The following is a 115,343-nucleotide window of genomic DNA, read 5'->3' as shown; positions in this document are numbered from 1 at the left end:
ATGTGTAAGCCATTGGAATCGGATCTTTCGTGAAGGTTCCGGTTTTACGTTGGGAAAGCAACACAACATTGTTGATGATACTTTCTATACTTTCCGTGCTAGCGATCAGGTTGCTGTACCATTTTTGCAGTGCTGCAGGATTGAGGGACTGTTTACTGTTCTGTAAAAATTGGATCCCCATTTTGAGAATGGCTAATGGATTTTTTAAATCGTGGGAAAGTGTAAAGGTTAACATCTCCAATTCATTGTTGAGTGCTAACAGCTGTTCACTCCATTGTTGTTTGTCTTTTAATTTTCCAACAATGGATTCCTTTAAAATTTGATTTAGGCGTAGTACAAAACTGATTTCGACATCGTTCCAAGGGGTAGCGATATCGTAATTAACACTTTCAGTGAGGTCTATCTGTTTAATCCCATCGTTGCCATCTGTTTCCGGAGTGACATGCATCTCCATTACATTGCTCACGGTTTCTTTTCGGAACCAAATCAGGACCTGATCACTCAAAAGCCCTATCTTAAGATACATAAGCCCTGCAAAAGGTAATTGTCCTTTAATCTTTTCCCCATGGCTTTCTCTAAAATTGTTATCCTTAAATAAGGCTTTTTCGGAGTGGGTCTGAATAAAGGTTATGATCTCATATAGCTGTCCTTTATTCGGACAGATCCCGTGAAAATAAACATCACCCTGATTAAATATGGCCAGACCGTCTGCATTGACCATGTCCATGATGGTACCCATATGTTGCACAAGGGCACAATTGGCCGTCTTGTATTTTAACAAATCAATTTTCAGATTGACTTCCACGTCTTTTAGAAGTTTGCCTCGCTCCAACAGATCCTGATTGATGTAGTTTTCATATTTACTGGTGGCATTTTGGATCATAAAAGTACAGAGCTTTCGCTGCTGCAGATCGATATTCTTTTCTTTGTGATGATGCCCAATTAAAAGCCCCCAAAACTGTCCACCTACATGTATAGAAAAAAACAGGGCACTTGTAACTTCCTTTTCCGATAGGAAGAGCCTGTGCAGTTCAGGAACTGGAGCCAACTGACTCTCCAGTAGATTGATCTTTGGATCAATGGAATAGAACTGTTGCTGGTTATCCCGTAGATTGGGACTATAGCGGTATGAACACATGCTGTAATAGGGGAAAACCTCTTTCGGCATAAAGCTTTTCGAGAATTCCATATTCCTGTAATATGCTTTCCCGTCTAACGTATCTTCTGCAATGACCTGGCTATAACCTGTTTCCTGCACCTGAACGACAAATACATGGTCATAATGAAGGATCCGGTTAATAGCGTGGCAGACCAGATCCCAGTTGTTGGGTTTTATGGTGTCTAAAAGGAAACTAAACTCATTTATTTTTTTTGCCGAAGTATATTTTTTATACTGCTCCTCCCATTCGATAAACAAATGATCATCGTGTAAACTTAATTTGAGATAGATTCTTTTATTGGGTAATTTGAGGGGCAAGATCTGTCTCGGATATTTTTTATCCCGTATATTTTCCAATACCTGACATATTTTTACAAAATGTTTTCCAAATAAATCAGCAAAATAGAGATCAAATTTAGATCCTAAAATGAGATTATGTTCTGTTTGATTGACCGTATGAAGAACATTTTCGCTTACTCCTGTGATATGAAAATCAAAATCAAGGACAATGAGACTACCAAATTGTTGAATAAAGTTAATGGGTAAAGGCACGTTGTTTTCCATTTTATTAATTGCGTTGGAGCATGCTAAATTTAATAAAAAAAATGAATTACTTCCATCAGTGGAGGCAGTATTGAATTATTAATTCTTAAAAAAAAATTAAATGTTTCCTAAATATAAGGATTAAAATAGGAAAAACTCTTTTTTTTATTTTAATCAATTTTTTATTTGATTTTTTTTGTTTGAACATTCATACACATTTTTAATTGAAAATGAATTCTTTATGTTACATAAATCTTAGAATCAGTTTTCAGCGTATATATACGTATTGTAATTAAGTATTAATTTTTGTAGTAACGGTGCGATCTTTGCTTAAAGCTATCTGCATCTTTAAGTGTTATGCAAATAACCTTATTTCATGACATCAGAGTATGAACAAACGGGAGGAATTTTATAAAATAGTAATCAAGGAATATGAGAAGCGGAATTTGAAGTATGGACAGGTTCTGAGGGAAAATATTGCCCAGGATCTATATGCAATACGCTTGAATTTGCAACGCTATGCGATGGAGCATGGTAACTCGGTTGAGTTGGATAATACCAAAAATATGGTCACCGACACGATCAGTAAAGTACAGCATTTATCAAACATTTTGTTAAATGGTGTTTTACGTGACTTTGGATTGAAAAGAGCCTTGGAAGATCATTTTCTGGTTAGCAATCCAAATAACGATATTGCTGTGGATAAGCAAGTGAACGACTTGGATTTTAGCTGTCAGTTGCTCATCTTTCATATGGTCAGGTATGTTGTCTCGGCAATTGTAACAGATGAACTACCATTTTTAGGGATTCATCTATATGCCGATGATCATGATTTATATCTTGAAGTATATGGACTTAACAATAATTATATAGATAAACTTAAACAAAGCAATAGTAAAAAAATTAAAAAACTGCAAAACCGCGTTAATCTGCTTGAAGGATCACTAACATTTGCAAGTGACAATCAAGAGAATAAGATAGTAGTTATTGTAAAACTAAATTAAATATGGTTAAAATTGTTATAGCTGAAGATCATCTAGTTGTCCTCAATGGAGTGAAACTATTATTGGAATCGCAATCTGATCTGGAAGTTATTGATCAGGGAACGAATGGTAATGAGGTATTGGAAATCATGAGCAAAGGGAATATTCCAGATGTTCTGATAACCGATATTAATATGGCAGATATGGATGGGCTGGAACTCATATTGAAAGTGAAATCGCAGTACCCGTCTGTAAAAATAATTGTTCTCTCCATGTTGAATAGTTTACAGCATGTACTGCAAGCTTTTAAGAATGGTGCGAATGGCTATCTCGTCAAAAATGTAGGATACGAGGAAATGCTGTATGCCATTAGACATGTTGCCAATGGTGGACAGTTTATCTGTGAAGAGATTGGAGGTATCATGCTCGATACTTTACAGAAGTCACCAACTGCTTTCTTAAACATTGAACAGATCATGGAGAAGATGGGGCTTTCGGAAAGAGAGATGGAAGTACTGGAGCTCATTGGTGAGGGATTTACGAATATGCAGATCGCTGATAAACTATTTTTAAGCAAACGTACTGTAGAAGGGCATAGACAAAATTTACTGGAAAAAACCGGTGTGAAAAATACCGCTGCGCTGATTAAATATGCGATTAGAACAGGTTTAATGCAATAATGGAACAAAGAAGGTTAACAATAATAATAAATGAAAGGGAGCACAGGTATTAATACCTGTGCTTCTTTGTTTTAATGCGTATATCGTGATATTGAGCAAACAATCACCCTGATACAGTCGTTATTTATGTATACATCAATTTATAACACTATGAAAAACTTCAAATTAGCGGCATTATCGGGAATTATAGTTTTAGGTATAATGGGTTCATGTCAGAATGACTCAAAAAGTAACAACAGTGAAGGTAATAGTAGTACAATTGCTCCCTCTGCAGGTGATGAAACACGCTACAATTTAAGCGAACAGCAGGAAATGACTTTGCAGGGCGATACGATTAAAATAGATTCTACAAAAAGTGATTCTATTAAATAACTTAAGAAATCATGGAAAACAATTTTGATAACAAGACTAATTTCTCAGAGGAAGAAGTCCCAAAGGAAGCACATGAAGAACAGGGTGATAAACCTGCTGCCAAAACGATCCCATGGGCAATTTGGATTGCAGTAATTGTCATGATCATTGTCTTCCTTTATATGTGGCAACGATAATTTTGACATCAGGCATTCCACATCGGCATTGTTTTAAATCTTTAGGTTGTTAGCGCCAACCTAAAGATCAGGTAAAGCACAGTGCTGATTGTGGAATGCTTGCTTTTTGCACGCGCACAATACGATTCTTATAACCCAATATAAGAAGTTATACCTACCTGCTTTAATCTCTTGTATTGGGAAGATTAACAAGTTCACTAAAAATTATTCTAATGAAAGTTACGACATCAAAACATCCTGCGTATCCGCAACCGCCATTTAAGAAACAGGATCAGCCTGTGCCGGGCGTATCCAAGAAAATGGATCCCGTGCCCGACCATGGAGAGAAATCATATATTGGAAATAATTTGCTAACCGGGCAGGTCTGTTTAATCACCGGCGGAGATTCAGGTATCGGCAAAGCGGTTGCCATAGCCATGGCAAGGGAAGGTGCTGATATCGCAATTATCTATCTGGATGAGGTCGAAAGTGAAGATGCTGCAGATACAGCGAGCTGGATTGAAAAGGCTGGAAGAAAAGCACTACTGATTCAAGGAGATATACGGGAAGAATCTTTTTGTGAGTCCGCTATTAAGCATACGATCAAGGAATTTGGAAGACTGGATATTTTAATTAACAATGCGGCCTATCAGATGAGTTATCAGTCTGTGACCGATATCTCTGCCGAAGAATGGAATAAGACATTTGAAACAAATGTGAGCGGGATGTTTTATTTGACCAAACATGCCAAGCCACATCTTCCCAAAGGTGGGAGTGTGATCAATACGACTTCTGTCAATGCTTATGATCCTAATCCATCTTTGTTGCCCTATGCAGCGACAAAAGCGGCGATCCAAAATTATACTGCAAGCCTTGCCCAGCAATTTTTTGAGGACGGTTCAGATATCCGGGTCAATGCTGTTGCACCCGGACCGGTGTGGACACCACTGATTCCGAGCACCATTCCTGATCATGAAAAATTTGGAGCCAATACACCGATCGGCCGACCTGGTCAGCCTGCAGAGCTGGCACCTATCTATGTATTTTTAGCGTCAGCCGCGGCTTCTTATATTTCGGGAGCGACAATACCGGCTACCGGAGGACGTGTCACCATATAGTATGATGCATTTGGAAACACAGAAAAAAAGCTAGCATTTATAAAATGCTAGCTTTTTTTTATCTGACCGGAAGACTACACTGCTCCGCGTGCGGCAGCTAGACAGTCATCACCATATTTTAAAATATGATCTTTATCCTGAGCAGAGATTTTCTTTTCTAAGAATGCTTTCTCCACATCAGTTCTGTCCTCAATGATATCTTTTTCGGCTTCAACAATATCATCGTTTGTTTTCGCATTGATGCGATCTACAATTGACTTACCTAAGTCTGAAGCCAATTCTTTTGCTTTACTATTTGATAATGCAGGCATCGCAATTTTAGCTACTGCTGCATTTGCCGCTGCCATATTGGAATAGACTGTTTTTTCCATATCAATATTCGCTGCTTTATCAGAAGCTTTTTCAGCATCAGTGGCAGCATCCATTGCTTTCTCTTCTGTCTGCTCCATTGCTTTTTCTGCTTTTTCCTGTGGTGTGTTGTTACATGCGTATAGTGTAGCGGCAGATAACGCCATTGTCAATAATGCTACTTTTCTCATAATATATGTGTTTTTGTGAATTTCTACTTTTTTAATACTACCAGTTATACCAGGATGTCACCTTCTCTTCCTTTATCACCCAGATCGCCACCTATGGCATTAATCAGTGTGACGGCATAGGAAACAAGTTTATGATGTTTGGTATCCCAGTAATGTGCCTTTTCAGGAACGATCTTAAATAAAATGATATTCGGATCTTCACGGCCTTTTTCAAACCAGCCTTCTACAAATTTGTTCCAGTACTTGTCAATTCTTTGCTGATCATCGACGGCTTCCGCACTTCCGTATAAAGCGAGGTACTCCATGGAAGAAGGATCTGAAAAATACAGCTGTACTTGTTTGTCCTGATTAATATTTTTGTATTTATCGCTTTCTTTTGATGCAAGAAACCAGATATTGCCCTGATCATCCACTTCTTGAACACTCATCGGAGTGGATTCGAATGGTGGCTGTTTCAGATCGGTACAGAAAAAACAATAATTGATGCCTTCGGCAAGCTCTTTGATTTTTTGTCGAGCTTCTTCTCTGTTTATAATATTCTCTTGACTCATGTTAATGGCGTTAAATGTTTGTTTAAAATGATATTTGGATACCTTTTGCGATAACTAGCAATAAGGAGATACAGATTGATCTCGAACTTGTTATCTTCTGGATTTTAATAAGTCGGTCGGACAAGAGCTTTTACCGCCATCTAACATGGCTAGCAATCCACTTTTTTTATGATTTGATTCGCAGTATTTCCATATCGCTAGGGCTACAATTGCTCCGCCTAACCAGAAGAGATTCTTATTACATTTTGCTTTTTTCTCTTTTCTAAAAGCTTCTTTACCGTAACGATGTGGGGAAGTGCCACTGCTTTCGTTGACTTGTTCAAATTCTTCTTTTAATTGTGAGTTTTCCATGATTGAATCTTTTTTGTTAACTATTGCGCTTCATTAATAAAACAACCGGTGAGGGGTAAAAGTTTGTTTTAAACTTAAAAACACATTTTTTTGATTGTATATCCAGTTGTTTTAATGAACTTATTTCATCTTCAGTAATCATCCTATTTTGAAGTAGGAGGGACTGTACCACTTGGTATATTGGAAGTTGTATCCCGGTAATTGATCGTGGTGGAGTCCTGATTGACGCTATCTGGATAAATGGGATTTCCCTGGTCATCGATCGTGTCTGAATACTTTTTATCAGCGTCTTTATTATCATTATTGGCATTGCCACATCCTGTGACCATAGCCAGGCTTATAAAAGCTCCTAAAATTAGGGACGTCATGTTCATGATTGAATTGTTATGTTAAAAAATTATGATCTAGTTTGTTCATCTATTTTGATCGATCGCCCACATCAGTGAGGTGATCAATTATTGTGATGATTTTTTAATGAAGCTGTTTCCACTGCAATGCCCTGGAATCAGGATAGCTGATACATCTTGAGTTTCTGTTGCAAAGTCTTTCTCGTCTGGTGAATGCGTGATTTAACTGTTCCTTCCGGTAGGTTAAAAGCTTCGGCAATCTCGTGATATTTATAACCATCGAGATAATGCTTAAATATTTCTGCATTATCGGCCGATACGCTTGCCAGCGCTTTTTGGATATCATCCTGTATCATTTTGTCTTCATTTAAATTTTTTGATACGGTATTGAAATAGTCTGTATGGATATATTCTTCATAGATTAAATGCTTACGTTTTTCTCTTCTATACTGGTTGATATAGATATTTTTCATAATCACATACAACCAGGTCATTAATTTTGGATCATTGATGAAATTATGAACTGATTTTAACGCCCGAATAAACGTTTCCTGTACCAAATCCTCTTTTTCATCGTAATCATTGGTAAATTGGCTAGCGAAATGATTCAGTTGTTGTCTTTTTTCCTGGAATAAGACATTTAAATTTGCATGCTCCATATTATCCTCCATTAATTTAAAAGTGTTACTAATTTAACGGTCATTTGGCATTAAAAGTTTAGCCTTTAATAGGGTATAGCTAATGGTTTTATGGGGCTAGGTATAAGTACCACTGTGGTCCGTACGGTCAAAATCTGCATCATTTCTGCCATAGATCATATTTTTGACAATTAAAGATTTTCCCTGACCGATCGTATCCATAGTGAAAGGGGTGTTTGTTCAAAGCGATTGCGCATTTACCACATACGCGGTATAACACATAAAATCAGTCATTTATAGGTGGAAACACCTGTTGTGTCGGTGTGAAATACCCTTAAAGTAATATGAATTGAACTTTTACCTGTTCGGATTGATTCTTTATTTAAGAGATCATAACGTATTACTTAATTAAAAAAGGAGTAAGATGGAAAATTTAGAAAACAAAAACCTTCAAGAAGGAGAGATGACCAAGGAGATCGAGGAAAAAACCGCTCAATTGCCTTCAAAAGTATTCTTATGTGCAGCCATCACGGCCATGATCGGCGCAGCAGCTTTAAAATGTGTCGGACACAAACATAGTGCACTATTTGTCGGGCAATGGGTAGCACCGTTTCTGCTGTTTGGAATTTACAATAAGATCGTGAAAACTCAGGGACACGATCAGCAGGATAATAAAAATGCATAAGGTATATTCTTACTATAGATGAAGATAAATCACTAACATTCATATTAAAATCATGATCAGAAATTTAAAATTATGGGGTATATTTCTAGGAATTATTTCCCTGTTAGCCTTTAAACAGCAAAATGCTGAACAGGAATTTATAACGAAAGCTTATATGTCCAATCAATATGAAATTGCTATTGCTAAACTGGCCAGTGAGAGATCGAATAATGATGCGGTTAAAAATTATGCCAGCATGTTGATCGATGACCATCAAAAATTAATCGGCGATTTGCAAAAGATGTCAAGTACACTTGGCTTTACATTGACGGATGGCCTGGATGCCGATCATCAAAAGAAGTGGGATATGGTAAAAGGGAGTGACAGTACCAGCTTCGATCAAGCTTTTAAAGATGAGGCGATTGCCTCCCATCAGCAGGCGATCGATTTATTTGAAAAAGCAAGCAGCAATGAGCAGATCAAAGATGTCGGTCTTAAAAACTGGATCATTGGTACCTTACCTTCTCTTAAAGCACACTTGGATCAAGCCCGTGTATTAGTGGCAAATGGAGCAACTGAAACAGCTTCGACTATTCCGCCCTATACTAAGGGGGGATAGTGAAGAAAAGAATTAATTTTATAATAAGCTTAAGTCATGTTTAGATCACGTTAAGAAAGGTATTTATGCTTTCCTTAACGTGATTTTTTGGCAAAAGGGTTTTCCCTCTTTACCCACTCTTATGCATGATCATACATCTTCAACTTTTGCTGCAGCGCTTTACGCGTCATATGAATGCGTGACTTGATGGTGCCTTCCGGAACTTGAAGCAGTTCCGCAATTTCATGATACTTATAACCATCTAAATGCAAACGGAAAATCTCTGCATTTTCGGTGGATAGGCTATCAATTGCTTTTTGGATATCTTCGTTAATCATTTTGTTCTCTGATAAATTAGTACTTATATATGCACTGGAATCAGCGTGTAAAAAGTAATCATAGATCACATTTTTTCGCTTTTCTTTGCGATATTGATTGATGTAAACATTTTTCATGATGACATAGAGCCACGTCACCAATTTAGGATCATTTATAAATTCATTTATGGATTTTAATGCCCTTAAATACGTTTCTTGTATCAGATCTTCTTTTTCGTCATAATCTGATGTAAATTGACTTGCAAAATGACTTAGTAATTGTCTTTTTTCCTGGAAAAAGACATTTAAATTTACATTTCCCATCTGGACCTCCTTCTTAACACCAACTTGATCCTTATATAACGTTAAATTTAAGATAATAGTTTGATAATAAGCAAGGTAAAGGGTGTGAGATGTAATAATACGTATAAAGTGCAAGAAGTGTCTTCTGATAAAAAAGGGGATGGTTAGCATTTTTACCTAGATATCATCCATTTTAAGAACTTTTTAAGAGAGAGGTCAGATTTATAGAAAAGGTATTTAATACTTATAAATGGCAGAGTCTCTCCATGTGGGTCAAGAGCGATCTCTCTTGTGGTATTGACCTTTGGTTCTACCGACTAGCTGGTTAGGCATATATGGTCGTCGGTTGTACATTTATATAGCTTGTGATTCGATTATTTTACCATGTAGATCAGGACATACGGATATGACAACCTACATGGTAAAAAATGTGTACTTAGAGTTTTCATCGATCGGATTGACATTTATCAGGAAAGCACCTTGATCATCGACTGATTTAGCGATTACAAGAAATTGCCTCGATTATCTTCCGTTTCGAGTCCTTCTGCTTCCAGATCCTGATCATTATGATCGAAGTCTTTATTTTCATTATTATTTTGATCAGAGAAATCTCTTTCTTCCAAAAATTCATCTTGGTCTTCTTCCGGAAATTCGCTCGGTGTATCTTGTCCAAGATCATCTTTTTCCTCAACCGGCAACTCATCGTCAGGTTCTATTTCTTCCAGTTCATCTTCATCTTGCTCAGGAAGTTCCAACGGATCTTCATCATCGGGATCAATGTCACTTTCATCAGGACGCTGATTTAATGGATCGATGGGGTCAATTAAATCATCACGATCTCTGCGATCATCACGATCCTCATCCTCTAAAGCATCTTCATTCAGTCCTGAATCTTGATCATCTGCTTCGTCCGGTACAAAATTTGGATCCTCTAACTCCGGATCAGGATTGGAGGATGGATTTTCTGCCTGCTTTTGCTCGCGAAGATCGTTTTCATTGTTAGCAGATCTGTTCGGGTCGGTATTGGTAAGAATTGCTGCAATAATAAGACATAGTCTTTTTGTTGCTGTTGTTTTATTTAAGTCCATAGTTCTAATTTTTTATGATGTGATTTGTAAGAAGAACAGCTTTCAGAATGAAATAGTTGGTTCGTTAAATACCTGAAATATTGGAGAACTACGCAGGTGGTTTGCGAGAAAAAGGTAATGGCATAAAAAAGAATGCAAGATGACCTTGCATTCTTTTTTATGTACATGTGCTCAATACCAGCACAATAATGGCAATTTTTTATAGGAAGTCATCTTCCTGCTCAAGTTCATCCTCATCAGGTATTTCTTCTAAAGGATCGGGTTCCTCGAAGTCGTCATCATAGAGTTCTTCATCTTCCTCCAGTTCGTCGTCATCCTCGGGACCTCTGTTTCGTATTGTTGCTGTGTTTTCGTTTGCGAAAGATTGATTCGCATTTCCCAAAATTGTTGCAATAATAAGACCTAGTCTTTTATTCGTTGCGTTTTCTTGTAGATTCATCATCATGATGCTTTTTTAGCTCTATAATTGATTAACAAATGACATTGCTAAATTGTTGTGTCATTACGACTTTAAAAAGGTAAAAAATAGCTGCAATAAAATGAAGATAGGTGATTTGATATATTTCTGTTTATCTTCGGTACCTAAGGGAAGGCTAGGGCTATGATGGATGATTAGGTTCCAATACTTTGATTATTCATTTCAAGTGCTACAAGCGACAATAAAATGTTTTTTATGACAACTACAAGTCCACAAATTGGAAACGATAATTACGCGGAGCTTTCGGATGAAAGGATCCTATTGAGAAAAGTTGAAGCAACGGATATTCCAGCTCTTGCTGCAATATCTTTTTATGACGGCATCCAGGCTTCGGACATCGCGATGGCATTTGCTATGCAAACAAAGATTGATCAAGATATCCTGAATGGAAATTCATTTCACTGGTGTATAATTGACCGGCTTAGTGGACAAGTGGTTGGCACGTGCGGTTACTACCGGGGGTTGGAAAGTGGGGAGGGGGAACTGGGTTGTGTCTTGTTATCTCCGTTCCGTGGAAAAGGATACATGTCTCATGCGATGCGGCTGGCAATTACATTTGGTCAAAAAAGCCTCAGATTAGGTCGTATATGGGCGGTGACAACGAAGGGAAATTTGCAAGCGATAAAACTATTAGAACGTTTAAACTTTATAAAAACTGCCGATCACGATGATGAGATTGAATATGAATTAACGAATTTATTAAAATAGTACGAGCTAAGCAATGTCTTAAACACGCTTTACTACTATTTATATAAGGGTATTGATCGATTCTTCTTTCAATACCCTAGTTAAAATGAAAAATTGTAATTGTCAATTAGCGATATCCTAAAATTTGCAGGAGCTGATCGCTCGTCTGTTTTTCTGAAAATGTTGTAAATTCAAGTTCATCGTTGTCGCCCTGATCAATAATAATATGTTTTGGAGAAGGAATCAAGCAATGATTGACACCTCCGAATCCACTTAATGCTTCCTGATATGCGCCTGTATGCATAAATGCGACAAACTGTTCCTGATCTGAGTGAGGCAGCATAACTGTTTTATGTTCCTTGAAATTCGGATAGACATCTGCACTATCGCATGTTAAGCCCCCTAGGATAAAAGGTCTATTTTCTTCCTGGAGATTATTCACGGCAAATACCGGATATTCTTGCTGTATGGCCCATGTATCCGGGAGATGGGTAATAAATGAACCGTCAATAATCCCCCAATTTATCTTTTCACCTTGTTTTTTCTCCTGTATTTTGAAAATAGTTGTGGTTGCTTCAGCAACGGTGTATTTACCAAATTCGGTCACGATATCGGGTTCTGGCATACACTCTTGCTGACAGATACCTAAAATCGTTGAAACGATACGTCTCACTAAATATGGAATGTCAAAATTTTCATTTGCAGTATTCTGAAAAGGCATACCTCCGCCGATGTCGAGTGTCGTTAAATGAGGATTTAATCGTTTTAACTGGCAATAGAAGCGAACGATCGCTTCGAGAACGTCCCAATATTGATCATCAGAAGACAGTCCATTTTCATTAAAAAAATGCAAAGTGGTCAAGGTAATCTGCTGGTTATGTTTAATATCGCGCTGATAGCAGGTGATAATATCTTCCGGAGATAACCCAAATCTGGATTCTTTGGGATAAGCGCTTAAAAAACTAAGATTGACTCTAATACCGACATTCAGGCTTATATTGCTGTTTATGTTGTTGCAATAATAGAGCAACTCGCTAGGACTATCGACCATCGGGGTAACTGCACAGTGGTTCTGTTTGATCAGAGACATAATGCCCCGTTGATAATCGGAAGTCTTATAACCATTGCATATAATTTTAGTTCCCTTTTTCACATGCCCATCTTCAATAAGCGACTGTATTAAATCAATATCGTAAGCGGAGGAAATCTCAATACCGATATCCGCTTGCAGGGCTTTTTTGATGATATGCTGGAAATGTGAACTCTTTGTACAGTAATAGTACGTATAAGTTCCCTGGTAAGATGTTTTTCTAATGGCCTTATTAAAATTTGACTTCATTTCATCGATCTTCTCCAGAATGGAAGGAAGATAGGTGAATCGTAAAGGCGTACCCTGTTTCTTGGATAGTCTGAATAGATCTATGTCTCTATAAAATAATTTAAAATCTTTTATATCGAATGCATTAGGCAGATTAACCTCCTGATGGATCAATAGTTTTTCTTTCATTCACAAATACCTGTTTTTAAAAAATAATGCGAATATATCACAAATCTAAGCGTCACTTAAGGTAATAAATGTATAATAAATAGTACTTTCTAGGGTTTGTTTTTTATGTTGCCGCCGAATCTCTTTTTTAACTCAATGTGTCAAAAATATTTCCAAATGTTTATGTTTTTTCCAATTAAGCTCCTTAAGTTTGCCTGCTGTTATATAATTTGAAATGTCAATAAACAAACAGAATAAATGGATTATTCCTGTCATGTCTTTTTCAGCAGGAACTATTGTTGCTAATGTCTATTATAGTCAGCCTATTTTAAGGAATATTGCTGAAAGCTTAGGGAAATCTGAAAATGCCGTGGGTAAAATTGCGGTGCTTGCTCAGCTGGGTTACGGATTAGGGATGTTCTTCTTACTACCCTTAGGTGATAAATTAAATCGTAAAAAACTGATTTTAAGCATTTGTCTCACTCTTATCGTGATGCTTCTTATACTTGCGAATACTACTAATTTTACGTTATTGCTTGTCCTTAGTTTTATTATCGGTGTTTGTTCTACACCTGCACAAATAATTCTTCCTATGTCGGCAGCTTTGGGTAAAGAAAACCGTGGTAAAAATGTCGGTATTGTGTTTAGTGGCATCCTATGTGGAATTTTGGGTTCACGCTTATTGAGCGGGGCTTTGACTGATCTATGGGGTTGGCAAAGTGTATTCCTCTGTTCAGCAATTTTGGTATCCATAAGCAGTTTATTACTTTTTTTCCTTTTACCCGAGATGCCTGCTAAATTTAAGGGAAGTTACTTTGGCTTACTGAAATCAACGATTTCACTGATAGGGCAGTATAAAATACTTCGACAGGCTTCTTTATTGGGATCTTTCACTTTTGGGGTGTTTTGCTCTTTTTGGACTACGTTAACCTTTCATCTGAGTGAAGAGCCATTTCATTATCCTGCATCTACCATTGGCCTATTTGGTCTGATCGCTATAGGAGGTGCGCTAGTTGCACCCTATTTTGGAAAAATGGCGGATAAAGGCCAAGTGTTTAAAAACTTATATCTTACCGTAGGGATGTTGTTCTTGAGCATTTTGGTGATGTGGTTTTTCCCACATTCGATCTGGGTTTTGATCATTGCTATATTTTTCCTGGACATCGGTGTTCAGGCCACTCAGATTACAAATTTTACCCGGATCTATTCGTTGGATGAACAAGCGCATAGTCGCCTGAATACGGTGTATATGACCACTTATTTCATAGGTGCCGGAACAGGTACCTTCTTCGGTCTGCTAAGCTGGTCGTTAGGAGGGTGGGATTTTGCGCTCTCGCAAATGCTGATCTGGAGCGCTATAGCTTTAGGGATTGTTTGGTTATCGAGTAAAAATAAACTTTAAGATACGGTGTATCTGTTACACAAGGCAACCCCTCAGAGATAATTTGAGGGGTTGTTTTATTTAAAAGATCGATTCCACTACAACAGGTCCGAAAAGTTTGCCGATGCATCTGATATGAACCCGTTAAGATTTAAATAATCCGATGTAATATGGCGTGTGTGGGTGTATTTTCTTAAAGATGCGATAATTAATGTAAAATTTTATTTTAAATTTCCTCATGATAAGAAAAATTGTTTATGTTTGCTTTATAATGATTTATGGTGCGCAGGCACAGAATCTATAAAAAAAACGATATTACCAAAACCATTATAGAAAAGAACCCCTCAAATCGCTATAGAATCCAATTCTATAGCGATTCTTTATTTGGTACCCGTTAAGAACAGTATGGATAAGCGCTGACATGCTTTTTGAACATTCATTTAAAATCATATTAAATATTTATGGCGCTAATTTAAAGTAGTTTATGTGTTTTACTTTTACTTATTCTTGATGAATGAGTACCCTTTCTAAAGTAGCAAATCGAGCGTACCAAAAACTGCTATTCCAGTAATTATTGTCCAAGATATCCAATCTTTAAACTCATTTTTTTGATGTCTGAGATAGCGGAGGTGCAATGCAAAATGTAAGATCGCAAAAATATCAAATCCCATGATGAAATTTTCTGAGGGTTGCGTAAGTCCCCATATTAAGAATAAAAAAAGTGGGATATGAGCCAGTATAAATATAGGATATCCCCAACTTTCCTTTAGCAGTGCTAACCCGGGGAAAATACGCCATTCCTTACAACGTACGGCATCCATTTCGTGCATAAAAAAAAGTACAAGTGCGAGATAAAAAAAAGAATGTGCGATCATATTATACATTAAGTTGTGCTTATCCATTTATGAAAAATAAGCTTATCAAATATAAGGGCTTACTTTAATATGAGAGCATTTTAGAGTAGTAAAAGTATAATCCTGTTAGCTGTTGTAAACAGATTGTTTATGTTCTAGTGGTAATTCCATTTATATTCAATTTAATACGACATAGATCGGTAATAAGTTCCCTAAAAAGATTAACGCTAAAGTCTAATTTTTTTAATTCTGTCATCAAAAAAAATGAACATCCGATAGAACAATAATGGGATCATGCTGTTTTTATAATCTGAAATTATAACTTAAATTAAATGACCATGAAAAACAAGATTCTTTTCGTATTATGCTTATTGACAGGCTTAATGTTTATCAATGCCGGCTTGGATAAATTTTTTCATTACATGCCTATGCCGAAGGATATGCCTGAGAAAATGATCAACGCAGGAAAGGCATTTATGGAAATCGGCTGGTTAATGCCACTGGTGGCGTTCGGAGAGATCACAGGCGGTTTATTATTGATCTTTAGTACAACGCGAGCGCTGGGAGCAGTTATTCTAACGCCAATTCTGACCGGTATTTTGTTATCGAACATCACTACCGCACCATCAGGTTTACCTATTGCGCTTGTTCTGGCTGCAATTGTTCTTTGGGTTATCATCGAAAACTGGCATAAGTATCTTCCTATGCTCCGCAAGTAGTAAAATAAGAGTCTATTTGTGTCTTTATATTTTGATATCCCGATCAAAAGGCACAAATAGCTTTTCAGCAAGCTTGATTAACCGATATTTCCAGCAATACGGTTATATATATGTTCAAATTTGACCGCTATCTCTCGACCGATATACATGCGTTTAGCGCTGGCATAAGGTTGATACTGATGCTCCTGTAAAAAGGCTTGTGCGGCTATATTCTCTTTCGGTACGACCACAGTTGTCTTTGCTTGTAAGTGAAATTCTGTAAGTTCCTTACCTGCAGTTGGATGAATAGCTATGATTAAACCTTCCCCGAAGGTCGGTAAGTAATATCCTGCAAGGGAACCATCGATGACATAGAGGTAAGAAGACGCTAAATGATCTTCTAGCTCCCAGGCTCTATTTTCTCCAGATACCAAACTGTCCAATGCCAGCATTTGATCTTTATAGATCGCATTGTAGCTGCTGATATGCGGATTAGCGACTTGGCCTAGAGGAATAGTGACATCCTTAAAAAAGAGATATTCGGTATCTGTGATGAAACCGATACTTTCGTATACAGTTGCTCCCAGATCTGTTGCGATCAATTGAATACTAGTACAATTCTCCGCTTTTGCCGTTGCGATGAGCTGTTGTGTCATCAGCTTTCCATAACCTTGTTTTCGATGATCGGGATGAACAATAATATGTCCAAGCCAAGCAACATCTTGATGGACGATAACCGATCCTATAGCTACGATTTCTTGATTTTCAAGTAGTTTGATGGGGATACCGTATTTTTGATTAACATAATATTCAAATTTGGGTATTATATCATGCCAGCCCTCAGGTTGTAAGTTAACAAGCTGTGCGAAATCACTTGATACGATCGGTTCGAAACTTAAATTGCTCATTTGCGTATACAATTTTTGCGGTTTTAATTAAACGAATGTAATACTTTAAATTTATTTCAAAAAGCAGCGCTTTTTTTTGATGACGGTTTGATTTATAAAAATGGGATGAGCGTGTCAGGTATAACTCGCAATTTCAGATTAGGGCTGGATTTCTTCATATTAAAGAACGATTAGAATAGCGAACAGATTTCGTTCAAGAATAATATATTCTCTACCTTTGGCTCTTTAGGCAAGAAAGTCCAGGTGGCTTTCCTGCATTTAAATTTTGCAAATATGACTGTTTTAACGTTTACACTCATTATGCTCCTTGGAGCCATATGTGCAGGTATTATTGGTTCGCTTTCCGGGCTTGGTGGTGGAATTGTAGTAATACCTTTGTTGACTATTCTGCTTGGAGTAGATATCCATTATGCGATAGGAGCTGCTTTAGTTTCCGTAATTGCGACATCTTCGGGATCTGCCGCCGCATATGTTAAGGAAGGGATCGCAAATATGCGGCTCGGCATGTTTTTAGAGATTGCGACTACTGCAGGTGCTGTTGTCGGTGCACTTATCGCAACATCGGCTCCCAGTTCGCTTATTGCCGTATTATTTGGTCTTGCTTTAATCTTTTCTGCGGCAAACTCGCTCCGGAAAAAAGAAGAACATATCGTAGAGCAGTCCAGTAAGCTGGCGATCAGCCTCAAGCTACCTTCTACCTATCCTGTAGTAAAGGGTACAGAGGTGTCTTATGGCACAAAAAATGTCATCGGTGGATTTAGTATGATGGGACTTGCCGGAGTACTTTCGGGTATGCTTGGAATAGGATCGGGGGCTTTTAAAGTAATCGCCATGGATACCATTATGCGCATACCCTTTAAGGTGTCGACCACCACGAGTAATTTTATGATGGGCGTGACTGCTCTAGCAAGTTGCGTGATTTATCTTCAGAAAGGGTATGTTGTCGCTGATATCTGTCTTCCGGTCATGATTGGTGTCCTAATAGGCTCGATGATCGGTTCCAAGATATTGATGGCGACAGATCCAAAGAAATTAAGAGTATTTTTTGCTTTTATTATTTTCTTCTTGGCTTTTAACATGATTTATAACGGTATTAAAGGAAAATTCTAATGCAGATTACAGATAAAACGATACAAAGAATTATTGGAGATGTCTTAAAATACGGCGTAAGAACAGTATTGGCGATCAGTACCATCGGCGGATTGATCTTTCTTTATAACCATGCGAATGAACAGGCTGATTATGCCCGATTTACAGAAAATGATCGAAGTATTATTGAAGTCGTATCGGATGTTTTCAGTGGAGTCATCAACATGCAAGGACGTTCGATTATATTTTTAGCGATCATCATTCTTTTTTGTACCCCATTGATCCGATTATTACTTTCATTGGTCAGCTTTATCATCGAGGGTGATAAACTATATGTCTTCATCACGACGCTAGTGCTGATCATAATTGCCTTTAGTATGTATTTCGGATTCGGACATTAACAACTTTGAAAAATTCTGAAATGAATTTTTTTAAAATATAAAATGAAAAGTTCTCCAAAAGGGAGAACTCTTCTATATAAAGGGTACTTAATTGTCTATTTTCTAGCCTTTTTTATTTTTTCTTCTATAGGCATATCCAAAATTGCCATAAGTAATAAGTAATATCCTTTTTTTAATCCTAATTTTTTCAAGTTTCCATCTTGCTTTTTCATGATTGATAGTTTTTTAGTGCTTACTAGATATAACTATGGGATTATTTTCAAAGCATATGCCATTTTCTTGTCATGATACGAAGAAGCGTATTTTTTTAGCATCATTTACGTATTTAGATTTCAGCTCGGTTATTTATACCTGACGCATGTACGATTTATCGCTTTATTGTGCGCTATTCATTACAATTTTATAACAAAAAGTTTTCATTAACAGTCGATTATTGCTTAAAATAATGCTAAATTGCTAACAGTATTTTTATAATGTGTATTTACCTATTATTTTGTAACTCCGATGATGCTAAACTATTCTAAATTCTTGACTACCTGCTTGGCCGCTGTCCTTATTTTTTCGATGAGCGCCTGTGATAAAGAAGATATGGGGCAAAAAACAGCATTATTTAGTCCAGACTATAAGAGTATTCAGGTCAATACAGGTTTTGTGGACAATGGTATTGAAATCAACGCTAAAGAGTGGTCTGTAGCCTATGTTAAAGATGCGCTTTCAGGAGAAATACTTCAAGATGTAAATGATAATCCAGTTGTCTTAAATGCTGCAGGTACTGTTGAGGTGGCAGGTGGCTGGTTGAAATTGGAGAAAATAGCAAGTAGTAATCTGCTTAATCTAACATTAAAAGAGAATTTCAACGCAGAACCCAGGAAGTTTGTAATCGGAATAGCGGCTAATGGAACGGAAGATGAACTTTCTTTTACACAGAGCAGAGGTGCTGGTTATGAGATTGTGAAGAAAGAAATCATAGAAGTACCTGGAAGCCGGAAAGAGTTTACAAGTGATGAAGGCTGTTATACCATAACGCTTTCTAACAATACCTCCGCGGCAAAAAATATGGAAACGCTTGCCATCTTTAAAGACGTTAACTACATGTCCGAGTTCAGTAGTACTGATGAAGACGCTTTTAAATGGATAAATGCTCAGGATTCACTTATATTCATGGGTGAAATCTTAAAAGACGGGGCAACATACTGGTCGAAACAAGTACCTTATAAAGAAGGGAAATTTTTTGAACCTTATATAAATTCTGGAAGCAAACAAACGTTATTAGTACAGCCGTATTCAAATATTCAGGTCAAGGGAGAGATCAAATACCTTACACGGGAATGCCAATATACGTTTACGATTAAAAATCAATCTTCTGGGCATTTATTTGATGTATCGGGCACCTGGAAGCAAAAAGTACCGCTATTGCCAATTACAAAGATTTTTTAATGTTCCTCAACAGGGACATTTTCATTTTGTTTTTTAAACATTGCGTTTCTATACGCTTCACCCCATTTTGCAATTTCGTCGATAATAGGTTCTAATGTGCGGCCGTATTCAGTCACTTCATATTCAACGGTAATGGGTTTTGTATTCATAACCGTACGGCTGATAAGGTGATTCATTTCCATGTCCTGTAATTCCTTCGAGAGCATCTTTGCGGCAATACCATCAACTTCACGCAGCAGGTCCATGAATCGCATCTTTCCGCCTTCCATCAACGTTCCCAAAATATGAAATTTCCATTTTCCGGATAAGATTTCCATGGTATCTGTGATCGCAATAATCCGGGCTTTACATCCTGATCTATTGTTAATGGTTGGATTTTTCTTCATGATCTTTTATTACAATACAAAATTACGGTGTAAAATTACGGAAACGATTATTGGTTTCCTATAGGAAAGTAGTTTCAAAAAGGAAACCAATAGCATTTGTATACTAATCCTATGTTATTTTTGCACAAGATTTATATAATTAATAATTTAAAAATGAAAAAAATAGCAATCTTAGCAGTATTCGCTTCTGTCATCTTAGCTTCATGTGGTGGTTCAAATGGTGATAAAGCTCAAACAGGAACAGAGCAACAAGTTGCAGAACAAAAAGGTGCAACTTTTGCTGTCGATACAGCAGTAAGTTCAATCAAATGGAAAGCATATCACAAAGGTGGATTTGATCCAAGATTTGGTACATTGAAAAGTGAAGGTACTGTATCTGTAGAAGCAGGAGCGATCACAGGTGGATCATTTGTTATCGATATGAATTCAGTGACAACAGACAAGAGTGCGGTTGATCCTGCAAAATCAGGTGGTAAAACTGCAGCTGATTTAGATGGTCACTTAAAAACGGGTGATTTCTTTGAAGTTGAAAAATATCCAACAGCTAAATTTGAAATTACAGCAGTAACAGCTTTTGATGCTGCTAAAGACAAAAGTGTCATTGCGGATGCAACAAACATTATCAGCGGTAACTTAACAATCAAAGATAAGACTGTAAATGTTACTTTTCCAGCAAAAGTTAGCGTAACGGATAATGAAATTAATGTACAATCTAAATTCACCATCAACAGACAAGACTGGGGATTAGCGTACGGTACTGAAGGTGATCCTAAAGACTGGATGATCTCTCAAGAAGTAGATATGGAGCTGAATATCGCTGCAAAAAAATAATTTTATAAAAACACGCTTTAATTTTTTAAAGCGTGTTTTTTTTACTGCGAAGTAGCTATACTGCGCAGTCAATAGGTCGAACCTTTTCAGGGCTTAGCGGCATCTTATGCTGTTTCGATATTGCATTAAATTTGACTACATAAACCAAATAAACCGAACATGAAGAACGAGTCTAACCATAATCCCCTTTTGTGCGATCCTGAAACAGGTAGCTGTGAAATGCCAGTTTTAGCGTATGAATCAGCAGCAGTACACCCTCTTGAACAAACAGATAAACCCCTTAAAGTCATTTATTTCACAGATCCCATATGTTCTTCCTGTTGGGGAATTGAACCACAATTGCGGAAACTAAAACTTGAATATGGTGATTGCTTATCCATGCACTATCATATGGGCGGTTTACTGCCCGACTGGAACTATAACAGTGGGGGAATTAGCAAACCTAGTGATGTCGCCGAGCATTGGGACGAGGTGAGTATTTATTATGATATGCCGATTGATGGTGATATCTGGCTCGAAGATCCTTTAGACTCTTCCTATCCGCCTTCTATTGCCTTTAAAGCAGCACAATTGCAGGATAATGATCAGGCTATTCTGTTTTTAAGAACATTGCGAGAAATGGTTTTTTTACAGAAGAAAAACATCGCTAAATGGGAATACATAGCTGCGGCGGCAAAAATGGTCGGGTTAGATGAAGTTCAATTATTGTCAGACTATCAAAAATCAGCGCCTGTTCAATTTGAAGAAGACCTTAAATTGGCGAGAACATACGGTGTAAGAGGTTTTCCAACACTTCATTTTGAGGATATGCATGGAAATCGCGAGATGGTGTATGGCGCGAAACCTTACGCTTTTTATGAAGCCGCAATTTTAAAATTAAATCCGACAGCTATAAAAGGGACTTATCGTCAAGACTGGAAAAGTATTTTTTCTACATACAATTCGCTTACTGCTAAGGAATATGCTGTACTGACAGATACGCCAAGATCAGCAAGTGAGGAGCTGTTGAACGAACTTACCGCAAATAAACTGTTGCAAAAAAGCACAACAAAAAATGGTGCTATCTGGCATCTGAACGTCACGTAGTCATTCTCAGAACAAGGTGCTACGTTGTGTATGGTTTAATATAGCGTTTTGAGCTAATACCTGTGCTGTAGATGTCTAAGAACGGAACTATTTGATCGGATTGGGATCGCACAGTCGCAGGTATAACCTGTTTGCAGACTGCACCAATTAAGATAACGCGCTATGTTTTTATATAGGCAGGATTTTAGTGCATAAAAATCTGTTTATATAAAAAGGGCTTAAATGAGGTTTAGAAAATTATCCCGATACTGCCGTGGCTGCAGGCCTATGACACTCTTAAACTGCTTATTAAAGTTGGTTACTGAAGGATAGCCGCATTCGTAGCTGACTGTTTCTATGGAAATACTATCGTCTTTTAATAGTTTGCAGGCGTAGTTTACTCTTATTTCCTTCAAAAAGTCCGAAAATGATTTGTTGAGGCGTGTCTTAAAGTATCTGCTAAAAGAGGTACTGGTCATATTTGCAATTTCTGCAACTTTCTCCAGACGAATCTGCTGATCAAAGTTTTTAATCACGTAATCATAGACCTTGTGTATCCGTTCGGTTTCGGCCTGTTTATAATTTATGGCTTCATCAAACTCATTGATGTAACGGCAGTCTGTGGACAGCACTAAAGTGTCCAATATTTTCAATAGGAGAATTACGCTTTCCAACCCATCCTTATGTAATAATTCAAACATCATCCCTCCAATAATATCTCTGGTTTCTCCCGTTATTTCGACCCCGAGATTGCTGGTGAGAAAGAACTTTTTGAGCCTAAAAAATTCTTCCTTACCGTAGATTTCTTCAGCAAAGAAATTGTTATGAAAGTAGATCACTATAACCGACGTATCGAGCTGACTGTCCTTTTTAAAATAAGACAAATGATTTTTCCAGACATGGGGTAGATTGGGACCAATAAATACCATATCGTTTGCATGAAACGGTTGCAAACTATTGCCTACAATTCTGTTTCCTTCCCCTTTTATTACGTACGAAAGTTGAAATTCCGGATGTGCATGAAAGGTTGGATCAAAATGAGGTTCATTGATTTGTTTTATCGAAAAAGTTTTATTCTCTGGAATAAGCGATTTTGAAATAACTCTCTTATCTAGCATTATGATTTCAGTTTATTGGGGTAAATATAGTTAAAAATGATACAATATGTCTGAAACTTGATAAAAAAGCTAAGTTCCAAGCTACTTCATATCTCTATATTTGCTTATAACAATTATAGATAAATCCAAATTTCAACTAAATCATGAATAATATTTTAAGAGTTTTACTTTTATTTTTAGTGTTTTTGACCTCTTGTAGAGCTGATGAACCGAGAAGGGCAGAGGTACTATTTATTGGTGCTGGAAATAAGCAATCTTCTAATCAAGCGACCTGGTTATCGGTCGAACTTTTTAAATCGGGCATCAATCTAACCTATACCGACACCTTAGCAAGTTTAGAATTTGATTATTTAAATAAGTTTGATGGGGTTGTCTTATTGGTGAATGAAAAAGAGCTCAGTGAAGAAAAGGAGCAGGCATTAAAGAAATTCCTGAAAGAAGGAAAAGGGGTTGTGGCCTTGAACTCGTCTGCTAATTCATTTCAGAATTCCGAATGGTATACCAACTTGGTACAAGGTGGTTTTACCGACGCGGGTGATGGACAAGCAATTGTTACGATAGAAAACGCCAAACATGTACTGGATTCATCTATTAACATCATTCAGGTTAACAATGAAAAATACATATTTAAGAAAAAAACAGATCAAACTGTTATCGGTAGCGCTGCGATAGATGGTTCAAAACAAAACTACATCTGGTATAGTGAGGAAAACGGCGGTCGTTTTTTATATCACGCGTTAGGGAAGCATGATGATACCTGGAAAAATCATCAGTTTCTAAGAACGGTCAGCAGTGCGGTCTGGTGGTCACTTGGAGAGCAGGTTCAAAGTATGGTGAATAAATTGGCTATTCCGAATGTAAGCATATATCCCGATTCCATATCCGATTTTACAGCACGTTATGATGTTCCTAAAGTGCAGGATCCGCTTAGTCCAGAACAGTCGATGAAACTGATACAGAAACCGGTAGATTTTGAATTAAAACTTTTTGCCGCGGAGCCCAATATTACCAATCCGATTGCGATGAGCTGGGATGAAAAAGGCAGATTATGGGTCATTGAAGCTGTTGATTATCCAAATAGTTTTGAGGAGGTGAAAGGTAAAGGAAATGATCGCATCGTCATCTGTGAAGATACCGACGGCGATGGTGTTGCTGATAAATTTACGGAATTTGCTAAGGGCTTAAATATTGCAACAAGTTTAACTTTTTCCAATGATGGTGTTATTGTCGCCATGGCTCCCAATTTTGTTTTCTTAAAAGATACCGATGGTGATGATGTAGCCGATCATGAAGAAATCATTATGACCGGTTGGAGCAAAGGAGATACGCATGCCGGTCCATCAAATCTGCAATACGGATTTGACAACAAAATCTGGGGTGTTAACGGATATGCAGGTTACAATGGTATTGTTAACGGTGAAAAGCATATTTTCTCTCAAGGTTTATACCGACTTAATCCAGATGGTTCGGATCTGGAGTATTTAGCTACAACCAGCAATAATACTTGGGGTCTTGGTATTTCGGAAGATAATAATGTCTTTGTATCCACGGCAAATAACACCCATTCTGCTTTCTATTCGATGCCGGAGAAGTATCTACAGCGACGTGTTGACAATATTCCTGGCGCTAATCCAATCAATTCAATCCAAAAAATTGACGGGCATTATGAGGTTCATGCTTTAACACCAAACTTAAGACAGGTGGATGTTGTCGGCGGATTTACATCAGCGGCAGGCCATCAGATGTATACCGCACGGGATTTTCCACAGTCTTATTGGAACAGTGTGGCCTTTGTAGCTGAACCTACGGTAAGATTATTACATAACGCAATTATTGAAAAAGATGGTGCAGGTTTTAAAGAAAGAGACGGCTGGAATTTACTGGCAAGTTCTGATGAGTGGTTTGGACCTGTGCATGCTGAGGTAGGACCAGATGGTGCTGTGTGGGTTTTGGATTGGTACAATTTTATCATTCAGCATAATGTTTTTGTCCCGGCGCAAGCGCCATCAGAGAAAGTCCTTCCTTTTAAGGATCAGGTTGGAGGGCCCGGAAATGCATTTGAAAGTAATCTGAGAGACAAAAAGCATGGCCGTGTATATCGCGTTTTATATAAAAATGGCAAGCATAATGAAAGTTTCAAACTTTCAAAAGATAATCCCAAAGGACTTATCGAAGCTTTAAATAGTAAAAACAAATTTTGGAGAACCCATGCACAGCGGCTTTTAGTAGAGCGGAAAAATGCGGATGTTGAACAAGATTTGATTAAAATAATCAACAATAAATCGGTAGATGAAATTGGATTGAATGCACCTGCTATACATGCTATCTGGACTTTAAAAGGTTTGGGTCTTCTAACAAAGAAAGAAGTGAATGATGCATTATTAGCCGCATTATCGCATCCATCTGCCGGTGTGCGAAAAGCTGCTGTTCAGGTACTGGATTTAAATGCTAAATCTTTTGATCAAATAGCACAGTCTAATATTTTTAAAGATGAGAATCTCAATACTAGGCTTGCCGCTTTTGTTAAAATTGCAGATTCCGCTCCTTTTGCCGCAGTTGCTCCTGTATTAAAGGCGGCAATCAATGATCCTGTCAATGCAAAGGACAGGTGGTTATCTCCAGCTTTATTTGCGGCGATCCAGACCAACCATAGTCATATGTCGATGGTTGCTGATCAGTCTTCAACAAATACTTATCAACAAGCTGTAAACCAAGCGCTAGGTGAAGAAATTTATACACTTGGTAGAAAAAACCGTGTTCAGTTTTCACCAAATGTGGCTGATAAGAATATCACGATTGAAACAGCAGTATTACGCCGTGATCAGGATGCTTTCAAAGGATTAATTATTGGGCAAGGTGATGCAAAAAATGGCTTTGCTTTATACATGCAGGGTAATAAAATATATTGGGACGTATATAATAATGGTGAAATACAGCGTATAGCAGCTACAGACGGAATCGGAAATGGATTTAAAGTTAATGCGAGCATAACAGCAAACCAAGGATCTAGTCTTTATATCAACAACAAATTGGTCGGTAACATCAAAGAGGTCAAGCCGTTCAATAAACCACTGCGTGCATATCTGCGGTCGGGAGAAGATCTGGATGAATCTGTTGCGCTGACCAAGTACGAGCATGGATCTGAATTTATCGGAAATATCAGTGAGATCAAAGTAAAGCTTCAATTGAATGGGGAGCATGCGCATCACCATATGCAGCGCGCAAGTCCTGTGGAAGTGAATCAAAACGAGGCACCTGCTGAAGTCATTGTGATCAAAGCGGTAAAAGATATTATGCAGTATGATAAACGGTCCATTACGGTGAAAGCAGGAAGGCAGATTACTTTGATCATGGAAAATCCGGATGCAATGCCCCATAATTTAGTGATCATCAAACCTGGTACAACAGAGATCGTCGGTAAAGCGGCAGATGCCATGTTGCAAGCGTCTTCGGCAGCTGAAAAAGACTATGTTCCTGAAGTCAGTGAAGTGCTGTTTCATACCAAATTGGTAAATCCGGGGCAAAGCTATACGCTTAAATTTCAAGCCCCTAAAGAAAAAGGTGAATATCCGTTTATCTGTACATTCCCGGGACATTGGAGAGGAATGAACGGAATAATGAAAGTTGTGGAATAATATAAACGAAACATATGAAAAATAGAATGGTAATGCTATTACTTACTATAGTAGTAAGTAGTATAGGAACTTTATGTGCCAAAGCAAGTGTACATTCATTGCCTCATGCGCAAAAAAAGAAGAATATACTGGTTGTCGGTGGTGGTGGATCGCATGATTTTAATCGCTGGTACAAAATCGAGGATACACAGCTGATCAATACCATTGAAGGTGTACATGCGACCTATACAGACAATACGGATTCAATACGCTTTTATTTAAAAACGACAGATCTTTTGGTGTTGACCAATAATCAACCGATCCCAAAAGCTTCACAACTGGCGATTGAAAAGTTTATTGCACAGGGTAAACCGCTCGTGCTTCTGCATGCTGCAGTTTGGTACAATTGGCAAGACTGGCCTCAGTACAATTTGGAATATGTAGGTGGAGGAAGTAATAGCCATGAAAACTTCCAAGAATTCAAAAACCTGGTGGTGAATACGGCGCATCCGATCAGTCAAGGCATTTCTCCAGAATTTACATTCAAAGACGAACTGTATCGCCACCAACCGGATGCTGCCGGTAAAGGGATTGATGTACTGGTCATCGGTCAGTCTTTAGAAACGGCTAAAGTATACCCGGCTGTATTCACGGTCAATCATGATAAATCAAGAATAGTAGGAATTACATTGGGGCATGATGAGCACAGTCATCTGAATAAAGACTATCGCAAAATTTTAATCAATGCAATCCATTGGGCATTAAATATTTAAATCAACATAAAATAATCAAAATGAAAAAAATCACTGTCGTTATCGTAGGAATGGGTTTTGGAAAAGAATTTATTCCCATTTATCAAAAGCATCCCCATATTAAATCTGTCGGTGTTTGTACCAGAAATCCTGAAACACTGCGAGAATTAAAAGAAAAGTTCAATCTAGACGATGATTTACTATTTACAGATTTTAACGAGGTCATTAAAAGAGGTGATGTCGACGCCATCCATGTGGTGACACCTGTGCCGGAGCACGCAAAAATGACATTGGCATCATTAAATGCGCATAAACATACCGCATGTACCATACCGATGGCCATGACCGTGGCGGACTGTCAGGCTATCGTTGAAGCGAAGAAAAGAGTCAATAAAGTTTATATGATGATGGAGACAGCCTTATATACCCGTGAGTTTCTGTACGGACTGAAACTTGCTGATACGGGGAAATTAGGAAAAATACAGTTTGTTCGCGGTTCACATATTCAGGATATGAGTATGGAGGGCTGGGCTGAATACTGGAAAGGTTATCCACCGATGCTGAATGGGACACATGCCATTTCGCCATTATTACGTATCAATAATACCATAGCGGAATCTGTGGTTTGCCACGGTTCAGGTCAACTAAGTGCTGATCTTGCTGCCCGGTATAATTCACCGTTTGCAGTGGAAACAGCCACCTTTAAGCTGAAAGATTCTAATGTGGTCGCCGAGGCGACAAGATCATTATTTGATGTTGTGAGACAGTACCGCGAAAGTTACGATGTGTATGGTGATAAAATGTCTTTTGAATGGGAGCAGTTACAGGATGAGCAACATGTTATATTCGACGGTGGTGAAAATGCCGTACGCATGGAGGCGCCGGATACAGACGATTTATTGATTCCGGAGATTGCAGACTTTACTAAAAGGGAAAGAATAGATGATCCAAATCATGTTTCATTTTTACAGGGAGCAGGTCATGGGGGTTCTCATCCACATTTAGTTCAAGAGTTTGTTGCAGCTATTGTGGAGGGAAGAGATTCTGCCGTTGATGCGGCCTTAGCGGCAAATTATACCTGTGCTGGTATCTGTGCCCATGAATCGGCGATGCAGGGTGGAGTCAGAATCGCAATCCCTTCATTTGATTAAATGTAAAGCTATGAAAATAGGAATAAGCTCTTTTGTATGGGTATCACCTTACACAGCAGATCATATTGATATTCTTTATAAAGCAAAGGATTATGGCTATGATGTCATGGAGATTGCTGTCGAAGATGTAGCATCAATTGATGTGAAGCAACTGAAGAAAGTGGCGCAGCGTATTGGTTTAGATTTATCTGTGAGCGGTGCATTTGGTACAGAAAGAGACATTTCAAGTGAACATAGCGCATACCGTAAAATTGGTCTTTCTTACATTAAAGATTGTATACAAATCGCTAATGAATTAGAAAGTCCAATTTTTGGAGGACCGCTTTATGCTGCTGTTGGAAAAACACGATTAGTTTCAAAAGAACAGAAGGAATTAGAACGGAATTTCTGTTTAGAAAATCTGCTTGAAGCAACGCAGTATGCAAAAGAACAAGGTATTGTATTGGCATTAGAGCCACTAAACCGCTTTGAGACAGATATGATCAATACAGTCGAGCAGGCTCTGGAATTGATCAATCAGATTGATGATCCTCACTTAAAGATCTTGCTCGATACATTTCATGCTAATATTGAAGAGAAAAGCATTTTAAAATCAATCCATCTTTTAGGGGATAAACTTGCTCATGTTCAGGGTAATGAAAATGATCGCGGAACACCGGGAACGGGACAGGTAGACTGGTCCGGAATACGCGATGCATTAAATGAAATCGGGTATCAGGGAAGTGTCATTTTAGAAACCTTCGGATCGCCTTCCAAAGAACTGGCCCGTGCGGCAAGTATCTGGCGTCCATTAGCAGAAAGTTCAGATATTTTAGCCCGGGATGGAGCGAACTTTTACACAGAAATTTTCAAAAATAATCCATTACAATTATGACCGCTACACAAGATATAATCCAGCCAGACAATCATGCTAAAAGTACCCTTTTTTGGGGTTGCTTTATTGTACTGGTGGCATCTGCCTTTGGTTTTGTTTTCAGATCCTTTCTTATGCCCACATGGGCAGTTATGTTTGATTTGAGTAAAACACAGCAGGGCGAAATCTTTGGTGTTAGTTTCTGGCCATTTGCACTGAGTATCGTTGCCTTTAGCTTAATTATTGACCGGATCGGCTACAAAAAGTCCATGATCTTTGCTTTTATCTGCCATTTGATTTCGATCGTGCTGACTATTTTTGCTACTGGTTACTGGATGTTGTATGCAGGAACCTTTTTCTTCGCATTAGGAAATGGTGCTGCCGAAGCTGTGATCAACCCCGTTGTCGCATCGCTGTATCCGAAAGAAAAAACCAAGTGGCTGAATATTTTACATGCCGGTTGGCCTATGGGCATTGCGATATCGGGTCTGTTAGGCATTGGCCTTTTAGCACTGGATATCAATTGGCGAATCGTCATAGGTTTTATTTTGATTCCTGCAGTCGCGTACGGCGCATTGATCATCAACCAAAAGTTTCCAGTAAACGAACGGGTCAAAGCCGGAGTTGGCTATTTGGACATGTTAAAAGAAGTTGGTGTTTTAGGAGCGCTGATTATCGTTGTATTATGTGTTTTTCAGCTGGGCAGTTTATTTAGCTGGGATTATAAATTCAATATTGTGCTCAGTATCGCCATTGTATCCATATTTGGTTATTTCGTGCGGTCGTGGGGGAAGAGCCTCTTTGTGCTGTTGCTACTGGCGATGGTTCCTTTGGCTACCATGGAGCTTGGTACCGATAGCTGGATTACCGATCTAATGACGCCAGAAATGAAAAAAATGGGTTTTCAAGGAGGTTGGGTGCTTGTATTTACAGCGGTGATCATGACTGTTTTACGGATGTACAGCGGTACTGTTGTTAAATTTCTGTCACCCCTGGCGCTCTTATCCATAAGTGCGCTCGTCTCTGCTGTCGGTCTGCAGTTATTATCCGTTTCTTCCGGGATTTATATTTTACTGGCGGCTGTTCTATATGCTTTTGGAAAAACCTACCTATGGGGTACGATGCTGGGAGTTGTTTCCGAACAATTTCCTAAAGGTGGCGCCTTAGCTTTAAATATTACGAGCGCAGTAGGGCAGCTCGGGGTAGGAATTATCGGCGCTGTTTTTCTGGGTTTTATACAGGACAGTAATATTGATAAAAAACTAGCTGAGTATGACCATATTCACCAGACACATTACCATGAAAAACTGGTGACAGGCACGAGATCAAGCATATTCGGGGACTATAAAACGATTGATTATTCACACTTGTCAACGTTAGACGAAGCCAGTCAGCAAGTTGTGGAGCAGATGGAAAATAAAGCCAAGAAAGCGGCGCTATCCACTGTTTCCTTACTGCCGAGCGGTTTATTTGTCTTTTTTATATTATTAATTATTTATTTTAACAAGAAAGGAGGGTACAAACCAATAGATATCATTTAATTAAATATGCATCTTATAATTGAAAGACTATTTAAAGTGTTTTTGCATTCACCTATTTGCAAAAACACTTAAACTTTATAACCAAAATAAATTTAAAATTATGATTAAGTTTTTCTTTAAGATTAAATTCCTTTTGAAGGTCTTTAATCTAAAAACAGACTATGCGCCTTATTTTTTTATACTCTCGAGTATATGTTCCATAAACCTAGCATATGCACAAAATAAAGACGTAAAAGGCTCGGTCAAAAGTTCGGATGGCACTCCCTTGCAAGGCGCGACAGTTTTAGTCAAGGGAACTACCGCTGGAACATCGACCAACAATACGGGTGTGTTTTCATTAAACATGAATCCGACTAATGCAACATTAGTGATCAGTCATAAAGGCTATGAAACGAAAGAGGTCCAGCTCAATGCTTCTTCCCAGAACTTGGATATTACTTTAGTATCCAGTGCACCTGAATACATTGACGAAGTTGTCGTAACGGGTTTTGGACTAACGCAAAAAAAGGAATCATTGACATCTGCGATTTCAACATTAGGATCCAATGATATCAAACGATCCACTGCTTCAACAACTTCAGGAGCTTTGGTCGGTAAGATCCCGGGTTTAAACTCACGGCAGTCGGATGGCCGTCCCGGTGCTGGTACAGCTTTACAGATCCGTAACATGGGCGATCCATTATATGTCATTGACGGTGTTCAAAAAGATGCTGGTCAGTTCAATAACCTTGACTTTAATGATATCGAAAGCGTTTCTGTACTAAAAGATGCATCGGCCTCTATTTATGGTGTACGAGCGGCCAATGGGGTTATTGTGGTCACAACAAAAAGAGGAAAAAGAAATTCCGCTAATACAGTCAATCTAATCGCTAATTACGGATTTCAGAATTTATCTACCTTTCCTAAAGCTGCAGATGCAGTCACATACATCGAGAACTATATCCAATCGGAAACTGTGCAGGGAATCAAAGATTATAAATATTCGCGCACAGATCTCGAAAAATGGAAAGCGGGTACAGAAAAAGGCTATGTTCCATTTGACTGGTATGATTATATCTGGAAGACTTCACCACAACAGTATTATTCGGTCAATGCTTCTGGAGGCTCCGATAATATTAATTATTACTTCAGTGCAGGTCATATGAACCAAGAATCCATGATTGTTAATTATGGCGGTTTTAAACGGACCAATGTGCAGATGAATGTGGATGCGCAGATTTCCAAAAAACTTAAAGTGGGTGCTTCCCTTAATGCACGTTACGAAAACCGTACGAATCCTGGAGTTCCCGGTGGTGACGATTATTGGTTGCCAATTTTTGCTACCTATCGTAATTTGCCAACTGCCAGACCATTTGCCAATGACAATCCCAATTATCCGACCTTAACTTCTACCGATCCAGGTACGAATTTCGCCTGGTTAAATTATGATTTATCTGGAAAATATACGGATACCTGGCGTGTTGCCCAACTAAATTTCAATGCAGAATATGATATTATAGACGGATTGAAAGCAAAGGCTTTGGTGGGGTACTATTATGCAAATCAAAAGCTGGATAACCATGAATATACCTACAAATTGTATGGATACGATGAAGCCAATGATACTTATCCGGTGATTTTTGAAAATAACAATCCATGGCGCGAAAGAAGAATGGGTCATGTTGAAGAACTTACGTCTAATTTTCAGCTGGCTTATACCAAATTGATTGATAAGCATAATATCAATGTAGTAGGAGGTTTTGAAACGATTATCCGTCATACGCCAACGACATGGGTACATTCCATTCCGACAGCCAACTCGTTGAACTTGATCGATTATGAAACCATGGACACCTATAACGATGATGGAAATAGGACAGAAGGTCGATTAGGTTATCTGGCCCGTATTAATTACGATTATGACAGTAAGTATCTGATTGAAGTTTCGGGTCGATACGATGGTTCCTGGAAGTTTCCTCCAGGACAGCGCTGGGGATTTTTTCCTTCGGCCTCATTAGGTTGGAGAGCCTCTGCTGAGAGTTTTTGGAAAGATAATTCCATTTTGAGTAAAATCAATGATTTTAAACTGCGTGCATCTTATGGTTTGCTGGGGGATGATGCCGTATCTGGTTATAGTGCATTTGATTACCTGTCCGGTTACAATTATAAATCCGGTGGATCTGTTATCGATGGTAAATATATCATCGGTTCACAGCCTAGGGGTTTACCGGTAAGGACACTTTCTTGGATCAGAGCGAAAATATTGGATATCGGGCTAGATTTTGCGATTGTCAATTCTAAACTGACAGGAAGTTTTGATTATTTCAGACGCATGAGAACTGGATTACCAGCTTCGAGATATGATATTTTACTACCATCGGAAGTAGGTTTTAGTTTACCCAACGAAAACTTAAATTCAGATATGCATAAAGGTGTTGAAGGGATGATCAAGTGGTCAGACCGTATCGGTGAATTGAGTTACAGTGTCGCTGCGAATGCAACTTACTCTAGATTTTACGATTGGAACCAGTATAAACCGAGATTTAGTAACTCCTGGAATGTGTACAGAAATTCAATCAATGAGCGTTTCGGGTACATCAACTGGGGACTGGAATCAGCAGGTCAGTTCCAAAGTTGGGAAGAGATCGCAAACTGGACAGTTGATAATGATAGACAGGGGAATAAAACTTTAAGACCAGGAGATATCAAATATGTAGATCAAAACGGTGACGGCGTTATCAATGGACTGGATGAGCGCCCTATTGGATACCGTGAAGACGCGACACCGATTTTGAATTTTGGTTTTAATTTTTCATTCGGCTATAAAAACTTTGACTTAGCCTTTGACTTAACTGGCGGTGGTCTGAATTCTTGGTACCAGGACAATGAGCAAAGAAATCCATTTCATGATGGGGGTAATAATGCACAATACTACATGGAAGATACCTGGAGACTTTCCGATATATATGATGCAAACAGTGAACTGATACCTGGGAAATACCCCATGTTACTGATCGGCAATACATCGCACAGTAATTATTGGAACAGTGATTTTTGGAAGCATAATGTAAAATACATCAAACTTAGAAATCTTGAGTTTGGATATTCCCTTCCGGAGAGTTTCCTGAAAAAAGCGAGTATCAAAAGAGCAAGGGTCTATTTTTCGGGACAGAATCTATTGACGTTATCTAATGTAAAAGGTGTGGATCCGGAGATCAACGCAACAAGTGGTTTGGTCTATCCGACAACGCGGATCTATAATTTTGGTTTAAACCTGACTTTTTAATTAAGGCTGTTAATTTAAAATGATAAATATGAAAAAGTTATTCAGTAATAAAATTATATGGATCGCGCTGATCGGTTTACTATCTACCGGCTGCAATAATATACTTGACCAGGACCCGGATAAGATCATCAGTGATGAACAGGTTTTTAGTGATGAAATCATGATCAATTCTGTTCTGGCTAATTTTTATGGACGTGTTCACTGGGGACAAAATACAGCAGATTCGTACAGCTATACGATTTTGGATGAAGCGGGTAAATCTGATGGCGGTCCTGATAATATCCAAAACTATGGCGATGATTTATGGCGGGTGTATGACTATACGCTCATCCGGAGTATCAATCAGTTTTTAGCTGGATTGCGGAGTACAAATGCGCTCAATATGACTAAGAAATTGAGTTATGAAGCGGAAGCACGCTTTTTAAGAGCCTGGGTTTATTTTAATATGGCCCGCGGGATGGGCGGTATGCCGATCGTGGGGGATGAGGTCTTTGAATATACCCCGGGAGATGATATTACGGCACTGCAATATGCGCGATCAACAGAGTCGGAGATCTATAGCTATATCATTAAGGAAATCGATGAGATCCATGCCAACTTGGGTGACAGTCCGACGATAAATGCGGGTCGAATAAATAAATGGGGAGCATTAATGTTAAAAGCAAGGGCGGCTGTGTATGCCGGATCATTGGCGAATTATAACAATAAGATGCCCAACCCGATTAAAACAACAAATGGTGAAGTTGGTATCGCAGCGTCTGAGGCTCAGAAGTTTTACGAATTAGCACTTGGTGCGGCAGAGCAGGTGATCAATGGCGGTAAATATCAGCTCAGCCTGAAGAAACCGGATGATCTAAGCCGGAATTTTTACGAAGCGATTAATCTCAAAGAGAACAATGTGGAAGTGATATGGGCCAGAGATTATAAATATCCGGGACAAACGGTAGAATTTACCAAGAATAATATTGCACCATCTCTGGCGGAAGATATTGACCGTGCATATGCAGGCCCGATTTTAAATTTAGTTGAAGATTTTGAATATATCAATGATCGAAATGGGGTTTTAAAAAATAAAGATGCGAACGGTAATTATATCTTCTATGATAATCCTTTAGCTATTTTCCAGGATAAAGATCCAAGACTAAGTGGTTCTATTATTTTGCCTGGATCGGTTTTTAAGGGCGAGGTGGTTACTTTGCAAGCTGGTCAGAAGATATTGCAGGGCGGGTCTTACGTGACTAAAATCGGCCAGCCTGGAACAAGTGATGCCAATGGTCTGATCACTGCGGCAAATGGGCCAATTACCTCAAACTTGCAATATGTCAATAAATCAGGCTTCTTTTTCCGGAAATTTTTAGATGAAAATCCCGGAGCTTCAACAAGAGGCCGTAATAGTGAAATGTGGTTCCCGCGGTTTAGATTTGCTGAGGCCGTCATGATCGCCAGTGAAGCGGCTTTTGAGTTAAACAATATGAGTAAAGCACTAGGCTATCTTAATCAGATCAGATCTAGAGCAGGGTTAAAGGCATTAAATACGATGTCTCTAGCAGATGTCGTGCAGGAAAGAAGAGTCGAATTTGCATTTGAAGATCATCGGTACTGGGATTTAAAACGATGGAGATTGGCCGATAAAATATGGAATGGATCTACGCAAAATCCAGATGCTATACAATATGCTTTGTTTCCCTATAAAGTTGTAGCTCCGGGAAATGTTAATCATGGCAAATGGGTTTTTGATAAACAACCTTTTACAAATTCACCGAATCCGCGATTCTTCCAAATGAAGAATTATTATAATTTCATCAATCAGGACTGGATTAATAATAATCCTAAAATGGTTAGAAATCCGTATCAATAAAACTAAATCAAAGAATATGAAAAATATATTGATTATTATGACTGTACTGTCATTACTGTTTTCTGCTTGTGGTAAAGATAATTATGACCAACCTACTTCGACAATAAGTGGGCAGGTTAGCTATAAAGGAAAGCCGATTGGGGTCAGAGGGACAGGTGAGGTTGTTAAATTACAGCTTTACCAAGAAGGATTTGAACTCAATGCTCCAGTTCAGGTTTACGTAGGCCAAGACGGAAGTTTCAAGTCTAAAATTTTTGATGGCAAGTATAAACTAATCGCCACTAATAATAATGGCCCTTGGTTAAACAGTACCGATACCGTTCGATTTGAATTGAAAGGGAGCACGACTGTCAATTATGAAGTGACTCCTTATTACACCATTGAGAATGTAAAGTTATCCTTAGATGCCAACCAAAAGCTAACAAGCAGTTTTACAATCAACAAGGTTTTTGACAATGCAAGTGTCAATTATTATATGTTGCTGGTTAGCCGTACGGCCTTTGTCGATGATGCTACAAATATTTTCCGAAAGGATTATCAAGATGGTAAAATGGAGATCAGTTTATCAGAAGATCTCAGCCAGTTAAAAGAAGTGAGTGGAAGCGGACCTCTTTTTGCCAGAGTAGGTGTTCGGGCAAATGCTGGAGATCAAGCTGTCTATTCAGAAATAATAAAAATTAAATAGTTGATGCAGTGATATTGTGTTAAAGACCTCATGATTCATGAGGTCTTTTTTTTAAAATTCTTCAGGTTAACTATCCTTATTCACTTTCCATCCATTTGATTTCTGCTGTATTTCCCACATTTTTCTGTAAATACCATCCTGTTCCACTAATGCTTCATGTGTTCCTTTTTCTGCAATACCGCCATTATTCAATACAATGATCTGGTCTGCATTTTTAATGGTAGCCAATTTATGTGCAATTACAATTACGGTTTTAGCTTTTACAAGTTCCTGTATGGCATGCTGGATATAAATTTCATTTTCAGGATCGAGACTTGCTGTGGCTTCATCCAGCAGTATAATCGGTGCATTTTTCAATAATGCACGGGCGATGCTGATGCGCTGTTTTTGACCTCCTGAAAGTTTACTGCCACCTTCACCCACCATGGTATCCATCCCTTTCGGAAATTCCCATACGAAATCCAGTATCTGTGCTTTATCGGCCGCATCAATGATTTCTTCTAGGGTTGCGTCTGGTTTACCAATTTTGATGTTGTTATAAACAGTGTCGTCAAAGAGATATACATCTTGAAATACTTCGCTGATGAGTGTATAATACTGATCTTGATGAATATCGCGAATGTCCATGCCGCCGATTTTAATGCCGCCGGTATTTACATCCCAAAAACGGGCAATGAGCGAGGCAATTGTTGATTTTCCAGAACCAGAATGGCCTACCAAAGCGAGCATTGATTTTTCAGGAACAGTAAAACTCAGATTCTGAACGGTTAACTTATTTTGATAACCAAAACTAACATTGTCGAATATGACATCATATCGATTGGGGACAGCTTCTTTTCCCGTTTCCATGGTAGGTGTTTCCATAATAGTAACAATACGGTTGAGACTTTCATTCATGTATCGAAGCACCAGATAATCGACCATGACCACTTTAAGTGGGTTGTATAAATTATAGCCCATAATGAGGAACGTAATTAATACGGGAATGGTGATGGTATTGTTGGATAAATAGTATAATCCTAAGGCGACCATCAAAATAAAACCGATCTCGAAAACAATGCCTGCTGTGACAACAAACGGACCGGGAATAGCCTCCATACGGATACTTTTTTTTCTCAGATCTTCAAATGAATTTTCCAATCCCTTATGCTTCTCACCGGTTAATCCATAAGACTTTAAATGTCGTATGCCCTGTACATATTCTAAAAATTTTGCTCCAACAGTATTCCGGGCCGCTATTTGTTTTTTCCCTAATTTGCTGACGAAATAATTGGCCAAATATAAAAAGGGATAAATGAGTGGCAATGCTGCTAAAAGACAAAGAGCCAATCTCCAATCATAGATAAATAGGAAAATAGAAAGCACCGTGGTTCCAAAAATAGCAGAAGCCAGATTTCCAACGCTATGCCCAAAAATACCTTCAAAATTTGATACATCCTGCAGTAAAATGGATGCAATTTCCCCTGGATCACGTTGTTTGAAGAAACCAAGGGAAAATTTCTGGATGCGATTTCCTAAGGCAATACGAAGTTTTGTGGACAGGTCATAGACCCATAAGTTGGATCTGACCATAGACTGCGATGCAATAAAAAATTGCACGACCAGCATGACAGCCATAAGACCTACTACCGTCCATATTTTATGTACATCGGGTTGTGGAGAAAACAATTCCCATATGATGACCAGTAAAATTGCTGATGGAGCGGCAATGAACAGGCTATGGAGTATTTCCCAAAGTATGATTTTACGCGTATCTTTTCTGTTAAAAGCGGTAACGTATTTTAGGTTCTTTATCATGTTTACTGATTTCTATTGTATGCTGTAATAAATTGAATGAATGATTTCCCTTATCATGTGAACGATGAGGTGGAATTTTATGAGGCGAAATTCCCCATGTGCACTAGATCACAAATTCCTTTGCTCTGGTATGGGCATTCCACATGCGTCCATATAAGGCACTGTTTTCCAGTAATTCATCATGTTTTCCATTATCGATTAATTCACCATGGTCAAAAACTAATATTTGGTCCGCATCTGTAATTGTACTCAATCTGTGCGCAATGATTAATACTGTCTTATCTTTGATCAACTGACTAAATGCTTGTTGTATTTTGATTTCGTTTTCGGGATCAGCGAATGCTGTTGCTTCATCTAAAATTAAGATAGGCGCATCTTTAAGAATAGCTCTGGCTAATTGAAAGCGCTGTTGTTCACCACCACTTAAATGTACACCGGACTGTCCGAATAAGGTGTCGTATCCGTTGGGTAAGCTCAAAATTAAATCGTGTATCTGCGCCGCTTTGGCCGCATCTTCGACCTCTTCACGGCTTTTTTTCATACCCATACAGATGTTTTCATACATAGTGTCCTGAAACATAAAGCTATCCTGAAATACGAATGAGACCAGACGCATGAGCTTTTCTGTAGGATAATCTCTGACATCAATACCGCCGATGCGTATTTCACCCTTGGTGACATCCCAAAAGCGGGCGAGCAATTGTCCGATGGTACTTTTACCTGCCCCCGAAGGGCCGACCAAAGCTGTTATTGTTTTTTCAGGTACTGTAAAATTAATATTTTGAAGTCCCCAGTTTTTGTCTTGATAAGCAAAACTTACATGTTCAAATGTAATGGAGTAGTCGATAGGGTGCTGTACAGCTGCATTTTCAAGTAAATGTTCTGTATACAGCAGTTCATCGATCTGTTCAACACCACGATTGATGATGGATATCTGTATACCCATATTATTGAGGGCAAACAAAGGCTTAATGTATCCGGTCCCTAAGATCAGGAACAAGAGAAGTGTGGCAAGAGTTACACCATTCTGAAAATAGAGATAGAGTCCGAGAGCCAATACCGGTAACATCGCATTGCTCGTGAAACTCATAAATATAGCGAAACCGGGCGTACTGCTTTTAACCCATTCGCCCACAAATTTATTGAACCGTTTTACGGTGTTGCCATACTTGTCAAATGTTTCTGCAGACTGGCCGAATATTTTCATGACAGGCATAGCTCTGACATATTCTACAATACCGGCATTCATTTCTTCTAAGGATTGATGATAATCCTGAATCAGTTTTTTATTTCTTCCACTGTACATTTTTGGCAACATGACGGCTAAAACTAAAAGTGGGACACAGCTGATTGCAGCCAGACGCCAGTCCTGAAAAAAAAGATAGACAATAGTAATGATGGGTAAGGCGATACCTTTTACAAAATCGGGTATTTGATGGGCGATAAAATTTTCAATGCGTTCAACATCATCAGAAAGTATTTTTTTTAATGTTCCTGAATTACGGTTATTGAGATAACCCATCGGTAGTTTGCCGACCTGAGCGGTGATAAATTTACGCAGTTCAAATAATATATTGTACGCTGCGATATGGGATGATACGCCTGATAGAAAAAATACAAGCATACTGATTATGGCCGCTAAAATAGCATAAATGATATAGGTATTGACTAAGCTGAAATTGATGTTTTCTTTCGTGAGTTCACGGATAATATAAAAAACAAGCACATAGGGCACTAAGCTCAGTAGGGCATGCATGACGGATAGAAATCCTGAGACAAATAATAAACCCTTTTTTCGGCCGGCTATCTCAAGCAGACGGGCGATACCGCTTTTTTTATTTTTTTCTTCTTTCATTTGATTCGTGTTATGGTAACTATTATTAAGAATAGTTCTACATAATATTACTGTTTGGGCAAATATAGTGTGTTAAGCTAATCCGGGAAGTCTGTTAAAGGGAGTAAAAAGTCCTTGAAAGGGAGAAGTTTTTCTTCCGCAATAAATCGATCTGGCTTTATTTTTCTATATTTATGTAAGCCTTTCGTACGGAATATTTATTACCTTCAGCATGTTAACTATTATCTTCCATTAGCACCGATCATGAAAATAGCACTTGCATCACCACCTTTTCCTAGTTCAATAGATCATGGCCTTCAACTGCTCGAAAAATTCGCAGGCGATGCCGCACGTGGAGGTGCGGAAATCATCTGTTTCCCTGAATCATTTATACCGGGCTATCCAGGTATGGGTTATGCTATTGAAAGCCGTACTCCTGAAGCATTAGAGATGGCTTTGGAAAAAGCAAAATTCATTGCAAAATCGCATAACATTGCGCTTGTATTGCCAATGGACGGATATATTGCCGATTGTATTTATAATTTGGCTTATGTCATATCGGGTACGGGTGAGCTTTTAGGTTATCAGACTAAAAATCAGCTTGATCCAAGCGAAGATGAACTGTGGACAGCAGGAGTGGCGCGTAAGGTTTTTGAAATAAACGGATTAAAATTTGGAATAACGATCTGTCATGAAGGTTTTCGTTACCCCGAATCTGTGCGATGGAGTGCATGCAATGGGGCTCATATCGTGTTTCATCCGCATCTAACAGGCAGTAATGAAACAGGTCAACACTATCATACATTCGGAGCGAAGGAGAATCCCTATTATGAAAAGGCCATGATGATGCGTGCCCTGGAAAATATTATTTACTTTGCCAGTGTCAATTATGCCTCCACTTATCAAGAGTCTGCTTCAGCTGTAATTGCACCGGATGGTTCCTGTGTTAAGCATCAGCAGTATGGAGAAGCGGGGGTTTTAATTGTTGATATCGATCCAGCCAAAGGTTCAGGAATGTTAGCTAAAAGATTCAAAAGCAATTTATATTTATAAAAGGTTAAGTACTGTCTTTCAATTTTATCGGTATCTGAAATGCTGATTTAATTCAAAAAAATCAACTTTGTTATAGATAGTGTAATAAATACACAATTATATTAGCAAAATTTAAATTAATTGTATACCTTTATGATAGAGTAATAAGGGAATATATATATTTTTTATCAAAGTAATCTGTTTTTCCAAACATTACCACTAACCTTTTTCATTAAAATAAAGTAAATTAAAAAAGAAAAATGAACTTAGACCTAAAGAGCATTTTTTATTCTGAAGCGGATATTCCGTCAGAATTTAATCTAGCTGAACAATTGGATCAACGTGTTTTCCTTTCAAATGGAGCGTTACTTCCTTGGGCAGGAGAGGTGAACGAAGTGTTTTCGCCTATTTGTATACAGACAAAAGACGGACTTCAGCGAAAGCGCATCGGTAGCTACCCGGTATGTACAGTTAAGGAATCGATGGAAGCATTAGATGCTGCTGTAAATGCTTTTGACAACGGACGTGGCGAATGGCCGACGATGAGTGTTGCCAACAGAATTGCCTGTGTTGAGCGTTTTACACATAAAATGTTAGAGCAAAAGGATACTGTTGTTAAATTGATTATGTGGGAAATCGGTAAGTCGTATGCAGATTCTGTAAAGGAATTTGATCGTACCGTAGAATATATCTATGCCACTATCGACGCTTTAAAGGATATTGACCGCGATTCATCCCGCTTTCAAATCGAGCAAGGAATTATTGCCCAAGTGAGAAGATCGCCACTTGGTGTGGTACTTTGCATGGGACCTTTTAATTACCCGCTGAACGAAACTTTTACAACGTTGATCCCCGCTTTGATCATGGGTAATACGTTATTATTCAAACCACCTAAGCATGGTACTCTTTTACACTATCCGTTGTTAGAGGCTTTCCGTTCTAGTTTTCCTAAAGGAGTTGTCAATACCATTTATGGTAGAGGAAATAAAATCGTACCGCAACTGATGCAATCTGGCAAGATCAATGTGCTGACTTTGATCGGATCAAGCAGAGTTGCTGATGAGTTAAAAAAGCTTCATCCTAAAGTGAACCGTCTACGTGCAATTCTAGGATTAGATGCCAAAAATGCGGCTATAGTGACCCGTGATGCTGACTTAGACCTTGCAGTCAAAGAAACAGTATTGGGTGCATTATCTTTTAACGGTCAACGATGCACTGCGATTAAAATCGTATATGTGCACCGTAGTCTAGCTCAGGAATTTTTGAAAAAACTGACTGAAGAAGTGTCACGACTGAAGTACGGTATGCCTTGGGAGAGTGGAGTAGCACTTACACCACTTCCTGAAGTGAATAAACCAGCTTATTTAACAGAGTGTATTGAAGATGCAAAACAGTTCGGAGCGAAAGTGATCAACCCGAATGGTGGTGAAGTATTGGAGTCATTTGTTTATCCGGCTATTGTTTATCCTGTCAATGAGCAGATGAAATTATACCGTGAAGAACAATTTGGTCCAGTTGTTCCAGTTGTTCCTTTTGATGATCTGGAAGAACCAATTGAATATTTAATCGGATCCTCTCACGGACAGCAGGTGAGTATATTTAGTAATAATGCGGCTGTTATTTCTTCTTTGATCGATCCTTTGGTCAATCAGGTAAGTCGTGTAAATATCAATTGCCAATGTCAACGTGGACCGGATATTTTTCCATTTACAGGAAGAAAAGATAGTGCGGAGGGAACGTTGTCTGTTGTCGATGCGCTAAGATCTTTTTCTATCCGATCATTAGTAGCTACTAAAAATACAGAGCACAACAAAGATTTGTTAAATGATATTGTGAGTGAAAATAGATCTAATTTCTTAAGCACCAAGTATATATTTTAACGATATGACAGCTATGCTCATCTCGATCGGGAGAAGCATAGCGGTGTATTATTGTCATAAATCGGGGCGTTTCCCTTGAAAATTTACGTACAGACTTGTACGAAAATAGCTTGGAATCACAACGGTAACTATCAAAAAGGCGAAAGATTATCTTTCGCCTTTTACTGTTAACTATATTTCTTTTTTACTGCTGCTACACCATCTTCTACGATCTTTCTGAGAACAGCTTCATCAATATCAGAAAGCCGTTTGACGTATATACAGGATTTGCTCATTTTATATTTCCCGAGTTGCTCAAGATCGTATTTTTGTTCATCATCACAGGTATAGAGATACAATGATATCGCAGGTTTTCTTGGAGAAAAACCGACCAAAGGCGCATCACCTTCATGGCCACTGGCATATTTGTAATGGTAGCTGCCAAAACCAATGATACTTGGTCCCCACAAAGTTGCGGGCTGTGCTGTAATCTCTTCCATAATTTCGATCAGCTTATAACTGTCGACCCTTTTCTGTTGATCAGGTATCTGTTCAATAAATTGCGTAACAGATTCATCTGTGGGCACTGTTTTGTTCTTCGCCATATTTTATAAGATAGGAGTGAGCTTATAACCTTTTGCAGTTAAGAGTTTCAATAAACCTTCATTGCCAACCAGATGTCCTGCACCGACCGCAAATAGATGTGAAGATTGCGTCATCTTAGCGGGCATTTTGTTGATCCAATTGTTGTTGCGCTTGGTCAAGAAATCAGCTTGTTCTTCTTTGGACATATAACTGCTGTCATAAATTACTGTTTCCAAATCTTTTAGATTTTCGGCCTTGTAAGCAGTGACCATCTTATTCGATACAGCTGGCATTTCATCAATTTTTTCAAGGTATTTTAGTAAATCTGATGCTTTAAACATGCTGTTTAACATGTCGATCTGAAATTTCAGTGTTTCTAAATCATCTATTTTTTTGTTTGCTGACGCCGCTAATGTCTGGATGTCCGCCTCCATGGTTTTAACATTTCTAGGGTCGGAGCAATTCATTGATTTTAAACTCAAGATAGAAACAAAGACAGCAGGGGACATCATCTCTAACATTTTAACGGATAGGCCCTGTGAAATCAGAATGCTGTCAATTTTTAATAATTCACCCTGACTTAATCCTTTCAGAAAACTCGTGTCAGGTTTCATCATTTCAGGAATAAGTGCTTTATTTTCTTCTGATGCAAGATTTACTTCGAAAGTTACAACATCGACCTGCGGTATTAGGTTTTTAATTTTATCTTTTAATATATAATCGTCCTCACACATAATGTGCATCGTACCCAATAAATAAGAGTCTTTCTTTAATCCATTTCCTGATATTTTCCACAGGACGGTATTATCTTGTGCGTGAACAGTAAAGGTGGCTACGATAAAGGCTATGATAGCCATAAGGCATATTTTTTTCATATAAATAAGTTTTTAATACACTATAAGTATGTGAAAAGCATAAAATGTTACAGCGTGATAGCAAAAAAGCTTTATAAATTAAATTATAAAGCTTTTTGAGGTATTTTTTTACGCTATCACTCTCGTTTCGACGGTTACTTGTGAAAGGAGTATTTTATGAATGGGGCAGGCGTTGGCGATCGCTTCAATGCGCCCCTTCTGCTTATCATCAAGATTGCCTTTGTAGCTAATTTTTCTGATAAATTTCGTTTCTTTTTTATCTTCTGACTGTTCAATATCAACTTCTACATCGATAGGACCAATATCCCATTCCTTTCGGTCAGTATACATTTTTAAGGTAATGGCTGTACAGGATGCCAAAGATGCCGCTAATAACTGCTGCGGATGAAATCCGAGGTCAAGACCACCTTTTTCTTCTGGTTCGTCTACAATAATGCTGTTTTTTCCTGCAGTTACTGTTGTTTTATATTTATCTATACCGATAGTAGCTTTAGCGCTATTCATGATGTTTATTTGTTTAAATAAAATTCTGGAAGTGGAATATTTCCTGTTTCATTCGGAACTTCTGGAAATCTATTGTTGATCCAGTCTTGCTTTGCTTGTTCTAATCTTTCTTTGGAGGAGCTCACAAAATTCCATAAAATATACCGTTCTTCGGGTAAAGGTTCTCCTCCGAAAATATAGATTTTTGAATTTTCACCGATTTCAAATTCACATAATTTAGCATCTTTAGCGACCAATAAATGTTTAGATTCAAATGTTGTTCCGCTATCTGTAATGGTACCATCTAAAATATAAAGACCCGATTCGCCGTATAAATCGTTGCCGATGCTGATTTTTGCCTTGTTTTTAGATTTAATTTCGATGAAGTATAGTTTGCTGTATACGGATACAGGAGATTTTTTTCCAAAGGCTTCACCCGCAATTAAGGTATAGCTGACCCCATTTTCATCTTCCCAATGCGGTAAATCTTCGGCATTAGTATGTTCAAAAGATGGTTCGCACTCTTCAAGCTCTTTTGGTAATGCTACCCAGATCTGAAGGCCATGTAACACTTTATCGGTATGTCTTAAGTATTCGGGAGTACGCTCAGAATGGGTTACGCCTTTACCCGCAGTCATCCAGTTTACAGCTCCGGGTTTTATCTCCATTTCGGTACCAAGACTATCGCGGTGCATAATTGCTCCTTCAAAGAGATAGGTTAGGGTTGATAAGCCAATATGAGGATGTGGACCGACATCGAGGTTTTCATATTCATTTAATGCCGCAGGGCCCATATGATCAATAAAAGTAAAAGGCCCAACCATTCGCTTTTGACGAAAAGGCAATAAACGACCAACCATAAAATTGCCGATATCTGCGGCCCGTTCTTCTATAATAATACCAATGTTAGACATAGCTATGTTATTTTAAAATCTTATTGTATGAAACAGTTGTCATGTATTTTAGTTTTGGTGTCAGCAAAACCATATTCAATAGGTTATCGCTAGGGATACTGATAAACACATGCCAGAGAACGCCTCGTTCTTCTGTTAAAGATAAGTACTTGTTTTATTTATATTATTGATCTAGATTAAGAAAATGACGGCAACCAGCAATTTATTTAAAATTCAGGAAGTTTATCCATGATATGCCGCCTATAAAAGAACAATGCCAGATTTTTGTATGAAGCGTGGTGGTACAGTAATCATACGTTACTTTAGGAAAAAGATAAATTTTCGACTCCACTTACAATAGTTCTGAGGTGGAGTCGAAAAGCCAATTTTTATAATGCCAAATAAACTAGAGCATGATTGTTCGGTCGATATTTATCTCCTGTAAAAAGTACTCATCATGAGATACGACCAGTATGGTACCCTGGTAAGTTTTTAAAGCGGTAGTCAATATTTCAATATTCTGTATATCTAAGTTATTAGTCGGTTCATCCATAATGATGAGATCGGGTGCTAGATTCTGAATTGTTAAGCAACATAGGCATAGCCTCATTTTTTCTCCACCGCTCAGGGTATTGCATCGCTTATCCCAGCTGTCTTTAGCAAATAAAAATCGATTTAATCTGATTTTGATCTCATGTTCCTGTAAGCTAGTATCATTAAATAACTGTACCTGATCATATATGGTCAGATCATTGTTGATCATGGAATAATCTTGATCAATATACACTGATTTATGTGCTGCACGATACACTTCACCTTGGTAATCTTGGATCTTATTGAGCAAAATCTGAATAAGAGTTGTTTTCCCAGATCCATTTTCTCCTTTTAAAGCAATACGTTCTGTACTTGAGATTTCAAAATCTAAATTTGTATTCCAAAGCGGCTTTCCATTAAAATTGCCATTCAGCTTCTTTACGGTAAAGAGTTTTTTGCCTGCGTGTAAATTGGAGTCCGTTAGACCAAACTTTATTTTGTCAATATCTGGAATTCCCTTTCTTAAGCTCTGCAACTCCTGAGATAGACCGGCACTTTTTTCATGATGCGTATCTTTTATTTTAGCGGTGCTTTTTTCAGCATTATTGCGCAAGGTATTCATCATGATTCGGGAAACGCCCTCTTTCTGCTGTTTATTCTTCCCTCTAGCATCTAATTTTTGTTGCCGCTCTATGGTCTCGCGCGCCTTGATCTTTGTTTTTCTGATTTCTTTTTCGACATGTTTGATGTCATGATGCAAGGCCTCTTGTTTCATCTTCTTTTCTTCCAGATAGAAATCATAATTACCGGCATAGTAAATCAATCCAGAAGAGGTCAATTCGTACATGGCATCGAGTTGATTGAGCAAGGAACGATCGTGACTTACGATAATCATCGTGCTGGATGAAGAACGGATGAATTGATACAGCAGCTTACGGCTCATGGTGTCTAACTGATTGCTTGGCTCATCGAGTAAAATCAGTTTGGGCTGGTGAATACTGATCCCTGCTAGAAAAACTTTCGTTTTCTGGCCACCGCTCAGGCTGTCTAGCTTTTGGTCCAAAGCGAGATCCGTTAATTTCCAGTAAGACAATGCCTCCTGGCATCGATCTTCAATGTTCCAATCATCATCGAGTACAGTTAGATTTTCTTCTGTTACAATTCCTGAAAGTATGGCATGAAGTGCACTTAACTTATGATCGATTTTTAATGCCTGCGCTACCGTTAAATGATTGTACTGACCGAATAGCTGCGGCACGTAATATAAGGTGCCATCAATACTTTTTTGGCCATGAGCGGCGGTTAATTCACCCGCAATGATCTTTAATAGTGTGGATTTTCCGACACCATTGTTTCCGATCAAAGCAACTTTTTTATTGTCCTGCAAACTTAGACTGATGTCCTGAAACAGCACATCTTTATTTTGATGTATATATGAAATGTTTTGTAAAATAAGCATAATTTCTTTTTTTAGCATGAACGATCGTGCGCATGGAGTATGCGTCACATTAATTTTTTGCAAAAAGAAATTATTTATTACATGGATATGTTGCTTTTTAGTTACTGATGCAAATCTAGATAATTTTGTGCGGATATGAAAACAAATTTTTGTGACTGTTTATTTTTTGCACGACAAAATTGACAGATTTGTAATCTCCAGTCGGATGATTTCACTTCGGGTCATCGGCTTTTCTATTTTATACTAGTGCTTACTTTACAGCTAATTAAGTATTCTTATTACTGTTTTACGGCAGGTCATATTCTTTATAAAAGGAAAAGTTTAGATATCTTATTAAATGGTACATTTCTAGGGTATAATCACGTAAGGGCACTTTATTAGGGTGAAGCTCGGTGCAAATTTCATAAAGTTTTACAAGATTTACCCATAATGTTATAAAAATCTAAGTTGCCTATTGCGCTAGCTTTGCACCAAGTATTATGAAAAAACTATTCGTCATATTCCTCTCATTCGTTTACCTGATCTTGTCCTCGGGCTTTGCTCAGTATGCGCATTTTTGTATGGGAACCGCAACGAAAGAAGTAACCTTAACGAATATCAATCATAATACCAATACGCCTTGTGCCATCTGTGCTTCTAAGGAAAAAGGACTGGAGAAGAAAAAGAAGAACTGTTGCAAAGTAGAAACGCAGATCTTTAAGACCGATAAAGCTTCAAGTAAACAAGCTGGCTTTGATTTTTCGCTAAAAATTTGGGGAGATGTTATTCCCAACCGAACATTAGGTGCTGTTTTCGATAAACTATCGATCACTAATGTCTCTAATAATCCTAATTACCTGTCCGACAGAATACTTCCCCGGACAAATCCCCTCTATATCTTCCATTGCATCTATAGAATATAGAAAGTCATGTATTGAATTTGACATTTACCATTCCCAATGAAGAGGAATCGGTACTCATTCTTTATATAACTTTTTAAACTTTCGTCTATGAATCTTAAATTCATGGCGTCAGTAGGCTTTATGCTTGCTCTTAACTCATCGGGTTTTGGACAAGTACTAAACTTATCTGATGCATTGCAACGTGCAGTTGACCAGCATGATAAAATAAAATCAAAAAGAACTCTTGTTCAGTCTGCTGAACAGAATACTATTTTTCAAAACAAACAATTTCTTCCCGATGTGACCTTGGGTGCACAGCAAAGTTATGGAACGATTAATGCACAAAACGGGCCCATGTATGCTCATGGAGGTTTAGCTTCTGCCGCAACTTCAATGCCTTTGGCTGAACAAAATTGGAATGCTGCTTTTGGGTCTCTGTATTTTGCTAACGTCAATTGGAATGTATTCACCTTTGGCAAAAAAACAAATCAAGTGGCACTTGCCCGTACAAAGGAGCAGACTGCAACTGCTGATGTCGATCAGATCATATTTGAACATCAGGTCAAAGTTGCGGCGTCCTATCTTAATCTATTGGCGAGCCAACGTATTAAATTTGTTCAGGGTAAAAATACAGAACGTGCCCAGGTGTTTTTTGATATGACCTACAGTCGGGCAACAAGTGGTTTAATTCCAGAAGTTGATGTTTCGCTTGCGAAAGCAGAGGTCTCTCATGCGAGATCGTTAGAAATCAAATCTTACGATAAAGAGCTGGCCTATTCAAAACAGCTTGCCGTTTTGTTGGACGATGATTTTCAAACGTATGAACTGGACAGTGTATTCAATACCAGTGTACCTATTATGCTATGGGATCAAATTCAAAGTAAAGTAGCGAGGCATCCTTTATTGGAATTGCAGCAACGCAAGATTGATGAAAGTGCGCAATCTGAAAAATTTATCCACAGCCATAAAATGCCCAACATCAATATTTTTGGTGTGGTGCAGGGACGTGGTTCAGGTTTTGATTGGAACTATGTCCAGGATAACACCGCATATTCATCTTCCTATTTTAAAGGTGCAGGAATTCAGCGTAGCAATTACCTTTTTGGAGGTACATTGAGTTGGAATTTGACAAATATCTTTCGGTTTGACAGTAAAATAAAGGAGCAACAGTTTCAATCCCAATCCTTAAAGCAAGATTATACTTTATTGGAGAAAGAACTGAATGCGCAAACCAATTTAGCGAAAGTACAGTTTCAAAATGCGGTCGATAATCTTGAAGAAACAAAAGTACAGCTCACCGCTTCACAGTTAGCCCATCGTCAACATACGGCATTGTATGAGAATGGTCTTACAACATTGGTTGATTTCACACAGGCATTGTACAGCCTCAATAGGGCTGAGGTCGATTATGAAATTGCCCAAAACAATGTTTGGCAGGCGATGCTGCTATTAGCATCTGCACAAGGAGATATTTCGATTTTACTTAAAGCGACTCAACACTAATTTTTCTTCGAAAATGAATTTAATCAGATTTGCACTTCGCAAACCAATTTCCATCATGGTTATGGTATTGGGCCTTTTATTCTTCGGAATAAGGGCAGCAAAAGATATACAGGTAGATATTTTACCTGAGATGAACTTACCGGTGGTTTATGTAGCTCACTCGTTTAACGGCTATACGCCACAACAGATGGAGGGTTACTTTACCAAGATGTATGTCAATATGATGCTTTTTACGAATGGAATAAAAAGTATTGAGACGAAAAATACACAGGGATTGACATTGATGAAAGTCAATTTTTATGAGGGTACTGAGATGGGAGAGGCTATTGCGCAGCTGACAGCCCTGTCCAATCGCTCGCAGGTATTCTTACCGCATGGTGCTCCGCCACCTTTTATCATTCGGTTTGATGCTTCATCACAACCGGTAGGTCAATTGGTGTTCCGCAGTGAAACCAAAACGAATAATCAGCTGCAGGATATTGCCAATTTTACAGCACGGCCTTTCTTGATTGCCATTCCGGGGTTAACAACAGCGCCACCATTTGGCGGAAGTCCACGGACAATTGAAATTAATATTGATCCCAGTAAACTCCGTGTACACCAGCTTTCGCCAGAGCAGATTGTGGAAATCATCAGTCGTCAGAACATCACATCACCTTCAGGAAACGTGTATATAGACGATATCAACTACTTGACACCGACCAACAATACCTTAAAGACGGTCGAAGAGTTTGGCGATATTCCATTATTCAAAGGACAGGTTGATAATGTATATTTAAGAGATGTTGCAACTGTTAAAGATGGTGCAGATATTACAGCTGGCTATGCCTTGATTGATGGCAAGCGTTCGGTATATATCAATGTAGCCAAATCAGGAAAAGCGTCAACTTATGATGTCGTACAGAACCTTAAAAAGGTCATTCCTAATATTCAAAAAAACCTCCCTGATGATGTGAAGATTTCTTATGAGTTTGATCAGTCAGTCTATGTGATCAATGCGGTAAAAAGTCTGATTGTAGAAGGGGTCCTGGGAGCATTGCTTACGGGTTTAATGGTGATCCTATTTTTAAGAGATATGCGTGCCGCAATTATCGTGATTTTAACAATTCCGATTTCCATTATTTCAGGTGTGCTTTTTCTTAAGTTATTTGGACAAACCATCAACATCATGAGTTTGTCGGGATTAGCGCTAGCCATCGGTATTCTGGTGGATGAAAGTACGGTCACGATCGAAAATATCCATCAGCACTTTGCAATGGGAAAAACAAAAGCAAGGGCCATCTGGGATGCCTGTATGGAGATCGCTTTCCCTAAATTATTGATCTTACTTTGTATTCTCGCCGTATTTGCACCTGCATTGGTGATGACGGGGATACCGGGATCACTGTTTATGCCACTGGCTCTTTCAATTGGATTTTCTATGATCACTTCTTACCTGATGTCTCAGACTTTTGTGCCGATCATGGCCAATTGGATGATGAAAAACAATCATGTAGCGGGTGAAGTGCATAAAGAAACAGCTTTCGATAGATTTAAAGTTCGCTACTCGAATCTGTTGGAACGATTAATGGCGAGTAAGAAGATCATTGTCTCGATCAGTTTGGTGCTGATCCTAGCCCTAGTTGCTGTTATGTATCAGTTTACAGGAAAAGATGTTCTTCCGAACGTCAATTCGAGCCAATTCCAGGTGCGGATAACTGCGCCTGAAGGAACGCGAATTGAAAAAACGGAAGAAAAGGTAAAGGCCGTATTGCATCAATTGGGTACTTTGATCGGGAAAGATAAAATTGCGATTTCCTCTGCCTACGTCGGCTTACATCCATCCTCATTTGCGGTAAGTCCCATTTATCTCTATAATGCGGGTCCACATGAAGCATTACTTCAGGTAGCGCTAAAAGATTTTAAAGGGAATTCGGATGTCCTAAAAGATGAAATAAGAGCGCATCTCAAAAAAACGATGCCAGAACTTAAGCTTTCTTTCGAACCGATCGAATTAACCGAAAAAATATTAAGTCAAGGTGCGAATACCGCTATTGAGATCCGTATTTCGGGTATGATGAAGAAGATGAATGCGATGTCTGCCAATAAATTGATGGCGAAGCTTAAAGAATTGGATTACTTACGTGATGTCAAAATACCACAATCCATGAATTACCCAGCTCTGGAAATTAATATTGACAGAAATAGAGCCGCACAGTTAGGCTTAGATGCGCAGGATATTTCGAAGTCTTTGGTCGCCAGTACTGCTTCTTCACGTTATACAAGTAAAAATATGTGGGTAGGCGGTATGATGGGGATTGCTTATGACGTGCAGGTACAAATGCCTCAAAATATTTTAAACAGCCAAGATGAACTGGCGAACATTCCATTATCTAAAAATGCGGACAGACCTGTATTAGGCGATGTCGCAACCATAACACCTGTCAAAACATTGGGCGAAAGTTATAATTTGGGAACAATGGGTTACACAACTGTAACAGCCAATGTACATCAGACTGATCTTGGCCGAGCTAAAAAAGATGTACAGGCTGCAATTGATTCTTTAGGAGAACTACCAAAAGGTGTGAATATACAAGTAGCGGGTATGGCTCCAGTTTTGGATGATACCATGAATAGCTTAGCAAGCGGATTATTGATCGCAATCGTGGTTATCTTTTTGATGCTGACAGCTAATTTTCAATCCTTCAAGGTTTCAATGACCATTTTAACCACAGTCCCTTTCGTGGTATTTGGTTCTTTGGTTTTACTGAAATTGACCGGATCAACTATCAATATGCAATCTTATATGGGGATTATTATGGCAGTAGGTGTTTCAATTGCCAACGCTGTACTATTGATCAGTAATGCGGAGACATTGCGGTTAGAAAATAAAAATGCCATGCTATCTGCTATTACAGCAACGGGACTGCGTATCCGTCCGATCATTATGACCACTTTGGCGATGACAGCCGGTATGTTGCCGATGGCAATTGGATTTGGCGAAGGTGGAGATCAAGTGTCACCCTTAGGTAGAGCGATTATCGGTGGACTGGTAGCTTCTACTTTTTCCGTACTCATCATTTTACCCTTGGTATTTGCTTGGGTATTGGGTAAAACTAAAGTTCAATCACCTTCTCTAGATCCTGAAGATGAAAACAGTGTACATTTTAACAATTAGAAAACAGAAAAAAATGAAAAACTTAATTTATATAACACTTGTATCGGCATTTATTTTCACGGGCTGCGCTGAATCTAAAAAAGAAAATAAAGAAGAGCAGAAAAAGGAAATGGGGGGTATGATGATGATGAATCCTTTCGAAACCGTTCCTGTGAAGAAAATTAATCCTTTGGTTATCCTGAAACTAGCGGGTGAATTGCAACCTGATCAGAGCACAGAATTGTTTGCTAAAGTAAACAGTTACGTTAAAAATATCCGTGTGGACATCGGTGATCGCGTTTCTGAAGGACAGATCTTGATGACGTTAGAGGCTCGTGAGATCCAGTCGCAGGTAGCAACTGCTAAAGCGAAATTTAAGGCCCAGCAAGCTGTTTATGTATCAACGCTGGCCACTTATGATCGCATGGTTAAAGCCAATCAGACTGCGGGCGCTATCGCGCGCGACGCAATGGATCAGATCACTGCCCGGAAATTATCGGATCAGGCACAATTGGTCGCCGCAGAATCAGCGTATCATGAAATCAGGAATATTGACGATTATTTAGTGATCCGCGCACCTTTCAATGGTATCATCACGGATAGAAGTGTTGATTTGGGTGCTTATGTGGGACCAATGGGTAAATCACCGTTGTTAGTGGTTCAGAATAATCAGAAATTGCGTTTGAATCTTTCCATACCAGAAGCAAATACTCCTTTTATAAAACTGGGGGATACCATTCAGTTTTATGTGAGATCGCAACCGCAACATAAATATTTTGCGAAGATAAGCCGTAAATCGGGTAGTCTTGATTTAAAATTGCGATCGGAGAAAGTTGAGGCAGATTTTATCAATACCAATAATGCTTTGAAACCTTTTATGATAGCCGAAACACAAATTCCTTTACAAAATAGTGAAGCAACTTTCTTTGTCCCAAAATCTGCCGTTGTAGACAGTAATATGGGGATGTATGTCATTGCCGTTGAAGGTGGGAAAGCAAGAAAGATTGCGGTAAGCAAAGGACGTGTGATGCCTGAGATGGTCGAAGTATTGGGCGAATTGGCAGAAGATACGGTGATCCTTAAAATGGGCAATGAAGAGATTCAAGATGGTTCAGCAATTCCAAATAAATAAAATATTTAAAATCATGATAAAACAATTCAACACAATAGCGATGGTGGCAATAGCCGCCATCGTACTGGTATCCTGCACGAATGAAGCACCGAAAGAAGCGGGGGCGATTAGTGGTACACCGGCTCAAAAGCATGTTCAGGTTCCAGCTCCTGCAGGAACTTCAACTCCTAAAAAGGGAGATCAGGTACCCAATAATCTGGTCTGTATGGTGAATGATGCCTATATGGGCAAACAGCAACTGGAAGTTCCGTTCGAGGGTAAGCTATATTACGGTTGTTGCGAGATGTGTAAAGAGCGTATTCCAAATGATGCCAAGATCAGAATGGCGGTCGATCCTCACACTTTAAAGAAGGTAGATAAAGCAACGGCCTACATCGTGTTGATCGGAGATCAGGATGAAGTCGCATATTTCGAAAGCAAAGATAACTACGATGCGTTTCTAAAAGCTTCGCAATAGGAAGTAGAAAGAAGGATAAAAGGTGCTTTTCATTGACTTGAAGAGCACCTTTTTTAGATCTGTATTTTGGACGATTCTATGTAAATAGCTGTGTTACTTATGGGCAAAGTGAGATTTTACCATTCAAAATTTGTATTTTCATATTGGTATTTCAGAATACGGGCATTCATATAAAATAAAAGCGGTAATGAAGAAAGTAATTGCAGCGATCAATATGACACTTGATGGTGTTTTTGATCATACGGCCATACAACCGGACGAAGAAGTTCATCAGCATTATACGGATTTATTAAAGGATTCAGAGGTCATTCTATATGGTAGAATTACATTTGAGCTTATGAAATATTGGCAGACGTTTTTAAAAGATCCTTCAGAAGAAAAATCGATGAATGACTTTGCCATAGCAATAGATCAGATTCCAAAAATAGTCTTTTCGAATAAACTTAAAGATACGGATTGGGATACCGCAAGATTAGCAACTCAGGATATTGAAAAGGAAGTTTTAGCACTGAAAGAAAGTTCTGAGAAAGATATTTTACTGGGCAGCAGGAGTATGATTAATCAACTCATGAAATTGGATCTGATTGATGAATACCAGTTTTGCGTGCATCCGATTATCGCAGGTAAGGGCTTGTCACTGTTTGAGGAAATGCATGATCGAACTTTATTGAAGCTCATCAAAACGAAGATTTTTAGTAGCGGTGCGATCATCCTTTTCTATGAACCGTTAAGGGGGTAATTGTATTTTATTAATTCGTATTATTCAATATTTCTCTATTTGAATCGATCAGAAATTTATAGTTTTCCTCAATTTATCATTCATTATTTTTACAATTTTTCCCGTACCAATTATCCTGCTTCCTTCACGAAATTCAAAAAACATTCCTTCTTCCAACCTGCCACTGAAATATTCTTGTCCAATAATTCTAAGGGTAGCTTTAACTTCCTCCCCAGGATATACAACTGTCTTATTAATAAAAGTCTGTTCTCCGGATGTTTGCATGTCGTCAAAATCAAATTTTACTTGTGGTCTATATTTTGAAAAAGCTGGAGTTGATCGACCTCCTTCTTCCAGAGTTCTATAAGTTAATTCAGCAACAAAATCAATCATTTTAATTTTATTTTGGTAATAAATGATTATTTGTTCGATGATATAAGAAAAATCAGATCGATTATAAAGTACTTCTGCATATTCAATCATTTCTATTAATGAACTTCCAGCTTCACATCTCCAAGCATCGAGAGATGTGGAACCGATAGCATTCTTTCGGATTTTATCTATTGTAATAGGCTTACCAAAATAACTTTCAAACTCTTGTATAAATTCCGAGATTTTTAATGAGTGAGCATTAGGCCAATCATTTAATGCATTGATCAATAAGGATGCTGTTTTATTAAAGCTATCATCATTTTGATATAATTCGGTTAAAAAGACCAATTGATCAAAAGTTTCAAACTTGGTTTTATTTTCCATCAATGCTGTTGTAAATTTATTTATCTTTTTTATTTTAAAACTTTTTAACTTGTATAATAGCATTTAGTATTCTCTAAACTTCTTTACATTATCCAAATAGAATAACTCGAAATAAGAAGAATGTTACCCTAATGAATAGAAAACATCATTAACTATGATAATTTACTGAGGTAAAGCCATACTGCTCATCATAATAAATAGGGGTCTCATCATTAATGCTAATATTCGATTCGTAAAGGGTGTTTGCATTATTACATGATGTTTTTATTTATAAGCGTAATAACAACTTTGACTGTAAAGGCGTTTTAAATTTTTTGCAGATACCCAATGATACTTATTTAACATAAACTTTTCAAAAGTTTCAAAAACAATAAATGTAATCTCTGTCCCCGTATGAACTGGGTTTTCTTGTACATAGCGATTTCCCATTTTATTCACAGTCTTACAAATTAAATGACACTCTTCCAGTTTTTGTGCACTTAAATTCGGAAATACAGTTGACAATCTTTCATTGATCGGTTGCAACCAGTTTTCACCAAAGTCCATTGAAAGTTCTAGACCGTAGTTTAGTATATCAATTGTTAGTGGCATCTGCTTCATTGATGATGATTGTTTTCCTTATAAAGCTACCAATAAGCGCTCATGAAAGCAATATGTAGTTAAGTACAATCACAAATTAATGCATATTCTCTTCTTTATCGTGTTTGCAGATACTATCTTAATCTGTATTTTCGTTTGAGAAGAGAAATGACTTCCATGCTTAGATCATTATCAAACTATGTTTACTATTATAATTGACAATATAAAATGACAGAAGAACAAAAACATCAGATAAAATTAGAAAACGATAAAATAATTAAAGATAAAGGTTATCGTGTTAATGATTGGCTTCCCATTTTAGAGACATCTTCTTTTCGAACATTGGATGAAATAAAAGGCAGAATGTCGGTTATGAATGCGCTCATAAATATTGCTTTTGAGGCTCCTGTTTATGTTATTAAGGAATGGCTTGAAAACCAAAATCTTCTCGTATTTCTTTCAGATGCTGAAAAAGAAATCTTAGAAAAAGACAATGATGAGCTAACGGATATCGAAATTAATAGCCTGAATTGGTATTTAGAGAGTTTATGGGCTTTAATGTGGGCAACTGGTATGATTGAGCGTCTAGAAGCAGAGGACTATGTCGGTGATCATATGGTCTCCCTGTTACCTAATTTACAACATGGTGAAACGAATATTAAGCTTGAGCGTTTGTCAAAAGTACGGACAGAGATCGAGCTATATACGATGCTGGATTACTATTATAGATTGCATTGGTACTGTGTAGATGAAAGACTAAATGGCCGTCAAGCTAAGTTAAATGAAGGAGTGATTTATGAGCGACGGAAATCTTTGGAATGGGCATTCAACCGCGAAAATGACTGGGATAATGTTGAAATGGGAACGTAAAAACCAATATTTAGTTCCGGCTTTTTCCTAATCACTTTAAAAATAAGATTGAAATAAATGACACAGAGAGCAGCTATACCATGTCCTGAATGTGACAGAGAAAAATATTTTGAGGGACTGTGCTATTCTTGCAAAAACAGAAAGTTGCGAGAATATTATGAATCGATGAGCAGAGGCCAGATTCTTGAAACGGTTGAAAATATTATTGCAAAAATTGAAACCATTGACAAATGGGAAGAAGTCTATAAAGATTTCTCTGGATTACTGGCTTATCAGGATATTGATACAAGTAAAATTGCTGACGCAGCATTTCAAAAAAAGATCTTTTATCCACCAACCTTATATAGAAATGCATCAGATGAAATCCAAGATCAATTAATCGCATTAATCTGTACACCTGATTGTGCATATGCAGGCCATATATTAAGTTGTCTTGCCGTGGTAGGTGGTCAAAAAGTAAGAAAGACTTTCTATGAACTGGAGAAAAATCCACTCCCTTGGCGTAAAAATCTGTATGTAGATCCTTCATTTTATGCCGCATTGGGCGGATGGACTTTTGATCAAGCAGGAAACAAGGTTCAACTTAATTATGAAACGTGTTATTCCCTTTTAGAAGAACAACATGAAGATGATACAGTCAAAGTAGCTGTGCCAAAAAATGAGAATTGTCAGATCTGTAATTGTCAAACGGTCGATATATTAACCCTAAATGGAAACGACGAACGGCTATCATTTCTTGGATTACCAGGGCTTGTAAAAATTCCAATATGTCCGAATTGTGCAAGTATGTGTGAAAAGACAATAGTTCGTTACCAAATTGATGGAGCGAGCACTTTTGAGATCGTAGAACCGTATACAGAAGAAAACTATTTGTCGTTAGGAGATTTTAAAGAATTGACAACAAACAAACTGGCATTATCAGTTTCAAAAAAACCTGTTTATTTCGCATGCGGAAATGATGATGTATCAATAATAGGAGGGAACGCAGAATGGGTGCAGGATTGGCAATATGAAAATTGTCCTGACTGTCAAAAGAAAATGAAATTACTAGCGGCTCTTTCTTGGGATCAAATCATGAACGGTTCAGAAGGAACACTTTATGTTGAAATTTGTACAGATTGTTCTCTTGTGGTAACTTTTCACCAACAAACGTAATGAAAGATTAGTTTTTGTTCCAACCGCGAAATATAATCCCATAAGTGGGCTTCCTGTTGAATTGTGCTACTGATCTTCATTTCAGCAGGAAGTCCGCTTTTTATTATTGCTTTTTACCAACATAAATGGTAGCTGCACCAAAAAGTTGTGGATAGGCCTTTACTTTAACAAAGCCGGATTCTTCCAGTATGTTCAAGAATTTATCTCCAGAAGGGAAGTTTATAGCCGATTTGGATAGGTAAGCATATGCATTTTTATCTTTGGAAAAGATTCGGGCTATCCTTGGCATGAGGTGTTCCGTATACAGGAGATATCCAAATTTTATTAATTTATTTGAGGGAACCGAAGTTTCTAAAATAACAATCGTTCCGTCAGACTGCATTACTCTATACATTTCTCCAAGTCCTTTTTCAAGATTTTCAAAATTCCTTACACCGTAGCTGATATTGACTATATCAAAAGAACAATCAGCAAAAGATAGAGATTCAGCATGCTGCACTTCAGTGTGAATGCGTCCGTCTAATTTATTGGCACTAATTTTTTCATTTGCGATCTTAAGCATTCCTTTAGAGATATCAACGCCGATTATATTTTCAGCTTGCGTTTTTCCTAAAAGAATTGCCATATCGCCAGTCCCGGTTGCGACGTCAAGTATGTGACGGGGATGACATTCTGAAACTATTTTTAAAACTTTACGTCGCCAACTTTTATCCATCCTAAAGGTGATAATATTGTTTAGGAGATCATACTTTTCGGAGATGGTATCAAACATGTGTTCAATCTGTTTACTTTTTCCTTCTGTCGAGTCTAAATAAGGTGTAATTTTCGCGTTCATATTTTTTAAATGATGCCGATCCAATTTAAGTTGAATTATTATTAGTTACTGTGGGTGTGTGAAATAGGGATACATTAAAGCCTTGATGGAACTGACATAGGATTCATACGCCCGGAGACCTTCAAGTTTTTCATTAATCAAGTTATGTGAGGGCCAAAAGTCAACCACAATAAAAATATTGTTGATCAGATAATCCCACACTTCTTCAGGGATATCATTTCTTAACACTTTCTTTTGAACCATCAGGTTAAAGAAACGTTTGGTTTCCTTTTTTCGTTTAATCACTATTGCGGCATATGATTCGCGGATTGAAGGGATCCATAAGGAGATTTCAACAAAGTTTATGAATATAAACTGATAACGAGTGAGGAGATTGTAAAAATCTTTGAAAATAGTAAATACTAATTCCATGTCAACACCTTCTACATAGTTTTCAAGAGATGCCATTAGCACATCTGATTCTTTAATCAGACGGTCAAATAAGGCTTGTATGATATCCTCCGTATGTTTGAAGTGGTAATGTAAATTCCCTGCACTGATACCCATTTCTGTGGCGATGTGTCGGGTACTGGTATTACGAAGACCTCTGGTATTAAAGACCTGCAATGAAATTTCAAGAATGCGTTCTTTTGTATTCATATTCAAAATTAGAACTTTTGTTCTAATTTTGAATATATTTTTTACTTTTGTGTATGAAAACGCAAAAAGAGAACTGGTTCATAAGAAATCTTAAAGATATTCGAGAAACTATTTTTGGTTTTAATACCACAGATAGTACTTTGAAAAGAGCCAGTAAAGTTATGGGATGGTATATGTTTTTAACCTTGATGACATGTGGAATAGTCGCTACCTTGATCGCAATTTCTTTTGCACATTAAAGCAATACTTATCTGACCCATTCTTGCTGTTTTATGGTCTATCGTGGATTCTTATTCGATATTGCAGGCAAACAGGACAGCCAATCCCAGTTTTAAATAACTGGTTGACAGATTTTGTCTTTGTTCCATTAATCGCATATATCGCATTTTGCATTGGCAATCTCCTTTTAACTTTATACAGCGCACCCCAATATTATCCATTATATCAGATACTTGTATTAGCGTTTTTCGTTTCCATTGTTTTTGAATATATCATGCCTCAATACACCAATTACAATGTCAGTGATCCAATAGATACCCTGTGTTACTTCGCAGGTGGATGCTTTTATTATTTCTGTCATCAAAATTATTTGAAAAGTAAATTTAGCTAACGATTATCCATAAGATTCTTGATTAACACGAAAGGACATAATCTAATTTGGAATATTTCACCCTTTCTTGAAACAGAAAAAATAAATGTTTTTTGGGAATTAATGTTAGATATTATCTAAATTGAACACACTCTAAGATACGGTATGATAAAATTTAAAAATCTCAATATCAATTGGATAGACTAGATAGCATCAAAATGAAGATAAAATACGATATAGATTGGTTAATTGAAAGATTTGAAAGTGGTGAGACCTTGAAATATATTTTCTTTTGGGGACATGAAAATAGACATAAAGATGTGGTAAGTAAATCTTGTTTTAGCCAATGGTTTGATTGCCCTTTTACGGTTGACAGTGTTAATTATAAAACTTCTGAACACTGGATGATGGCTCACAAAGCTCTACTGTTCGGTGATGATAATCTTTTTGATAAGATCATAAATTGTGAAAAACCTGGAGAAGCAAAAGAACTAGGCAGACAAATCCTAGGCTATGATCAACAAATCTGGAATGAGCATAAATTTGAAATTGTAAAAGTAGGAAATATACATAAATTCAATCAACATCCAAGATTAGCAAATTATCTTTTGCAAACAGAAAATAGAATTTTGGTAGAAGCAAGTCCGGTTGATGTAATTTGGGGAATTGGTATTGCTGTAGATAACGATGATATTGAAAATATTTATAATTGGCGTGGAGAAAATCTCTTAGGTTTTGCATTAATGTATGTGCGTGATTTTTTTAAACAATTTGGACATTTCAAGCCACTTGAGAATTCCATTCAACCGCCGTGGAAGAAATTCCCTAATATGGATAGTAATAATATGTTTTGGAGGATGGGAAAAGGAGAGGACTATCTAACCCAATTTTCAGAATATTATAATGGACTTGATGACAGAGAGAAAATGATTTTTAAAATGACGAACACATGCCCATATGAATGGCAAAGCTTTTATGATTAAGTAATTATGATGCAAATTCCACTTTAAGGAAAATAGATAATTAAGTTAATAAAGGAACTAGGATTCAAGGAGAAGATAGCTGCGGTAATTAAAAATCAATTTAGAAATGAGTAAATATAAAATCTGGATTACTATCTTCATTAATTTAATGATAAGTGCTTTGTATTTTAAACAGATTTTATATAGCGGAAATCTGCTTCCGCTACTTAAAACGAAAGAAATATTACTGACACCATTTTTATTATTTTACACAGTATTAGGAATCGTAACCTGTCTTTTTCTAGATAAAAAAATAGTTAAAAATCAGCATATTACTGCAGTTATTTTATTGATTGTTATACTTGGTTTTTTGATTTTCCCAGTTTCGTTCCTACATCATAGAAGGGGATACGAACTTGCACTACCGTTCCTATCAACCCTTGTAGAGCCCATTAAAGTCAAGTACTTATTTGGCCAATCTATCAAAGTTTTATTGCAGAAAAACATTGTTCTGATGGTGATCAGCTTTTGCTTGCTCTTTTTTGTATCCTTCTTTTTTAATATGGATTCGACCAATTATCTTTATGCTTACGGAGGAATGTATTTTCTGATGTTGGCAATTCTAGACTATTACTTTCATCAAATAAAGTTCAGCTCTCAACCACATTGATTGTTTAAGACTACAATAGTTAACTATGGTTTTAGCGACATGAAACTACATTCAATTGAAGCAGTAATAGATCCCGAAAATGTGGCCTGCCAAAGTATTAGAGAAATGTAATTTTATTAAAGAAGGATATTTTAAGGAAAATGAGTTCTACAACGGACAATTTTTGGCTACTGTTATTTATTCGAAAATAAATGGATAAGTAACATACTACGTATGAAGAAAAAAAATCCATGTACATTACATGGATTTTTTCGCTTTAAAAGCATATTTCATTGTCCTTTCTTTGAATGAACAGGTCACATTAAATATGCTTCCTGATATCGTGAGCAAACTATAGGCAGTCAAGCATAACTGTTAGTCTATAAATTATTTCAATTCAATGATTTTATTATTATCCGCTTCTTTAACCTCTTGTTCAATCGAAATCGTAAGTTTCGAAAATATCGTAAATGCTAATAGTACGATAAGTGCAACCGGAAATATAATTCCGATAATTATTGCAAAGAGCAATGAAATGCTCAAGTACACTTTTCCAGTACTAGAAGAAACTTTTAATTTAGAATTTTTTAGCGAATCAAATGCTTTTTGAAAACCATTTGTGATTGTTTTGCTATTGATGTCGAAGATTGTTTTAGTTTTCATGATAAATCTGTTTATGTATTTGTTTATGATTCAAAAGTAGCGCTATTGCGTTTCAAAGCTTAGTGGAAATAGGTGGATGAAGGAAGAAAATCGGTAAACCATTATTTTTTAGCGGTCAGTAAGAATAACTATATAGCTCTTTAGTATTTAAACATAATAGATGTTATGATCTATTTTAATAGGTTTAAAAACTCATTTCTCTTTGTCTCTGAAGAGAAAATGCCACCATATTCAATGGAAGTTGTACTACTTGTACTGTCCTTAATACCTCGGGCAGATACACAAAGATGCTCGGCATGGATCACCACAATGATATCATCGGTCTGTAAAGCAGATTTCAATTCATTATATATCTGCAAGGTTAATCTTTCCTGCACCTGAGGTCTGTGTGCATAATAATCGACCACACGATTAATTTTAGAGAGACCGATTACCTTATTCTTTGCAAGGTAACCGATGTGTGCAAGTCCTACAATGGGCAAAAAATGGTGTTCACAGGTTGAATTTACTCGGATATTCTTTTCAATCAATATTTTATTATAATCATATTTATTGACGAATGTAGAAAGCTTTGGCTTATTTAAAGGATTGAGACCATAGAACAATTCCTTTATGTACATTTTGGCGAACCTGTAGGGCGTGCCACTTAAACTGTCATCATGTAGATCTAATCCAAGTTCCCATAATATTTGTTGAAAAAGCTCGGAAATGCGATTCATTTTCTCTTCATCAGTTCTGAGAAATGCATCCGGTCGTAAAGGCGTTTCGATAGAAGTCATGGCATGTTGATCTCCGATATCCTCTGTATTGGAGATTGTTTCTGTTTGTGATAATGAATTCATCATGATTTATACTGTTGTTATAATAATTCGAAGTGCTATTAAATATTTAACAAATATAAATCTAAATTCTTCAAATGCAACTAAATTGCTTTTGTGAATTATCTTATCTATATTTGAACATTGATAATCCAATTGACATTTTTAATTATTATAATAAATGAATGCTATACTTATTGTTTCTATACTTTTTTTATCTCCATTTATAAGTGGAATTTCTGTTTTATCAGTCAAACGGGATCGTTCAACATTTTTAAAATTGATTCTTTCCTTCAGTGGTGCCTATCTTTTTGGACTGACGATACTTCATCTTATTCCGCACGTGTATGCAGATGCGTCGGAGCATATGGAAACCATTGGACTGTATATACTTGGCGGTTTCCTGTTCCAGCTTTTGTTAGAACATTTCTCCCAAGGAGTGGAGCATGGACATATACATATGAAGAAGGAAAATATCAATTCTTTTCCAATAGCTATTATGTTGAGTTTATGTGTCCATGCTTTTTTAGAAGGTATGCCTTTGGTTAGTGCACAGCGTCAACATCTTGTTTTTGGTATCGCGATCCATCATATTCCAGCAGCATTTGCATTGGGATCTTTACTTCTGGCCTCTCAAGTTTCAAAAAGAACATTACTGATTGCTATTTTCGTATTTGCTATGATGACTCCAGCAGGTTTTTTGACCAGTCAGTTTATCAGTCAGCATGCTGTGGGTGATCTTGCACAATATTTTGATAAAATTATGGCTGTAGTGATCGGTATATTCCTTCATGTTTCCACTACAATTCTTTTTGAGTCCGGATCTGCAGACCACCATGTTTTCAATAAAAAGAAGATGATTGCAGTATTGTTGGGAATAGTATTATCACTGAGCAGTTTAATCATTGGCGGACATGATCATAGCCATTCTGAACATGATCACCATAATCACGAATCACATCACGAACATTAAAAAAAACTAAAGAATGAATACAATGAATTACAAATTATCGATTCTCTTGATGATCCTCATCTTCCTAATTGGATGCAATAATTCTCAAACTGGCATAAGTACGATTAAAGTTGGGAAAACAGGTAATGAGGTTAACGCGTTTATTGGTCAAGATCTCCATTTTAAAACAAATATTTACTTTCCTGAAGGAATTAAATTGCTGACAGTGAAATTTGAACCAATAAAAAAGACAGATTGGTCCTATGTGAAGGATTATACTACCGATGTCAAACAACATAATCAATATCATTTAAGCGGGGTTATACCTATTCCAGTGTATTTAGCAGTCGGAATTTATAAATTATGTATCAAAGCAGTTTCGGAAGTAGGAGAAACTGCAGAGGAGGAAACTGAGATCAATCTAAAAGTAGATAGTTCGATGCCATTTGCGTCGAAAATTGATGTAGGTCTTAATGCGAAGAAAGATAATCTGCATCTGGAGTCAGAAATTACTGCCTCCAAAAAGATTAAAAGTGTAAAGGTTCAGCTTAAATTGGGTTCATTTTCCAAAACCTATACTTATAATACAGGCGCGATGATCGGCGCTCTACAACATACCTTTCATGAGCATCTGGACCTAAAAGACTTTAAAAATGGAAAATATGATGTTATCTTCATCGTAGAAGATCAGGAGGGGAGACTATTTGAAACAAAAGGAGATTTTATAAAATAACAACGCTCATAATTTTTCATACTCATTTTTAGGAGGTTACTTGATTTAGTAATATCTACCAATGCCTAAGATAGTTTGTAATGGCTAAAGTCTTAGGCTGTGAAATTTGTAGTCAATAGAAAAGTTTGTTTAAATCTTTATATTGACTGCAATATATTATCGATCAGTCACGACAATGGCACAGCAATTATCCATATTTAGACTTATTTTTTCAAATTTTCCAAGTAAAAGCATTTTGTCTATTATTCTTGAACCATCAGCGAAATTTTCAAAAATATCAATAGGCAGTGGTCTGTACTTTACTGTTGTTTTAATAAATTGTGAAAAGAAGTAGGGGTCTAAGCCACCAAATTCATTCGGGACGTTAAGAGAAACTTCTATAATTTGACCTGTTTTGCTGTTTTCAAATCCACAATGAATCCCATGAATGTCGTATCTCCAATCGTCAAGTTTTCCTATTTGCCTTTCATCCCATTTATATTCATCAAAAGTACCCAATGGAAAATCTCGATTTAACTTCACCTTGAGTTTACCCACTAGTTTGAGTATCAACTCTTCACCCAACGTCCTGTAATCCTTTGCACATTGCTCAAAGAAATCTTGATGGTCTTCAATATCCTTATCAGCGATAAGTTTCGCAATATTTATCTTCGGTTCAGAAATGTGTATTCCAACCTGAAAACCTTGAAGTTCTTTTTTTAGTCGTGCCCTATGGTTTCTCTTTCATTTTGAACGCTTTCCCCGAAGATAAGCATTAGTTTTCTTTCTCTGGGAATGGCACGAATTGTTTCAAGATCAGGAATTTCCGCAAGCGAATTTATCGTAATTATATCGATTAATCTATTCAATGGTAACGATTTTAAATTGGTATGTAATAGAAGTTTATCTAACATATTTGTTAAATATAAAAGTAGTAAAGTTATGGCAGAAATACCTTAAGCTGGAAGAAAGATAGGAGGGTGTCTATTTTAAAATTTTACATCAGCAATGACAGTTTAAAGAAGAACCAGCAAAATACCTTTTTTAGAAACTGTTATAATTTGATTAGAATTGTACAGGGAAACTTTATCGCTTACGCTGGTGTCAGAATCATTGATCATACTTGAATGGAAAAGATAAGACAACTTTTTCTACGAACAGTTTTAAAGCATTAAAACAGGTGAAAATCTAAACAGACAATTTATGAAAACGATATTCTTTCTTTTAGTTATGGGTATGGGGGTTAGCGGATGTAACGGGTGGCACAAGTATTCGGGCTCTGATAATAAAATCATCAACAAAATACCCCGCAGAAGCGGTTTGCAGGAAATTGATACACTTTGGGTTTCGCAAAATGACACAGCAGTTTTTAGTTCGGAAGAATTAATACAGCAATATCCTGATCGAAACGCTCGATTAGGGCTACGTTATGAATTGCGTAATCCTCAAGATGGAATGTATTATTTCATTTATAACGATAAACAACAGCTTGTGCAGGAGGGAAAATATACAGCACAGTATATTTATGAAGGAATAACTTACGAAGGGAATTTCTATAACACAAAAAGATATTTTTATAAAAAGAATGGACGTCTGAATAGTGTACATTATCAGGAAGACGGCAGAAATTTCAAATTAGAACAATTTGCTAAGGACGGGCAACTTGCTAAAATAACCTATTTCAATAAGAAAACAAGCGAAAAAGAAAAGATTGAAATTTATAAAAACAAGAAATTAAAGGAAACCCGGATTTATACAGCCTTTAAGACTTATCGCACGGTAAAATCTTTTTAATATTTACCTGTACATCAGTAGCTTAGCATATGTGAGATAACATATGCTAAGCTTATGAATCAAAAACGTTATGATTGATCATGTTGTTACGGCATTGGAATTATGGTCAAATATCTAACTTTTCATATTCAATCTTTCTTCTTGAAGATCGAGCAATCGAAGATGTTTCCTGATAATTTCTTCATCTAACAGAAGCTCCTCGCGGTTTTTATTGATAAGCCATGTTCTTTGCGTTTCGATTATGTCAATATAAATACTTCGATATTCAGCGAAATTAATGATGATTTCAGAACTGCTCAATTGATTTTCATATTTTTGCAATTGATCTTTCAATGTTGGAAAACTATCTATTTTGTGAGCATAATCTTTACGGATTTTATCCACTGCCACTTGAGCGAGGTTGTTCTGAATTTCATAATCGATTTCCTTTTCACTTCGAGTAAAATCCTGATCTATTTGAGGGAATTTCCTTAATAAGAAAGGAAGCGTAAGTCCCTGGACAAGTAATGTTAAAAGGATGACGACAAAGGTGATGAAAAGTATGAGATTTCTTTGAGGGAAAGGAGTTCCGTCCGCTAAAGTCAGGGGAATTGAAAGTGCCGCGGCCAATGAAACAACACCTCTCATTCCGGTCCAGCCAATGATTAAAGGAGTTTTCCAGCCAGGAGATTTGGCATCAGCAACGGTAATGTAATTTCTCATAATTAAAGTCGTTATCACCGCCGCATAACCGGAGAAAATTCTAACAAGAACCAGCACTACAGTAACAGCTATTCCATAACCGATTGCTGTATAAATATCAGTATCTCCCAAACCAGAAACAATTTCAGGTAAATCTAAACCAATGAGCATGAAAACAATTCCATTTAACAAAAAGCAAAAACTTTCCCAAACTGTTACAGTACGTATTCTAGATGCACTGCTCAAAAAATCATGACTACGATAAGATAGGAATAATCCGCCACTTACCACCGCCAAAACTCCCGAGGCATGCAGTTCCTCCGCCGCCAAATACATCGAGAAAGGGGCGATAAAAGTGAGCAAAATATCAGTATTAGAATCTGTCGGAAGTATTTTATGCATTTTCAGAAAGATGTATGCAAGTGCAAGCCCGATGCCTACGCCACCAATGCACATCCATACAAAACTTCCCGCCGCTTCGTACCATACAAATTGCCCGGTTGCCGCAGCAATCATCGCAAACCTGAAAATGATTAAAGAAGAAGCATCATTCAGCAAACTTTCGCCTTCGAGGATTGACGCCAATCTTTTAGGCACCTTCACAAATTTTAAAATTGCTCCAGCACTTACTGCATCGGGAGGCGAAACAATTCCCCCCAATAAAAACCCTAAAGCTAAAGAAAATCCGGGGATGAAATAATTAGCGAAGACGGCTACCGATAATGCCGTAAAAAAAACGACTACGAAAGCGAAACTGAAAATAATTCTGCGCCATCGCCATAGCTCTTTCCATGAGGTTGACCAAGCGGCTTCATACAGCAGCGGTGGTAAAAAAATGATAAATATTAACTCCGGTTCTATTTTTATTGGGGGTACTCCCGGAATAAAACTTATGGAAAGACCAGCTAATACAAGCAAAACAGGATACGCAACCTGAATCTTTTTCGCCAACATGATCAGCATGGTGATAAGCAAAACCAAAAAAAGATAAAATTCGAAATTTTCTAGCATGTGTAAATTTTAGTTACATAAATATATATTAAATTTTTAGCAACATTTACAACCTATTTAAAATTTAAATGAGTTGTAAATGTTGTCATAGAAATAATGTGTGATGCATTTTTCCAATTTCCATATGTATCCAGCATCTAATAGTTTGCGGTGTAAAAGATTGTTGCTATAATTTTTATTCCGTACAGATTAAGCAGATCCAGCCTTCATTACCAACTATGGTATTTTTAAACAATTAAAACAAACAGTAAGGTCGAGCTGTATTACTTATTCACGACAAAAAAATATCATTATGAAAGTTGCCATCATCGGAGCATCCGGATTTATCGGATCAGCTATTTTAAATGAAGCGCTGAGTAGAGGTCATGACATAACCGCTATTGTCCGAAATCCAGAAAAAGTAACGGTTTCCAACCCACGTCTTAACGTCAATAAAGGAGATGTTATAAAAGAAGAGGAGTTGGTCAGCCTTTTGAAAGGAAACGAAGCTGTTATCAGTGCTTACAGCGCAAATGACTCATCGACCTATGTAAAGGCTATCACAGCTATTATCAATGCTACGAAAAAAGCAGGTATTACGCGATTATTAGCAGTTAGCGGGGCCGGAAGCCTCGAAGTAAAACCCGGAGTACAATTGTTAGATACTCCAGAATTTCCCGCTGAATGGAAGGACGGTGCTACTGCTACACGTGACGCATTTGATGTTATCAAGCAGGTGACCGACCTGGATTGGTCTGTCTTGAGCCCAGCCATGGTGATCGAGCCCGGCCCGCGTACAGGTGTTTTTCGCTTAGGAAAAGATCAAGTGTTATTTAATGATAAAGGAGAAAGTAAGATTTCTACAGCCGATTTCGCAGTAGCTTTGCTCGATGAGCTGGAACGAACCGCACATATCAAACAACGTTTTACGCTTGCTTATTAAGCTTGGAATAATTGCAGGAAGATATATCAGATAGGAAACAATGCTGTAATGATACATTACAGCATTGTTTCCTATCTAATATACATTATGCGATTGAAATGGTTTCATCCAGGTAAATATCTTGTATCGCTCTAAGAATTTCTATGCCATCTTTGAGCGGACGTTGAAAAGCTTTTCTACCCAATATTAGCCCTGTGCCTCCGGCTCGTTTGTTTATGATCGCTGTTCTAATAGCCTCAGGAAGATCGCGTTCACCTTTTGACTCACCTCCTGAATTAATAAGACCAATTCTGCCCATGTAGCAATTTGCTACTTGATAACGGCAAAGGTCAATAGGATGCATGGATGATAAATCCGTGTACATTTTAGGATTGCTTTTTGCAAAATTAATGGTAGTGAATCCGCCATTGTTTTCCGGAAGTTTTTGCTTAATGATATCAGCCTGTATGGTTACACCTAAATGATTGGCTTGACCTGTAATATCTGCTGAAACTTCATAATTAACGTTATCCTTAGTAAAACTATTATTACGGGTATAGCACCATAAAATGCAGGGCATTCCTAACTCATGAGCTCTTTCAAAGGCTTCGGCAACTTCTACAATTTGCCTGTTTGAATTTTCTGAACCAAAGTAAATCGTAGCACCTATTGCAGTTGCCCCTAAATTCCAAGCATCTTTTATACTCCCAAACATAATTTGATCATACTTTGTAGGATAAGTAAGCAATTCATTATGATTTATTTTAACGATAAATGGAATTTTATGTGCATATTTTCTAGCCATTATAGCAAGATTCCCAAAAGTTGTTGCAACAGCATTACAACCTCCTTCGATAGCAAGCTTGATGATATTTTCTGGATCAAAATACAAAGGGTTCGGAGAAAAAGAAGCACCAGCAGTATGTTCTATCCCTTGATCAATTGGCAATATTGATAAATATCCGGTATTAGCCAGATGCCCATGTTTGTAGAGTGCCGCAAGATTTCTAAGTACCTGAGGATTGCGGTTGCTTTGCAGGAAAATCTCATCGATAAATTTTGGGGAGGGAAGGTGAAGTTGTTCCTTCAAAATTTTTGGTGTATTAAAGCCTAGCAGATTTTCGCCTTCGGCACCTAATTCTAATAAAATATTTTTATAATTCATAACGTGATGATATTATTATAAATAAAGTACATTGTGATAATATGCAGTGATTTAAACTGTTATTACAATTAAAGTTAACTAATGATTTCGATAGTCCCTAGTTTTTAACATATTATTTGAAGGTTAATTTACAATCTTAATTAAATAGACATCTTGTGCAGGATTGCATTCGGAATAAGAATTCTTATAAAAAAATTTAGTGCAGAAGTTTTTGATTCAAAGGGTATAGAGGATGATTGGGGAAATCGAACATCATCATGCTTTCCAATACCTTACATAGGTCATGATGAATATATATAAGATAGTTGCTTGAAATCTCAGGTTAAAGAAAGTAGAGGTATAGCTCATAATAAGCACTTCTAGCTATTTAAAACCGGCTGATTGGTTTTCTATTTCAAATCCGCGTTTTTGAAATCAAATGGTATCCGCTCAATCGAATTTTCATTTTCGATCATCAGTTCAATTTTGATTTCCTCTTTTTCGGTTGCTGCCATATCTTTTTTCAATTTAATCAGCTTATATTTCATATTTGTCCGCTTATCTGTCAAAGTGAGGTTATTGTAACCGTGGTCTAAGTCTTCATTAACAGCTATTATTAAATCTTGATTTTTAGTAGATCGATACGCATACATTAAGTCATAAGACTTGAAATCAATGCTTTTATAATCCTCCCCATTATTGGTTTTATACCTAAAATCTGGAAATGTTTTTTGTATGTTGGCAGAATCTACAATTGAAAAATAAACAGTTGGATTTGCTTTTACTATACTTTTATCTATTAAATTGATGTTTTTTTCTAAACCTTTCAGTTTACCCAAATTGAAATACGATTTTTTATTTTCTGATGGCTTGAAGTATATGATCGTGCCTTTAATATCAATTTTATGATATTTTTTATTTTCCTCAAGTTCGTACCTTGCTACAACATTAGCTCGTCTGAAAGAATTTTCAAATATATTATTGTGCAATATTTGTCCCTTACTATAGGTCGCAGTAAGCGTATCTATTTTAATCAGGTGAAATCTGTCGTTGGGCTTATTTTCAAGTTCTAAACTTATCTCAATTTCATTGTACATCTTAATGGTGTGAGAAAGTATTACTTTTTCTTGTGAATAAAGACAAATAGGAATCATTAAAATCAAAAGAGTTGTGAGATTTTTCATTTATACTTTGGAAATCATTAAAATACTGTCATTGCTTCATTTAGTTATGCTTAGAGATCGATCGTGAGTAAACGATAATTATTTAGCCGTTATTTAATCCCTCTTGATACTATAAATCTTACCAAATTCACTATTTGTATCATGTTGCATTGACTTTATTTGATCTTTAGTAAATTTTATCGTTGCGTCTGCATAATCATTTTTATATTTCTTTAACAAGTCGGAAAGTCCAGAATACTTTTTCGTTGACATACTATGCGTTTTAAAAATCAAAGTATCGCCTTTTACTTCATAAACCTTATACAGCGTATAAGTATCATTTTTTTCTATTTTGTATAGATCATCAACTTTTGGATTTGCCAAATATTCAGTTTCATTAACCGAATTTTGATAAACAGTAAAGATGATCATGCAACATAACAATCCTATAACAAATAATCCAAAATAATGTGTAATTGGTCTTTTTGCTTTGGCAGATGCCATGAAATAGTCTTGCTTCATTTTTGGACTCATTTCATTTGCATATAGAACTTGTTTGCAATGACTGCATTGGCTCATTCCTTTTTTTGAAGTTGGAAAAAAAGGAATCCAAAAAATATGAAAATAGCGGGCTAAAAATAAAAAAGTAACAGTCCCTTTGCTATTGCAATTCTCACAGTCGTAAGACAGCATTTCTTTTGAATTTAAGATCTTTGCTCTTGTTCCAAATATTATCATAGCCTGATTTTATTAGGTTTTATTTTTCCGGATTCTATTCTTTAGTTCTTTTAACAGTTTCGTACGACTTTTAGTTTTTATTGTATAGTCCGCTAGTGCATTATTGTTGATATTTTCTGCATTTGGGCATAGTTATACTAGTAATAAGTTTTAAAGCAGTTATCTAAAGTGCATCGTTGCTGTTAGCAGTAATAAAAATACATTTAATAATCAAAACCAAATAGTAGATTTACAATTCGCGAAACATGTTTTACAATTCGTGCAATAAGTCAGTTTATTCCCTTAAACTGATTTAATAACAGTATTTTAGTAAATAGAAGCTACTTCGAAAATTGCGTTTTACGAACCAAAGTCTACTTGTATATACGGATCAGGTCGTATATGTTGGCAAAATATATGCGCTGTAAGAATATGGATGCGAAAGAAAAAAATGGAAAGTGCAATTTTACAGTAAATTACATCAATACTTATTGTATATAGACATCGTTATCAATGATTTATTTAGGCTTATGAAAAGTATAAACGTATTACTGGTTGTAGTTGTTTTGTTGTTCCAGACCTTGTGTTTGGGACAAACTCAAGAACATACGAAAATAGACTTCATTGTTACTAATGATTATATGTCCGAAAGAAATCTTTCTTTGATGGGAGGGCCGATCCCAGTAAATTATAAGAAAGAGATTAAAGAAAGTTTACGAAATAGTTTTGTTGAGTTTTATGATGACAATAACAATATTATAGCGGAAAAATACTACAATAAAATAGGTGCATTATATCATACGAATCAAAACTTCTATGACAGCAAGAACCGATTAGAAAAAACACTTGAAATTGACGAATTTAAAAACGACACCTGCGTTATTCAGTATCAATATACGGACAGTTTAAATCTAGTGGTCCATAAACAAGTTAGTCGTTCATGTTCAAGTAATTTTCTCGATTTTTATTACAGCTATAATGAAAAAGGTCAGAAAATTAAAGAAGTACTGAATGAGAACAACACTTTCCTCCGTAAAAAAGTCATTCTGGAAATTTCTAAAAATGAAAGACAAATAAGCTCGTATGATCAAGCAAACCGTTTATCAAATTATCAATATAAGTATAATAACAAAGATCTGCTTATATACGAAAAACGTAAAGAATGGGATTATGTGCAAAAAGGAGAATATTTTGAAATCGGTGGCGAATATGAGTATTTGTATCAGTATGATCAAAATGGCAATTGGATAGAACGCATTAAACAAACCTATTGTCCAGCAAAGAAGAAAGTCGCAACAAGTAAAAAAGTGGATAACAAAAAAAGTCTAGTTAAAACAGAGGAACCAAAACTCCTCGAAAATATTGATTACAATTGCGAACCTGAAATCAAAGAGAAGCTGATCAGAAAAATATATTATAAGTAGAAATTTCCTTAAAAACAGAATGGTTATTTTCAGCGAGAGTTTCAATATTTACTCTTAAACGATCGAATCCAACGTATGTCAATCGAAATCTTGTTAAATTACATTGGCAAATATCTGGTTTTGAAAATATGGATCGCTCATGTGACTATAAAACAGACTTTCTGTGGTATTCTTATCGCAATCAACAGATTTGTGGGACTCTTAAATAAATTAAAGAACCTCCAGCTTAAAAAATATCAGAAGTTCTTTAATTTAAGTAGTAAGAATAACCTCAGCTTCGAATTGTTATTGTTGAGCAGCCCAGATTTCAATTTCAATTTTAAGTTCCTCGAGTCCTAGTCCCTTTACATAAGCAATAGTCATCGAGGGATAGACTTTCCCGAATAATTCTTCCCATTTTGCATTTAGAAAGTTCCAGTCAATCTCTTCCGTAGCCCAGATGTTGACTTTTATAACGTCATCAGAAGATAAATTTTGACTATCTAGAAGCTGGCCTATATTTAGAAATGTATATGCCACCTGTTCATTCATAGATGATGGAATGGATCCATTATTATCAATACCTATCTGACCAGAAAAAGTATATAGATTGGAATTTTTAGGAATGATCGTAACATGTGAATAGTTCCCGACAGGTGCCGGAACATTTTTAGGGTTTAACCTCGTGACTTTTTGCGTGTTGTTCATACTCATTTTTTTAAAATAAAAACTATAAATTTTGTGAAATAGTGATGCAAATCTATGTTATGGAAGATCTTAGCTATTTCGAGTACAAAAGTATAGGTGATATTTATTGTAGAATTGGATAAAACCGACAGTTCTACATAAAAATGATTCAGATTGGTAAAGAAAGCATTTAGAGGATGGATTTGATCATTTGGAAGCATCCCATAGAGGGAAATTCAGCAACTTTTCGTTTGCATTAAGCATGAATCTTTCAGGGTTGGTCCCAGTAAATCCTTTGAACTCTCTAATATAATGAGATTGATCAAAATAGTCGTTTTGATATGCGATTTCTGTAAGATTGTTAAAATCAGCTTGTCGTAAGTTGTTTAAACCAGATTGAAAACGCATAATTCTTGAAAACATTTTTGGAGGCATACCCACATATTGTTTTATTAATCGCTCGAGCGAGCGTTCCGACAAATTCATTTCTATTTGAGTTTCTTTAAGCGTTTTTCCGTTTTGAAGAAATAAGGATGCGATTGTAGCTTTCTCAGTATTGCGCTCTACTTTGCTTATGTGTTTTAATAAAAAGTTGGAGATAATTTTAATCTTTTGCTTTAAAGAGACTGCATTAATAAGTTGTTGAAGAATTGGTTCTGTTATAATATCTTCTAGGGGAACTTTTTGATCATTAAATTCGAAAGCATCTATATTAAAAATAGTTTTTAAAGCTGTTGGCTGTAAATAAACTCCAATAATCCTAAAATTACCCATAACGCGATGCTCTGTAAACTTAGTTGACTGCCCCTGTATATACAACTGCGGTGCTGCCTGAGCATCCATATCAAAAAAGAGGTTTGGCTTTTCTTGAAAGATCAATGTAGGTATGCCATCTGGGATGATCTTAAATGACTTAACGCTAAAATTATCTGTGTCGTCTTCCAATACCCAAAAATATCGGATGTAGTCTTGTAAAGACGTTTCAGGAAGGAACTCTTGATAATGCATTTGTTTTTCTTTTAAAATTTAAAAATACAAAAAATGATGAAGAATACGGAGATCCTTTTCTTATGATCCAGCATCTTTTCAAAGCTTCTATAGAGTCTTATGTTCCAGTTTATTTAGGAGTTTTCGTTTATAATTATCATTTTTAATCAAATAAATTGAATTATACTTTTTGCAATAAAAATTTATGGAATTATCTACACCTATTAGAAGAATCGAAAGCACAGATTTTGACTTTGTTTACGATTGCTTGTGTGCACTTGAAAATGAAATCTTAGATAAAGAAATTATTGAAGAGATATTCAATAACAATATTAAAAACCCAAATTATTATTATTTGATTGCTGAAAATTTAGATGGGAAAATGGGATTTATAACTTTCCATACGCAGTATCTGTTACATCATAGTGGACTGGTCGGCGAAATTCAAGAATTCTACGTAACACAGAATTTCAGAAACAAAGGAATAGGGCGAAAATTGATTAATGAAATTATGGAGATTGCTGATCAAAATAACCTGAAAAGTATTGAAGTAACCACAAACAAAAAGCGAATTGAGAATATTGCCATATATGAAAATCTTGGATTTAACCTGTCTCATAATAAATTTACGATATACAAATAAGCTAACTTGAACACAATTCCTAGAGAAATGCAATAATAACCACTCATTAAAAATTAAAATGAAATTTAGAGTAGCAAGAGTCGGAGATATCCCGCAGATACAAGTTGTGAGAAATGCCGTCAAGGAAAATATGCTTTCAGATCCTAATCTGGTAAGTGATGAGGACTGTGAAGATTTTTTAATAAGAAGAGGGAGAGGCTGGATATGTGAAATTGATCAGAGGATCGTTGGCTTTTCAATTGTTGATCTAGTTGACTATAATATTTGGGCATTGTTTGTACATCCAGACTATGAAAAACAGGGCATTGGAAAACAACTGCACGATGTTACGCTGAATTGGTATTTCGATAAAACAAAGCAAACTGTTTGGCTGGGAACTGCACCCGGTACAAGAGCTTCAATATTTTACAAAACTGCGGGTTGGAAGGAGGTGGGTATGCATGGAAAAGGTGAGATCAAATTCGAAATGACATTTGAAGCTTGGAAAACCTTAAATTCTGATTAGTAATATGGTCTATATTTAATTAGCTGATTTGTAATTTTTGACATAATAGGGTGACTTCTTAAAAAAAAAGTTGAAGTGTTGGTAAATAGAAATTTAAAATAGAATGTGGTAGATAATATGGAGAATTATTTTAATATTGTGCATTTTGTTTTGTACAGAATGATTTATAAACTACATTTAGTTACGGAAAGATTTAATCCTATAAATCTTATTCATAAACTTCCTTTTCAAAAGAGGCGTTATCAAGAATTGGGAATAGATATTTATGATCAAATTAATCGCATATGGGGAGATAAGCAATCTGGACTAAGTATTCAAGCTGCTGGCGGTTTTTTATGCGGTGTCTTAGGGCTATTTTTCTTTTCTTTATTAATGTTATTTAGAGTTCAAGTATCAATATTTGTGATGTTCGGACCTGTAATTGCATCAATTACAGCTTGTTATCTGTTAGTTTTTAGGGGCAATAAATATTTAGCACATTTTGCTAAATTAGAAAAGTGTACAAAGAACGATAGACGTAAGTATAACTGCTTGACGGTAGGATCTATATTTTTAGTTTTTATTTTTTTTTATGCTTGTCTCGTTATTTAATGTCTGTAACTGATCAAGTAATTTTATTTCAATTGATACTTAATTAATACTGGATTGAATAGGGCTAATTTGACATAGTCTTAATGATAAATCAGTAAAATTGGTAAGAGATTCCGTGATTTATATACCATATATTTTCTATTAAATTAGGATTTTTGTCCTGGATGTAAATAAATAGATTGTCGAAGACCTGAGTTAAAAACAATAACTATTCAAGAAGGTTATACATGTAGTCATGACGACCGAATGCAATTTTCATGTAACACCAATAAATAGAAGGATATGGAACAAATAAAAAATGAAATATTTGAAAAGGGAAATCAAATAACCAATGGATATTTTACAGGAAATGCATTTCTAAATCTGTTGCAAGAAAAAGTTGAAAATAATGATTTTGCCCTCGGCAATGTTACTTTTGAATCAGGAGCAAGGACAAACTGGCATACACATCCAAGAGGTCAGGTATTGATTATCACCGATGGTACAGGCATTTATCAAGAAAAAGGTCAAGTCGCCCAGTTGATTAAAAAAGGGGATATCATCAATATTCCTGAAGATGTGGAGCATTGGCATGGCGCATCTGCAGTAAGTGGCATGATCCACATTGCGATCACCAATTATAAAGATGAAGAAAATGTGACCTGGTTACAGGCTGTTTCAGAGGAAGAATATGCTATTGCCAACAAACAAATACAAAGATGAAAAATATATTCAAATTACCATTTTTGACAATCCTTGTGATGCTAATAAGTAGTCAAATCATATTTGCACAAAGCTCAGTTCAGGATACTACGATTAATAGCAATAAACAATTGGTGCGAATTTCAGAAATTGAAGTGTATCCGAAAGATTTTGATGCATACTGTGCTATTTTAAAAGAAGAAGCAGCTGCCTCTGTAAAATTAGAACCAGGTGTAATAGCCATTTTTCCGATGTACATTAAAGCTGATCGATCACAGATCCGTATTTTGGAAATTTACGCCAACGACGAGGCTTACCAGCAACATCTGAAAACGCCACATTTTCAAAAGTATAAAACGACTACGCTTACCATGGTAAAATCATTGAAACTACTTGACATGTCTGTATTAGACAAGGAAACAATGTCTGATATATTCAAAAAATAGAGAGTAGCAAACTGTGGAATGACATCAACTTTGTATTTTTATGATCAAACTTTAAGATAGCTGAAGATTTGAATTGACAGCTTAATACTTAATGAATTTAGTTCTGCGTGATTAGTGTAAAACACTATAATCGGAACATGACAGCGGTGAGCATGATACTTTTAGATCGATGTCGGCGCCGCAGTCAGGTTCTGTCATCCTACTTTCTAAAGGTTTAAACGGAAATTCTTATATTTAACGTTATGCTAGCCTTTAACAAGATCTTTCTTTTTCTAATCATTTGGTTTTTATACCCATCAAACGGCTATAGCCAAAAATCTGTCATGATAACACAGCTCCAAAAACAATATGGTGGAACTTGGATTGACAGAAAAACGACTAGATGCCTGCAGATAACTTTTGATAATGACCAATTTGTAACGATCATCGACTGGACCCGTAAATACCAAAGCCGAGAGCATGGCGATGTCTATAAGGCATATATCAAGAAAGACACATTGGTCATGCCCGAGGATAAGGATCACCATGCACCTTACAGTGAAATTACGATAGAAAACAATAAACTGATATACCGGACCAAGTCTACCGGTATACAGAAAATATCAATCTGGGATAAACAGGTATTTTCCCGGAAGTGATACCTTTGTGCATTTAGCCCATTCGCAAAAATTTACAAGATGGATGAGTAATTTCTATTTTTGGGAACTTAAAAAAGCTTGTCAAATTTAAATCTAAGCTATTCACCATCTTGTTTTCACTTCATGAGTAATAGGTATTATTGAAGTAGATATTCCTAATGCGATGACTCCCTATCATAGGCATGACTATAAAAGATTTTAAACCTAGAACGGAAATTTTATCGCCTGCTCAAAAATCGTTGTACTAAATCGTGACTCGATAACCCGTGCTGTACATAGTGGTCCTACGCTGATCAGTGAAATTTCACATTTATCTTCTCTCCAAATTCTAATAAATTTCTAATAAATTTCTGTTGATCCTCTAATGGCGTGTTAGCGGTATGCATTTTATATTTGCAACACATTTAAACAAAAACAATATGGACTCAGGCCCCCATTCAAAGAGACAAGAGATAATTATTTAATTGCCCGCGAATCATCATAACCTTGTTTTATGCCGATTGCAGGCCAAAAACAACGTTATGTTTCATTTTTCAAAACTATTTAAAAAATATACACACGATCTTGTCGTGTATGACTGCTCAATCGCTTCAGTTATAAGACCAATGATGGTGGTCGCTATAGTGGATCGCATCTGTGACAAGCAAAATTACCCTTTCAGGTACCTCTTTTTAAGATTATCATCCTCACTGTTATATACGGTCAGGTATAGCCTCACACACACTAAAAATAGGAGGGCCAATGACACTATTTGAATTTATTTTAAGATTATCTATCGCATTTGCACTTGGTGCAGCGATCGGCACTGAACGTCAATGGAGACAGCGGATGGCCGGACTAAGAACCAATATGTTGGTATGTCTTGGCGCCTGCATGTTCGTTTCACTTGGGGTGAAAGTTGGCGGAGATGCTTCTGGTAGAGTAATATCTTACGTCGTAAGTGGCATCGGATTTCTTGGTGCAGGAGTAATAATGAAAGACGGTGTGAACGTAAGGGGACTAAATACAGCAGCTACCCTGTGGTGCTCAGCTTCCATAGGAGCATCCTGCGGATTGGGATTTCTTTCTGAAGCCACCATCTTTACCGTCTTTCTGATCATTACGCACGTGCTGATGCGTCCTTTAGGTACAAAGTTAAGCCGTATACCTGTAAATAGTGCTGATAATCCAGTCGCGTATCTCTTAATTATAAAATGCAGACAAGATGTGGAGAATCATTTGAGGGTATTGTTACTTCAGTTCACTGGAAGTGATGAAAAACTGTTGTTAAGATCGCTAAAAAGTACTGATGATGGAGACGCAAGCAGAGCAATAATAATGGCTGAAATACTGGCAAATAGCAATGAAGATGCGATTATGGAGCGGATTGCGGGACGATTAACGATTGAACATGAAGTTTCTGAAGTTAGCTGGAATAAAGCTGGTATGGAGAATGATCTTTAGCCCCATCGTAGATAGATTAATAACCCAAGGACCAATATCCAAAAACTAATAATTATTTAAAATATCTGATAATGATTGGGGTGATATCGCTTCATTTCCAATTGTATAACTAACAATATCTATTTAATATCATGATTAACGTAAAAGAGCGCTTAAAAGATAAAACGATTACTGACAGAAGAAAAATTATGTCAAAAGGTAGTGATGAGGCTGCTGCGACCAAGCTGCAAAATGTTTCAAGATCGGATCAGGATTTTTATTTCGCCATGCTGGAAAGCCATATCGGCGGTTTATCTTCTATACAAGCCAAAGAGAGGTTAAGTAGATTTGGCTTTAACGAGTTGCACCATGAACAAGCGCCTACATGGATAAAGCAACTATTTCAGGCATTTATCAACCCCTTTATTGGCATACTTCTTATTATTGCCACGATCTCCTTTATATTGGATGTATGGTTGGCCAGTCCCGGGGAGACCGATTATAAAACGGTTGTAATGGTCGGTATTATGGTGATGGTAAGCTCTCTACTCAGGTTCTTTCAAGAATACAGGAGTAATCGGGCCGCTGAGCAACTTAAAAGTATGGTAAAAACTACCGCGACAGTTTTAAGGAATATGACTGAAAAGGAAGAGCTTGATATTAAGAAATTAGTGCCTGGCGATGTTATTTTGCTCTCTGCGGGAGATATGATTCCAGCAGACTGCCGTATCGTAAAATCTAAAGATCTCTTTGTAAGTCAATCTATGCTGACAGGAGAGTCTCTGCCCGTAGAAAAGAGTAGTTTGGTTGTTCGGGACGCTGAAGAGAAACCACTGGTAGAGCTGGATAACATCTGCTTTATGGGAACCAATGTGGTAAGTGGTTACGCGACAGCAGTTGTCGTCAATACAGGAAATCAAACTTATTTTGGCACACTCAGTAAAGTTATTGTGGGTAAACGTGCCGAAACAAATTTTGATATCGGGGTTAATAAAGTGAGCTACCTTTTGATCAGTTTTATGGTTGTCATGGTGCCCTTAATCTTCATGATCAATGGATTCGTTAAAGGAAACTGGTGGGATGCACTGCTTTTTGCAATTGCCGTTGCCGTAGGTCTGACCCCGGAAATGCTACCCATGATCGTAACTGCAAACCTGGCAAAAGGAGCAGTGAATATGAGTAAGCACAAAGTGATTATCAAAAGGCTCAATGCCATCCAGAATATAGGAGCGATGGATGTGCTGTGTACAGATAAAACGGGTACGCTGACTATGGACAAAATCGTTTTGGAAAGACACTTGAATATTTTCGGACAGGAAGATGAAGAGGTACTCAAATGGGCTTATCTGAATAGTTTTCATCAAACAGGCCTTAAAAACCTGCTCGATGTTGCTGTCCTCGAACATGTCGAATTACATGACTACCTGAAAGTGGAAGAGCATTTTTTAAAAGTCGATGAAATTCCTTTTGATTTCCAAAGACGTAGAATGTCTGTTGTGTTAAAACAACGAAATGGTAAACATCTGCTCATCTGTAAAGGGGCGGTAGAAGAAATGCTTAATTTGTGCAGTCACGCCTTTGATCCGGGAGATGATAAACAGCTACATATTCAATCAGATCAGGTAATGCCTATGGATGAAGCGATGCGGAAGATGATTTTAAGAACTTCAAATAAACTAAATGAAGCAGGGCTGCGGGTTTTACTGGTTGCTATACGTGAATTTGATGACAGAGCACTGAATTATTCTTTAGAAGATGAACAAAATATGACGCTAACTGGATTTATCGGTTTTCTTGATCCTGCTAAACCATCCGCTAAAGCAGCAATTGAAGCATTACAGAAGTTAGGTGTGAATATTAAAGTATTGACAGGTGATAACGAGATTGTCACCAAGAAGATATGCCAAGATGTAGGTATTCCTTTTGATCAGGTACTTTTGGGGGCTGAAGTTGAAAAAATGACTGATATGGAATTAAAGGAACAGATTGGAGAGGTTTCTATTCTGGCAAAATTAAGCCCGGTTCAAAAATCTCGGGTTGTTAAAATACTTAAAGAAAAAGGTCATACAGTTGGTTTTATGGGTGATGGTATTAATGACGCAGCCGCACTTAGAGATGCCGATGTAGGAATCAGTGTCGATACAGCGGTGGATATTGCTAAAGAAAGTGCTGATATAATTTTGCTCGAAAAAGACTTGATGGTTTTGAGAAAAGGAGTAATTTATGGGAGGAGAACTTTTGGAAACATCATCAAATATATCAAAATGACTGCGAGTAGCAATTTCGGAAATATGTTCAGCATGTTGGGCGCCAGTGCTTTTCTGCCATTTCTACCGATGCTACCGGTGCAAATATTAGTGCAAAATTTACTATATGATGTATCACAGGTATCTATTCCATGGGATAGAATGGATGAAGATTTCATTGAGAAACCTAAAAAATGGGATGCTTCTGGCATTAAAAGATTTATGCTTTATATTGGCCCAATTAGCTCCATCTTCGATTATGCGCTATTTGCGGTTATGTTCTTTGTTTTTAAAGCGAATAGTCCAGAACACCAAAGTCTATTTCAGAGCGGCTGGTTTATTGAAGGACTACTTTCACAGACATTGATTGTTCACATGATTCGCACGCGAAAAATTCCATTTATCCAAAGTTGGGCTACTGCGCCTGTAGTGGCGTTAACTTCACTGATTATGGTTATCGGGGTATTAATTCCGTTTTCACCTTTTGCAGGTGCATTATATATGCAACAATTGCCACTGAGTTATTTTCCTTGGCTTATAGCCATACTAGCTTCTTACTGCACACTGACACAGTTTGTTAAAACATGGTATATCAAAAAATTCAATCAATGGCTATAATAACGAAATAGCCAAATGGCTTAATCCGTTTAAGAATTTATTTATCAATGTTGTATTGCTTCCTATCTATAGGGCTTAATCGGAATCAGGGATCATTTGAAATGCTAGTCGCTAAGACGTTGTATACATACGTCTTAGCGTTTTAAAGAAGCGATATTATTCCTCATTTCCACTTCAATTGTTTCGCTTTAGCATTATCGTAAAAAATAAATAGAAGATCTTTTTAAAATGATCACATTTTTACAACTAAAACAAGTGGTACTATACTTCCATTCTGCTTATATATATCCCAACCATAATTTAAAATTTTAAGTCCTGTTATAGGATAAGAAAAAAGGCGACAGGAATCTTTACTTTTTTCCTTTAAAATGGTGTATGAGAGGATGATCGTTTCTTTTCCTTGAATCTGGATCTTAAAACTATGGTCTCCAGGGGTATCGTTGAAGAATATAATCTCCATAAATCCATTCATTGGGGAATTTTCTGAACCTTTAATGATACGCCAGTCATAGAATGGTATGCCAGTTTCTCCAACACTGACACTTATATTCTTTTCGCCAAAAGCATCTGTCAAGATAAGGTTGGAACCACTTTCCTTATCTGTGAAGGTAAGGCCAATGCGTCGAGGAGGTGCTTGGTTTAAGATATTATCACAATTACGGTTTTTTTTACAGCTTGCTATTAAGCAAAAAATTGCAACTAGGATTAAAATTGGTGTAATTAACTTCATATTCAAGATTATAATAGATAAAGATGATGAATTATCCCGCTTATGGGTAATTTATTGAATAAATTTATTCGTTGATTAATGATCACGATAGGGACGGATCAATCTCTTGATTGCAGCTGATAGGATTTCTGACATTTCACCGTTTTTTAACTTACTGTGATTGATAGAATTGACAATACCTACAATTTCTTAATTATTTGGCATAGCTTTGGCGATGATTTGATCAGTAAAAAGCAAATAAACTATTTATTATACGATCGTCTTTTGTAAATACACAAATATTCGACTAAGGTTTATTTAAGAAGTTTGTTTTTACATCATGACTTAAATAATAGAAAGTAGTATTGTACATTTAATGCATTAAGCATGCATAATCAGAATTTTCAGTTGATATACCTAAATAATTATTTAAAAGGATAGCATGAAACCAATAATGCTTTTGATGACAGTATATGTCCTTTTCTCTTGTAGTCATGGTGCTAAAATAGAGGCTACTCATAATGCAAAGGACCACAATTGCGACTGTGAAAAGACAGTCGGAATAGACCGTGTTTTATTTGCCACGAACATTCGGTTGAAAAATGAGAAAAATAGGAGGGTATTGCTGTTTAATTGTGCTACTGTTCATACTGGCATTGCATCTATTAGTGATGCCGATGGTAAGAATGAACGTGAAAAATTCATCTATGACTTGGATTGTATCTCTGCAATAGAACAAAGTCAGGAACTGTCTGATGATTTTAAATATTATACGGAATCGATGCAATCTTCCGAAGATTTTTTTCAAAGCCTGAATGAGGAGAAGAAGTTCTTTTATGAGCTTACTTTTGAGAAGCAAAAGATCAAATCGATCTTAAAAGTGGAATTAGATTGAAAAAACTGTACCCCTGGATAGATCGAGTAAAACGGGATCAGGCCAAATGAATATAAAGTTCACGACGTGAACACTACAATAAACTAAGAATACTAACTTATTAATTATAAATTATTCGTCATGGGAACACTATTGTTAAACGGAACGTTTTTCTTCTTATTATCTTGGACAGGCCAAAATAACCTTGCTAAGTATCCATATGCAGATTCAGTCGTTACCGTTCAAGTGGAACAAAAACAAGAAAATAAACCGGTCATGATTTTAGAGGCATTTCAGATTCTGGATAGCGATGGCGGTTCTGCTGAAGCTGTATTAAGTATGGATAAGGATGGAAAGTGTTATGTGGGTAAAGAGTTTATCGGTACTATTACGGCAGCAGGAGAATTGAAGTCCGACACAGGAGAGCTATTGGTCCATTTAAAAGGTAATGAGTTACTGTCCAGTGACGGAAAAGTTTCACTCGTCATTAAAGAAGACGGTACAATTTCAAATGGCTCTGGTAAAGATATCACTTGGGGAACGGATGGTATATTAAAAAATATGGAATTGAGTCTAAAAATTGTTCCTGTAGACAGTAAAGCAAAAAGAGCGGCTTCCCTTCTCGTATATTCCTTTTTTGGTTCCACAGAGACGGAAGTTCAGAAATAGGGTTTCAATTTGCGATCGCATGACAGATCAAAAAAGTAGGAGCGACATTTATAATTATGTAATGCTGTTAACAGTAAAATACGCGAATTTGACGGCAAATCAAAGTAATGGGAGTAACACAATTAAAATTTTGTGTTAAATTTGGATTAGAGAAATTGTAATACCAAATTTTGTAAGGGTCCAAAACATTGGCAATAATTTTTATTGAATCCGAAACCGATAAATAATGGCAAAAAAGAAAAAAACACTTCCGAAAAATTTCAGTGAATTAATTACTGAAAATAATATAGACAATCTTAAAAAAGTATTTGATACGTGTGAATTCGATGCAAGAGGTGGTTATGGAAAAGCAACAGCTCTTAGTTTTTTCAATGTTCCGGATGAACTTGTTCGCTGGTTGGTGCAAAGCGGAGCGGACATCGAAGCTGTCGATAGTTATGGACGTACGGCACTGCATCAACATGCGATGATGCGAAGTGGCAAGTTAGCCGTCTTCTTAGAATTGGGCGCGAATGTCAAGGCAGTGGATAGCTATGGGGACACACCGCTACATTTTGCGGCTGGAAGTAGTTTTAATGCTTCATCTGTCAAACAACTTGTAGCCTACGGTGCAGATACCAAAGCGCTAAATTCATATAAACAAACGCCCCTCGAGCGAGCTTTAAGTAGTGCAAACAATATTGACATTGTACATTTGGTGGAAATATCGCGAATATTACTGCAAAGTGAATCAGAAATCACTCAAAAAATGAAGGATGAAATTACTCGAATAGGAGAAGGTTTTGAATTTCATCGGAAGAATTTTAATAAAGACTATTTACAAGAGACAGACCAGGCGTTAAGCAAACTCTATGAGATATATCAAGTTGCACCTGTCAAGAAACGTATTATGCATGATGGTGTATCACCAATAATTGCAAATGGAACAACCTGGGAGAAACAATTTGAAGAATTGTGGGAGTTTTTAGTGCCATCAAAGGGAAGCGCTGACACAGTGCAAGGGGAGGTTGTGCGAATTGCAGGGAAAGTACGTGATGAAATATACCGTAATGGGGGTGGAAACTGGAACATTGATTTCAAAAAAATGTTGGATGCATTTTACCTTCACTTAACTTCTGAGCATGCTTTACCTGCTACTGAACTTGAAGAGGCAAAGACTTATATCAAAGATATTCGTAATACTGGATTTGCTGATGATCTTAATTTCCTATGTGAACTTGCAACGAACTGGGTACGTCTAAATCCGACACCAATTTTGCTTAATAAGCCAAATTACAAGAGATAAATTAATTCACTACAGTCGACGTTTCTCACGACATTTCATTCTATTAAAATAAGAGAGGCCAATCGAAAGATTAGCTTTTCTTATTTACTACCTAATGGAAGATTTGCTGCGATAGAATCAAATTGAAATGGGGAATAAATTGCTAAATAATTAACAACCTGAATATTGTAGTTATAGCGATTTATGGTGAAATATTAAAAATTTAACGTTGAATAATACTTATTTTTAAAGATAAAAATTTTAAATTCTGTATAGAATACTACATTTACTATTTCAAACACTGCCATTGCTGTTTTATGGTTTTAGTTTTGCTATTATTGCCGCAAGTTTGATGCAAATTAAACTCAACATTATGAAAAAGCTAATTTTAACAGTTCTCAGTTTCTTTACTGCTTTATTTACAGTAAATGCGCAAAAAGTTATCAACTATTCCCACACGTACGCCGCTGGAGGGAAGCTTCTTATGTGTGTTGATAGTGCTGCGGAAAATATCTATTATGACAATATGTTTCCCAACCAACCTAGCACTTACTTTAATTATTTACCTGAAATAAGCAATGTAAGTATCCAAATCTATTTCAGAAAAACAGACAATGTACAGCTCTATCGGTATAGCATTTTAGTTGATGATAAACCGATAGCTGTAAACAAGCCAATAGACCAAGCGCAACTAAGAAATGTCGATAGACCAGACGAAACCTTCAGATCTGCAACACTTGGTGCTTTTCCTATTACCGGAAAAACCATTACAACCTTAGTCTACAGCATCGAAAAGCCCCTAGATATTGACAAATCTGTATTTTACGGGAAGCCTATTCCCAAGGCTAAAATAAAGGTTATTTCAAAACGGTACGCAATTGATAAAGGAGTTGATTACAGTTATATCGTTGATCCAAAACAAAACACAGCTATTGTTTTTACTGAGAAAGACGATGAACTTACCATTGTAAAAGACAGATCTGATATTGATTATGTTTATGTTATCTCCATAAAAGATAAGCAAACAAATAAAACAGTCTTTGAGTCAGCCTCATGGCAATATGGGGGCTATGTCGATGAACATAAACTTTCACCTTATGTTAAGATGAACAAAAACATTTTCAAAAAATCTGGAGATTACGAAATTAGTATTCAACCATTGATCAAGTGGAATACTTCAGCAACAAAAGATATCGATAAATATACAAGCAGATATACTCTTTCCATAACATTAGACCAAGAAAACTATAGCAAAAAAGAACTTTTAACATATACGCTAATTGTATTTTTTTCTATTGGATTAGCATCTTTTATTATTCTTTACTTTAGCAAAAAAAGAAATAAGAAAAAGCTAGTTGAAAATGAACAGCAAAAAAATACAGCAAAGCTACAACTTAGTTTAATTCGATCTCAATTAAATCCTCATTTTCTGTTTAATGCACTTTCTGGTATTCAAAATTTAATGAACAAAAACGATATCGACAACGCTAATAAATATCTATCTAAATTTGCTCGGTTGACCCGTAACGTACTTGATGATACAGAACTGATTAGTTTATCACAAGAAAAAAATTTACTAGACGATTACTTACAAATGGAGCAATTACGATTCGGCTTTAAGTATGAAATTAATCAGTCTGGAGACTTAGATTTGGATAACACTGATATACCAAGCATGTTGCTACAACCTTTTGTCGAAAATGCGGTGAAGCATGGCATATCGCAAAAAGCTAGCGAAGGAAAAATTGTGATTGAATTTATCAAACAAGCGAGCAATTTGTTGTTAAATATTATTGATAATGGAAATGGATTTGACACGAAAAACAAGAACGATGGATTGGGGCTGCTGTTAACTGAGCGTCGAATAACACTATTGAATAGTGTTTATAAAGAAAATCACTTTACCTTAGCTATACAATCAAATTCTAACGGTACTAAAATAAGCTTAACATTAACCGATTGGCTATAATATGATGAGAGCAGTTTTAATAGATGACGAAATTTCTAACTTAGAAAACCTGCGGATTTTGCTAGAAAAGCATTGTCCGCAGATAACTATAATCGCAACAGCGCAAAGTGTAGGTGATGCAGTTGATGTTATTGAAAAATATGTGCCAGACTTAGTGTTTTTGGATATTCAAATGGGCGATAAGACAGGCTTTGATGTGCTAAAACTACTTCCAACGCGTAATTTCGATGTTGTTTTTGTTACTGCTTACGACCAATACGGGATAAAAGCTGTAAAATTCGCTGCCTTGGATTATCTTTTAAAACCGATTGATATTGAAGAGTTAATGAATGCGGTAAAAAAGGCCGAGCACAAATTTACAAGGCAAATACAAACCTCACAACTCGATTTTTTATTGCAACAGCTTAAAAAGCCAGAACCGACCATAAGTAAAATTGCCTTACCCATGCAAAGCGAAATAAGGTACATTGCTTTATCAGAAATTATACGTTGCGAAGCCGATAATACATACACCCATTTCTTCCTTTCTAGTGAAGAAAAAATAATGATTTCAAAATCACTGAAGGAATATGCAGATTTATTGTGCCCTAAAGGTTTCTTAAGAACTCACCAAAGCCATTTAGTAAACCCGAAATATGTAAAAAGTTGGCTAAAAGAAGATGGTGGTATTTTACTCTTAATATCTGGAGAAAAAATACCCATTTCTAAACCTAACAAGGACATTGTGAAACAAGCCTTGCAGCAGCTTTAAGTGTTAAATAGCTATCCCCGGACCCATCTCAATGCTGATGTTTGAATCCTAATATTTTTAAACAAGAAAAGCCAATCTTGCGATTGGCTTTTCTCTGTGATCCCGCTGGGATTCGAACCCAGGACCCATACATTAAAAGTGTATTGCTCTACCAGCTGAGCTACGGAATCTTACTCTTTTTTTGAAGTTTCCTTCGTTGTTTGGAGTGATGCAAAGGTAGAAAAAACTAGCATACAGTGCAAATAAAACGACTATTTAATTACAAAGTCCTTTCTTGTCCTTTCATTTATAGGGAATTAATTTTTAAAATTAAGAAATATAATCCCGATCTTCATTACTTAAAGTTGAATTTGGAACTGAAGATTGTTCAATTTCTGATGGATTAGCTGGATTTACTTGAATCACTTCTGTCTTTCTTTTCTTAGGTCTCAACAAAATACCCCCAATGATGATTCCGATAAAAAGAGTGATTGCTATAATTGATGATAATGCGAAGATATGCTTACCAAAAAACCAAAATTCTACCGGAGCAGTGTTCTGCATAAAAAAAATCGTAATTATGACGACTAAAATTAAAAGTATGATCGTTTTGAAATTCATTTTTCGCGTTTTTATTTACCAAAAATAATCATTGTCATTGATACTTTATATTCTTAAAGGTGCAGGATCTATTATTCGCTTTGATAACGATCTGAAGACTAGAATGAATATTGCACACGGTTACTAAATTAATTAACTTGTATTAATATATAAATAAACTTCTATAAGCATGTATGACCGTCTAAAAAAGTTATTGTCACCGCTTTTTATCTTCTGCCTCATACTATTGATCGCCAATGATTTTTATATGAAAGCAACTTTCCACAATGCGTTTACCGGAAAACTTTCTGATTTCTGTGGGTTATTTATTTTTCCTATTTTTTGGTCAACGATCTTTCCCCGTCATAAATTATGGATCTTTATCTTTACCGGAATATTGTTTGTCTTTTGGAAAAGTGAACTTGCCTCAGGACTTATAGAACTGCTAAATAGCTTATTTAACATCCAACGAACGGTCGACCTAAGCGATCTTATTGCGTTGCCGATGCTGTTTGTAGGTTGGTTTCACATAAAAAACGATTCTATCGTGTTGATTGCTGATTCCTTAATAGCAAGATTAAGTACTTTGATTGTCGCAGGTATTACAATTTTCGCTTTCTGCGCAACCAGTCAGCAAAGGTATATCCAATCTTTTGATCAGCCACAATATGTTCTCTTAAAATCAGCTACAGTTCCCGATTTAAATTTATATGATGAATTTGAATTTTATCCGAAGGATTCTCTACTTGTCGTTAAGGTCAATCATTGGTATATTAATCGGCCCATTAGAAACGATGATTATAACAAGAATCATTCACTTGAAGATCTAGATAAAAATGTTGTGGCTAGGCTAGCAGATAGCACCACTGTAATTCCTTACGGAAAAATAACTATTCTGATTATTAATACAGCGGAGGGTGAGGATTTTTTAAGATTTAATGGGGGTCGCCTCGATGGTAAATTTAGTAGAAAAGTAAATGATAAATTAATCATTGAAGGATTTTACAAAATGGGGGTAGAAGACTCAACTTGGACATTTACTTCCGGCGATAGCGATAACGTCGTCGTACAAACATTTGTAAATGGAGAACGGACAAGTGTCAAGCAGTTTGATCATGGTAAATTGGTTGCTAAGACTCATATTAATACCAGAGCAGATACTATCCGAAATACATATGTTCAGATCAGTATTATGATTTTGATTATCATTTTCATGATCCGATTTTTAATCAAGAATTACCGTAATACATTTCCTCAAGAACTTAAACTAAAATTAGTTTGGAAATGGTTAATATGTCTTATATCGCCAATATTTGTCTGGCTATCCTACATTGGAATAAGAATTTTGCTCATGGATTTCAATGAAGATATTTTTGTGATATTAGCATCATTTTTATTTATTTCTATAGTTGTGTGCCCGCTTATGTTTGTTGTTGTATTTTGGATCAAATTACGGAAGGAAATGGATATCCTGTTATACTGCCTAATATTTGGACTTTTATGTAGCATATGGACTTCATGTGGTACACTAATAGCTCTGTATAATTAGTTTTTGTCAAAATTTGACGATGATAATGCTCTTAGCGGATTAAAAAAATGGAAATTCTGAATGGGGATTAAAGCAGAGACTATAGTATCAACAGAAATTTATCCGGAAATTTTGAACCTCTTCATAATGTACCAAAAAAGATCCGATAGAACTTAAATGCTACTATTTATAATCTTTTTTTTAATTTCTTAAATAGGAAGCGAACTGCTGCGTAAGTGAGCAAGGAGAAAGCCAGATCTATGGCAAACGCCATTAAGGAATAGTTACTGAAATGCTGCATTTGACCTGTAAGCAGACTTTGTCCTGCACCTTCACTGTAGTACGTTAACGGAAATCCTATTGTAGTTAAACCATCATAGGCCATACCATTGTGATAAGAAAGCCAACTCAGTAAAGCGAAGATCAGTAGCGTAGCTAACAGATAGGCCAATACTTTTTTATAGTTACTATGAGGTTCTTCGTACATGATCATTTAATTTAGAAAAATAGCCTCTTAAAAAAGAGGCTATTTTTTTCAGCTGTGATGGACAGCTATATGTTTTTATTAAAATTTATTTCGCATCGATATTGACCGCATTCAATCGTAATGAATTGAGGATAACGGATACTGAGCTGAGGCTCATTGCTGCGGCAGCAAGCATTGGCGATAACAAGATACCAAAAGTAGGGTATAAAATACCTGCTGCAATCGGAATGCCTAAAACATTATAAAGGAAGGCAAAGAGTAGGTTCTGTTTAATATTGCGCACTAATTTATGACTCAGTATTTTAGCTTTGGCAACACCCATTAAGTCGCCTTTCAATAAGGTTACTTCAGCACTCTCGATAGCCACATCAGTACCTGTACCCATTGCAATACCTATATCTGCCTGTGCTAATGCTGGAGCATCATTGATACCGTCACCAGTCATTGCGACTACTTTATTTTCCTGTTGCAGCTTTTTAATCTCCATCAACTTATCTTCTGGTAGCGCTTGTGCTTTAAAGTGTTTAATACCCAGTTCATCCGCTACAGCTTTAGCTGTTTTGGCATTGTCACCTGTTAACATAATCACATCAACACCATGATCCATCAGGTAATGGATAGCCTGTTTTGCCGTATCTTTTATTTTATCGGCAATAACGAGATAACCTAACAGTGTTGTTCCTTTAGCTAAGTAAGATACTGTACGGCCTTTTTCCTGTTCTACAGCAACTTGTTCTTTAACGCTTTCGCTGATCGCAATACCATCGTCCAATAACAACGATTCATTTCCAAGAAGCACTTTATCATTGGCAATATAACCAATAACACCTTTACCGTTTATGGTATCAAAGCGATCTGTCTCTTTTAATGTTAGTTTTGACTCCTTTGCTTTCTTCACTACCGCTTCGGATAAAGGGTGGGAGCTATTGGCATTCACTGAAGCTGCCAAGATCAACAATTCATCAACCGTACTGTCTGAGGTACTGAATACCTCTTCCAAACTCGGCCTTCCTTCGGTTATGGTTCCGGTTTTATCTGTCACCAGTACATTCACTTTATCTAGCTTTTCGAGCGCTTCCGCATTCTTTATCAAGATACCATTTTTTGCACCTTTACCGATTCCGACCATGACCGACATCGGTGTTGCAAGCCCCAGAGCACATGGACAGGCTACGATAAGAACCGCCAAAGCATTGGCTAAGGCAAAGGCCAGTTTAGATTCTACTCCATAGATCATCCAGACGACAAATGTTAAAATAGCGATGGCAATTACTATAGGAACGAATATGCGGGATACACGATCGGTTAACTTCTGTATTGGTGCTTTACTTCGACTTGCACTATTGACCATTTCAATAATTTGTGCCAATAGTGTATCATCACCGACACGGTTGGCTTTCATTAAGAATGACTGATTACCGTTAATCGTTCCAGCACTCACTTTATCACCTTCATTTTTATCGACAGGAACCGGTTCCCCCGTTAGCATGGATTCGTCAATCGAGCTATGTCCAGAAGTTATTTCTCCGTCTACAGGAATCTTTTCTCCTGGTTTAACGCGTAAAATTTGTTCTAACTGGATGTCTGCGACCGAAATTTTCTTTTCCACTCCATTTTCAACTAGATTAGCTTCTGCAGGAGAAAGTTTTATAAGTTCTTTAATAGCTGAATTCGTTCTTGAATGTGCTTTCGCTTCCATTAGTTGTCCCAATAGTACTAGCGTTAAGATAACGGCAACAGACTCAAAATATAGTGCAACCTGACCATGATGACCTAATAATGCATCCGGAAATAGGGATGGAAAGAATAAAGCCACTACGCTGTATAAAAATCCTGCTCCGGCACCTAGACCTATCAAGCTGAACATATTTAAGTTCCAAGTTTTGAAAGAAGTCCAAGCACGCTCAAAAAACATCCAAGTGGCATAAAAAACAACTGGAATGGTTAAAAATAACTGGATCCAGCCTGACATCTTTGGTGTGATGACTTGCCCGATTGGGTTGCCAGGAATCATTTCACCCATTGATAATATAAATAAGGGAACGGTGAATAACAGCGCTACCCAAAATTTCTTTTTCAGTGTTTGATATGTGTGATCATCTTCCTCTGTGTCGGCATTTGCTACTAAATCCATACCACAGATGGGACAAGAACCCGGTTTGTCACTTTGAACTTCTGGATGCATCGGACAGCTGTAAGTTAAAGCTGCTTTCTTTTCTGGCATTTTCTCTAAGTTCATACCACAGACTGGACAGGATCCTGGTTTATCATACAGTTTCTCGCCCTCACACATCATAGGACAATAATATTTACCCGCTGAACTGGCCGTGACCTTTGGAGTGCCCACTTTTTCATGCGAAGAAAAGTCTGTGGATTTAGTATCATGGTGATGCTTATCTGCTTTATCAGCTAAAGATTCAACTGGAACGAGAAACATACCACAAACAGGGCAGGAACCTTTTTGGTCGTAAGTTTTATCATGACCTTCACAAAACATAGGACAGATATATTTACCTGATGGTGCGCCTGCATTTTGGACTATCTGTTCATCTTTATTTTTTGATGAACAGCAAGAGGCGTTCGCACTTTCATCCTGTGTGTGTTTATTTTCCGATAATGACTCAACAGGTACTAAATGCATCCCACATATGGGGCAGGAGCCTTTTTGATCGTACGTTTTATCATGACCTTCACAAAACATAGGACAGATGTATTTACCTGATGACTTGTCCACCGTTTGGTTTATCTGTTCTCCGTTATTTTTTGATGAACAGCAAGAGGCGTTTGCACTTTCATCCTGTGTATGTTTATTTTCCGATAATGATTCTGCGGGGACTAAATGCATACCACAGACAGGACAGGAGCCCGGTAAATCGTACGTTTTATCCTGACCCTCACAGAACATGGGGCAAATGTATTTGCCTGAAACAGCTACTGCACTTTTTTTCGATTGATCATCCGCTTTATGATAGACGGAGTTCTTTCCGTTGTGATGACTATTGTTTTGCACAATGTGGTAATCACCAATTTCTGAAAGTGCTTTATTGCATTCATTTACATCAACACGATTTTCACTATCAATAATGACTTCAGGTGGAGCTAATGTAACAGTAGCTTTTACACCTGGTATCTCATTTAGCTTATCTTCGACATTTGTGCGACATCCATTGCAAGTCATGCCGGATATTTGATATTTTTGATTCATAATCTGCTTTAAATTAACCTATACAAATATCCCTCTTTAGACAAAAATTAATGCTGTAACATTTGAGGTTTAAATTATAAGATTTTAATTAAGCAAGAAATATCCTTTAAATGGATATTTAGCTATCAGTAAAAGAACAAAGAAATTATTACTTTGTTTGTAAATGAAAATAGACCATGGATTCAAATCATAACAGAGATAAAAGAGACAGCTCGGGGCGGACTTCTCATATTTTAAATACTTCAGCCAATTTACTGGGAATTTGTTTTCTGGTCTTAACGACAATAAAAACGATGAAACTCACAGAGGGAAGTTTAATTGATGAATGTGCCGCTATTGCTATTTTCATATTTATGTCCAGCTGTATTATTTCCTTTATTGCGATGAAAAGAGGTGATCTAAGGGAAGTTAAAAGACTGGAAAATATTGCCGATATCATCTTCTTAACAGGCTTATTTGTTCTGTTTGCTGCTTCTATATTACTTGTGTTTAATCTGATATAGCGGTATGACATGACAGTCAATGCTAATTCGGTTTTTAACCGTAAATTATTGCACTGCAGCCACCATTTATAAGGGTAATAGAATGCGAAATTTCTTCCGGTATCGTTAGGTAATGGTTCGTAACTTATTCGCCCTTTCTTCGGAAAGGCTTCGGGAATTGTCTATTGTGCCTCTACTGTTTGTATACTGTTTGTCTACCTTTCCTCTACATAAACAGTAGAGGCGGAGTATAGGCATAGTAGAGGATTAGTATAAACTACCCGAGGAAGGGGCGAAGCAGACCCGAAGGGCAGTCAAATAAAACTCGAATTTGCGGAGAAAAGTTCTTGCCGTAGATAACTTGATCTTTTTTTTAGTGATGTATAAATTTTATGCTTTATTACGAAGAATGTATAAGCTAAAAGTCCAAAGAAGTCCGTGAAAGTCCATGGAAGTCCGTAAAAGTCCTTAGTCTTCTCGAGAATGCTTGCACAACGGCTCGATAATGATAGGGAACAACTTCGGGATTGATTCGGGTGCGCTTCGACTGTTCTTCGACTCGGCTTCGACCATAAGACGAAAACGAGTCGAATAAATGGCGAACAAAATACGAACCAGTCTGCTCGCAATCTCAAAGAAATCCCGAACATCTCTCAAAAAAAAGTCGATCATTCCTAATCTATTATTAATAACATACAACAGATCGCCATCACTATGTCTTTACAATAGATCAGATTAGTTGAAAACAAGAGATTTAAGCAATTTAATCCATCAGGACAAGTCTTTGCTAGATTGGTCTAACAGAACTCTTTAAATCGCTTAAAATTAGCTTCAATATAAAGTGGTTAATTTTCAGAATGTGCTGTTCTATAGATATATTGATCAATAGATTGCAACAGTAATTTCAAGGATATATGCCTCAGAATCTTATTGCAGAAAAAAGTAATGTTTAAATGCCTTTGAAAATAATAGGATTGTTAGAAAATTACATAAATAGCATAACCTCAGGATGTTTGAGGATCGTTTTGATCAAAGGTTTTGTTTCTCCCTCAATAATGGTTTTGTAGTGCGGTTCTGGAATGAAAAGTTTAAAGGTTTTCTTTTCAATTTTTATAACAAAAATTGCACCGTGTACCACCTGCTTATCATCGATAACCATTGAAAATTCATCAACCGGTTGATTAGCAAGCTTATTCTTTTCAACTAATTTTATAAGTTTTTCCATAGCCAAAACTACATATTCTCGTCAATATAATGCGATATATTGACGAGAATATCATTAATTTTTAGCGATTAAATCTCTTAATGCAACGGAAGCGATTGCTCCTCCGAATGCAGCTGGCAGATAAGACATCGTTCCGTATGCAGATTTCTTATAGTTACTGCCATCGGTATACAACAGGGATGCTTTATCTGGCAATTCTGTAGAAAATACTGCTTTAAAACCACTTCTTATCCCATGTTTATATAACTTTTTACGGATATGATGAGCAAGTTTACAATTATAGGTTTCTCCGATATCTGCAATTTCTATTTTTGTAGGATCCATTTTTCCTCCAGCTCCCATAGAACTCACAAAACGAACTTTACGCTCTAGAGCCTGACGGATAAAAAATAATTTTGGCGTGATACTATCAATTGCTTCCACTGCATAGTCAGGATTAAGATCCAATAGATCGGAAATCTTTTCAGGAAGAACGAAATCTTCAACAATAGTCAAATCCAGTTCAGGATTTATAGATAACAACCGATCGCGCATAATCTGTGCTTTAGATTGACCATGGTTGGTTGCCAATGCTGGTAGCTGTCTGTTTCTATTAGAAGGATCTACAGTGTCGCCATCAATGATGGTCATTTTGCCAACACCGCCACGACAGATAAATTCCGCTGCAAACGATCCTACGCCTCCCAATCCCAAAACCATGACATGAGAATTTGCCAATTTTTCTAAAGCTTCACGCCCCACTAATGCCTCTGTACGCGATAGCCAAGTTAAGTCTTTCATATTTTACTCAAATACAAGTTGATAGTTTCTTATTATGTTTTCTTTTAATTCATTTATCGATATCTTTTTCAATTGTGCTGCATAAGCGTACAATTCTCTGATATCGGCATGCGCATCATCCGTTTCCAAAAAAAGCTGTTCAAGAGGAGTCGCTACAAGCGTTTCATCTAACTTTCCCGTGAGAATTGATGAACCAAACGAAAGGTAATATCCTTTTTTAAGCAATTGCTCAGCAAGTTTTTGATTCTTATTAAATCCATGAAAAATGATGTGACCTGTGAAATTTTCACTTTTTAAAACTTGCTGTACTTCGTCAAAAGCACGGACGCAATGAATGATCAATGGCTTACCGTATTCTTTTGCTAAGCTAACTTGTTTTTGAAAAACGTCTTGCTGCACATTTAGGGGCACAGATATTACTTTATCCATACCACATTCCCCGACAGCTAGAATTTCATGATCACGAAGCAATTCTTGCAGGATCGATATGCCTTTAAAAGGGTCACTTTCACTGATGTGCCATGGGTGTAACCCCGCGGTTACTGGCGATAAATAATGATCATCTGGATCAGCATTCAGTATAAGATTAAATACGTCAAAGCGTTCAGTCTCTGACGAGTGATGCTGATGGGTATGGATATCAATGTATATCTGTGTCATAATCAGGCGCAAATTTCAGAAAAAAAATGATGTTTGAGAATTTTATCTACTAAAGATATAGATATTTATTGAATATGTGTATCAAGAACTTGCAACATACCATTTGCTTTTAACAAGCATTCTTGATATTCGTCTTCAGCATTTGCCTGAACGGTAATAGCACCGCCTGTCTGAAAAGACAGATATTTACTTTGTGCATTGTATAAAATGGTCCGGATCACAACATTGAAATCAAAATCACCTTCAGGACCGAAATAACCGATGGATCCTGCATATAACGAGCGTCTTGTTGCTTCAACTTGATCACAGATCTGCATGGCAGCAATTTTAGGAGCACCGGTCATTGAACCAGCAGGGAAGGTATTTTTAATAACTTCAACATCCGCTACTTTTTCATCGATTTCACAGGTAATGGTCGAAATCATCTGATGAACGAGTTTAAATGTCTGAATTTCGAATAGACGATCTGCTTTGACAGATTTTGGTACTGCGCTTTTCGTGAGATCATTGCGAACTAAATCTACAATCATCACATTTTCAGCAATTTCTTTTGTAGAGTTTAACATGCCTTGGACGATCTTTTGATCTTCTTCAGCAGTTTTTCCTCGTTTTGCAGTTCCTTTTATAGGTTGGGAAATGAGCTGTTGATTCCTTTTCGCCAGAAATCTTTCTGGAGATGCGGAAAGGATGTAATTCTTGTTGAATTTAAAAAATGCCGCAAACGGCGTAGGGGAGATGCTGTTCAATTTTTCAAATGCCGCTACGGGATTTAAGTTGACCTGGTCAGCATAAAACTCCTGGCAGAGGTTGACTTCGTAAATATCGCCTCTTTGGATATGATCTTGCATTTTATTAAATGCAAGCATGTATTCAGCCTTAGACCATCTGGTCTGTATCTGGCCATCAAAACCCACAGAACCGGTCTGCCATGTAAAATCTGAAATGGTTTGATAGATTTGAGCAGGATTTTCAGCTGTTATCCAAACGGTATTTCCAATTGTTTTGATCGTAACCGCAGGAACAAAGAAATAGGCTAATGGAAATCCTAAAGGATCATCATGATGTGTTTCCAGTTCTTCGATTTCATTTTTCAGATCGTACGAAAAAAAACCAGGAATATAAGTATCTGGATATGTGTCTATAAATTTTTGAACATCCTGAAGTGTATTACCGGAAGTCGAGGTATAAGAGGAAGTTGCTTTTACTGCAATTAAGCAGTCAAATGCACTCCACTGATCGCTATGTCCATTGGAATGGAGATAAGCTACTTCATCAAATTGCGCTGCCCATTGCAGCGCTTTTTGATGAAAATTATTCGTTGAATCTATAACAAAATTGTCTTCGACCCGCATTAACTATTTAGTCAATTTTAATGTTTGTTTACGATCTGGACCAACAGATAGGAACGTGATAGGCACTTCTAATGCTTTTTCTAGATACGTAATGTAATTTTGTAATGCTGCAGGGATTTCACTTTGTTGCGTGATACCAGTCAGATCTTGATTCCAGCCGTCGATTTCTTCAAGAATAGGCTCAGCCTCGTTCGTGATAATCTCATATGGCATGTAATCGATTACTTTTCCTTCATGTTTGTAGTGTGTACAAACTTTGATTTTTTCGAAAGTATCCAACACATCAGCTTTCATCATGATCAATTCAGTAACACCGTTTAACATGATGGCATATTTTAAAGCAGGAATATCAATCCAACCTGTACGACGTGCGCGACCTGTTGTTGCTCCAAATTCATGACCTAATTTACGTAAGTTTTCACCTACTTCATCATGTAATTCAGTCGGGAATGGACCTCCACCTACGCGAGTAGCATAAGCTTTGAAGATACCATATACTGCACCAATTTTATTTGGAGCAATACCTAAACCTGTACATGCGCCCGCTGTAGTTGTGTTTGAAGATGTAACGAATGGATAAGAACCAAAGTCAACATCTAACAAAGTACCTTGAGCACCTTCTGCTAATACTTTTTTACCATCCTTTAAATATTGATTCACTAAATGTTCTGAATCAACATGTGGAATAGTTTTAATGAATTCGATAGCAGCTAAGAAAGCTTCTTCTTTTTCAGAGAAATCAGGGATTTCACCGTAGTGTGATAAAATAGAAAGGTGTTTTTCTCTCAATTTTTCGTAACGCTCTTTGAAATCTGGCAATGTAGTATCACCCACACGTAGGCCATTACGACCTGTTTTATCCATATAGGTAGGACCAATACCTTTTAAGGTAGAACCAATTTTACCGTCACCCATTTTAGATTCTGAAGCAGCATCTAGTAACTGGTGAGTAGGAAGGATTAAATGCGCTTTACGAGCTAACACTAAATTTCCTTTACCTACTGGATCAAATCCAGCAGTTTTTAAATTGTCTAGTTCTCTCTTTAAGATAATCGGGTCGATAACAACACCATTTCCGATTAGGTTAAGAGTTCCTTCATTGAAGATACCCGAAGGGATCGTGTTTAAAACGAATTTTTTGTTATCAAACTCCAATGTGTGTCCGGCGTTAGGGCCGCCTTGGAAACGAGCAATTAAATCGTATTGTGGACAAAATACATCAACGATTTTACCTTTACCTTCGTCTCCCCATTGTAAGCCCAAAAGCACATCAACTTGCATAGCTTTTAAAGTATTGTGATTAAGAATTTATGTTAATTTTTTGAATTATCTAAAAACAAAATGTTCAGAAAAATGAGCAAATCATTTTCTGAACAAATGTACTATTATATTTCGCCAATCCTGAGATTAATTTGAAATAACCTCTTCTTTTGCTTTTGAGGCAGCGATTTTTTGTTGGCAATCATTACAAACACCATACAGATTTAACGAGTGATGTTTGATATCGAATTTTAATAAATCACCCATTAAGCTTTGAATCTGGTTGATACGTGGGTCACAAAATTCCACCACGATATTACATTCAATACAAATGACGTGATCGTGTTGTTTAAAGCCATAGGATTTTTCAAATTGAGCCATATTGCGCCCAAATTGATGTTTAGTAACTAAGTCACAGGATACCAACAATTCTAACGTGTTGTATACAGTGGCACGGCTAACTCGGTATTTTTTATTCTTCATATGGATGTACAATGATTCTACATCAAAGTGATCTGTACGGGAATAAATTTCTTCTAAAATAGCATAACGCTCTGGAGTTTTTCTTAGATTTTTATTTTCTAAGTAAGCTTCAAAGATCTTTTTTACTGTTGCGTAATTTTCAGCTGCGTTCATATTAATCAATAAGATTCTTTACAAATTTACCAATTTTGATTCAATTATTGTAGTATTAAAAAAATGTGATATTCAGCTGATGTTTAACTCTCAGATTCATATCGTGAAACAGTGGTAATGCCGCGCACTTGTTTAAGCGTTTTCATGAGATTTTCCAATTGTTCTGTATCATTTACAAAGACCATAATATGCCCTTCAAAGATTCCTTCGTTACTGGTAATACTTAAGGAGCGGATATTAACTTTAAACTCCTGAGATATGACGGTGGTGATCTTATTGACCAAACCAACATCATCGATACCGACAATACGTAATCCAGTCAAAAAAGATACATCTGTTTGGGATGTCCATTTAGCCTTCATAATGCGGTAACCGTAGTTCGCCATTAATTTGGATGCATTTGGACAGCTGGTACGGTGTATTTTTATACCGTCGTTTACAGTTAAAAATCCAAATACATCATCTCCAGGTATTGGGTTACAACAAGGAGCAAGGGTGTAATCGATTTTCTGCAAATCATCGCCTAACAAGAGGGTATCCTGATCTTTTTTACTGAACTTCTCTACTAAACCACCAATATGTGTATTAAATTGGGTGTTTTGCGTACTCAGTGTCGCATCGTTGTTTTTTTCGTGCGCCACAAATTCGCGCAATTGTTTAATATCAACGAGTCCTTTGGCTACATTATAAAACAGATCCTGCGAACTTGGAAATTTAAGGAAATTCGCAATTTTATTAATATTATCAGTGTTATAGGTAATCTTTAACGTTTTCAGCTTACGCTCCAGAATTTCTTTACCATCTTCCGCCACACGACGTCTTTCTTCTTTCAGTGAAGAACGGATTTTGGATTTTGCTTTTGCTGTCACGACAAAATTCAACCAGTCTTCTTTTGGTGTCTGTTTGCTCGATGTTATGATCTCTACTTGATCACCATTTTGCAAAACATGACTTAAAGGCACCAATTTATGGTTAACTTTTGCACCGATACAGGTTGCTCCGATATCCGAGTGGATTTCAAAGGCAAAATCTAATGCAGTGGCTTCATGTGGCAGTTGAATAAGGGCTCCTTTTGGCGTGAAAATAAAGATCTCATCGGAGAACAAATTCATTTTAAAGTCGTCCACAAAGTCCAGTGCATTCTGTTCCGGATTGCTCAGTACATCTCTAATTTTTTTGATCCACTGGTCTAATCCACTGTCCGAATTGGATTCTTTATATTTCCAGTGTGCCGCAAAACCTTTCTCCGCAATTTCATTCATGCGGCTGGTTCTGATCTGAACTTCAACCCATTGACCACGAGGTCCCATAACCGTGGTATGCAGGGATTCATACCCATTACCTTTAGGTGATGATACCCAGTCTCTTAGACGGTCGGGGTTTGGTCGGTACAGGTCGGTTACAATAGAATACACTTTCCAACACTCTGTTTTTTCACGCTCATCATCGGTATCGATGACAATACGGATCGCAAATAAATCGTAAACCTCTTCGAAAGGAATCGATTTTTTACGCATCTTGGTCCAGATAGAATGAATGGATTTGGGTCTGCCGAAAATTTGCGCCGTTATACCTTGTTCCTGTAATATTTCTTGCACAGGCTGAATAAAGTCGGAGATAAATTTCTCTCTTTCCGCCTTTTTTTCGTTAAGTTTTCGAGCGATGAACTTGTAGGTGTCGGGATCTGTGAACTTCATGGATAAGTCTTCCAATTCAGACTTGATCGCATATAAACCCAGTCTATGGGCCAATGGCGCATATAAATAACTGGTTTCTGAAGCAATTTTCAATTGCTTATCACGTGCCATAAATTCCATGGTACGCATGTTATGCAGGCGATCCGCTAGTTTGATCAAAATAACACGGACATCATCTGCCAATGTTAATAACATCTTACGGAAATTTTCTGCCTGCATGGAACTGTTCGGATCAAAAATTCCTGAAATTTTTGTCAGTCCATCAATAATACGACGCACTTTTTTACCAAACATCTGCTCGATCTCATCGAGTGTAATATTGGTATCTTCAACCACATCGTGTAAGAGGGCACAAACTATTGAAGTTGTACCTAAACCAATTTCTTCTGCAGCAATCTGAGCTACGGCAATCGGGTGGAAAATATAAGGTTCGCCAGATTTTCGACGCATTTCTTTGTGACTTTCTAATGCGAGATCAAATGCTTTTCTGATCATCTGCTTGTCACCTCGTTGCATCGTTGGTTTACATGCGCGTAGTAATGCTCGGTATCTTTTACGTATTTCTTTATTTTCTGCTTCTATATCAATCACATAATCTTTCATAAACTTGCAGTTGCATTATGATTTTAAAAATACATTTCTTAAATTAGTTATTGTTAATTTAAAGGAATAAATAGTAAACCCGATTTATTTTTATTAAATGTAATAATTTTTTAATACTATTGACAAAAAAAGACAATTTTTAAATTGTAATGATCAGAATAAACTTACGCTGGATACTATCTTTACTTGCTTTTATCCCTTTTTTTGGGATGTCTCAAGCACTGACAGTACCGCTCTACGGGGAGGGGCAGCAACAAGTAATTGAAGAGTATAATATGACCACATTAGAGAGTGGCGAGAGGCTTCCTTGGTTCTTAATTCCAGAGGTCAAAATATCAAAACCAAGAATATGGACTTCGGAAGATGCTAAAAAACAGTACCTAAGGCTAAGACGAAATGTGTTAAGGGTATTGCCTTATGCTATTTTTGCTCAAAAAAGATATGATCAGTTAGACCGGGAACTTGCATTGGTTTCTGATAAAAAAGAACAGAAAAAGCTGATCGAAACATGTGAGAATGAAGTGAAGTCGATGTTTAATCGGGAAATTAAAAATATGAGTATTACACAGGGGAAAATTCTCATTAAACTTATAGACCGACAGACAGGACATTCGAGCTATGAAATGGTGAAACAGATGAAAGGTGGGTTATCTGCTTTTTTATACCAAGGGGTAGCTAAAATATTTGGACATAACCTAAAAAGTACTTACGATCCGAGAGAAGATTTTGAAATAGAAAATATCATTAGAGAATTTCAAAAAACGAGGAGAGATCCACAGTATTTTTAAAAATTATTAATTTATGAAGACAGTTTATGATTTTAAAGCCCTACAGTTCAATGGTCAAGAAAAATCATTAGCTGACTATAAGGGAAAAGTATTGCTCATTGTAAATACGGCCAGCCAGTGCCTGTTTACGAGCCAATTTAAATCCTTAGAAAAACTTTACCAGACCTATAAAAATGATGGTTTTGAAATTCTTGCTTTCCCATCTAATAATTTTGGAAAACAGGAACCACTAACTGGTTATACGTTAGAGACTTTTTGTAAAATTAACCAACAAGTTCATTTTTCTGTTTTTAAACGTACGCATGTGATTGGCGAATATGCCTCGCCCTTGTATCGTTATCTTGCTCAAAAGGAGGAAAATGGACATGTTTCGAGTAAACCACTATGGAATTTTCACAAATATTTGATCAATAAAAATGGAGAGGTAGTAGACTATTTTTACTCAACAACCTCACCAACGGCGTCTAGAATCAAAAAACGTGTTGAGCAATTATTATCTGAAGGGTAGAAAGAACGAAATGTTTACTACTTTTGTCTATATTTAGTTGGTTAAACATTGAAAATAGACTCGCATGATAAAACTTGATTTATTAGTAATTACTGTGCATCCGGATGATGCAGAATTAGGGGCCGGAGGTACAATAGCAAAATATGTTGCTGCGGGTAAAAAAGTAGGTATTGTAGATCTTACGAGAGGGGAACTTGGTACTCGCGGTACTGCTGAAACCAGAGATCGTGAAGCAAACGATGCAGCAGCAATATTGGGCTTAACGGTAAGAGATAACTTAGCGCTACGTGATGGTTTTTTCAATAATAGTGAAGAAGATAAGCTTGCTGTCATTCAGGCGATCCGTAAATATCAACCAGAAATTATAATCACAAATGCCATTACTGACCGCCATCCTGATCATGGCAGAGCAGGTCACATGGTGAATGAAGCATGCTTTTTGGCAGGTCTAAGGAAAATAGAAACGATAGCAGACGGAATTTTACAAGAAGCTCACCGTCCTAGATTGGTGCTGCAGATGATTCAGGATTATTATATTAAACCTGATATTGTACTGGATATCACGGATTATTATACGATTAAGGAAAAATCAATATTAGCGTATAAAACACAGTTTTATACAGGCGAAGAAACGAATCTCGACGAACCCCAGACCTATATTTCTAATCCCGATTTTATGGAATCTACAGCTGCAAGGGCGCGAGAATTTGGTAGATCGATACAGGTAAAATATGCTGAAGGGTTTACGGCAAAGAAAATATTAGGTGTTGATGATATATTTCATCTGATTTAATTTAAAATAATCAAATAAAAGCCGTTTCTTTATTATATTAAGAAACGGCTTTTGCTTTTACAGCATATATTACATGAAAAATCAACAATTCTCGCTACTGGATCGAATAAAAAGTTTTGCATATGCATTCAATGGTTTCAAAATACTGTTGATAGAAGAACATAATGCGCGTATTCATGTAGCGGCAACTATTGTGACCATTGTTGCTGGAATTTACTTTGATATCGCTGCGATTGAATGGATGATCATCTTACTCTGTATTGGTGCTGTTTTTGCGCTTGAAATAATTAATTCCGCTATTGAAAATCTTGCGGATCTGGTTTGTCAGGAAAAGAATGATTTTGTAAAAAAAGCGAAAGATCTAGCAGCTGCCGCAGTATTAACAGCAGCGATCGTTTCTGTGGTTATAGCAATGTTCATTTTTGTTCCAAAAATAATGGCGATATGGTTTTAATTAGGGCTTACGAGCTACGGGATCGGGATGTCGTACTCAATATTATGCAAGAAAATATTCCAGCTTACTTTGCTCAGGATGAAAAAGAGGATTTGAAGTATTATCTGGATTTTGAGATGCAGCAGTTTTTTGTTCTTGAAGTAGACAATAGAGTGGTGGCATGCAGTGGCATTACCGTTGAGCCGGAAGAGCATAGGGCTGTAATCTGTTGGGATATGGTCCTTCCTGCAGAACAGGGTAAGGGATATGGCAAAAAGTTGCTGGAACACCGTATAGCAATTTTAAAAGAGCTGAAAACGATCGACCGCATCATTGTCCGTACTTCGCAACGTACTTATCTATTTTATCAGAAAAATGGCTTTGTTTTAAACCAGATTGTAAAAGATTATTGGGCGAAAGATTTTGACTTATACAGTATGGAATTGCTCTCTTAATCAAGTAAATTAAATAAAAAAGAGATCAATATAAAAAGAGGGATAATTAGAGCGGCAATGATATTGAATCTGAATTTTGGAATTTGGTTTTTACGGTATAAGAAAACAGATTCTACTATTAAATAGATAATCCATAGCAGCAAAAAGATTCCCATATAAAAAATTATAGCTAAGCTATCGGCTGTACCGCAACGTCTATTTGGATCTAACTGGGACAAACCGATGGGAATGGCCATAAATAAAAGAATGATCAATGCGACTATTCTGATTAGAACGTGTTTTGTCATACAATCTTTTTTTATTAATACACATACATAAAAAAAGGTAACCTTTCTGGTTACCTTTAGCTGTTTTTTACAATCGAAATTGTTATTTCTTTTTGTCAATTTTGTAAAGACGTCCTAAATCTGTAATGGCATAAAGCGCTCCATCTTTACCTTGTGTGATATCTCTGAAGCGTTGTCCTTCTTTTGCTAATAACCTTTCTTCGCCTACGACTTTATTATCTTTAATAACTAGACGGGCAATATGCGTACTGCTTAGTCCACTGATGAATAGATTGTTTTTCCATTCAGGAATGGCATCTCCTTTATAGAATGTAATACCGCTAGGTGATAATACGGGATCCCAGTAATAAACCGGTTGCTCTAATCCTTCTTTTTGTTGGATAGGTTCTCCAATTTTTTCACCACTGTATTCTAAACCGTAAGTAATGATTGGCCAGCCGTAGTTTTTGCCAGGCTCGATACGGTTTAGTTCATCTCCACCGCGAGGACCAAATTCTGTCTCCCATAAATCACCCGTTTCAGGATGAAGTGCCAATCCTTGAACATTTCTATGTCCATAACTGTAAATTTCTGGTCTTACATCTGCTTTCCCTGCAAACGGATTACCCGCTGCTGGAGCGCCATCTGTTGTTATTCTAACAATCTTGCCTAATCCTGATTTTAGATCTTGTGCCTGAGGTCTGGTGGCTAAATCTGAACGTTCACCCGTACTTACAATTAAATTGCCTGATTTATCAAATAGGATACGCCCACCATAATGTAGTTTACCTTTGTACTTTGGTGTAGCGCGGTAAATAACTGCGACATTTTCAACTGTCTTCTCATCTGCGGCTAATTTTCCTTTACCGACAGCTGTTAGGTTTCCTTCAGCACTTGGCTCAGAAAAAACAAAATAGATCATTCGGTTTGTTTCAAAATTAGGATCTATCGTTAGTCCCAATAAACCACCTTGACCATCTGTATCCACTTTAGGTAGACCTGTTATCGGTTCAGAAACTTTACCGTCAGCAGTTGCTATTCTAAAGGTTCCTTCTTTTTCGGTAATGAGTAAACGTCCATCCGGCAAAGAAGCAATTCCCCAAGGAGACTTCAATGTTGTATTGAGTACAACTCCTTCAAATGGTGTAGTCGTTTTTACAGCAGCGATACGGGTCTGGCCTTCAAAGGCAGGTTTATATTTTGTATTTGCCTCATTCGTTTCTACAGGAGGATATATACTATCTACTGTATTATTGTTCGTTTCAGCACCTGTAGTACCGTTAGAACAAGAATATAATGCGAAAGAACTAATCAGGATTGTGGATAATTTACTTTTCATAGACAAATTGAATTGTTTCATATCATATAAAAATATAAATAATTTATTTAAAAATTACATGCAAAGCGTTTTATCATGAAATAAAGCCTTTTACATACTGACGTGTAATTTCATGTTTGGGATTTAACAGTACTTCTTCTGTTTTTCCAAATTCAAGAATTTCGCCGCCATAAACAAAAATGATATAATCAGAAACACGGCGTGCCTGTCTCAGAATATGCGTAACCAACACAATGGTATAATCTTTCTTGAGTTCAATAAGTAGATTTTCGATCGTCTGCGTCGATATTGGATCTAATGCAGAGGTTGATTCATCGCCTAATATAATCTCAGGCTTGACGGCAAGCCCACGTGCCAGGCATAGACGCTGCTGCTGCCCAATGGAAAGTCGCGTAGCGGATTGATCCAGCCGATCTTTCACCTCTTCCCAAAGTCCGACATTCTTCAACTGTGTTTCTACGATCTCATTTAATTCCTTTTTTCCTCTTGTCCCATGGATGCGAGGGCCATAAGCGACATTGTCATATATCGACATCGGCAATGGAAATGGTTTTTGAGAAAGTAAGCCCATTTTTTTTCGAATATGTGTTACTTCGGCATTTGGGGCATATATATCTTCACCATTGACAAATACAGAGCCTGACACCTGAACTCCTTTCGTATCATCAATAAGCCGGTTTAAGGTTTTCAGTAATGTCGTTTTCCCACAACCAGAGGGACCAATGATCGAGGTAATGCTGTTATTAGGCAACGACAGATTGATGTTTTTCAAAATATGATGACCGTCAATATGAATATTCAAATCCTGTATCTGAATATGCGGTTGAATAGCCGGTCTTACAATTTGTGTTTGTTCTGTTTCGATGATAGGATGTGCGTGCATATGACAATAATTAGAATAATAAAAGTTAAGATAAGTGCTGATGCGTAAGCACGGCCTTGAACTTCTGGAATAGGACTGCTCAACTGGAAGAAGATCGCTAATGGCAATGTTGCGGCGGGTTCGTCAATATAACGGGGTAAATTGTCGCTAAATCCTGTTGTTAACAAAACTCCGGCAACATCTCCGATAGATCTTCCAAATGCAAGTAAGATTGCGGTAAATATTCCTTGTTTAATGTGTAAAATAAAAACTTTTGCGACTTCCCATTTGGTCGCACCTAAAGATAAAGTAACATGTTTTAAGTCTGTGGGAACTGTTTTGATGATTTCATCGACAGTTCGCACCACAATTGGTATTGTTAGCAGTGTAATGGTGATAATTCCACCTAAAAGGGATGCGCGGATGCCAAAATAAACCATGATGGTAAATCCTACAGCTCCATATACGATAGAAGGAATTCCGTACAGGATATCAAACATTAATTTCGAGTATTGCGCTAGTCTCGATGATGTTTTGATGTATATATTTAAGTATAAGGCGATCGGCACACCGATTAAGGTTGCCAATGTAGTTGCTACACCTGCAAGGTATAGGGATCCTAATATTGCATTTAAAATACCACCTTCTTTACCCATGTAAAAGCCACCCTTTGGTAATTGACTCACCATTTCCCAAGATAGATAAGGCAACCCTTTATATAGGATGGTGCCGATTATAAAAAAAAGTGAACCGGTGACCAACATTCCGGAAAGATGCATAAAACCTTTTGCAACTTTCTCTTTAAAAAGTCTTGTTTTAAGATTATCCATTATGCTTGCCCTCCAATCTGTTTAATATGATGCGTGAAATGAGATTGAATCCGAAAATAATAACAAAAAGGAGTAAGGCTGAAAACATCAGTGCCGAATCGTATAATGGTATTGACATCATTTCCCCAAAATTGTTTGCAATGAGTGCGGGAATAGGATAACCAGCATCAAATATGGATGTCGGTATTTTAGGAACATTACCGCAGACCATCAAAACTGCAATTGTTTCGCCGAATGCTCTGGAGATCGCCAATACAATTGCGGCTATTATACCAGGTTTTGCTCTTCTAAGTATGACTTTTTGGGCAGTTTCCCATTTGGTAGCGCCCAAAGACAGTGATGCTGCTTTAAGTTCTGCCGGTACCGTTTTTAAAACCTCGACCATAATACTGATCATGATCGGGAAAATCATCACTGCGAGTACGATTCCTCCAGCTAAAACAGTGTAGCCCGAAGTAGAAACCGCAAAAATGGGCGCAATATAAGATTGTATTGCAGGTACGATAAATAATACACCCCAAACCCCGTATAACACAGGAGGAATGGCTGCCAGAACATTGATAAGCGGTAATATGACATTTTTCAAGGTCTCTGACGCATACTCTGTTAAGTAAATAGAGGTTAAGATACAAAGTGGGCATGAAATCAATAGCGCAACCAATGTGACACTTAGTGTGCCCATAATAAAAGGTAGGAAACCAAAACTTCCTTTCATAGGTGCCCACACATGATTTGTCAATAGTTCAAGAATGTTAAACGATTCAAATAAGGGTACTGATTTAAAAGTCAGTCCGATACCGATTATAATGACCACTGAAAGTGAAATGAGCAACAAAACAAAACTGACCTGTTTTGCGATTGCATTTTTTAATAACCTTGTTTTTAGCATATTACAGTTTAATCAGTTCTTTATTAATTAACGACTCTGTTAATGGCACATATCCATTTTCCAATAAATAACTCTGCGATTTTTTCTTTAGCACAAATGAAATGAATTCTTTGACGAGCAAATTATCAGGCTTCCCTTTTGTGATAAACGAAAGATCTCTGGCTGGTGGGCTAGGGTAATGGTTGTTACTGACAGCATCCGTTAAATCATCTATGGTACTATAAAAATCTTCGTTTTCACTGATCTGCCCATCTGCATTTAGATCGATTGGCAAGACATCAATTTTATCCATTACTTTTTTTGTTTTTAAGTCATAGACGTAATTGATGTTGTTAAATCCTATGGCATTTTTATCGTCTTTAATTGCCTGTGCAATTCCTGGATCACCAAAGATTCCCACGCCTTTTAAATCCTCCTGCTTACTTTTAAAGAAATTGGCCCAAGTTTCGGCGGCACCGGCGGCATCAGCACGTGTGTACACGATCACCGGATCTTTTGAAAATCGCGCGTCGATCTCGTTCCAGGTTTTATATTTTTTATTGATAAATATATTTTTGAGTTCCGCATGGGTCAAACCACGTTCTTTAAGTAAGGTATAATTTGGATTTTCAGCATTAATGGTACAGATCACAGCATCTTTAGCAACATGGATAGGAAAGGCGCCTTTTGCTATTTCCTGTGGATGAAGATCGCGGGAAATAAGTCCGATGTCGACCATACCGGTCAATGCATCTGCAATTCCTTTGCCTGCTCCGCCAGCTGAAATATTAAAACGCACATGTGGATGTTCCTTTTTAAACTCTTCACTCCATAAGACTACTAAAGGATAGAGTGCAAACGCTCCAGATAAGGAAATATTACCTTCAAATCCTCTTTCTTTTGTATAGCCATTCTCTATTTTAGGAGCACACGCGTTATTCGTAAGTAACAACAATAAGCTTAATATAAGTATATTACGGTTGTTTTTTTTCATTTTATCTATCTCTATAGGATTGGTCTACAATAATATTTTTGACAAATATATATTAATTTAATAGATTTTATAGATTATATAGTTTTTTTTTCTACTTTTGAACCAAATAGAAGAGAATACAGACCAATAAATAGAATTTCAGCATATGCAAAGTTTCCGTACAGAGCTTGAAAACCCTGTGGTTGAGCAAGAGATTATTGATTTAGAAAAGAAAATTAGACTTTTTCAGGAAGGGAAAATTACGGATGAAAAATTTCGTTCATTGCGCCTTGCAAGAGGGGTTTACGGTCAACGTCAACCTGGAGTGCAAATGGTGCGTATTAAATTACCTTTTGGAAAAGCAACTTTCAAACAAGTGATTAAAATATCTGATGTATCGGATGAATATGCGATTCGTAATCTGCATATCACGACCCGTCAGGATATTCAGATACACTTTGTTAGTCTAGATCGCACACCAGAGTTATGGGCCAAATTGGCAGAGGATGATATTACTTTACGTGAAGCCTGTGGTAATACTGTGCGTAACGTAACGGCATCACCTACAGCCGGAATAGATCCAAAAGAACCTTTTGATGTTTCTCCGTATGCGCAGGCCGTTTTCGAATTTTGTTTAAGAAACCCGATCTGTGCGGAAATGGGTCGTAAATTTAAGATGTCATTTTCTTCATCAGATGATGATACTGCTTTTTCATATATCCATGATCTTGGCTTTATTCCTAAAATACAGCTTATTGATGGTAAAGAAGAACGTGGTTTTAAAGTTCTGTTAGGTGGTGGATTGGGTTCTCAACCTTTTCTAGCGCACTTGGTACATGAATTTTTACATGAAGATCAGTTGATTCCGTTTGTTGAGTCTTCTTTACGTGTATTTGACCGCTATGGCGAGCGTAATAATAGAAATAAAGCACGCTTTAAATACCTGATCCAAAAATTGGGTATTGATGAAGTGTTAAGATTAATTGCTGAGGAACGCGTTGCTAATAATGTAAAATCTTTTCAGATCAACCGCGATACGATCACGCAACCGACTCCACCGGATACGGATGCCGTGGAAAGTTTATCTTTGGATTTAGATCCGGATTACCTGATCTGGAAGTCAACAAATACTTTTGAGCAAAAGCAGCAAGGTTTTTATGGTGTATTTGCTAAAATATCTACGGGTGATCTTCCAACTGAAAAAGCACGAGTTTTGGTTGCTGGACTGGAAGGTCTGGTTGCCGACGAAGTTCGTTTCACTCAGAATCAGGGATTGTTGCTTAAGTATGCTACCGAGAAAACGCTTCCTCATATTTTTAAATTATTGACGAAGCTTGAGTTGGCTTCTCCTGGATTTGAAAGCACGTCTGATGTGACGACCTGCCCAGGAACGGATACATGTAATCTGGGTATTTCAAACAGTACAGAGATGGCACGGGTTATTGAGTCATACATTCGTGATTTTTACGCAGATTTTGTTTACAACCGTGAACTGAAGATCAAAATTTCAGGCTGTATGAACTCTTGTGGACAGCATGGATTGGCGCATCTGGGTTTTCATGGAAGTTCTGTAAAAGCAAACGGTAAAGTCGTTCCTGCTGCACAGGTCATGATCGGTGGTGGTACTGTTGGTGATGGTGTAGGTCGTGTGGCCGAAAGAATTATCAAAGTACCTACCAAAAGAGTGCTGCACGTGGTTGACCTGGTTTTAACGGATTATAAAAAGAATGTTCAGGAAGGTGAAAACTTTCATGCTTACTATGACCGTCAGACTAAAAACTATTTCTACACCTTATTGAAACCTCTTGCTGATCTAACAACATTATCTGATGATGAATATATTGATTGGGGTCATCAGGAGACTTTTGAAACAGCGATCGGTGTGGGTGAATGTGCGGGTGTCATGATTGACCTTGTTG

At 36.9% G+C, this 115,343-nt stretch carries 113 protein-coding genes and 1 tRNA gene (2 of these 114 running past the window's edge); 62 read left to right on the top strand and 52 right to left on the bottom strand.

Features of this window, described 5'->3' with window-relative positions; translation table 11 throughout:
- A protein-coding gene (locus FHR29_RS06345; RefSeq protein ID WP_183913148.1) for an ATP-binding protein crosses the window boundary here: on the bottom strand, positions 1 to 1,723 show its 5' portion. 458 nt of this gene lie to the left of the window's left edge; the window shows 1,723 of its 2,181 coding nt (coding positions 1–1,723); its start codon is at positions 1,721 to 1,723; the stop codon falls past the left edge of the window.
- Between the two features lie 368 nt (positions 1,724 to 2,091).
- Between FHR29_RS06345 and FHR29_RS06340 the strand changes: the two genes are divergently transcribed.
- The 5 genes from FHR29_RS06340 (at position 2,092) to FHR29_RS06320 (ending at position 5,010) form a co-directional block, all read left to right on the top strand.
- Positions 2,092 to 2,706 carry a hypothetical protein gene (locus FHR29_RS06340; protein ID WP_021190108.1) on the top strand — a complete coding sequence of 205 codons (615 nt, stop codon included), beginning with the start codon at positions 2,092 to 2,094 and terminating at the stop codon, positions 2,704 to 2,706.
- A 2-nt stretch (positions 2,707 to 2,708) separates the two neighbouring features.
- Entirely contained in the window at positions 2,709 to 3,365 is a 657-nt protein-coding gene (locus FHR29_RS06335; RefSeq protein WP_021190107.1) for a response regulator transcription factor, read from the top strand.
- Positions 3,366 to 3,515: 150 nt separating this feature from the next.
- Positions 3,516 to 3,737, top strand: a complete 222-nt coding sequence (locus FHR29_RS06330; protein WP_132768062.1) for a hypothetical protein — start codon at positions 3,516 to 3,518, stop codon at positions 3,735 to 3,737.
- A gap of 11 nt (positions 3,738 to 3,748) precedes the next feature.
- Complete coding sequence (locus FHR29_RS06325) at positions 3,749 to 3,913, top strand: hypothetical protein (RefSeq protein ID WP_165905828.1); 165 nt, start codon at positions 3,749 to 3,751, stop codon at positions 3,911 to 3,913.
- A 212-nt stretch (positions 3,914 to 4,125) separates the two neighbouring features.
- Positions 4,126 to 5,010: an SDR family oxidoreductase gene (locus FHR29_RS06320; RefSeq protein WP_168126530.1), complete on the top strand. Its 885-nt coding sequence runs from the start codon at positions 4,126 to 4,128 to the stop codon at positions 5,008 to 5,010.
- A gap of 74 nt (positions 5,011 to 5,084) precedes the next feature.
- Here the strand turns inward: FHR29_RS06320 and FHR29_RS06315 are convergent, their stop codons facing one another.
- The 5 genes from FHR29_RS06315 to FHR29_RS06295 all read right to left on the bottom strand — a co-directional run bounded on the left by FHR29_RS06315 (position 5,085) and on the right by FHR29_RS06295 (position 7,469).
- Positions 5,085 to 5,549, bottom strand: coding sequence for a hypothetical protein (locus tag FHR29_RS06315; protein ID WP_021190310.1), 465 nt, complete (start codon positions 5,547 to 5,549; stop codon positions 5,085 to 5,087).
- 44 nt (positions 5,550 to 5,593) lie between these two features.
- Positions 5,594 to 6,100 (bottom strand): pyridoxamine 5'-phosphate oxidase family protein, encoded by a 507-nt coding sequence (locus FHR29_RS06310; protein WP_183913146.1) that lies wholly within the window; start codon positions 6,098 to 6,100, stop codon positions 5,594 to 5,596.
- Positions 6,101 to 6,190: 90 nt separating this feature from the next.
- Positions 6,191 to 6,451 (bottom strand): hypothetical protein, encoded by a 261-nt coding sequence (locus FHR29_RS06305; RefSeq protein WP_132768068.1) that lies wholly within the window; start codon positions 6,449 to 6,451, stop codon positions 6,191 to 6,193.
- A gap of 143 nt (positions 6,452 to 6,594) precedes the next feature.
- Positions 6,595 to 6,825: a hypothetical protein gene (locus tag FHR29_RS06300; protein WP_183913144.1), complete on the bottom strand. Its 231-nt coding sequence runs from the start codon at positions 6,823 to 6,825 to the stop codon at positions 6,595 to 6,597.
- A 131-nt stretch (positions 6,826 to 6,956) separates the two neighbouring features.
- Complete coding sequence (locus FHR29_RS06295) at positions 6,957 to 7,469, bottom strand: RNA polymerase sigma factor (RefSeq protein ID WP_183913142.1); 513 nt, start codon at positions 7,467 to 7,469, stop codon at positions 6,957 to 6,959.
- Between the two features lie 391 nt (positions 7,470 to 7,860).
- Between FHR29_RS06295 and FHR29_RS06290 the strand changes: the two genes are divergently transcribed.
- Together FHR29_RS06290 and FHR29_RS06285 are read left to right on the top strand one after the other, a co-directional pair.
- Positions 7,861 to 8,121 (top strand): hypothetical protein, encoded by a 261-nt coding sequence (locus FHR29_RS06290; protein ID WP_021190315.1) that lies wholly within the window; start codon positions 7,861 to 7,863, stop codon positions 8,119 to 8,121.
- Between the two features lie 52 nt (positions 8,122 to 8,173).
- Positions 8,174 to 8,719, top strand: coding sequence for a DUF4142 domain-containing protein (locus FHR29_RS06285; RefSeq protein ID WP_132768076.1), 546 nt, complete (start codon positions 8,174 to 8,176; stop codon positions 8,717 to 8,719).
- A 119-nt stretch (positions 8,720 to 8,838) separates the two neighbouring features.
- Here FHR29_RS06285 and FHR29_RS06280 read toward each other — a convergent pair whose 3' ends face one another.
- From FHR29_RS06280 to FHR29_RS06270, 3 genes are all read right to left on the bottom strand, one after another.
- Positions 8,839 to 9,339, bottom strand: coding sequence for an RNA polymerase sigma factor (locus tag FHR29_RS06280; RefSeq protein WP_183913140.1), 501 nt, complete (start codon positions 9,337 to 9,339; stop codon positions 8,839 to 8,841).
- A 482-nt stretch (positions 9,340 to 9,821) separates the two neighbouring features.
- Positions 9,822 to 10,406 carry a hypothetical protein gene (locus FHR29_RS06275; RefSeq protein WP_183913138.1) on the bottom strand — a complete coding sequence of 195 codons (585 nt, stop codon included), beginning with the start codon at positions 10,404 to 10,406 and terminating at the stop codon, positions 9,822 to 9,824.
- Positions 10,407 to 10,605: 199 nt separating this feature from the next.
- Entirely contained in the window at positions 10,606 to 10,851 is a 246-nt protein-coding gene (locus FHR29_RS06270) for a hypothetical protein (RefSeq protein WP_183913136.1), read from the bottom strand.
- Positions 10,852 to 11,079: 228 nt separating this feature from the next.
- Between FHR29_RS06270 and FHR29_RS06265 the strand changes: the two genes are divergently transcribed.
- Complete coding sequence (locus FHR29_RS06265; protein ID WP_132768082.1) at positions 11,080 to 11,592, top strand: GNAT family N-acetyltransferase; 513 nt, start codon at positions 11,080 to 11,082, stop codon at positions 11,590 to 11,592.
- Between the two features lie 106 nt (positions 11,593 to 11,698).
- On the opposite strand, the gene FHR29_RS06260 is transcribed toward FHR29_RS06265, so the two are convergent.
- Positions 11,699 to 13,078 carry an arginine decarboxylase gene (locus FHR29_RS06260; protein WP_183913134.1) on the bottom strand — a complete coding sequence of 460 codons (1,380 nt, stop codon included), beginning with the start codon at positions 13,076 to 13,078 and terminating at the stop codon, positions 11,699 to 11,701.
- Positions 13,079 to 13,292: 214 nt separating this feature from the next.
- Here FHR29_RS06260 and FHR29_RS06255 point away from each other — a divergent pair, with 214 nt between their 5' ends.
- Entirely contained in the window at positions 13,293 to 14,459 is a 1,167-nt protein-coding gene (locus tag FHR29_RS06255; RefSeq protein WP_021190323.1) for an MFS transporter, read from the top strand.
- A 506-nt stretch (positions 14,460 to 14,965) separates the two neighbouring features.
- On the opposite strand, the gene FHR29_RS06250 is transcribed toward FHR29_RS06255, so the two are convergent.
- Positions 14,966 to 15,340, bottom strand: coding sequence for a DUF6713 family protein (locus FHR29_RS06250; protein WP_183913132.1), 375 nt, complete (start codon positions 15,338 to 15,340; stop codon positions 14,966 to 14,968).
- A 290-nt stretch (positions 15,341 to 15,630) separates the two neighbouring features.
- On the opposite strand from FHR29_RS06250, the gene FHR29_RS06245 reads away from it, so the two are divergent.
- Positions 15,631 to 16,011 (top strand): DoxX family membrane protein, encoded by a 381-nt coding sequence (locus FHR29_RS06245; RefSeq protein ID WP_132768087.1) that lies wholly within the window; start codon positions 15,631 to 15,633, stop codon positions 16,009 to 16,011.
- Between the two features lie 77 nt (positions 16,012 to 16,088).
- Here FHR29_RS06245 and FHR29_RS06240 read toward each other — a convergent pair whose 3' ends face one another.
- Positions 16,089 to 16,898 carry a GNAT family N-acetyltransferase gene (locus FHR29_RS06240; protein WP_183913130.1) on the bottom strand — a complete coding sequence of 270 codons (810 nt, stop codon included), beginning with the start codon at positions 16,896 to 16,898 and terminating at the stop codon, positions 16,089 to 16,091.
- Positions 16,899 to 17,171: 273 nt separating this feature from the next.
- Here FHR29_RS06240 and FHR29_RS06235 point away from each other — a divergent pair, with 273 nt between their 5' ends.
- From FHR29_RS06235 to FHR29_RS06225, 3 genes are all read left to right on the top strand, one after another.
- Positions 17,172 to 18,008 (top strand): sulfite exporter TauE/SafE family protein, encoded by an 837-nt coding sequence (locus FHR29_RS06235; protein ID WP_183913128.1) that lies wholly within the window; start codon positions 17,172 to 17,174, stop codon positions 18,006 to 18,008.
- Positions 18,008 to 18,388, top strand: a complete 381-nt coding sequence (locus FHR29_RS06230; protein ID WP_021190329.1) for a DUF1634 domain-containing protein — start codon at positions 18,008 to 18,010, stop codon at positions 18,386 to 18,388. Before FHR29_RS06235 ends, FHR29_RS06230 begins: the two co-directional genes overlap by 1 nt.
- A gap of 504 nt (positions 18,389 to 18,892) precedes the next feature.
- Entirely contained in the window at positions 18,893 to 19,825 is a 933-nt protein-coding gene (locus tag FHR29_RS06225; protein WP_183913126.1) for a hypothetical protein, read from the top strand.
- Here FHR29_RS06225 and FHR29_RS06220 read toward each other — a convergent pair.
- On the bottom strand, positions 19,822 to 20,211 hold the full coding sequence (locus FHR29_RS06220) for a helix-turn-helix domain-containing protein (protein WP_021190331.1): 390 nt from the start codon (positions 20,209 to 20,211) through the stop codon (positions 19,822 to 19,824). The genes FHR29_RS06225 and FHR29_RS06220 overlap by 4 nt on opposite strands.
- 153 nt (positions 20,212 to 20,364) lie before the next feature.
- Between FHR29_RS06220 and FHR29_RS06215 the strand changes: the two genes are divergently transcribed.
- Both FHR29_RS06215 and FHR29_RS06210 read left to right on the top strand, forming a co-directional pair.
- Positions 20,365 to 21,042 (top strand): YceI family protein, encoded by a 678-nt coding sequence (locus tag FHR29_RS06215; RefSeq protein WP_021190332.1) that lies wholly within the window; start codon positions 20,365 to 20,367, stop codon positions 21,040 to 21,042.
- Positions 21,043 to 21,201: 159 nt separating this feature from the next.
- Positions 21,202 to 22,128, top strand: coding sequence for a DsbA family protein (locus FHR29_RS06210; RefSeq protein ID WP_183913124.1), 927 nt, complete (start codon positions 21,202 to 21,204; stop codon positions 22,126 to 22,128).
- A gap of 218 nt (positions 22,129 to 22,346) precedes the next feature.
- On the opposite strand, the gene FHR29_RS06205 is transcribed toward FHR29_RS06210, so the two are convergent.
- Complete coding sequence (locus FHR29_RS06205) at positions 22,347 to 23,225, bottom strand: AraC family transcriptional regulator (protein ID WP_132768095.1); 879 nt, start codon at positions 23,223 to 23,225, stop codon at positions 22,347 to 22,349.
- A 143-nt stretch (positions 23,226 to 23,368) separates the two neighbouring features.
- On the opposite strand from FHR29_RS06205, the gene FHR29_RS06200 reads away from it, so the two are divergent.
- The 8 genes from FHR29_RS06200 (at position 23,369) to FHR29_RS06165 (ending at position 36,944) form a co-directional block, all read left to right on the top strand.
- Positions 23,369 to 26,860 (top strand): PVC-type heme-binding CxxCH protein, encoded by a 3,492-nt coding sequence (locus FHR29_RS06200; RefSeq protein WP_183913122.1) that lies wholly within the window; start codon positions 23,369 to 23,371, stop codon positions 26,858 to 26,860.
- A 14-nt stretch (positions 26,861 to 26,874) separates the two neighbouring features.
- Positions 26,875 to 27,612 (top strand): ThuA domain-containing protein, encoded by a 738-nt coding sequence (locus FHR29_RS06195; RefSeq protein ID WP_168126543.1) that lies wholly within the window; start codon positions 26,875 to 26,877, stop codon positions 27,610 to 27,612.
- A gap of 20 nt (positions 27,613 to 27,632) precedes the next feature.
- Positions 27,633 to 28,742, top strand: coding sequence for a Gfo/Idh/MocA family protein (locus FHR29_RS06190; RefSeq protein ID WP_206368270.1), 1,110 nt, complete (start codon positions 27,633 to 27,635; stop codon positions 28,740 to 28,742).
- Positions 28,743 to 28,752: 10 nt separating this feature from the next.
- Positions 28,753 to 29,616, top strand: a complete 864-nt coding sequence (locus FHR29_RS06185) for a sugar phosphate isomerase/epimerase (RefSeq protein WP_021190339.1) — start codon at positions 28,753 to 28,755, stop codon at positions 29,614 to 29,616.
- Positions 29,613 to 31,136: a sugar MFS transporter gene (locus tag FHR29_RS06180; RefSeq protein ID WP_183913120.1), complete on the top strand. Its 1,524-nt coding sequence runs from the start codon at positions 29,613 to 29,615 to the stop codon at positions 31,134 to 31,136. Before FHR29_RS06185 ends, FHR29_RS06180 begins: the two co-directional genes overlap by 4 nt.
- Before the next feature lie 100 nt (positions 31,137 to 31,236).
- Positions 31,237 to 34,401, top strand: coding sequence for a TonB-dependent receptor (locus FHR29_RS06175; protein WP_183913118.1), 3,165 nt, complete (start codon positions 31,237 to 31,239; stop codon positions 34,399 to 34,401).
- Between the two features lie 28 nt (positions 34,402 to 34,429).
- Positions 34,430 to 36,259, top strand: coding sequence for a RagB/SusD family nutrient uptake outer membrane protein (locus tag FHR29_RS06170; protein WP_183913116.1), 1,830 nt, complete (start codon positions 34,430 to 34,432; stop codon positions 36,257 to 36,259).
- 16 nt (positions 36,260 to 36,275) lie between these two features.
- Positions 36,276 to 36,944, top strand: a complete 669-nt coding sequence (locus FHR29_RS06165; RefSeq protein ID WP_183913114.1) for a DUF3823 domain-containing protein — start codon at positions 36,276 to 36,278, stop codon at positions 36,942 to 36,944.
- 66 nt (positions 36,945 to 37,010) lie between these two features.
- On the opposite strand, the gene FHR29_RS06160 is transcribed toward FHR29_RS06165, so the two are convergent.
- Together FHR29_RS06160 and FHR29_RS06155 are read right to left on the bottom strand one after the other, a co-directional pair.
- Positions 37,011 to 38,741, bottom strand: a complete 1,731-nt coding sequence (locus tag FHR29_RS06160) for an ABC transporter ATP-binding protein (protein WP_183913112.1) — start codon at positions 38,739 to 38,741, stop codon at positions 37,011 to 37,013.
- A gap of 103 nt (positions 38,742 to 38,844) precedes the next feature.
- On the bottom strand, positions 38,845 to 40,596 hold the full coding sequence (locus FHR29_RS06155) for an ABC transporter ATP-binding protein (RefSeq protein WP_221197807.1): 1,752 nt from the start codon (positions 40,594 to 40,596) through the stop codon (positions 38,845 to 38,847).
- Between the two features lie 243 nt (positions 40,597 to 40,839).
- Here FHR29_RS06155 and FHR29_RS06150 point away from each other — a divergent pair, with 243 nt between their 5' ends.
- Together FHR29_RS06150 and FHR29_RS06145 are read left to right on the top strand one after the other, a co-directional pair.
- Entirely contained in the window at positions 40,840 to 41,628 is a 789-nt protein-coding gene (locus FHR29_RS06150) for a carbon-nitrogen hydrolase family protein (protein ID WP_183913110.1), read from the top strand.
- Between the two features lie 239 nt (positions 41,629 to 41,867).
- Positions 41,868 to 43,487, top strand: a complete 1,620-nt coding sequence (locus FHR29_RS06145; RefSeq protein ID WP_021188556.1) for an NADP-dependent glyceraldehyde-3-phosphate dehydrogenase — start codon at positions 41,868 to 41,870, stop codon at positions 43,485 to 43,487.
- A gap of 167 nt (positions 43,488 to 43,654) precedes the next feature.
- On the opposite strand, the gene FHR29_RS06140 is transcribed toward FHR29_RS06145, so the two are convergent.
- The 5 genes from FHR29_RS06140 to FHR29_RS06120 form a co-directional block, all read right to left on the bottom strand.
- On the bottom strand, positions 43,655 to 44,071 hold the full coding sequence (locus tag FHR29_RS06140; protein ID WP_132768111.1) for a DUF1801 domain-containing protein: 417 nt from the start codon (positions 44,069 to 44,071) through the stop codon (positions 43,655 to 43,657).
- Positions 44,072 to 44,074: 3 nt separating this feature from the next.
- On the bottom strand, positions 44,075 to 44,926 hold the full coding sequence (locus FHR29_RS06135; RefSeq protein ID WP_132839907.1) for a TraB/GumN family protein: 852 nt from the start codon (positions 44,924 to 44,926) through the stop codon (positions 44,075 to 44,077).
- Between the two features lie 108 nt (positions 44,927 to 45,034).
- A complete protein-coding gene (locus tag FHR29_RS06130) occupies positions 45,035 to 45,430 on the bottom strand; it encodes an OsmC family protein (RefSeq protein ID WP_021188554.1) in 396 nt (131 codons plus the stop codon).
- A gap of 5 nt (positions 45,431 to 45,435) precedes the next feature.
- Positions 45,436 to 46,323, bottom strand: coding sequence for a pirin family protein (locus tag FHR29_RS06125; RefSeq protein ID WP_021188553.1), 888 nt, complete (start codon positions 46,321 to 46,323; stop codon positions 45,436 to 45,438).
- A gap of 385 nt (positions 46,324 to 46,708) precedes the next feature.
- Entirely contained in the window at positions 46,709 to 48,295 is a 1,587-nt protein-coding gene (locus tag FHR29_RS06120; protein WP_183913108.1) for an ABC-F family ATP-binding cassette domain-containing protein, read from the bottom strand.
- Between the two features lie 479 nt (positions 48,296 to 48,774).
- On the opposite strand from FHR29_RS06120, the gene FHR29_RS06115 reads away from it, so the two are divergent.
- From FHR29_RS06115 to FHR29_RS06090, 6 genes are all read left to right on the top strand, one after another.
- Positions 48,775 to 49,197, top strand: coding sequence for an HYC_CC_PP family protein (locus FHR29_RS06115; RefSeq protein WP_132839901.1), 423 nt, complete (start codon positions 48,775 to 48,777; stop codon positions 49,195 to 49,197).
- Between the two features lie 87 nt (positions 49,198 to 49,284).
- Positions 49,285 to 50,679, top strand: coding sequence for a TolC family protein (locus tag FHR29_RS06110; RefSeq protein WP_183913106.1), 1,395 nt, complete (start codon positions 49,285 to 49,287; stop codon positions 50,677 to 50,679).
- Between the two features lie 13 nt (positions 50,680 to 50,692).
- On the top strand, positions 50,693 to 53,836 hold the full coding sequence (locus FHR29_RS06105; RefSeq protein WP_183913104.1) for an efflux RND transporter permease subunit: 3,144 nt from the start codon (positions 50,693 to 50,695) through the stop codon (positions 53,834 to 53,836).
- A gap of 13 nt (positions 53,837 to 53,849) precedes the next feature.
- Positions 53,850 to 54,947 (top strand): efflux RND transporter periplasmic adaptor subunit, encoded by a 1,098-nt coding sequence (locus FHR29_RS06100; RefSeq protein ID WP_183913102.1) that lies wholly within the window; start codon positions 53,850 to 53,852, stop codon positions 54,945 to 54,947.
- 13 nt (positions 54,948 to 54,960) lie between these two features.
- A complete protein-coding gene (locus FHR29_RS06095; RefSeq protein ID WP_221197806.1) occupies positions 54,961 to 55,404 on the top strand; it encodes a hypothetical protein in 444 nt (147 codons plus the stop codon).
- A 187-nt stretch (positions 55,405 to 55,591) separates the two neighbouring features.
- Positions 55,592 to 56,143, top strand: a complete 552-nt coding sequence (locus FHR29_RS06090; RefSeq protein WP_183913100.1) for a dihydrofolate reductase family protein — start codon at positions 55,592 to 55,594, stop codon at positions 56,141 to 56,143.
- A gap of 48 nt (positions 56,144 to 56,191) precedes the next feature.
- Here the strand turns inward: FHR29_RS06090 and FHR29_RS06085 are convergent, their stop codons facing one another.
- Both FHR29_RS06085 and FHR29_RS06080 read right to left on the bottom strand, forming a co-directional pair.
- On the bottom strand, positions 56,192 to 56,878 hold the full coding sequence (locus FHR29_RS06085; protein WP_132768132.1) for a hypothetical protein: 687 nt from the start codon (positions 56,876 to 56,878) through the stop codon (positions 56,192 to 56,194).
- Positions 56,879 to 57,142: 264 nt separating this feature from the next.
- Complete coding sequence (locus FHR29_RS06080) at positions 57,143 to 57,478, bottom strand: hypothetical protein (RefSeq protein WP_183913098.1); 336 nt, start codon at positions 57,476 to 57,478, stop codon at positions 57,143 to 57,145.
- 207 nt (positions 57,479 to 57,685) lie between these two features.
- On the opposite strand from FHR29_RS06080, the gene FHR29_RS06075 reads away from it, so the two are divergent.
- Together FHR29_RS06075 and FHR29_RS06070 are read left to right on the top strand one after the other, a co-directional pair.
- A complete protein-coding gene (locus tag FHR29_RS06075) occupies positions 57,686 to 58,327 on the top strand; it encodes a DUF4272 domain-containing protein (RefSeq protein ID WP_183913096.1) in 642 nt (213 codons plus the stop codon).
- 57 nt (positions 58,328 to 58,384) lie between these two features.
- Positions 58,385 to 59,482, top strand: a complete 1,098-nt coding sequence (locus FHR29_RS06070; RefSeq protein ID WP_183913094.1) for a hypothetical protein — start codon at positions 58,385 to 58,387, stop codon at positions 59,480 to 59,482.
- A gap of 103 nt (positions 59,483 to 59,585) precedes the next feature.
- Here the strand turns inward: FHR29_RS06070 and ubiE are convergent, their stop codons facing one another.
- Together ubiE and FHR29_RS06060 are read right to left on the bottom strand one after the other, a co-directional pair.
- Positions 59,586 to 60,317 (bottom strand): bifunctional demethylmenaquinone methyltransferase/2-methoxy-6-polyprenyl-1,4-benzoquinol methylase UbiE, encoded by a 732-nt coding sequence (ubiE, locus tag FHR29_RS06065; RefSeq protein WP_183913092.1) that lies wholly within the window; start codon positions 60,315 to 60,317, stop codon positions 59,586 to 59,588.
- Between the two features lie 45 nt (positions 60,318 to 60,362).
- Positions 60,363 to 60,956, bottom strand: coding sequence for a TetR/AcrR family transcriptional regulator (locus FHR29_RS06060; protein WP_183913090.1), 594 nt, complete (start codon positions 60,954 to 60,956; stop codon positions 60,363 to 60,365).
- Between the two features lie 53 nt (positions 60,957 to 61,009).
- On the opposite strand from FHR29_RS06060, the gene FHR29_RS06055 reads away from it, so the two are divergent.
- From FHR29_RS06055 to FHR29_RS06045, 3 genes are all read left to right on the top strand, one after another.
- Positions 61,010 to 61,195: a hypothetical protein gene (locus tag FHR29_RS06055; RefSeq protein ID WP_021188542.1), complete on the top strand. Its 186-nt coding sequence runs from the start codon at positions 61,010 to 61,012 to the stop codon at positions 61,193 to 61,195.
- Between the two features lie 568 nt (positions 61,196 to 61,763).
- Complete coding sequence (locus FHR29_RS06050) at positions 61,764 to 62,528, top strand: NADAR family protein (RefSeq protein ID WP_221197805.1); 765 nt, start codon at positions 61,764 to 61,766, stop codon at positions 62,526 to 62,528.
- A gap of 106 nt (positions 62,529 to 62,634) precedes the next feature.
- Positions 62,635 to 63,177, top strand: a complete 543-nt coding sequence (locus FHR29_RS06045; RefSeq protein WP_021188540.1) for a hypothetical protein — start codon at positions 62,635 to 62,637, stop codon at positions 63,175 to 63,177.
- A gap of 366 nt (positions 63,178 to 63,543) precedes the next feature.
- Here the strand turns inward: FHR29_RS06045 and FHR29_RS06040 are convergent, their stop codons facing one another.
- Positions 63,544 to 63,819 carry a hypothetical protein gene (locus FHR29_RS06040; protein ID WP_132768144.1) on the bottom strand — a complete coding sequence of 92 codons (276 nt, stop codon included), beginning with the start codon at positions 63,817 to 63,819 and terminating at the stop codon, positions 63,544 to 63,546.
- A 170-nt stretch (positions 63,820 to 63,989) separates the two neighbouring features.
- A complete protein-coding gene (gene folE, locus FHR29_RS06035) occupies positions 63,990 to 64,664 on the bottom strand; it encodes a GTP cyclohydrolase I FolE (RefSeq protein ID WP_206368275.1) in 675 nt (224 codons plus the stop codon).
- 154 nt (positions 64,665 to 64,818) lie between these two features.
- Between folE and FHR29_RS06030 the strand changes: the two genes are divergently transcribed.
- Together FHR29_RS06030 and FHR29_RS06025 are read left to right on the top strand one after the other, a co-directional pair.
- Complete coding sequence (locus FHR29_RS06030) at positions 64,819 to 65,610, top strand: ZIP family metal transporter (RefSeq protein ID WP_132768145.1); 792 nt, start codon at positions 64,819 to 64,821, stop codon at positions 65,608 to 65,610.
- Positions 65,611 to 65,623: 13 nt separating this feature from the next.
- The gene (locus FHR29_RS06025; protein WP_183913088.1) at positions 65,624 to 66,322 is read left to right on the top strand and encodes a hypothetical protein; all 699 of its coding nucleotides are present in this window, start codon (positions 65,624 to 65,626) and stop codon (positions 66,320 to 66,322) included.
- A 156-nt stretch (positions 66,323 to 66,478) separates the two neighbouring features.
- On the opposite strand, the gene FHR29_RS06020 is transcribed toward FHR29_RS06025, so the two are convergent.
- Entirely contained in the window at positions 66,479 to 66,937 is a 459-nt protein-coding gene (locus FHR29_RS06020; RefSeq protein WP_409322009.1) for a DUF6896 domain-containing protein, read from the bottom strand.
- A 567-nt stretch (positions 66,938 to 67,504) separates the two neighbouring features.
- On the opposite strand from FHR29_RS06020, the gene FHR29_RS06015 reads away from it, so the two are divergent.
- Positions 67,505 to 68,095 carry a hypothetical protein gene (locus FHR29_RS06015; protein WP_221197804.1) on the top strand — a complete coding sequence of 197 codons (591 nt, stop codon included), beginning with the start codon at positions 67,505 to 67,507 and terminating at the stop codon, positions 68,093 to 68,095.
- Between the two features lie 114 nt (positions 68,096 to 68,209).
- Here FHR29_RS06015 and FHR29_RS06010 read toward each other — a convergent pair whose 3' ends face one another.
- Entirely contained in the window at positions 68,210 to 69,787 is a 1,578-nt protein-coding gene (locus FHR29_RS06010; protein WP_132768148.1) for a Na+/H+ antiporter, read from the bottom strand.
- Positions 69,788 to 70,079: 292 nt separating this feature from the next.
- On the opposite strand from FHR29_RS06010, the gene FHR29_RS06005 reads away from it, so the two are divergent.
- On the top strand, positions 70,080 to 70,709 hold the full coding sequence (locus FHR29_RS06005) for an NAD(P)-dependent oxidoreductase (RefSeq protein ID WP_183913084.1): 630 nt from the start codon (positions 70,080 to 70,082) through the stop codon (positions 70,707 to 70,709).
- Between the two features lie 85 nt (positions 70,710 to 70,794).
- Here the strand turns inward: FHR29_RS06005 and FHR29_RS06000 are convergent, their stop codons facing one another.
- The 3 genes from FHR29_RS06000 to FHR29_RS05990 all read right to left on the bottom strand — a co-directional run bounded on the left by FHR29_RS06000 (position 70,795) and on the right by FHR29_RS05990 (position 73,733).
- Positions 70,795 to 71,853 carry a class I fructose-bisphosphate aldolase gene (locus FHR29_RS06000; protein ID WP_183913082.1) on the bottom strand — a complete coding sequence of 353 codons (1,059 nt, stop codon included), beginning with the start codon at positions 71,851 to 71,853 and terminating at the stop codon, positions 70,795 to 70,797.
- 389 nt (positions 71,854 to 72,242) lie between these two features.
- Positions 72,243 to 73,016, bottom strand: coding sequence for a hypothetical protein (locus FHR29_RS05995; RefSeq protein WP_183913080.1), 774 nt, complete (start codon positions 73,014 to 73,016; stop codon positions 72,243 to 72,245).
- Between the two features lie 93 nt (positions 73,017 to 73,109).
- Entirely contained in the window at positions 73,110 to 73,733 is a 624-nt protein-coding gene (locus FHR29_RS05990; protein ID WP_183913078.1) for a zinc-ribbon domain-containing protein, read from the bottom strand.
- A gap of 509 nt (positions 73,734 to 74,242) precedes the next feature.
- Here FHR29_RS05990 and FHR29_RS05985 point away from each other — a divergent pair.
- Positions 74,243 to 75,136 carry a hypothetical protein gene (locus FHR29_RS05985; protein ID WP_183913076.1) on the top strand — a complete coding sequence of 298 codons (894 nt, stop codon included), beginning with the start codon at positions 74,243 to 74,245 and terminating at the stop codon, positions 75,134 to 75,136.
- 285 nt (positions 75,137 to 75,421) lie between these two features.
- On the opposite strand, the gene FHR29_RS05980 is transcribed toward FHR29_RS05985, so the two are convergent.
- Both FHR29_RS05980 and FHR29_RS05975 read right to left on the bottom strand, forming a co-directional pair.
- On the bottom strand, positions 75,422 to 75,823 hold the full coding sequence (locus tag FHR29_RS05980) for a RidA family protein (RefSeq protein ID WP_183913074.1): 402 nt from the start codon (positions 75,821 to 75,823) through the stop codon (positions 75,422 to 75,424).
- Between the two features lie 186 nt (positions 75,824 to 76,009).
- Positions 76,010 to 76,810 carry a helix-turn-helix domain-containing protein gene (locus FHR29_RS05975; RefSeq protein ID WP_183913071.1) on the bottom strand — a complete coding sequence of 267 codons (801 nt, stop codon included), beginning with the start codon at positions 76,808 to 76,810 and terminating at the stop codon, positions 76,010 to 76,012.
- Positions 76,811 to 76,994: 184 nt separating this feature from the next.
- On the opposite strand from FHR29_RS05975, the gene FHR29_RS05970 reads away from it, so the two are divergent.
- The 8 genes from FHR29_RS05970 (at position 76,995) to mgtA (ending at position 84,579) form a co-directional block, all read left to right on the top strand.
- Positions 76,995 to 77,432, top strand: coding sequence for a GNAT family N-acetyltransferase (locus tag FHR29_RS05970; protein ID WP_183913069.1), 438 nt, complete (start codon positions 76,995 to 76,997; stop codon positions 77,430 to 77,432).
- A 58-nt stretch (positions 77,433 to 77,490) separates the two neighbouring features.
- Complete coding sequence (locus FHR29_RS05965) at positions 77,491 to 77,937, top strand: GNAT family N-acetyltransferase (RefSeq protein ID WP_183913067.1); 447 nt, start codon at positions 77,491 to 77,493, stop codon at positions 77,935 to 77,937.
- A 117-nt stretch (positions 77,938 to 78,054) separates the two neighbouring features.
- Entirely contained in the window at positions 78,055 to 78,528 is a 474-nt protein-coding gene (locus tag FHR29_RS05960) for a hypothetical protein (protein WP_168126570.1), read from the top strand.
- Positions 78,529 to 78,810: 282 nt separating this feature from the next.
- Positions 78,811 to 79,230: a cupin domain-containing protein gene (locus tag FHR29_RS05955; RefSeq protein ID WP_183913065.1), complete on the top strand. Its 420-nt coding sequence runs from the start codon at positions 78,811 to 78,813 to the stop codon at positions 79,228 to 79,230.
- Complete coding sequence (locus tag FHR29_RS05950) at positions 79,227 to 79,655, top strand: putative quinol monooxygenase (protein ID WP_168126572.1); 429 nt, start codon at positions 79,227 to 79,229, stop codon at positions 79,653 to 79,655. Before FHR29_RS05955 ends, FHR29_RS05950 begins: the two co-directional genes overlap by 4 nt.
- Before the next feature lie 323 nt (positions 79,656 to 79,978).
- Positions 79,979 to 80,293 carry a hypothetical protein gene (locus FHR29_RS05945; RefSeq protein WP_168126573.1) on the top strand — a complete coding sequence of 105 codons (315 nt, stop codon included), beginning with the start codon at positions 79,979 to 79,981 and terminating at the stop codon, positions 80,291 to 80,293.
- 741 nt (positions 80,294 to 81,034) lie between these two features.
- Complete coding sequence (locus FHR29_RS05940) at positions 81,035 to 81,736, top strand: MgtC/SapB family protein (RefSeq protein ID WP_132839825.1); 702 nt, start codon at positions 81,035 to 81,037, stop codon at positions 81,734 to 81,736.
- Positions 81,737 to 81,867: 131 nt separating this feature from the next.
- On the top strand, positions 81,868 to 84,579 hold the full coding sequence (gene mgtA / locus FHR29_RS05935) for a magnesium-translocating P-type ATPase (protein ID WP_183913063.1): 2,712 nt from the start codon (positions 81,868 to 81,870) through the stop codon (positions 84,577 to 84,579).
- 232 nt (positions 84,580 to 84,811) lie between these two features.
- On the opposite strand, the gene FHR29_RS05930 is transcribed toward mgtA, so the two are convergent.
- Entirely contained in the window at positions 84,812 to 85,309 is a 498-nt protein-coding gene (locus FHR29_RS05930) for a hypothetical protein (RefSeq protein ID WP_183913061.1), read from the bottom strand.
- 421 nt (positions 85,310 to 85,730) lie between these two features.
- On the opposite strand from FHR29_RS05930, the gene FHR29_RS05925 reads away from it, so the two are divergent.
- From FHR29_RS05925 to FHR29_RS05905, 5 genes are all read left to right on the top strand, one after another.
- Positions 85,731 to 86,183, top strand: a complete 453-nt coding sequence (locus tag FHR29_RS05925; RefSeq protein ID WP_183913059.1) for a hypothetical protein — start codon at positions 85,731 to 85,733, stop codon at positions 86,181 to 86,183.
- Between the two features lie 120 nt (positions 86,184 to 86,303).
- On the top strand, positions 86,304 to 86,831 hold the full coding sequence (locus FHR29_RS05920; RefSeq protein ID WP_183913057.1) for a hypothetical protein: 528 nt from the start codon (positions 86,304 to 86,306) through the stop codon (positions 86,829 to 86,831).
- Between the two features lie 226 nt (positions 86,832 to 87,057).
- Positions 87,058 to 88,116, top strand: coding sequence for an ankyrin repeat domain-containing protein (locus FHR29_RS05915; protein ID WP_183913055.1), 1,059 nt, complete (start codon positions 87,058 to 87,060; stop codon positions 88,114 to 88,116).
- A gap of 352 nt (positions 88,117 to 88,468) precedes the next feature.
- Complete coding sequence (locus tag FHR29_RS05910; RefSeq protein WP_183913053.1) at positions 88,469 to 90,064, top strand: sensor histidine kinase; 1,596 nt, start codon at positions 88,469 to 88,471, stop codon at positions 90,062 to 90,064.
- Position 90,065: 1 nt separating this feature from the next.
- On the top strand, positions 90,066 to 90,815 hold the full coding sequence (locus tag FHR29_RS05905) for a LytTR family DNA-binding domain-containing protein (RefSeq protein WP_260291915.1): 750 nt from the start codon (positions 90,066 to 90,068) through the stop codon (positions 90,813 to 90,815).
- 97 nt (positions 90,816 to 90,912) lie between these two features.
- Here the strand turns inward: FHR29_RS05905 and FHR29_RS05900 are convergent.
- Positions 90,913 to 90,985 (bottom strand) — tRNA-Lys (locus FHR29_RS05900).
- A 139-nt stretch (positions 90,986 to 91,124) separates the two neighbouring features.
- Positions 91,125 to 91,415, bottom strand: coding sequence for a DUF1049 domain-containing protein (locus tag FHR29_RS05895; RefSeq protein ID WP_021192051.1), 291 nt, complete (start codon positions 91,413 to 91,415; stop codon positions 91,125 to 91,127).
- A gap of 169 nt (positions 91,416 to 91,584) precedes the next feature.
- Between FHR29_RS05895 and FHR29_RS05890 the strand changes: the two genes are divergently transcribed.
- A complete protein-coding gene (locus FHR29_RS05890; protein ID WP_183913051.1) occupies positions 91,585 to 92,943 on the top strand; it encodes a hypothetical protein in 1,359 nt (452 codons plus the stop codon).
- Between the two features lie 166 nt (positions 92,944 to 93,109).
- Here FHR29_RS05890 and FHR29_RS05885 read toward each other — a convergent pair whose 3' ends face one another.
- Positions 93,110 to 93,409, bottom strand: coding sequence for a hypothetical protein (locus FHR29_RS05885; RefSeq protein ID WP_168126584.1), 300 nt, complete (start codon positions 93,407 to 93,409; stop codon positions 93,110 to 93,112).
- 85 nt (positions 93,410 to 93,494) lie between these two features.
- A complete protein-coding gene (locus FHR29_RS05880; RefSeq protein WP_183913049.1) occupies positions 93,495 to 96,614 on the bottom strand; it encodes a heavy metal translocating P-type ATPase in 3,120 nt (1,039 codons plus the stop codon).
- A gap of 176 nt (positions 96,615 to 96,790) precedes the next feature.
- Here FHR29_RS05880 and FHR29_RS05875 point away from each other — a divergent pair, with 176 nt between their 5' ends.
- Positions 96,791 to 97,117, top strand: coding sequence for a hypothetical protein (locus FHR29_RS05875; protein WP_021191415.1), 327 nt, complete (start codon positions 96,791 to 96,793; stop codon positions 97,115 to 97,117).
- Positions 97,118 to 98,081: 964 nt separating this feature from the next.
- Here FHR29_RS05875 and FHR29_RS05870 read toward each other — a convergent pair.
- From FHR29_RS05870 to FHR29_RS05840, 7 genes are all read right to left on the bottom strand, one after another.
- Positions 98,082 to 98,321: a hypothetical protein gene (locus FHR29_RS05870; protein WP_132768188.1), complete on the bottom strand. Its 240-nt coding sequence runs from the start codon at positions 98,319 to 98,321 to the stop codon at positions 98,082 to 98,084.
- 54 nt (positions 98,322 to 98,375) lie between these two features.
- A complete protein-coding gene (locus tag FHR29_RS05865) occupies positions 98,376 to 99,101 on the bottom strand; it encodes a ThiF family adenylyltransferase (protein WP_132768190.1) in 726 nt (241 codons plus the stop codon).
- 3 nt (positions 99,102 to 99,104) lie between these two features.
- Entirely contained in the window at positions 99,105 to 99,761 is a 657-nt protein-coding gene (locus FHR29_RS05860; protein ID WP_183913047.1) for a TatD family hydrolase, read from the bottom strand.
- 65 nt (positions 99,762 to 99,826) lie between these two features.
- A complete protein-coding gene (locus tag FHR29_RS05855) occupies positions 99,827 to 101,113 on the bottom strand; it encodes an anthranilate synthase component I family protein (RefSeq protein ID WP_183913045.1) in 1,287 nt (428 codons plus the stop codon).
- Between the two features lie 3 nt (positions 101,114 to 101,116).
- Positions 101,117 to 102,394, bottom strand: coding sequence for an adenylosuccinate synthase (locus FHR29_RS05850; RefSeq protein ID WP_132768196.1), 1,278 nt, complete (start codon positions 102,392 to 102,394; stop codon positions 101,117 to 101,119).
- A gap of 126 nt (positions 102,395 to 102,520) precedes the next feature.
- Positions 102,521 to 103,009, bottom strand: a complete 489-nt coding sequence (locus tag FHR29_RS05845) for a Fur family transcriptional regulator (protein WP_021190674.1) — start codon at positions 103,007 to 103,009, stop codon at positions 102,521 to 102,523.
- Between the two features lie 83 nt (positions 103,010 to 103,092).
- Positions 103,093 to 105,309, bottom strand: a complete 2,217-nt coding sequence (locus FHR29_RS05840) for a bifunctional (p)ppGpp synthetase/guanosine-3',5'-bis(diphosphate) 3'-pyrophosphohydrolase (protein WP_132768198.1) — start codon at positions 105,307 to 105,309, stop codon at positions 103,093 to 103,095.
- 149 nt (positions 105,310 to 105,458) lie between these two features.
- Between FHR29_RS05840 and FHR29_RS05835 the strand changes: the two genes are divergently transcribed.
- The 5 genes from FHR29_RS05835 (at position 105,459) to FHR29_RS05815 (ending at position 108,286) form a co-directional block, all read left to right on the top strand.
- A complete protein-coding gene (locus FHR29_RS05835) occupies positions 105,459 to 106,097 on the top strand; it encodes a DUF4294 domain-containing protein (protein ID WP_183913043.1) in 639 nt (212 codons plus the stop codon).
- Positions 106,098 to 106,110: 13 nt separating this feature from the next.
- On the top strand, positions 106,111 to 106,605 hold the full coding sequence (locus FHR29_RS05830) for a glutathione peroxidase (protein WP_021188193.1): 495 nt from the start codon (positions 106,111 to 106,113) through the stop codon (positions 106,603 to 106,605).
- A gap of 67 nt (positions 106,606 to 106,672) precedes the next feature.
- Positions 106,673 to 107,398: a bacillithiol biosynthesis deacetylase BshB1 gene (gene bshB1 / locus FHR29_RS05825; RefSeq protein ID WP_168127053.1), complete on the top strand. Its 726-nt coding sequence runs from the start codon at positions 106,673 to 106,675 to the stop codon at positions 107,396 to 107,398.
- A gap of 73 nt (positions 107,399 to 107,471) precedes the next feature.
- Positions 107,472 to 107,852 carry a diacylglycerol kinase family protein gene (locus FHR29_RS05820; protein WP_183913041.1) on the top strand — a complete coding sequence of 127 codons (381 nt, stop codon included), beginning with the start codon at positions 107,472 to 107,474 and terminating at the stop codon, positions 107,850 to 107,852.
- The gene (locus FHR29_RS05815; RefSeq protein ID WP_183913039.1) at positions 107,843 to 108,286 is read left to right on the top strand and encodes a GNAT family N-acetyltransferase; all 444 of its coding nucleotides are present in this window, start codon (positions 107,843 to 107,845) and stop codon (positions 108,284 to 108,286) included. Before FHR29_RS05820 ends, FHR29_RS05815 begins: the two co-directional genes overlap by 10 nt.
- Here the strand turns inward: FHR29_RS05815 and FHR29_RS05810 are convergent.
- The 6 genes from FHR29_RS05810 to FHR29_RS05785 all read right to left on the bottom strand — a co-directional run bounded on the left by FHR29_RS05810 (position 108,283) and on the right by FHR29_RS05785 (position 113,445).
- Complete coding sequence (locus FHR29_RS05810; protein WP_183913037.1) at positions 108,283 to 108,573, bottom strand: hypothetical protein; 291 nt, start codon at positions 108,571 to 108,573, stop codon at positions 108,283 to 108,285. The two genes, FHR29_RS05815 and FHR29_RS05810, sit on opposite strands and share 4 nt — an antisense overlap.
- Before the next feature lie 82 nt (positions 108,574 to 108,655).
- On the bottom strand, positions 108,656 to 109,891 hold the full coding sequence (locus tag FHR29_RS05805; RefSeq protein WP_183913035.1) for a PQQ-dependent sugar dehydrogenase: 1,236 nt from the start codon (positions 109,889 to 109,891) through the stop codon (positions 108,656 to 108,658).
- A gap of 73 nt (positions 109,892 to 109,964) precedes the next feature.
- Positions 109,965 to 110,774: a phosphate ABC transporter ATP-binding protein gene (locus FHR29_RS05800; RefSeq protein WP_132768206.1), complete on the bottom strand. Its 810-nt coding sequence runs from the start codon at positions 110,772 to 110,774 to the stop codon at positions 109,965 to 109,967.
- The gene (locus FHR29_RS05795; protein WP_183913033.1) at positions 110,729 to 111,583 is read right to left on the bottom strand and encodes a PstA family ABC transporter permease; all 855 of its coding nucleotides are present in this window, start codon (positions 111,581 to 111,583) and stop codon (positions 110,729 to 110,731) included. The genes FHR29_RS05800 and FHR29_RS05795 overlap by 46 nt, the downstream gene beginning before the upstream one ends.
- Positions 111,576 to 112,472, bottom strand: a complete 897-nt coding sequence (gene pstC, locus FHR29_RS05790; RefSeq protein WP_183913031.1) for a phosphate ABC transporter permease subunit PstC — start codon at positions 112,470 to 112,472, stop codon at positions 111,576 to 111,578. Before pstC ends, FHR29_RS05795 begins: the two co-directional genes overlap by 8 nt.
- Before the next feature lies 1 nt (position 112,473).
- Positions 112,474 to 113,445, bottom strand: coding sequence for a PstS family phosphate ABC transporter substrate-binding protein (locus FHR29_RS05785; protein WP_168126589.1), 972 nt, complete (start codon positions 113,443 to 113,445; stop codon positions 112,474 to 112,476).
- Positions 113,446 to 113,590: 145 nt separating this feature from the next.
- Between FHR29_RS05785 and FHR29_RS05780 the strand changes: the two genes are divergently transcribed.
- Positions 113,591 to 115,343 carry the 5' portion of a HEPN domain-containing protein gene (locus tag FHR29_RS05780; protein ID WP_183913029.1) on the top strand. The gene runs 350 nt beyond the window's last position, so 1,753 of the gene's 2,103 nt are visible here — the first part of the coding sequence; it begins with the start codon at positions 113,591 to 113,593; its stop codon lies off the right edge, out of view.

Origin of the sequence: Sphingobacterium sp. JUb56, from assembly GCF_014191365.1 — a bacterium.
In the GTDB taxonomy this organism is placed as follows: Bacteria; Bacteroidota; Bacteroidia; order Sphingobacteriales; family Sphingobacteriaceae; genus Sphingobacterium; species Sphingobacterium anhuiense.
This window is presented reverse-complemented; position numbering and strand designations above follow the sequence as displayed.

Excerpts from the sequence above, each read along its gene's own strand:
- FHR29_RS06130 (WP_021188554.1), bottom strand. The coding sequence starts at position 45,430 with ATGAATAGCGCTAAAGCTACTATCGGTATAGATAAATATAAAACAACA.
- FHR29_RS06235 (WP_183913128.1), top strand. The coding sequence starts at position 17,172 with ATGACTGTTTTAACGTTTACACTCATTATGCTCCTTGGAGCCATATGT.
- FHR29_RS06305 (WP_132768068.1), bottom strand. The coding sequence starts at position 6,451 with ATGGAAAACTCACAATTAAAAGAAGAATTTGAACAAGTCAACGAAAGC.
- FHR29_RS06145 (WP_021188556.1), top strand. The coding sequence starts at position 41,868 with ATGAACTTAGACCTAAAGAGCATTTTTTATTCTGAAGCGGATATTCCG.
- FHR29_RS05990 (WP_183913078.1), bottom strand. The coding sequence starts at position 73,733 with ATGATAATATTTGGAACAAGAGCAAAGATCTTAAATTCAAAAGAAATG.
- FHR29_RS06055 (WP_021188542.1), top strand. The coding sequence starts at position 61,010 with ATGAAAACGCAAAAAGAGAACTGGTTCATAAGAAATCTTAAAGATATT.
- FHR29_RS06230 (WP_021190329.1), top strand. The coding sequence starts at position 18,008 with ATGCAGATTACAGATAAAACGATACAAAGAATTATTGGAGATGTCTTA.
- FHR29_RS06080 (WP_183913098.1), bottom strand. The coding sequence starts at position 57,478 with ATGAAGCAGATGCCACTAACAATTGATATACTAAACTACGGTCTAGAA.
- FHR29_RS06270 (WP_183913136.1), bottom strand. The coding sequence starts at position 10,851 with ATGATGATGAATCTACAAGAAAACGCAACGAATAAAAGACTAGGTCTT.
- FHR29_RS06160 (WP_183913112.1), bottom strand. The coding sequence starts at position 38,741 with ATGATAAAGAACCTAAAATACGTTACCGCTTTTAACAGAAAAGATACG.
- FHR29_RS06085 (WP_132768132.1), bottom strand. The coding sequence starts at position 56,878 with ATGGAAAATAAAACCAAGTTTGAAACTTTTGATCAATTGGTCTTTTTA.
- mgtA (WP_183913063.1), top strand. The coding sequence starts at position 81,868 with ATGATTAACGTAAAAGAGCGCTTAAAAGATAAAACGATTACTGACAGA.
- FHR29_RS05940 (WP_132839825.1), top strand. The coding sequence starts at position 81,035 with ATGACACTATTTGAATTTATTTTAAGATTATCTATCGCATTTGCACTT.
- FHR29_RS06155 (WP_221197807.1), bottom strand. The coding sequence starts at position 40,596 with ATGAAAGAAGAAAAAAATAAAAAAAGCGGTATCGCCCGTCTGCTTGAG.
- FHR29_RS05985 (WP_183913076.1), top strand. The coding sequence starts at position 74,243 with ATGAAAAGTATAAACGTATTACTGGTTGTAGTTGTTTTGTTGTTCCAG.
- pstC (WP_183913031.1), bottom strand. The coding sequence starts at position 112,472 with ATGCTAAAAACAAGGTTATTAAAAAATGCAATCGCAAAACAGGTCAGT.
- FHR29_RS05890 (WP_183913051.1), top strand. The coding sequence starts at position 91,585 with ATGTATGACCGTCTAAAAAAGTTATTGTCACCGCTTTTTATCTTCTGC.
- FHR29_RS06205 (WP_132768095.1), bottom strand. The coding sequence starts at position 23,225 with ATGCTAGATAAGAGAGTTATTTCAAAATCGCTTATTCCAGAGAATAAA.
- FHR29_RS05970 (WP_183913069.1), top strand. The coding sequence starts at position 76,995 with ATGGAATTATCTACACCTATTAGAAGAATCGAAAGCACAGATTTTGAC.
- FHR29_RS05805 (WP_183913035.1), bottom strand. The coding sequence starts at position 109,891 with ATGAAAAGTAAATTATCCACAATCCTGATTAGTTCTTTCGCATTATAT.
- FHR29_RS06310 (WP_183913146.1), bottom strand. The coding sequence starts at position 6,100 with ATGAGTCAAGAGAATATTATAAACAGAGAAGAAGCTCGACAAAAAATC.
- FHR29_RS05980 (WP_183913074.1), bottom strand. The coding sequence starts at position 75,823 with ATGAACAACACGCAAAAAGTCACGAGGTTAAACCCTAAAAATGTTCCG.
- FHR29_RS06295 (WP_183913142.1), bottom strand. The coding sequence starts at position 7,469 with ATGGAGGATAATATGGAGCATGCAAATTTAAATGTCTTATTCCAGGAA.
- FHR29_RS05895 (WP_021192051.1), bottom strand. The coding sequence starts at position 91,415 with ATGAATTTCAAAACGATCATACTTTTAATTTTAGTCGTCATAATTACG.
- FHR29_RS06320 (WP_168126530.1), top strand. The coding sequence starts at position 4,126 with ATGAAAGTTACGACATCAAAACATCCTGCGTATCCGCAACCGCCATTT.
- FHR29_RS06280 (WP_183913140.1), bottom strand. The coding sequence starts at position 9,339 with ATGGGAAATGTAAATTTAAATGTCTTTTTCCAGGAAAAAAGACAATTA.
- FHR29_RS06045 (WP_021188540.1), top strand. The coding sequence starts at position 62,635 with ATGAGTAAATATAAAATCTGGATTACTATCTTCATTAATTTAATGATA.
- FHR29_RS05865 (WP_132768190.1), bottom strand. The coding sequence starts at position 99,101 with ATGAAAGACTTAACTTGGCTATCGCGTACAGAGGCATTAGTGGGGCGT.
- FHR29_RS06120 (WP_183913108.1), bottom strand. The coding sequence starts at position 48,295 with ATGCTTATTTTACAAAACATTTCATATATACATCAAAATAAAGATGTG.
- FHR29_RS06265 (WP_132768082.1), top strand. The coding sequence starts at position 11,080 with ATGACAACTACAAGTCCACAAATTGGAAACGATAATTACGCGGAGCTT.
- FHR29_RS05800 (WP_132768206.1), bottom strand. The coding sequence starts at position 110,774 with ATGCACGCACATCCTATCATCGAAACAGAACAAACACAAATTGTAAGA.
- FHR29_RS06175 (WP_183913118.1), top strand. The coding sequence starts at position 31,237 with ATGATTAAGTTTTTCTTTAAGATTAAATTCCTTTTGAAGGTCTTTAAT.
- FHR29_RS05905 (WP_260291915.1), top strand. The coding sequence starts at position 90,066 with ATGATGAGAGCAGTTTTAATAGATGACGAAATTTCTAACTTAGAAAAC.
- FHR29_RS06025 (WP_183913088.1), top strand. The coding sequence starts at position 65,624 with ATGAATACAATGAATTACAAATTATCGATTCTCTTGATGATCCTCATC.
- FHR29_RS06180 (WP_183913120.1), top strand. The coding sequence starts at position 29,613 with ATGACCGCTACACAAGATATAATCCAGCCAGACAATCATGCTAAAAGT.
- FHR29_RS05930 (WP_183913061.1), bottom strand. The coding sequence starts at position 85,309 with ATGAAGTTAATTACACCAATTTTAATCCTAGTTGCAATTTTTTGCTTA.
- FHR29_RS05915 (WP_183913055.1), top strand. The coding sequence starts at position 87,058 with ATGGCAAAAAAGAAAAAAACACTTCCGAAAAATTTCAGTGAATTAATT.
- FHR29_RS06150 (WP_183913110.1), top strand. The coding sequence starts at position 40,840 with ATGAAAATAGCACTTGCATCACCACCTTTTCCTAGTTCAATAGATCAT.
- FHR29_RS06210 (WP_183913124.1), top strand. The coding sequence starts at position 21,202 with ATGAAGAACGAGTCTAACCATAATCCCCTTTTGTGCGATCCTGAAACA.
- FHR29_RS05875 (WP_021191415.1), top strand. The coding sequence starts at position 96,791 with ATGGATTCAAATCATAACAGAGATAAAAGAGACAGCTCGGGGCGGACT.
- FHR29_RS06090 (WP_183913100.1), top strand. The coding sequence starts at position 55,592 with ATGAAGAAAGTAATTGCAGCGATCAATATGACACTTGATGGTGTTTTT.
- FHR29_RS05885 (WP_168126584.1), bottom strand. The coding sequence starts at position 93,409 with ATGTACGAAGAACCTCATAGTAACTATAAAAAAGTATTGGCCTATCTG.
- FHR29_RS06275 (WP_183913138.1), bottom strand. The coding sequence starts at position 10,406 with ATGGACTTAAATAAAACAACAGCAACAAAAAGACTATGTCTTATTATT.
- FHR29_RS06255 (WP_021190323.1), top strand. The coding sequence starts at position 13,293 with ATGTCAATAAACAAACAGAATAAATGGATTATTCCTGTCATGTCTTTT.
- FHR29_RS06115 (WP_132839901.1), top strand. The coding sequence starts at position 48,775 with ATGAAAAAACTATTCGTCATATTCCTCTCATTCGTTTACCTGATCTTG.
- folE (WP_206368275.1), bottom strand. The coding sequence starts at position 64,664 with ATGATGAATTCATTATCACAAACAGAAACAATCTCCAATACAGAGGAT.
- FHR29_RS06330 (WP_132768062.1), top strand. The coding sequence starts at position 3,516 with ATGAAAAACTTCAAATTAGCGGCATTATCGGGAATTATAGTTTTAGGT.
- FHR29_RS06170 (WP_183913116.1), top strand. The coding sequence starts at position 34,430 with ATGAAAAAGTTATTCAGTAATAAAATTATATGGATCGCGCTGATCGGT.
- FHR29_RS05955 (WP_183913065.1), top strand. The coding sequence starts at position 78,811 with ATGGAACAAATAAAAAATGAAATATTTGAAAAGGGAAATCAAATAACC.
- FHR29_RS06200 (WP_183913122.1), top strand. The coding sequence starts at position 23,369 with ATGAATAATATTTTAAGAGTTTTACTTTTATTTTTAGTGTTTTTGACC.
- FHR29_RS05810 (WP_183913037.1), bottom strand. The coding sequence starts at position 108,573 with ATGACAAAACACGTTCTAATCAGAATAGTCGCATTGATCATTCTTTTA.
- FHR29_RS06075 (WP_183913096.1), top strand. The coding sequence starts at position 57,686 with ATGACAGAAGAACAAAAACATCAGATAAAATTAGAAAACGATAAAATA.
- FHR29_RS06340 (WP_021190108.1), top strand. The coding sequence starts at position 2,092 with ATGAACAAACGGGAGGAATTTTATAAAATAGTAATCAAGGAATATGAG.
- FHR29_RS06300 (WP_183913144.1), bottom strand. The coding sequence starts at position 6,825 with ATGAACATGACGTCCCTAATTTTAGGAGCTTTTATAAGCCTGGCTATG.
- FHR29_RS05975 (WP_183913071.1), bottom strand. The coding sequence starts at position 76,810 with ATGCATTATCAAGAGTTCCTTCCTGAAACGTCTTTACAAGACTACATC.
- ubiE (WP_183913092.1), bottom strand. The coding sequence starts at position 60,317 with ATGAACGCGAAAATTACACCTTATTTAGACTCGACAGAAGGAAAAAGT.
- FHR29_RS05840 (WP_132768198.1), bottom strand. The coding sequence starts at position 105,309 with ATGAAAGATTATGTGATTGATATAGAAGCAGAAAATAAAGAAATACGT.
- FHR29_RS06110 (WP_183913106.1), top strand. The coding sequence starts at position 49,285 with ATGAATCTTAAATTCATGGCGTCAGTAGGCTTTATGCTTGCTCTTAAC.
- FHR29_RS06325 (WP_165905828.1), top strand. The coding sequence starts at position 3,749 with ATGGAAAACAATTTTGATAACAAGACTAATTTCTCAGAGGAAGAAGTC.
- FHR29_RS05910 (WP_183913053.1), top strand. The coding sequence starts at position 88,469 with ATGAAAAAGCTAATTTTAACAGTTCTCAGTTTCTTTACTGCTTTATTT.
- FHR29_RS06315 (WP_021190310.1), bottom strand. The coding sequence starts at position 5,549 with ATGAGAAAAGTAGCATTATTGACAATGGCGTTATCTGCCGCTACACTA.
- FHR29_RS06225 (WP_183913126.1), top strand. The coding sequence starts at position 18,893 with ATGATGCTAAACTATTCTAAATTCTTGACTACCTGCTTGGCCGCTGTC.
- FHR29_RS05830 (WP_021188193.1), top strand. The coding sequence starts at position 106,111 with ATGAAGACAGTTTATGATTTTAAAGCCCTACAGTTCAATGGTCAAGAA.
- FHR29_RS06190 (WP_206368270.1), top strand. The coding sequence starts at position 27,633 with ATGAAAAAAATCACTGTCGTTATCGTAGGAATGGGTTTTGGAAAAGAA.
- FHR29_RS06005 (WP_183913084.1), top strand. The coding sequence starts at position 70,080 with ATGAAAGTTGCCATCATCGGAGCATCCGGATTTATCGGATCAGCTATT.
- FHR29_RS06105 (WP_183913104.1), top strand. The coding sequence starts at position 50,693 with ATGAATTTAATCAGATTTGCACTTCGCAAACCAATTTCCATCATGGTT.
- FHR29_RS05795 (WP_183913033.1), bottom strand. The coding sequence starts at position 111,583 with ATGGATAATCTTAAAACAAGACTTTTTAAAGAGAAAGTTGCAAAAGGT.
- FHR29_RS06040 (WP_132768144.1), bottom strand. The coding sequence starts at position 63,819 with ATGAAAACTAAAACAATCTTCGACATCAATAGCAAAACAATCACAAAT.
- FHR29_RS06135 (WP_132839907.1), bottom strand. The coding sequence starts at position 44,926 with ATGAAAAAAATATGCCTTATGGCTATCATAGCCTTTATCGTAGCCACC.
- FHR29_RS06100 (WP_183913102.1), top strand. The coding sequence starts at position 53,850 with ATGAAAAACTTAATTTATATAACACTTGTATCGGCATTTATTTTCACG.
- FHR29_RS05820 (WP_183913041.1), top strand. The coding sequence starts at position 107,472 with ATGAAAAATCAACAATTCTCGCTACTGGATCGAATAAAAAGTTTTGCA.
- FHR29_RS06245 (WP_132768087.1), top strand. The coding sequence starts at position 15,631 with ATGAAAAACAAGATTCTTTTCGTATTATGCTTATTGACAGGCTTAATG.
- FHR29_RS06000 (WP_183913082.1), bottom strand. The coding sequence starts at position 71,853 with ATGAATTATAAAAATATTTTATTAGAATTAGGTGCCGAAGGCGAAAAT.
- FHR29_RS06070 (WP_183913094.1), top strand. The coding sequence starts at position 58,385 with ATGACACAGAGAGCAGCTATACCATGTCCTGAATGTGACAGAGAAAAA.
- FHR29_RS06290 (WP_021190315.1), top strand. The coding sequence starts at position 7,861 with ATGGAAAATTTAGAAAACAAAAACCTTCAAGAAGGAGAGATGACCAAG.
- FHR29_RS05850 (WP_132768196.1), bottom strand. The coding sequence starts at position 102,394 with ATGCAAGTTGATGTGCTTTTGGGCTTACAATGGGGAGACGAAGGTAAA.
- FHR29_RS05880 (WP_183913049.1), bottom strand. The coding sequence starts at position 96,614 with ATGAATCAAAAATATCAAATATCCGGCATGACTTGCAATGGATGTCGC.
- FHR29_RS06215 (WP_021190332.1), top strand. The coding sequence starts at position 20,365 with ATGAAAAAAATAGCAATCTTAGCAGTATTCGCTTCTGTCATCTTAGCT.
- FHR29_RS05870 (WP_132768188.1), bottom strand. The coding sequence starts at position 98,321 with ATGGAAAAACTTATAAAATTAGTTGAAAAGAATAAGCTTGCTAATCAA.
- FHR29_RS05925 (WP_183913059.1), top strand. The coding sequence starts at position 85,731 with ATGAAACCAATAATGCTTTTGATGACAGTATATGTCCTTTTCTCTTGT.
- FHR29_RS06165 (WP_183913114.1), top strand. The coding sequence starts at position 36,276 with ATGAAAAATATATTGATTATTATGACTGTACTGTCATTACTGTTTTCT.
- FHR29_RS06195 (WP_168126543.1), top strand. The coding sequence starts at position 26,875 with ATGAAAAATAGAATGGTAATGCTATTACTTACTATAGTAGTAAGTAGT.
- FHR29_RS05815 (WP_183913039.1), top strand. The coding sequence starts at position 107,843 with ATGGTTTTAATTAGGGCTTACGAGCTACGGGATCGGGATGTCGTACTC.
- FHR29_RS05785 (WP_168126589.1), bottom strand. The coding sequence starts at position 113,445 with ATGAAAAAAAACAACCGTAATATACTTATATTAAGCTTATTGTTGTTA.
- FHR29_RS06185 (WP_021190339.1), top strand. The coding sequence starts at position 28,753 with ATGAAAATAGGAATAAGCTCTTTTGTATGGGTATCACCTTACACAGCA.
- FHR29_RS06030 (WP_132768145.1), top strand. The coding sequence starts at position 64,819 with ATGAATGCTATACTTATTGTTTCTATACTTTTTTTATCTCCATTTATA.
- FHR29_RS05945 (WP_168126573.1), top strand. The coding sequence starts at position 79,979 with ATGATAACACAGCTCCAAAAACAATATGGTGGAACTTGGATTGACAGA.
- FHR29_RS06240 (WP_183913130.1), bottom strand. The coding sequence starts at position 16,898 with ATGAGCAATTTAAGTTTCGAACCGATCGTATCAAGTGATTTCGCACAG.
- FHR29_RS05860 (WP_183913047.1), bottom strand. The coding sequence starts at position 99,761 with ATGACACAGATATACATTGATATCCATACCCATCAGCATCACTCGTCA.
- FHR29_RS05920 (WP_183913057.1), top strand. The coding sequence starts at position 86,304 with ATGGGAACACTATTGTTAAACGGAACGTTTTTCTTCTTATTATCTTGG.
- FHR29_RS06095 (WP_221197806.1), top strand. The coding sequence starts at position 54,961 with ATGATAAAACAATTCAACACAATAGCGATGGTGGCAATAGCCGCCATC.
- FHR29_RS05960 (WP_168126570.1), top strand. The coding sequence starts at position 78,055 with ATGGAGAATTATTTTAATATTGTGCATTTTGTTTTGTACAGAATGATT.
- FHR29_RS06015 (WP_221197804.1), top strand. The coding sequence starts at position 67,505 with ATGAAAACGATATTCTTTCTTTTAGTTATGGGTATGGGGGTTAGCGGA.
- FHR29_RS06010 (WP_132768148.1), bottom strand. The coding sequence starts at position 69,787 with ATGCTAGAAAATTTCGAATTTTATCTTTTTTTGGTTTTGCTTATCACC.
- FHR29_RS06220 (WP_021190331.1), bottom strand. The coding sequence starts at position 20,211 with ATGAAGAAAAATCCAACCATTAACAATAGATCAGGATGTAAAGCCCGG.
- FHR29_RS06335 (WP_021190107.1), top strand. The coding sequence starts at position 2,709 with ATGGTTAAAATTGTTATAGCTGAAGATCATCTAGTTGTCCTCAATGGA.
- FHR29_RS06060 (WP_183913090.1), bottom strand. The coding sequence starts at position 60,956 with ATGAATACAAAAGAACGCATTCTTGAAATTTCATTGCAGGTCTTTAAT.
- FHR29_RS05995 (WP_183913080.1), bottom strand. The coding sequence starts at position 73,016 with ATGAAAAATCTCACAACTCTTTTGATTTTAATGATTCCTATTTGTCTT.
- FHR29_RS06260 (WP_183913134.1), bottom strand. The coding sequence starts at position 13,078 with ATGAAAGAAAAACTATTGATCCATCAGGAGGTTAATCTGCCTAATGCA.
- FHR29_RS06140 (WP_132768111.1), bottom strand. The coding sequence starts at position 44,071 with ATGGCGAAGAACAAAACAGTGCCCACAGATGAATCTGTTACGCAATTT.
- FHR29_RS05965 (WP_183913067.1), top strand. The coding sequence starts at position 77,491 with ATGAAATTTAGAGTAGCAAGAGTCGGAGATATCCCGCAGATACAAGTT.
- FHR29_RS05845 (WP_021190674.1), bottom strand. The coding sequence starts at position 103,009 with ATGAACGCAGCTGAAAATTACGCAACAGTAAAAAAGATCTTTGAAGCT.
- FHR29_RS05835 (WP_183913043.1), top strand. The coding sequence starts at position 105,459 with ATGATCAGAATAAACTTACGCTGGATACTATCTTTACTTGCTTTTATC.
- FHR29_RS06125 (WP_021188553.1), bottom strand. The coding sequence starts at position 46,323 with ATGTCTAACATTGGTATTATTATAGAAGAACGGGCCGCAGATATCGGC.
- FHR29_RS05855 (WP_183913045.1), bottom strand. The coding sequence starts at position 101,113 with ATGCGGGTCGAAGACAATTTTGTTATAGATTCAACGAATAATTTTCAT.
- FHR29_RS06250 (WP_183913132.1), bottom strand. The coding sequence starts at position 15,340 with ATGGATAAGCACAACTTAATGTATAATATGATCGCACATTCTTTTTTT.
- FHR29_RS06050 (WP_221197805.1), top strand. The coding sequence starts at position 61,764 with ATGAAGATAAAATACGATATAGATTGGTTAATTGAAAGATTTGAAAGT.
- FHR29_RS06285 (WP_132768076.1), top strand. The coding sequence starts at position 8,174 with ATGATCAGAAATTTAAAATTATGGGGTATATTTCTAGGAATTATTTCC.
- FHR29_RS05950 (WP_168126572.1), top strand. The coding sequence starts at position 79,227 with ATGAAAAATATATTCAAATTACCATTTTTGACAATCCTTGTGATGCTA.